The sequence below is a fragment of the Novosphingobium endophyticum genome (assembly GCF_014640675.1).
Lineage (GTDB): Bacteria > Pseudomonadota > Alphaproteobacteria > Sphingomonadales > Sphingomonadaceae > Novosphingobium > Novosphingobium endophyticum.
Window position 1 is genome coordinate 54722 of sequence record NZ_BMHK01000005.1, and the last position, 109772, is coordinate 164493.

A 109772-nucleotide genomic window follows, 5' to 3' on the forward strand; every position below is an offset into this window, starting at 1 on the left:
CGTGACGTAGTGCGAGTTCGCATAGACGCGCACCTTCTCCAGCACCGCGCCCTTCTTGCCGGTCAGCGGATCGAACTCGGCGATTTCCTCGATCTCGTCTCCGAAGAAGCTGATGCGCCAGGCCATGTCTTCATAGTGGCTGGGGAAGATCTCCAGATTGTCCCCCCGCACGCGGAACATGCCGCGCGCGAAAGCGGTATCGTTGCGCTTGTACTGAAGCGCGACGAGCTTGCGGATGATCTCGCGCTGGTCCTGCGTCTTGCCGACCTCAAGATCGAAGATCATCGCCGAATAGGTCTCGACCGAGCCGATGCCGTAAAGGCACGAGACCGAGGCGACGATGATGACGTCGTCGCGTTCCAGCAACGCGCGCGTGGCCGAATGGCGCATGCGGTCGATCGCCTCGTTTACCGAGCTTTCCTTCTCGATGTAGGTGTCGGACCGGGGCACGTAGGCCTCGGGCTGGTAATAGTCGTAGTAGGATACGAAATACTCGACCGCGTTATCCGGGAAAAAGTCCCTGAACTCGCCGTAAAGCTGGGCGGCGAGGATCTTGTTGGGCGCGAGGATCAGGGCCGGGCGCTGCAGTTCCTCTATCACCTTGGCCATGGTGAAGGTCTTGCCCGATCCGGTGACGCCCAGCAGCACCTGCGTCTTCTCGTCCTCGCGCGCGGACTGCACCAGTTCGGCGATCGCGGTGGGCTGGTCGCCGGCGGGCTGATAGTCCGAGACGATCCGGAATGCCTTGCCGGGAAGGGACTTTTCGGGACGCTGCGGTTTGTGGGGGACGAAGCTGCCCGACGTGTCCGGCTCTTCGAGGCCCCGGCGGATTACGAGTTCGGCCATGGCGGAACATATGGAGTATATACCCCCGCGCCGCAATGAGTCATTGGCACTGCCCAAGGGCGGTGATAGCCGTGCATCCTTCGGGCCCGGCTGAGGCTGTGACGAAAGGTATCCTTATGCGTGATGTTGTGCGGAATGCGGCGATGGGTCTTTGCCTGGGGGGCGCCGCGCTCTCGCTGGCGGCGTGCGGCTCCAAGGAAGAGCAGTCCGCTCCCAAGTCGATGGACGAGGTGAAGCAGGAGGCCGCCAAGCTCGATCAGCCGGAGCCGGGGCAGTACAAGCAGACCATCGAGATAACGCGGCTGGAGGTGCCGGGCATGCCCGAGGACGCGGCAGAGCAGATGAAGGCGATGATGACCGCCGCCCAGGAGAACACCTTCTGCCTCACGCGCGAAGACACCGAAAAGGGCTTCAAGGACATGTTCGACGGCATCGGCAAGGGCAGCCAGTGCAGCTATTCGCGTTTTGACGTTGATGGCGGCACGCTCGATGCCCAGATGGATTGCAAGTCGCCGCAGGAAGGCACGGCGACGATGAAGATCAACGGGACGGTCAAGCCCGACGGCTCGGATGTGACCGTCGCGATGGACGCCGAAGGCGGGCAGCAGCCGATGGGCAACATGAAGATGACCATGCACATGACCACCCAGCGCGTGGGCGACTGCGCGTCCTGAGGCACGACGGCCCGCAAAGGCGATGGACCAGACGCGAGACGAGAACCTGAATACCACGATGCGGCGGCAGCCGGGCTCCCTGCGCGATGCGATCGCCCGGCGCGCCGCTTTCGTGCGGGAACCGCATCCGGCGGGTGTCGCCAGGCCGCCGCTGCTACTGATGCTTGTCGAACTGCTTTCGCTGTACCGGGGACGGAACAGGGGGCTCTCGATCGCGCCGGCGGTGCATCCGATGCCGGTCATGCTGCTGCCCGGCTTCGGCTCGCACCCCAAACGGATGCAGCCGATGGCCCATGCGCTGGCAGAGGCGGGCCATCAGGTTTGCGACTGGGGACTCGGTTTCAACTTCGGGCCCAGCCGGAGCAACTTCGCCTACCTGATGCGGCGCGTCGCCGCTATCGCGGGCGAGCACAAGGCGCCCGTGGCGCTGGTGGGCTGGAGCCTCGGCGGCCTCTTCGCGCGCGAGATCGCCCGGCGAGAGCCGCAGATGGTCGCCAAGGTGATTACCATGGGTACGCCCTTTTCGGGCGACCCGCGCGCCAACAACGCCTGGCGCGCCTATCAGGTGCTGACGGGGCATTCGGTCGACGCGCCGCCGATCGAATGCGATTTCGCCGCCAAGCCGCCGGTCCCGACCATTGCCCTGTGGAGCGCGCGCGACGGCATCATCGCCCCCCGCGCGGCCTGCGGCCGGCCGGCGGAACGCGACCGCGCCATCCCGATCCGCTGCTCGCACCTCGATTTCGCCGGTGCCCCGGCGGTGGTGATGGAAGTGCTGCGCCAGCTCGACTTCGAGGATTGATTCGCGTTTCGCCAGTGCGGAATGGCGGCTGAAACCGGCAGTCAGAGACTTAGGGGAAGCGGACCCTTTCCCCCTCGGAAGGAGGATGTCTGCCTTCGGCATTCTATGCCCTCGGCGGCTGCCTTCTGTAGCTCAGCGCCTCCGCCACATGGATGCGCCCCACCGTTTCCGCGCCTCCGAGATCCGCTATGGTGCGCGCGACCCTCAGGATGCGCGTATAGCCGCGCGCGGACAGGTGCATCGCTTCGGCGGCTTGCATCAGCAGCTTGCGCCCGGCCTCGTCAGGAGTCGCGTGGCGCTCCAGAAGGTCGCCGTCGAGTTCGGCATTGGTCCGCGCGCTTTCGCCTTCGAGCCGGGCGGTCTGGATCGCGCGGGCGGTCCTGACGCGGGCGGCGACGTGCTCCGACCCTTCCTCTGGTGGGGGCAGGGCGAGGTCGGTGGCGCGGACCGGGTCGACTTCCACATGGTAGGTCGATGCGGTCGAGCAGCGGGCCGGAGACCTTGCTTTGATAATCGGCCGCGCATCTCGGCGCGCGCGAGCAGCCGAGCGCGGGGTCGCCAAGGTGGCCGCAGCGGCAGGGGTTCATCGCCGCGACGAGCTGGACGCGCACCGGGTAGGTCACATGGGCGTTGGCGCGCGCGACCGTCACTTCGCCGGTTTCCAGCGGCTGGCGCAGCGAATCGAGCACCGCGCGCTGGAATTCCGGCAGCTCATCGAGGAACAGCACCCCCAGGTGCGCCATCGAGATCTCGCCGGGCCGCACTTTGAGCCCGCCCCCGGTGAGCGCCGCGATCGAGGCCGAATGGTGCGGCGCGCGGTACGGCCTCGCGCGGGAAATGCGCCCATCCTCCAGAGCACCCGCGACGGAGGAGACCATGGAAACTTCCAGCGCTTCGGCGGGCGTCAGCTCGGGCAGGATTCCGGGCAGGCACGAGGCGAGCAGCGACTTGCCGGCGCCGGGCGGGCCGATCATCAGCAGGTTGTGCGCCCCGGCGGCGGCGATTTCCAGCGCCCGCCTTGCTGTCTCCTGCCCCTTGACCTGCCGCAGGTCCGGCCCGCGTTCGGGAGGATCGGCGCGGCCCGGCTCGGGCGGCGGCAGGACCTGCGTACCCTTGAGGTGGTTGAGCAGGCTGATGAGGTTGGGTGCCGCGACCACCGGCACGCCGCTCGCCCAGCTCGCCTCGCTGCCTTGCGCGGCGGGGCAGATCAGGCCCTTGTCGGCCTCGCTGGCTTGGAGCGCGGCCAGCAGCACGCCGGGTGAGGGGATCACCCGGCCGTCGAGCGCCTGTTCTCCCACCGCCACGAAGTCGGCAAGTTGCTCCGCATCGACCACGCCCATCGCCGCGAGCAGCGCAAGCGCGACCGGCAGGTCATAGTGAGAGCCTTCCTTGGGCAGGTCGGCGGGCGAAAGATTGATGGTGATGCGCTTGGGCGGCAGGGCAAGGCCCATCGCGGTCAGCGCCGCGCTGACCCGCTGGCGGCTTCGCCCACCGCCTTGTCGGGTAGGCCCACCAGCGCGAAAGTCGGCATTCCCGGCGCGATCTGGCACTGCACCTCGACCGCGCGCGCCTCCAGCCCCAGGTATGCGACAGTCGAAACGAGTGCGACCACTCCTGGTCCTTTTCCTCTGCGATGCGGCGCGGTTATGCCGTTTCTACTACAGGAATGTCGCGCCACGGCAGCGGCTTAAATCATGCCTTACAGCGTTTTAACCGAATCGCTCAGGGCTTGGGTAAGGTCGGCGGGTGCATTTTTCCCGGCATGCGCTCGACCGTCGCAATCCTTGCCCTGATCGCCCTCAACGCCGTGTCCCCCCTGTCGGCCCAGGCGATCAGTTACGAGGTCGTCGAGGTAGATGCCGACCGCTTCGACGACGGCGGCGAGCGCATGCTTCAGGTCGAGACCGCGGCGATTCCCGAAGGCATCGCCGCCTACGGTCCCTTCCGCGTGCTCGATCCCGGCCGCGCGGCGCTGGTCGACGTGACCGACGCGCGCAGCCCCGGCGAGTTCGCGCGGATGCTGCGCGATTATCCCGGCATCGGCGTGCTCGAGATGATCGAATGCCCCGGCACTGAAGACGATCTTGCCAATCTGCGCCTTGGCCGCCTGATCCGCGAGAAGGGTATCGCGACATATGTACCGGCGGGCGGCTCGGTTCGGTCCGGCGGGGTGGAGCTGTTCCTTGCGGGCGCCCGTCGCTACGCCGACCCCGGAGCCGAGTTCGCGGTGCATTCCTGGATCGACGATACCGGGCTCGAACCGGACGACTATCAGGCGAGTGCGCCCGAGAACCGGCGCTACATCGTCTACTACCAGAATATGGGCATGAGTTCGGTCGAGGCCGAGGCCTTCTATGCCATGACCAACTCGGTTCCCTTCGAATCGGCCCGCTGGTTCGGGGCGAATGAGATGGCGATGTGGGTCAGGCTGGATCAGGCCGGCGCCTGAGGCGGCCTTCTCAGTCCAGCAGCGAGGCCAGCCAGCGCTTGCGCCGCGGCGGCGGCAGCGATCCGCTGACTTTCAGCAGATGATTGGCGAGCACGGCCGCCTGGCTGCGTGTCATGAGGATGCGTGTGTGGTCTGGCGTGTCATGCGTGCCCCAACTCGCGCGGTCGAACGTCTGCAGGTCGACCATGACGTTCGATCCCAGTTCCTGCGACGTCCAGCCCACCAGCACGCCATGGCGTTCTTCGTTTCCCATCGGTTCGGTCCCGCCCACAGTTTTCGGCTTACTTCCGGTATTGCTGTTGGTTAACGGATAGCACGAACGAGGGGAAAATGACACGTGAGGCATGAAATCGGGCGGCGGCATGCCCGTCCGGGTCGCGGCGTGATGGGGGAGACTTCGCCTTGACTCGCCTCCAGTCCTCCATTACGGGCGCCCATCTGATCTGCGGTCATCCGGTGGGTGGCCTTTTTTGTTCGGGTCCTTCGGGGCCATTCTGGAATTTCGAGGACCGACATGAAGCGCACTTTCCAGCCCAGCCGCCTTGTCCGCGCCCGCCGTCACGGCTTCCGCGCCCGCACGGCGACCGCTGGCGGCCGCAAGGTGCTTCGCGCCCGCCGCGCCCGCGGCCGCAAGAAGCTCTCGGCCTGATCTGAATCCGGCCTCGCGGCTGGAAACGCATCGGCCCGCGCCTCCGTCCGGTTTCCCATCGCGGTGGGCCCGGACGGAGGCGCGGGCCGATGCCGTTTGGAGTAGCGTTTGCCGCGAAGCATCGGCATTATTCCGGTTCATGCTGGGGATGACGCCGCAACCGTTCAGCAGGTCTGCTTACCCATGACGGTGCCTTACATCACAATGACCCGCCGGGCGGACTTTCTCGCCGCCAATCGCGGGTTGCGGGTGGCGCGGCCGGGCTTCGTGCTTCTGGCCAGCCCGAACGGCGGGCAGGGGATGCGCGTGGGGATCACCGTCACCAAGAAGATCGGCAACGCGGTCGTGCGCAACCGCATTAAGCGGCGCTTCCGGGCGCTTTTGCGCGAAGTTCTGCCGGGCCAGGGGCTTGCCGACACGGACCATGTCCTGATCGGCCGGGACGGCGGGATAGAGCGCGACTATGCGCTGCTGCGCCAGGAACTCGCCGCCGCGCTCGGCCGGGCGCGGGAGGGCAAGGGCGATCCGCCCCGGAACGCACGGGGCCGCAGGGGCGGTTCGGGATCGAAGGGATCGAAAGGCGCGTGATGAACAAGGTTCTGGCCCGGATCGCCTCGCTTCCCGGTCTGTTGCTGATCGGGATCGCGCGCGCCTGGCAAATCGGCCCGTCGCGGATCATGCCGCCGACCTGCCGTTACAGCCCTTCGTGCTCGCAATACGCGATCGAAGCTGTCGGCAAACACGGTGCGATTAAGGGTGGCTGGCTGGCGTTCAAGCGTCTATTGCGCTGCCAACCGTGGGGTGGGCACGGCTATGACCCCGTACCGGATTGAATTGAAATGGGGCGGCGCACCGCGTCGCCGCTGACGAGAATACGACAGGAAACGCCTTCGTGGATAATCAGCGCAACATCATCCTCGCGGTTCTGCTGACCGCGCTTGTCCTCTTCGGATGGGACGCCGGAGTCGGCTATTTCTATCCGCAGAGCAAGACGCCGACGCAGGCTGTCGAGGCCGGCGGCGCGGAGCAGGCGGTAGGCCCGACCAAGCCGACTCGCGAAGGCGGCCTGCGCGATGCTGCCGACGTGGTGCTCGAAAGGCAGGACCTGAAGACGGCGCTGGCAAGCGGCAACCGCGTGCCGATTGCCGCGCCGGGGCTTTCCGGGTCGATCAATCCCAAGGGCGCGGTCATCGACGATCTTGTCCTCAACCGTCACCGCGAGACGGTAGAGAAGGATTCGGGGCCGGTGCGCATCTATTCGCCCGCCGGCACCCCCGCGCAGCAGTTCGCGCGCTTCGGCTGGGTCGGTCAGGGTGTGGAAGCGCCCAGCGTCGACAATCCCGTCGTCTGGAGCGCGCCTGCCGGGGCCAGGCTGACGCCCTCCACTCCCGTGACCCTGACCTGGGACAATGGCACCGGCCAGCGCTTCGCGATCACTTACAGGATCGACGACAACTACATGATTACCGTCGAGCAGACGGTGACGAACGCAGGCCCGGCGCCGGCCGTCCTCCAGCCTTTCGGTTTCGTCAACCGCACCGACCGGACCGCCAGCCTCGATACCTGGAACGTCCACTCTGGCCCGATCGGTGCCTTTGACGGCTCGGTCAATTTCAGTTCCAACTACGAGGACGTCGCCGAGCAGGGCACGGTCGACGAGCCGGGCAAGACCGACTGGATCGGCTTCACTGACGTCTACTGGATGTCCACGCTCGCGCCCGTCGGCGCCAAGGCCGACGGCACGTTCCGTTCGCTCGGCAACGACCTGTTTCGCGCCGACCTGATCTATGACCAGAGCGTGGTCCAGCCCGGCCAGAGCCTGACGCGCACGACCAAGCTCTTCGCGGGGGCCAAGGAACATGCGGTGCTCGATGCCTATGAGGCACAGGGCATCACCAATTTCGGCCTCGCCATCGACTGGGGCTGGTTCCGCTGGTTCGAAAAGCCGATCTTCTGGCTTCTGGTGAAGCTCTTCGAGCTCGTCGGTAACTTCGGCGTCGCCATCATCCTGCTCACGTTGATCGTGCGCGGCATCATGTTCCCCATCGCCCATCGCCAGTTCGCCTCGATGGCCGCGATGCGCGCGGTGCAGCCCAAGATGAAGGCGATCCAGGAGCGCTACAAGGACGACAAGCAGAAGCAGCAGCAGGAGATCATGAAGCTCTACAAGGAGGAAAAGGTGAACCCGCTGTCGGGCTGCCTCCCCATGTTCCTTCAGATCCCCGTGTTCTTCGCGCTCTACAAGGTGCTGATCCTGGCGATCGAGATGCGCCACCAGCCTTTCGTGCTGTGGATCAGGGACCTTTCCGCGCCTGACCCGCTGCATATCCTCAATCTCTTCGGTCTGATCCCCTTCGACCCGCCGGGCTTCCTTGCCATCGGCATTCTCGCGCTGCTGCTCGGCCTTACGATGTGGCTGCAGTTCAAGCTGAACCCGGCGCAGATGGATCCGACGCAGCAGCAGATCTTCATGCTCATGCCGTGGTTCATGATGTTCATCATGGCGCCCTTCGCCTCGGGCCTGCTGGTTTACTGGATCACCTCGAACGTGCTGACCATCGCCCAGCAGAAATACCTCTACAGCCGCCACCCGCAGCTCAAGGCGCAGGCCGAGAAGGAAGCGGCGGACAAGAAGGCCGCCGAGGCGCAGGCGGGCAAGTGACCGGCGAACCCGAAGACGACCTCGGCGAGCGCGCGCGCAAGCTCTTTTCGGGGCCGGTGACGTTCCTGAAGAGCGCGCCCGCGCTCAAGTTCCTGCCCGAGCCGGAAGTGCCGGAGATTGCTTTCTGCGGCCGCTCCAACGTCGGCAAGTCGTCGCTGCTCAACGCGCTCACCGGCCGCAAGGCGATCGCGCGTACCTCGGTGACGCCGGGGCGCACGCAGGAGCTGAACTTCTTCGAGGTAGGCGATCCGCTGCAGTTCCGCCTCGTCGACATGCCCGGATACGGCTTTGCCAAGGCGCCGCCCAAGGTGGTCGAGACATGGCGGCGCCTCGTGCGCGATTTCCTGCGCGGCCGCGTGGTACTGAAGCGCACGCTGTTGCTGGTGGACAGCCGCCACGGCGTGAAGCAGGTCGATGCCGAGATGATGAAGATGCTCGACGAGGCGGCGGTCGGCTATCGCCTCGTCCTTACCAAGGCGGACAAGATCAAGGCCAGCGAACTGGACAAGGTCATCGCCGAAACGCTTGCCGAAGCGCGCAAGCATCCCGCCGCCTTCCCCGAAGTTCATGTAACCAGTTCCGAAAAAGGCATGGGCATTGCGGAACTGCGCGCCGCGGTGCTCGCGGATTCGGAGATCTGAGGCCGTCCGGGCAGCCTGGCGCGGCACCCCACGCCGGTTCGCGCGTTGTACACTGCGAGAGCCGCGGGCATTTTAAAATGTGACGGTTGTGTGACATTGAGAACTCGCCTAAAGGCCCCGCCAACGCGCTGAAAAAGGGGGAGGGACAAGGGCTTGTCGATGCGCCAGATTGCCGTTCTTCCTTACCGCACTGCTGGCGGCGCGGGCGAAGCGTCCCCGATGATCCTGCTGATTACCTCGCGCGAGACGCGCCGCTGGATCGTACCCAAGGGAAACCCGATGAAGGGTCTTGCGCCGCATGAGGCCGCCGCCGTCGAGGCGAAGGAGGAAGCCGGAGTGGTCGGTGAGATCCGTCCCACGGCGCTCGGCTCCTACCGCTATCTCAAGCGTCGCGGTTCGGGGGCTTCGGTCTGGGCCGTGGTCGATGTCTTTCCCCTGGCGGTGACCGAGGAACTGCGAACCTGGGACGAGCAGCACGAGCGCGAGCGGCGCTGGTTCTCCCCGGCCGAGGCCGCCGACGCGGTCGACGAGCCGGACCTTGCCGCTCTCATCCGGGAATTCGGAGACTGCGAATAGACTTTCCGCCGCGTGCTCGACATGCCCGGCGCGAGCCTTTAGGCCTTTCCCCTGCAAGCCAAGGGAAACGCCGCCCCCATGAAGCTCATTATCGGTAACAAGAACTATTCCAGCTGGTCGCTGCGCGGCTGGCTCGCCTGCAAGCAGTCGGGCCAGCATTTCGAGGAGATCACCGTCCCCATCTATGGTGAGGACTGGGAAGAGAAGAAGCGCGAGCGTGGTGAACTGGCGCCCTCGCATGGCAAGGTGCCGATCCTGTGGGATGGCGATGCCGTGGTGTGGGACAGCCTGGCGATCATCGAATACCTTGCCGACAAGGTCGGGCGCGATCGTTTCTGGCCCAAGGCCGACGACGCGCGGGCCATGGCGCGCTCGATGGTGGCGGAGATGCATGCGAATTACCTGCCGCTGCGCCGCTCCTGCCCGATGAACGTGCGCGCGCGCGTCGAGGGGCTGGAGGTGGACGAGGACGTGCGCGCGGACATCGTGCGCATCCTCACCCTGTGGGCAGAGGCGCGGGCGCGCTTCGGCAAGGGCGGGCCGTTCCTGTTCGGCACTTTCAGCGCGGCGGACGTTATCTACGCGCCGGTTGTCAGCCGCTTCCTGACTTACGGCGTCGGCGTTCCCGGCTTCGCGCAGGCCTATATGCAGGCGGTCTGGGAGCACGAGTGGATGCAGCAGTGGGTCGCGGCGGCCGAGGCCGAGGAGTGGGTGATCGAGCAGTTCGAGATGCCGGTCGCCTGAAGACGGGCTGCGCGCCGTCTCGGCTCAACGCATCCGCTTCGTTGGGTACGGTGTGCCGTCCTTGTGATAATAGCCCTTTCCGTCGAACTTCATGTCGATGTCCGAATAGGCGCCGGTTCCGTTGCGGTCGCCCGCGCTGATGGCGATGAAGCTGCAGTCCTCGCGGTTTTCGTTGATCAGGTGATGGCCGTTGGTCGCGCCCTTGGGCCAGGCGCAGACGTCTCCGGGCCGGAGGATCGTGCGCCCCTCATCCTCCACCAGCACGGCCTCGCCGGAAAGCATGATCAGCAGCTCGTCCTCGTCGTCGTGCCAGTGGCGCTGGCTCGACCAGGCACCGGGCTTCAGCACCACGTGGCTCGCGCCCATCTCCGTCAGGCCGCCGGCACGCGCCAGGCGCCGCCACCAGCGGCCCGCGACGGCCTGGTCGAAAGGGTCGGGATAGCCTGTCCGGTTGGATTGCGGGATCGCTTCGAGATCGAGTTTCGGCATGGCTTCCTCTCTGCGCCTATGGTCAGGACGCCGGCTTTTGCGATGGCCCGCCTTATGTCAAGGCCGCGCCCGCCAGGATGTTGTCATGCGGCGTACAGGGGTTGCTTCCAAGCCGGTAGCGCGCCCGCATCGTCGCCCAGGTGGGATGAGCTGCATCTGACCCGTCGCGCCGGCGCGCGATGTGGCGCCGGCGTCGCCGGCGCTCTCGATCCGCATCGCCGCGCGTATCCAGCGTTGAATGGGGAAGGTGCATCATCTCATTTTCCGGGATGATCCAGAGAGATGTGAGTTTCAGCGCATACATGATGCGCCAGAGTCTGCCGCCCTTCGATGATTGACCAGAAGATGCAGGGCCCTGCGAGTCTGCGGACGTGTAGGGCTTTTCTTTTGGTTTGGCGTTTCGGATTGCGGTGTCGTTCAGCGCCAATCGGGGCTCTACGGGCCCCCCGATTTAGGCCCCATCATCCGCAGTTGCAGGCAAATAGAGGCGGTCACTGACGGCCAACTATTGCCCTTGAATTAACGGAAATCAGGGGAAATTTTCAACCGCTGGCGAATCTCGCCAAACAGGATTTTGGAGGCCCGAGCCGGAATCGAACCGGCGTATACGGATTTGCAGTCCGCTGCGTCACCACTCCGCCATCGGGCCGTCCAGGTGGTGTTCCTGTGAAGGTGCGCCCCTAGCAACCCTCTCGGCCGCGCGCAATCCAATTTGCAGGCTTGCGTGCCTGCTCTCCCCGACGGTGACATGCAGTGTTCCTTCGCGGTGTTTTCGGGGCCGTGCGCTGCAACTTGAGACTTGGCTGAAGACCGCGTTGCGCTAGGCTCCATTCTGAAAGCATTGCCGCCAATCCCGGCCGGACACTGCACGGAGCCTTTGCCATGATTCTCGGAGCCGTTCTCGCAGGCGGGCAGTCCAGCCGCTTCGGTAGTGACAAGGCGCTGGCGGAACTGGACGGGCACACGTTGCTGGCGCTGGCCGTCGATGCTCTGGCCGGGCTGTGCGAGCACGTTATCGTAGTCGGGCGCGAGACGGCGCCAGCCCCGACCGTGCCGGACTGGCCCAAGCCTGGGATGGGGCCTCTGGGCGGAATCGCCGCTGCGCTGCACCACGCACGAGACGAAGGTTACGAGGCGGTCCTGACTTGCGGCGTGGACGCGGCCTTCCTGCCTGACGACCTCGTTCAGGTCCTGTCACCGGCGCCGGCATGTCTGACCCGCCAGCCTGTGATCGGACTGTGGCCGGTCTCGGCGGTCGAAGTCGTCGAGAAGTTGCTGCACAGCAATGATCGCCATTCCATGCTGCGCCTTGTGGAACTTCTCGGTGCGCGCAGGGTGGATACCGCGGCGGCCATTCCGAACATCAATACGCAGCAGGACCTGTCGGACATAAGAAAACGTCGGTGAACCGGCCCTGCCGACGACGCGCTCTTCAAACGCCGGAAACATCAGCCGACTGTCGGTGATCGGCCGACTGGCGGTGATCGGCCGGTTCCGGGCAGCTCGGGGCAATCGCGCGGTGTTGCGGCGTGCCGGAAGGCTTGTCCTGCCGGCCGGCAAGGGACCGCAGGCGATAGCCGCCGCGTGAAGACGTCTCGATCATGCCCGCAAGGCCGGCGAAGGAGAGCTTGCGCCGCAGCCGCGACATGTGCACCGCGATGCTGTTGGTTTCCGGCACGAAGCCCATGCGCCACACGTCCTGGATCAGCGATTGCTTGTCGACCACATAGCCGGCGTTGTCCGACAGCCTCCACAGCAAGGCGAACTCGCGCGGGTTGAGATTGAGTGGTTTGTCGAAGCCGAAAGCCTCGCGCGCCAGAAGATCGAGCTTCAGCGCACCGAATTCGCGGGTTCGCGGCAGCCATTGTGAAGATTCGGCGATCCGCCCCGCCCGCGCAGCGACTTCGTCCATACCGCTTTCCTGCGGCACCGCATCCCCGAAGCCGGTCCCCAGCAGGGCCGCGCGCTGGTGTGCGAACTCGATGCCGGTGACCAGGACGTAGCGGCGCGTGTCGTGGCCGAACGACGAGAGGGCATGCGTCCATCCCTTGTCGTCGAAATCGGCAACGTGGAAAATGCCTATGCAATCGATACCCGGTACGTTGCAGTCGCACAGTTTCCAGCCGCGCATCCGCAGATCCAGCTGTGCCGGAATCGCACCCGGCGCCAGCCAGCAGAATCGTGAAACAACCTCTTTTCGCGCGTCGTCAAACGCGCTCTTATCCAAGCACGACATGATACCCCCATCGCCCTCCAGGCTAATCTGGATGAGGGATAATCTGGCCGGCAGGGCGGCCCCGTCACAACTCTGAAAAACTTACAGATTTGTCACTTCAGGCCCGGAATATATGGGAAAATACCCCATATCGGCGATTTCACGAACTTCATGCCGCCGGTGTGTTCACTCCCATCGAGCCCAGGAAGCGCTTGATGTTGCGCGCGGCCTGACGCAGGCGTTGCTCGTTCTCGACCATGGCGATGCGCACGAAGCCTTCGCCGTCCTCCCCGTAGCCGACGCCGGGGGCAACGGCGACTTCCGCCTCGGTCAGGAGCTGTTTCGAGAACTCGAGGCTGCCCATGTCCTTGAGCGCGGGAGGAAGCGGAGCCCAGGCGAACATCGAGGCCTTGGGGACCGGGATGTCCCATCCGGCGCGGCCGAATGCCTCGATCATGACGTCGCGGCGCTTCTGGTAGAGCTGACGGTTCTTCTCGACGATGTCCTGCGGCCCGTTCAGCGCGGCGCAGGCGGCTGCCTGGATCGGCGTGAAGGCGCCGTAATCGAGATAGGACTTCACGCGTTTGAGCGCGGCGATCAGCTTGCGGTTGCCGACCGCGAAGCCCACGCGCCAGCCTGCCATGGAAAATGTCTTCGACATCGAGGTGAATTCGACCGCGATGTCCTTCGCGCCGGGCACCTCCAGGATCGAACGGGTCGGCTGGCCATCGTAGTAGAGTTCGGAATAGGCCAGATCGGAGAGGATCCAGACCTTGTTCTCCTTCGCCCAGGCGACGAGGCGTTCGTAGAAGGCGAGATCGACCGTCTCGGCCGTCGGATTCGACGGGTAGTTGACGATCAGGACCGACGGGCGCGGAACCGTGAAGGCCATCGCCCGCTCAAGCGAGCGCCAGTAGTTCTCGTCCGGCGTGGTGGGCACCGAGCGGATAGTGGCGCCGGCGATGATGAAGCCGAACGTGTGGATGGGATAACTGGGGTTGGGCGCCAGCACGACGTCGCCCGGCGCGGTGATCGCGGTAGCAAGGCTGGCGAGGCCTTCCTTCGATCCCATCGTCATCACCACTTCGGTCTCGGGATCGAGATCGACGTTGAAGCGGCGGCCGTAGTAATTGGCCTGGGCCTTCCGGATGCCGGGTATGCCCGAGGAGGCGGAATAGCCATGGGCGTCGGGCTTCCGCGCGACTTCGCACAGCTTGTCGATCACATGCTGGGGCGGCGGCAGGTCGGGGTTGCCCATGCCGAGGTCTATGATGTCCCGTCCCGCCTGGCGTGCTGCGTGCCGCATCGCGTTGACTTCGGCGATGACGTAGGGCGGCAGGCGCTTGATGCGGTAGAACTCGTCTTCCATGACCTCGGTAATTCCATGAATGCGGCGGGATTGCCGCGAGGCTTCCTGTAAGGGATTACGCGCCGCGCGCAAATGGGCGATCGTGCCGTGCTCGAAGGGATCTTTCACTTTGCAGGGCTCGACAGCATGCGTCCGGCGGCTAAGGTTCATTCGAACCGATCGGAGAATTCAGTCCATGGCGACCGACGCCGCAGAAATCTTCACCCAGTTCCTGCGCGATCAGGCACGCGAAGCGGCGGGCCTGTTCGGCCAGCTGGCTCCGGCCGGCGGAGGGCCGAACGCTCAAGAGGCGGTGCACTGGGCGGAAATTGCCGGACGGCTGCACTCGATCTGGAGCGACTACCAGATGGAGCAGTTGAACAGGGCTCCGGGCCAGCGGCCACACTACTCCGATCCGCTGAAATGGATCGCGACCGCCGAAGCGGTGGTGCGCCAGCTGCCGCTTACCGATCCCGAAGTGCAGCAGACGCTATGGAACGAGGTCATGGACGTTATGACGTCGGTTCTCGGCGAATATGGCCTTGGGCCGCGCGCCGCAAAGGACGAGCGGGAGGATCGCGAACTGCCCCGCAAGGATCGCCGCTTCGCCGATCCGCACTGGCGCCGCCAGCCCTTCTTCGCGGTGCTGCACCAGCTCTACCTGCTCCTGTCGGAGCGGGCGGTGGGGCTTGCCGAGGGTGTCGATGGGATCGAGCCGGCCAGAAAGGCGCAACTGGTTTTCGCGGTCCGCACGCTTGTCGATGCGCTCAGCCCGGCGAATTTTCCCCTGACCAATCCCGTCGCGCTCGAGAAAGCGAACGAGACCCGGGGAGAGAGCCTGGTGCGCGGCTTCGAAAACCTGCTCAGCGACATGCGCAGGGGCCAGCTGACCCATACCAGCGCCTCGGCGTTCAGACTCGGCGAGAACATTGCCGTGACGCCGGGCAAGGTCGTTCACGAAACCGAACTCTGCCAGATCCTCCAGTATAACCCCACCACCGACAAGGTGCTCGCCACCCCGCTGGTGATTTTCCCGCCATGGATCAACCGCTTCTATATCCTCGACCTCAACGCGAAGAAGAGCTTCGTGCGCTGGGCGGTCGAGCAGGGGATCACCGTTTTCATGATCTCATGGAAATCGGCGGACGCCTCGATGGCCGATATCACCTGGGACGACTACATCGGCGCGCAGATCGAGGCGATCGACTTCGTGCGGGAACGGCTCAAGGTGCCTTCGGTCCACACCATCGGCTATTGCGTCGCGGGCACGACGCTGGCCGCCACGCTGGCGGTGCTGGCCCGCACCGGAGCGGCGGAGAAAGTCGCCAGCGCCACCTTCTTCACCGCGCAAGTGGATTTCGAGGAGGCCGGCGATCTCAAGAACTTCGTCGATGACCAGCAGATCGAGACGATCGGCCATCTTTCGCCCGAAGGGTACATTGACGGACGCTATCTTGCCGCCACCTTCAATATCCTGCGCGGCAACGACCTGATCTGGAGCTACGTCGAGAAGAACTACCTCAAGGGCGAGGACTACCCGGCATTCGATCTGCTGCACTGGAATGGCGACGTCACCAACCTTCCGGCGCAGTGGCACCGCGACTACCTGCGCGACCTGTATCGCGACAACCGGCTGGTCGTTGCCGATTCGCTCCAGGCCCGCGGCGTGCCGATCGACCTGCGCCGCATTGCCACGCCGGTGTACATCCAGGCCGGGCGTGAGGATCACATCGCGCCTCCCGCCAGCGTCTGGAAACTCATGCACTATGTCACGGGGCCGAAAACCTTCCTCCTGGCCGGATCGGGCCACATCGCTGGCGTCGTCAATCCACCAACCTCGGGCAAGTACCAGTACTGGACCAACGAGGGTTCGCCGGACAGCCTCGAAGCCTTCGTCGCCGGTGCGCGCGAACATCCGGGAAGCTGGTGGCCGCACTGGAGCGATTGGTTGCGGTCGCTCGACGGACGGGAGGTTTCCGCGCGCGGCAAGCGCCGTCCGGGCGGGCGCGGGGACCGGACGATAGAGGACGCGCCCGGCCGATATGTCATGACGCGCTGACAATCGGTGCGGGAACGCGGCCCTTTCATCGGGGCGGAACCGTCGCCCGCCTTGCGCTTCCTCGCCTGCCTTCGGCCGATTCGGGAGAGTTCATGCCGCGTCTGCGAGCATCTCTCATGGAAAATTCCAGGCTATCGCTCGTCCGCGTGATTGGCTACAAATGGCGCTGTCGCCAATAGTACAGCACTGAAGTGAAGGCTTGCCTGACTCGCGGCGGAACACCGATTTCGCCGCGAGTGCTGCGATGCGCCATTTTTGCTGCACTGCACAAATTTGTTGACCTCGCGCTTTCAGCACTTTATTTGTGCACCGCAACAAAGTGAATTTCAAATCGCTGGCGGCGAGTCGGGATGAAGCATGGTCTCGATCGCCCAGCGCAGGATTCAGGACGAATTTCAATGGCTGACAACGAAAACAACACGGGAACGGCGCGCGCCGAAAAGGCTTACGAAGCGGCGGTATCCGCGACTCCCGTGAATGCCAAGGCGCCCGTCGCCGCGACCAGTCCCAAGCCGGCGACGCCCGCGGCGAAGGAAGCCAAGGCCGAACCCGTTTCGCCTTCGCAGCCGCAGCCCGTCAAGGCCGAGTCCGCTCCGGTCTCGCAGGCCCAGCCCGTCAAGGCGGAGGCCGCGCCTGAAGTGAAAACGACCACGAGCGTCGAGCCCGCCCCCAGCGCCAAGCCCGCAAAGGCAGCGCCGAAGGTGAAAGCGCCGGTCAGGCGTAAACCGACGGTGAAGGCCAAGCCGGCGCCGAAGTCGAAGGCGACGCCCGCGGTGAGGGCGAAGCGCAAGCCTGCCGCATCGGCGGTCTCCGCCAAGACCGCTCCGACCAAGACCGCCCCGACCAAGACCGCCGCAGCCCGGACAGCCCCGGCCAAGCCGGCGGTGCCCGCTCTGAAGGCGGCAAAAAAGACCGCCGGTAACAAGCAGTCGATATTCGCAGGACTATTCAGGAACTTCTTTCCCGAGGAAAAGACGATGAACATGAACGCCAACTTTGCAGGTATCCAGGACGCCATGACCGAGGCCCAGGCCAAGGCAAAGGCTGCTTTCGAAAAGAGCTCTTCGGTGCTCGGCGAGGTGTCTGATTTCACCAAGGGCAACCTCGAAGCCGTGATGGAATCGGGCAAGATCCTGGCCGAAGGCATCCAGGGCATCGGTTCCGAAATCGTTGCCGAGGGGCGCTCGAACTTCGAAGCCATGTCGGGTGACATCAAGGAACTCGCCGCCGCCAAATCGCCGTCGGACTTCATCAAGGTCCAGGGCGACATGATGCGCAAGAACATTGACAGCGCCGTGGCCTCCAGCGCGAAGAACAGCGAAGCCATGCTCAAGCTGGTGAGCGATGCGATGGCGCCGATCTCCGGCCGCGTCAGCCTGGCCATGGAAAAGGTCCGCCAGACCTCGAACTGAGGCCGGCCCGTCATCAAACCGATCGGGTGGCCGGTGGCCGCCTGATCGGTAGAGCGCAAAATCCGACATTCTGAACGGGGCATCTTGTAGACGGGTGTCCCGTTACGATATTCTGGCTGCCATGCATTCTTTCCTTGCCGATTCCGATCCGAACCGACCCTGGCCGCTTGGCGCCGGGAATGACCATGACGCGGATCGCAATGCGGACGGGGACGAACAGGTCGGAATTGCCACCAAGACGCGGGCAAAGCCGAAAAAACCAAGCCAGTTCAAGGTCCTGATGCTCAATGACGACTACACCCCGATGGAATTCGTGGTGATGGTACTCAAGCGCTTCTTCAGCATGGATCTGGAACAGGCGACCCGCGTGATGCTCCATGTCCACCAGAGGGGCGTGGGGGTCTGCGGCGTCTTCCCTTACGAAATCGCCGAGACGAAGGTGAACCAGGTGATGGACTTTGCCCGGCAGAACCAGCACCCGCTGCAATGCACGCTCGAGAAGGCTTGAGCGGGCAGATCGTCCGAAAAGGGGCCTGTTTCGCCCCGGAGACTGAGACGAGCGGCGCTTGACGCCGTTCAACGCCGCGCGCCGGGCGCCGGGCTTCGCTCGTTCATCGTGTCGCTCGAATGGGGCGGAAGCCGACAAATCCCTTTCGCCCTTGCGGACCAGCCGTTAAGGCCCAGGGAAAGGACGGTACTTTGACGGCGGCAACGTGAAATTCTTCAGCGCCATCGATCGCTACATCTTCCGCCTCGTGCTGATGCCGATGCTGGGTATCTTCCTGCTCGCGGCGTCGCTGCTCGTGCTCGACAAGATGCTGCGGCTGTTCGATTTCGTGGCGACGCAGGGCGGGCCGGTCGGCGTCGTGTTCAAGATGCTGGCGAACCTCCTGCCCGAATATGCCAGCCTTGCCATTCCGCTGGGCCTGATGCTGGGCATCCTGCTCGCTTTCCGCAAGCTGGCGACTTCCAGCGAACTCGACGTGATGCGCGCCGTGGGCCTCAGCTACACGCGGCTGCTGCGCGTTCCCTATATCCTCACGATCCTTTTCGTCGGGCTGAACTTCGCCATCGTCGGCTATCTGCAGCCGCTGTCGCGCTATTACTATGAGGAACTCAACTACGAGCTGAAGTCGGGCGCGCTGGGAGCCTCGATCAAGGTCGGCGAGTTCACCGCGCTCAAGGACCGTATCGCGCTGCGCATCGACGAGAGCCGTGATGATGGCCGCCGCCTCATCGGCATCTTCGCGCGCGTCGCGAACGCCAAGGGGCAGGTCCTGTCGATTTCCGCGCAGGAGGGGCAGTTTCTCGCGCTGCAGGGCGCGCCCGATACGGTCATCCTCCGGCTCAAGCAGGGCCAGATCATTCAGGACATGCCGGGCAGCACGCCGCGCGTGCTCAGTTTCACCAACCACGACCTGCCCATCGACCTCCCCCAGATTGAGAAGTTCCGCCAGCGCGGCGGGGAAGACCGCGAATACCTGCTGCCCGAGCTGTTGAAGCTGGGCTGGAACGATCAGCTTACCAGGGAACAGCGCGTCTCCAGCCAGGCGAACTTCAATTACCGGATGGTCGAGGTAATCATGATGCTGCTGCTGCCGCTGTTGGCGGTCGCGCTGGCGATCCCGCCCAAGCGCTCCACGTCCTCGCTCGGCCTGTTCGTGTCGATCGTGCTGGTCGTGGCCTACCACAAGGTGAACCAGTATGCCGCGGATGTCGCCGCGCTGGGCAAGATCAACCCGATCCTGGGGCTGTGGGGGCCGTTCTGCCTGCTCGCGGTGCTGATCGTGTGGATGTATTACCGCGTCGCCTATGTGCCGGGCGGGCAGGCAATCGGCTGGCTGGAAAAGGCGGCGGAAAGCGTGACGAAACGTCTGAAGTCGCTGCTGCGCCGTCGCCGTCGCGGCCCGATCCTGCCGGCACCGGTCGAGCAATCCTGATATGCAGCTTGAATTCTTTCCTTCGCGCGCGCTGACGTTCTACCTCGCACGGCTGTTCATCACCCGCATCGTCGCGGTGCTGCTGATGCTGGTGCTGGTGCTGCAGGTGCTCGACCTGCTGGGCGAGAGCGGCGACATCCTGGCCCACCCTGGCAACGGCGAGGCGCAGCTGTTCTATTACGTGACCTTGCGCATTCCGCAGCTCATCGCCCGGTTCCTGCCCTATTCGGTGCTCCTGGCGACGATCATCACGCTGGCCACGCTCAACCAGAACAGCGAGGTCATCTCGATGAAGGCGGCGGGGCTTTCGGCGCACCAGATCCTGGCGCCGCTGATGCTGACCGCCGTGGTCGTCGCGCTGCTGAGCTTCGCTTTCAACGAACGTGTTGTCACCCGCGCCTCGGCGGCGCTGGAGGCCTGGGAATCGGTCGATTACGGCCCGATCCCCAAGGACTCGGGCGTGCGCAGCAATATATACCTCTCCGACGGCAAGGACCTGATGCTGGCACAAACGCTGGAGGGCAGCGGCAATGCCATGGTCCTGAACGGCGTGACCTTCTACCGGCGCAGCGAGCAGGGCATGATCGTGGAGCAGCTTCGCGCCGCTCGCGCAACTTACGTCAATCCCGGCTGGAAGCTTGAGCAGCCGGTGCGCTTCGACGTTTCCGGCACGAAGACCACGCGGCTCGCCTCGGCCACGGTCGCGCAAGGGATCACGCCGGAAGAGGTCACGATGGCGAGAGTCGATGCGGATTCGCAGAACATTGTTGAACTGGCGCATTCGATCGGTGCCTTGCGCGATGCCGGGCGCAGGACCAGCGAGCTGGAGGCGGCCTGGTGGCACAAGATCTCCGGCCCGCTGTCCTCGACGCTGATGCCGCTGCTCGGCGCGGTGGCGGCTTTCGGCCTCGCGCGTTCGGGCCAGCTGCTGATTCGCGCGGTGATCGGCATGGCGCTGGGCTTTGCCTATTTCGTCGTCGACAACGCGGCGCTGGCAATGGGCAATTTCGGCGGATACCCCCCGCTAGTCGCGGCATGGGCGCCTTTCTTCCTCTTCGCCCTGATCGGCGAGACGGTGCTGATCCGAACCGAAGAATAGCGCGGCGGATCGCCTCAGCGCGGGCGCATGGTGCTGCCGACCAGCCGCGACATCAGCGGCGCCAGCCCGGCATAGCTGGCCTTCGCGTAAGTCGTATCGACGCCGAGATGCTTCGACAGCCGCCGGTGGGCTTCGCCCAGCGAGTGATAGGGCATGCTCGGCAGCAGGTGGTGCAGCGCGTGATAGCGCAGGCCTACTGGAGCCCAGAGCGGCGTGAGCAGGGCAGGTGGCGGCACATTGACCGAATCGAGGTACTGCGCCGTCACCGTCATCGCCTCGCCGTCGTTCTCCCAGAGATGGGCGACGAGCGTGCGCACCTGGTTGAGGAATGCGGTGAGCGACACCACGCTCAGCGCGACCAGCAGAGGACGCCAGCCCAACAGGAAAGTGCTGGCGAGAAGGGTGATGGCCCAGACGGAGGTTCCCAGTTCCTGCCAGAAGACCATGCGCGCGAAGTCGCCTTCGGGCGGGCGGCGGCGGAACCCGGGATTGATCGCCAGCGCCGAGAAGCGCGCCCACACGAGGTGCCGCAGCGGCGGCAACACCACGCCCAGCGGCACCAGCAGCGCCGACCGGACCAGCAGCGCGAACGGCAGCAGGATCGCGGTGAGCGCAAAGACCGGCAGCGACCAGGGCTTCATCAGCGCCAGCGGCAGGTATTCCGGGTCCTCGGCCGTGCCATAGCGGGTGCGGGCGTGATGGAGCGTATGCACGCCTTCGTACATGAGCGAGGGCGTGAGCAGCGGAATGCCGACGAGCAGGTTCCAGCCGAAGCGGAAACCGGGCAGGGCGTCCTTGTGGATGTGCGTCAGTTCGTGAATGAACAGCAGCGCCCGGTAGAGCGCCACCGCGGCGACGACCCCGCTGAGCGCGGCGGCCCACGGATTGTCGAGCAGGATTGCGCCCGCCAGCGCGGCATAGCCCACCGCGGCCGAGGCAAGCATGTCGGGCCAGTAGATCCGGGGCTGCGCCACGGAAATGTCGCGCGTCAGTTCCACCGCCGCGCGCAGCATGTCCTTGTCGTCCGGAATCTCCGATTTCTTCGGCATACCGGCTTGGGCAGGCGCCGAGGCCGGAGCGGAGCGCGCGTCAATCACTTCCTGGGCAATCATGCAGTCAATCCAAAGTGCATTCCAGTTTGCCGGACCCGGGCTGTTTTTCCGCGTCTCGAACTGTATTTGCCGCGATGGCCCGTCATGCCCGGCTTGACAACATGCCGGAAGCGCACGCAGGTCGCGTCTCGAAAATCCTCTTGGCGCATAACAAAGGCAGGATCGTGGCGAACGCCGAACTAGTCATTACACCCGTCTCCAGCAAGGCCGACCGCACCGCCTTCGTCGACTTCGCCTATCGCCTCAATGCGCCGGATCAAAATTGGGTCGCGAATCTGCGCAAGGAGGAAATCGCGAAGTTCACGCCCGGAAAGAACCCGTTCTTCGACCATGCGCGCTACCAGCTCTTCCTGGCAAAGCGCGACGGCCGGATCGTGGGACGCATATCGGCGCACATCGATGAACTGGCGCTGACGCTGCCGCTGGAGCAGGGCATGGGGCCCGGCACCGGCAACTGGGGGGCGATCGAGGCCGAGGACGAAGACGTCGCCAGGGCGCTGATCGAGACGGCCGAGAACTGGCTGCGCAAGCAGGGCATGGTCCGCGTGCTGGCGCCGATGAACCTTTCGGTCTGGGAGGAACCGGGCCTGCAGGTGCGCGGCTTCGATCACCCGCCGATGGTGATGATGGCGCATCACAACCCCGCCTATCAGGGGTGGATCGAGAGCGCCGGCTATGCCCGCGCCAAGACGCTCCATACCTACGATCTCGACGTGAGGAAGCCGTTCCCGCCGCTGATCCAGCGCATTGTCACCTCGGGCGAGAAGAACGCGAAGATTCGCATCCGCGAGGTGGACCTGAAACGCTTCGACGAGGACGCGGCGATCATCTGCGACATCCTCAACGATGCCTGGTCGGACAACTGGGGCTTCGTGCCTTTCACGCAGAAGGAAGTCGATCACATCGGCGAGGCATTGAAGCCGCTCGTCCACCCCTGCCTGATCCGCATCGCCGAATACGAAGGCGAGGCGGTGGCCTTCATGATGACGCTGCCCGATTTCAACCGGGCGCAAATGCGCATCAATGGCAGAAACGGCAGGCCCTCGCTGCTCGGCTGGCTCAAACTGGCGCTCTGGTTGAAGCGGCCGAGGTCCGCCGACATGCGCGTGCCGCTGATGGGCGTGCGCAAGAAGCTGCAGTCCTCGCGTCTTGCCAGCCAGCTTGCCTTCATGATGATCGAATACATCCGCCGCGCCGCGATCGAAAGGTTCGATGCCCGGCGCGGGGAGATCGGCTGGGTCCTCGAAGACAACCAGGGCATGGTCGCCATCGCCGATGCCATCGACAGCAAGGTCAACCGCGAATACGTGATCTACGAAAAGGCGCTGTAGCGGCGTCCGACGCTGCAGCGCTATGGTGCGGCCGGCGCGGGGGCCGGTTCAGCGGCTTCGGCGGCGGTTGCTTCCCTAGCGGTTTCCTCGGCGGCTTCGGCTGCATCCGTGCTGGCGGCGACGGGCGTATCCTGCGTTTCCTGGCTCAAGCTGGCGGCCGCTTCGGGATTGACCAGCGGCGACTGCGAGCGGACCGTGTCGTAAGGCGGCATGTCGTCCGTCACCGAGCGGGGCAAGAGTTCGCCGCCCGCGGCCTTGCGCTGGTCCGCCGCGTCGTCCTTGCAGGCGCCCAGCGCCAGGGTCGCGGCGCAGACGATGGAAAGGGCGGTACAGGTTTTGATGTGCCGGAGCATCATTCGCTCGTCTCCGTTTGCCGGTCTTGAGGGGGGCAGGACCGCTCCAGCGCGGCAAGGAAGGCATCGGCCCTTGCGATCAGCGCCCGGTCCCATGTGTCGAAATCGACCTTGCGGCCCAGGCGCGCCAGACTGGTCACGCCGAATTCCTCGATGCCGCAAGGGACGATGCCGGTGAAATGCGACAGGTCCGGCCGGATGTTCACGGCGAACCCGTGCATCGTCACCCACTTGCGGATGCGCACGCCGATGGCGCCGATCTTGGCCTCGCGCCCGTCAACGTCGCGGGTCCAGATGCCGATGCGGCCTTCGCTGCGAAAGCCCTCGACGCCGAAGTCGGTCAGCGTGTCGATCACCCAGCCTTCCAGCGCATGGACGAAGCCGCGCGCGTCGCGGGCGCGCTTCTTCAGGTCGAGCAGGACATAGCCGACGCGCTGGCCGGGGCCGTGATAGGTGTAGCGTCCGCCTCGCCCCGCTTCGACCACTTCGAAACGCGGATCGAGCAGTTCGGCCGATGCCGCGCTGGTCCCGGCGGTATAGACCGGCGGATGTTCCAGCAGCCAGATCAGCTCGCGCGCCTCGCCGGCCGCGATCGCGGCGTTGCGCGCCTGCATTTCCTCCAGCGCGACGCGGTAGGGCACCGACTCGCGGCTCACGCGCAGCTCGATATCGCCGGAAAGCGTTTGCGGGATCGTCATGGCGCGTTGCGTGGCGGCATTCCCTGCGGTTATCAAGTGCCTTTAGGCCGTCGGCAATGCGATGGCATCCGGAGTACATGATGAATTTCGACAGCAATATCGCCTGGAAGCAGGCATCGGGCGCGGTTTCCGCCAATCGCGAGGTGCTTCTGGCGCTGGCGGGCGTGTTCTTCATGCTGCCGCAACTCGCCCTCGCCGTGTTCTACCCGCAGCCGCAGACCACGACCGGGATGAGCGAGAAGGAGATGATGGACGTGGTCGCGGCCTACTATGGTTCGATCCTTCCGATGGTGCTTCCGATGGTGCTGCTGCAGGCTGTCGGCACGCTGGCGCTGCTCTCGCTGCTCGACGGGCAGCGGCGCCCTACGGTAGGCGAGGCGATCAAGGGCAGCCTGAAAGGGGTGGTTCCCTATCTCCTCGCGCAGCTTATGAGCGGCCTCGCACTCGCTCTGGCGGCCGTCGTCCTGGTGGGCGGGCTCACCGCGGCCGGTGGAACGGCGGGGGCGGTGGCGGGCATCGCTGCGATGGCGGTCCTGGCCATTTTCGTGGGCGTTCGCCTGTCGCTGACGGCGCCGGTGATCGCCGTAGAGCAGGTTTCCAACCCGATCGCCGCGCTGGTCCGCTCGTGGAGACTGACCAAGGGCAACACCGGGCGCCTGCTGGCCTTCTACGGCCTGTTCATCGTGGCTTTCATTGTTCTGTTGATCATCGTCAACGTGTTGATCGGCATTCCGCTTGCGCTGCTCGCCCCCGCGAAAGCGGCGCTGACCGTGGAAGCCGTTCTGGGTTCGGCGCTGAGCGCGCTGATGGCGCTCTACTTCGCCGCCATCATCGCCGCCAGCCATCGCCAGCTTGCCGGCAACACCCCGGAGAGCGACAGCGCGCCGTTTGTATAGGGATCCCGGCCCCTCTTCTCTTCGGAAGGAGGGGGGCTCGCTCATTCCACCCGAAGCGCTGCCCGATCAGTCTTCGTCTTCGTCCTTCCAGCCCCACCACAGGAAGCAGGGCGGGACGTTGATCGGTTCCAGCGCGTCGTCGATGCGCTGGAAGTGGCGGGCCATGTAGGAGCGCGCCTTGGGCGTGAACTGGTAGACGAGGAAGGCACCGCCCTTGCGGATGACGCGGTGGGTCGCCGCGGCAATGGCCGGGCCGATGCCATCGGGCAGGGTGGAGAAAGGCAGGCCGGACAGTACATAGTCCGCCTTCTCGTGCCCATGCGCGCGCACGATCTCCTCGACATCCGACGCCGAGCCGTGGACGGCGATGAAGCGGCTGTCGGAGATGGTCTTGCGCAAGTACTCGATGAACAGCGGGTTGGTGTCGATCACGATCAGCTGCCCGTCGCGCGGCAGGCGGTCGAGCACCGGACGGCAGAAAGTGCCCACGCCGGGGCCATATTCGACGAACAGCTTGCAGTTTGCCCAGTCGACCGGCTTCAGCATGCGATTGATGGTGAAGCGCGAGGACGGGATGATCGAGCCCACCATGACCGGATGGCGCATGAAGCCTTCGAGGAAGACGCCCCATGGTCCCAGCGAACGTTTTATCGTCTGCTTGATCTTCTGGGGCAGCGCCTCTCGGGCAAGCTCTGTACTGGTCATGCTGGCGGAAGCTCTCGCATTATCGTCATGGGATGAAGTGCAAAGTCGGTGGCAGATTCAGCCCGCCTTTGCAAGCAAACGGCCCCTCAAGGCTTAGAGAATTTCGTGAACCTTGTCCTGCGGCCGGCACAGCCGGACGCCCTTTGCGGTTTCGACCAGCGGGCGTTCGATCAGGATCGGTTCGGCGGCCATCGCGGCCAGTACGGAGGCGTCATCCGCCTCGGGCAATCCGCGCTCGGCAGCGTCCGTGCCGCGCATGCGCAAGCCTTCCTGCGGGGTGATCCCGGCGTCTCTGTAGAGCTGGCCAAGCTTTTCAGCGCCGGGCGGATCGCGCAGGTATTCGATCACTTCCACCTCGATGCCCGGCGTCTCTTCCAGGATTGCCAGCGTCTTGCGAGACGTGCCGCATTTGGGGTTGTGCCAGATCGTCGCCTTCATGGCCTGCTCCTCATTGTCCTTGGGGTATGTCGGTGGCGGGCGCGGGGCCCAGCGCGGGAACGGCCCTCGCCGCGTCCTGGGGGGCGATGCCCGGTGCGGGCGCGGCGCTCAGGGTTTCCTCGCGGCGCATGGCGCGGCCAGCAAGCTGGATCGCGCGCACGAGGCGCGGATAGACGCCGCAGCGGCACAGGTTCGGGATCGCCTGTCTGATCTCGGCCTCGCCGGGATCGGCATTGCGGGCGAGCAGAGCCGCGCCGTTCATGACGATTCCCGGTGTGCAGAAGCCGCACTGGATCGCCTGTTCGGCGACGAGCGCCTGCTGCACCGGGTGCGAACGGTCGTCCGACAGGCCCTCGATGGTGGTGACGAAGCGGCCCTCGCACTCGGCGATGGTGATAAGGCACGAACGCAGCGCCGCGCCATCGACCATGACCGTGCAGGCCCCGCAATCGCCGACGCCGCAGCCGTATTTGGTGCCTGTCAGGTTCGCGGCGTCGCGCAGCGCCCAGAGCAGGGGCGTCTGGGGGTCCATGTCGAATTCGACCGGACGGCCGTTGACGGTCATGCGCGACATCGGCTCTCCTTATGCGCTCGGGCGGCGAAGGGCCAGTGCCTTGATCATCACGGATACTCTAGCGAAAACCGACGCGCACCCCTGCCCAGACCGTGCGCGGAACGCCGAGGTCCATCGAGCCGCCCTGATCGCGCGTGACAATCCTCTCGTCGGTGAGGTTCTCCCCGCGCAGCACGACCGAAACCAGCGGCGCGACCGGTACTTTCACATAGGCATCGAGAGTCGTCGCGGCGGGCAGGCTGTCCGTTTCCTGATCGTCCTCGAACTGGCGGCCGATGTGGCGCAGCGTCGCCGCGATGCGCCAGCCGGCGCGGGGCAGCCAGGCGAGGGTGCCGCTGGCGGCAAGCCTGGGAACCTGCGCGGGGCGCATCCCGTCGAGAGCCGACTGGGCGCCGCTCGCCTCGACTTCGGAATCGGTCCAGCTCAAGGAACCGTCGAACTGCACCCGGCCAAGGTCGAGCGCGGCGGCCGCTTCCAGCCCGCGCGCGCGGATGGCATCGACGTTCTGGCGCTGGCGCAGGTTCTCGCCGATGGTGACATTGGCGATGGCATCCTTGAGGCTGTTGTCGAAGGCGGTCAGCGAAAGGGTCAGCCCTTCGAGCGGACGGGCATCGAGGCCGACCTCGTAACCGCGCAGCTTTTCCAGCTTGAGTGCGGCGTTGGCGCGGGTTTCCACGGGAAACACCACGAAGGGCCGGTACAGTTCGTTGAGCGTGGGCAGGCGCATGCCGGTATAGGCGGCGGCGCGCAGGGCAACCGTTTGGCTCGCCTGCCACACGAAGCCGCCGCGTACATTGCCGGTCCAGCCCGAACGGTCGGCGAAGGCGCTGTCCTCCATGACGAGACCCGCCGGCGTCGTTTCGCGGTAGAAGCCGTCGCGGATGGTCCAGCGGTCCGCTCTCACGCCGGCGGTCAGCACGAGATCGCCCAGCGTCCAGTCGTCTTCGATGTAAAGGCCGAGGTCGGACTGGTTGCCGCCCGCCCGGCGGATTGCGGTCAACGCCCCCGTGAAAGCGCTGAAGGGCATTTCGAGCAACCGCCCCTCGGTGAGCCGCAGGTCCGCGCCGAGGCGCAGGACATGGCCGTCGCCCACCGGCGGCCGCAGTTCGAACTTGCCGCCAATCGCCGTCGTCGGGGTCTTGGCCTGGTCGAGCACTTTCACGAACCGCGTCGAACTGACCACCACGTTGGAGAAGTCCTGCGCCTGGACATAGCCCAGCACATCGAACTGCCAGTCACCCCGGCCGACGAGGCGCAGCGAAGCCTGCTGACCGGAAGAGGTGGAATCGGCGCCCTCGAAGCGCAGCGTGCGCGCGTCGTCATAGGCGAGCGCGGAGGCTTGCAGTTCCACTGTCCCGGTCAGCGGCGCGACGCCGCGCAAGCTTGCCGACCAGCTGTCGTAGGCGGCGCGCGCCGAGGCGTCGACGCGCTGCGAGCGGGGCGTGGTCCAGAAGCCCTGTCCCCGGTCCCACTGAACGCTGGCGACGAGAAAGCCAGAGCCGAGGCGCGGCGCGAGCGTTGCCGAGGCCTGGGTTTCCGCGCGGTCGTTGACCAGCGCCTGCGCGTGGATCGGGCCGATCTCCCCCGGTCCGGCGCTGGTCATCTCGATCGTTCCGGAGACCGCCCCCGCGCCGAATGCGCCCAGGCCGCCGCCGCGCGTGACGCGGATCGAACCGAGCCGCTCGGGGGCGATGGCATTGAACGGGATATAGCCGAAGAACGGATTGGCGACCGGTACGCCGTCGAGCAGGACGAGCGTGCGGCTCGAGGCATTGCCGCCCAGCGCCCGCAGCGTCACGCCCTGCGCGGAAGGATTGGCTGACCGGCTGTCCGACCGGCGGAACTGCTGGAACCCGGCGATCGAGGAAAGCACATCCTCGACCCGCCCCGAAGCGCTGGTGACGACCCGGTCGCGGGTGATCGTCTCGACGTCGTAGGCCGGGGTCGCCGGGGTATCCCCCAGCCCGGCGCCGGTGACGATGATCGAGTGCGCAAGCACGGTATCCTGTGCTTTTGCCGGCGCGAAGGGGAGGGCGGTGCCGACCGCGAGCGTCGCGATCAGGTGGCGGCATTTGTGACGTAACATGCGCGCTCTATAAGACGTGAACGATCGTTGGCAACCGGCGCCGATCACAGGTCCGTTGCTGGCTTTCGCGCGCAGGGCGAGCTCGACCGAATGCGCGGCTTGCCGGGGCGCGACAAGCGGGTACACTCTGGAGGGTGACTGAAGAACACTATCTTTCAGGCAGGATCCTGCTGGCGATGCCCGGCATGTTCGATCCCCGTTTCGAGCGGTCGGTCAACGTCATGTGCGTGCATGATGAGAACGGTGCGCTGGGGATCGGCGTCGGGCAGGCCCGCGAAGACGTGCGTTTTCACGACGTGCTCAGGGAACTGGGCATCGATCCCGGCAAAGCACCCGATCGCGAGGTCTGCCATGGCGGTCCCGTCGAACCAGGGCGGGGGTTCATTCTCCATTCGGTCGACTGGGGCGGCAGCGACACCATTGCGGTCCAGCCGCTCTGCGCGCTTTCCGCCTCGCTGGACGTGCTGCGCGCGATCGCGGAAGGGCGCGGACCGCGACAGTGGGTGATGGCGCTGGGCTATGCCGGGTGGGGAGCGGGGCAGCTCGAAGGCGAAATGCGCCACCATGGCTGGTACGCGGCCGAGCCGCACCCCGAAGTGCTGTTCGGCACGCCGGTGGACGAGCGCTGGGACGCCACCTGGCAGGCGGAAGGGATCGACCCGGCGTTGCTGTCCAGCGAGACCGGAAACGCCTGATCGCGGGCTTTCGGAAGGCTCAGGGCATCCGGCGGCGGCATCGCCGGGATTTCTTGACTTTCGGGGGGGCGGCACCTATCTGGCATCCTTTCCGAACCCTCCAGATTCTCACGGAGTGCCCATGGCGCGCGTTACTGTCGAAGATTGCGTCGACAAGATTCCCAACCGTTTCGATCTCGTGCTGCTTGCCGCGCAGCGCGCGAGAGAGATCTCCGGCGGCGCCGAGCTCACCGTCGACCGCGATCGGGACAAGAACCCGGTCGTCGCCCTGCGCGAGATCGCCGAGCAGACGGTCAGGCCGGCCGAACTCAAGGAGACGCTTGTCACGTCGATGCAGCGCCTGCTGCCCGAAGACGACGACGAGATGGACGAGGTCGGCTCGCTCAGCCAGTCGGCGGAGGCCCTGCGGATCACGGCGTCGGCGCCGACCCGCAATACCTCCCTTGGCGGCGATTATGACGGTTGAACGTCAAAGGTTGACTGGCGGGATCTGACCCGCAACGGTCGGCGAGGTGAGTGGAAAAAAACGCACATTGCCTCGCATTGCCGGGACCTCCGGCGCCAGGATTTCAAAGCCTTCGGCAGCGCCCGCGGGCGCGACCATTGCTATCTACAGCGTCAAGGGCGGGGTGGGGAAGACCACCCTGGCCGCCAATCTTGCGTGGTTCGCGGCCAGCCTTTCCGGGCACCGCGCGTTGCTCTGGGATCTCGACGCGGCCGGCGGTTCGGGCTTCCTCTACGGGCTTGAGCCGAAGGACTCGCGGCTTGCCGAAGATGTGTTGCTGGGCGAGCGCCCCCCTTCCAGACTGATCCGGAAGACTTCCTGCAGCGGCGTCGATGTGCTGCCCGCGGACGAGAGCATCCGTGCGCTGGACGCCCGGCTGGTGCGCATCGGCAAGCGCAAGCGCCTTGCCAGGATGACGGCGCAGCTCGCCGCCGATTACGACCGCATCCTGCTCGACTGCCCGCCGGTGATGAACGAACTGAGCGCGCAAGTTGTGCGCGCGGCGGATCTCGTCATCGTCCCGCTTCCGCCATCGCCGCTCTCGTCGCGTGCGTTCGATCTCGTGTTGCGGGAGATCGCGGGGAACACGAAGCGCCATCCGCCGATCCTTCCCGTGATCTCGATGCTCGACATGCGGCGTGCGCTGCACCGGCAGGTGCAGGAAGAGCATCCGAACTGGCCGGCGATTCCCTATGCCAGCGTGGTGGAGCAATGCGCGGTGCGCCAGCAGCCCGTGGGCGCCATCGCACCCCGAAGCCCGGCGGCGCGGCAGTTCGCGATGCTCTGGCATGCGATCGAAATGAAGCTGGCCGGGCGCGGGTAGGGCCGGCCAGCAAAAAGGGGCGGTAGGCCTTTCGGCCTGCCGCCCCCTCCTGCATTCTCCCTGGGGGAGAACCGAATTCCCGGATCAGGCGCCCTGGGGCGCCGTTCCTCCGGAGAAACGCTTGCCTGCTTTGGGGATCGACGAACCCGCCGTCCGCACCGGCTTGCCGGTGGTGACCGGCTCGCTGGGGCGGTCGATCTCGCCGTGTTCGAGCAGATCCTTGATCTCGTCGCCCGACAGGGTCTCATACTCGAGCATCGCATTGGCCAGCAGGTGGAGCTTGTCGATCTCGCTGTTGAGTATCTGCGTAGCGCGCTTGTGCGCGTCATCCACCAGCACGCGGATCTCGCTGTCGATCAGCTTGTTGGTCTCGTCCGAGCCCATCAGCCGCTGCGAGCCGCCCATGCCGAGGTAACCTTCCTGCTGTTCCTCGTACTGCAGCGGGCCAAGCTTGTCCGACATGCCCCACCTGGTGACCATGTTGCGGGCCAGGCCGGTGGCGTACTGAATATCCGACGAGGCGCCGCTCGAAACCTTGTCGTGCCCGAAGATCAGTTCTTCGGCGACGCGGCCGCCCATGGCGACCGACAGGTTCGCCAGCATCTTGTCACGGTGGTAGGAGTAGCTGTCCCGTTCCGGCAGGCGCATGACCATGCCCAGGGCGCGGCCGCGCGGAATGATCGTGGCCTTGTGGATCGGATCCGAAGCCGGCTCGTTGAGCGAGACGAGCGCGTGACCCGCCTCGTGATAGGCGGTCATCTTCTTCTCGTCCTCGGTCATGACCATGGATCGCCGCTCGGCGCCCATCATGACCTTGTCCTTGGCGTCCTCGAACTCCTGCATGGCCACGAGCCGCTTGTTGCGGCGTGCCGCGAGCAGGGCCGCCTCGTTGACGAGATTGGCCAGGTCCGCGCCCGAGAAGCCCGGCGTCCCGCGAGCGATCACGCGCGGATTGACGTCGGGCGCCAGCGGCACCTTCTTCATGTGCACTTCGAGAATCTTCTCGCGGCCCTCGATGTCGGGCACGGGCACCACGACCTGGCGGTCGAAGCGGCCCGGGCGCAGCAGCGCGGGGTCGAGCACGTCGGGACGGTTGGTCGCGGCGATGATGATGATGCCTTCGTTCGCCTCGAAACCGTCCATCTCGACGAGCAGCTGGTTCAGCGTCTGCTCGCGTTCGTCGTTCGAGTTGCCGAGGCCATGGCCGCGATGACGGCCGACCGCGTCGATTTCGTCGATGAAGACGATGCACGGCGCGTTCTTCTTGGCCTGCTCGAACATGTCGCGCACGCGGCTGGCGCCGACGCCCACGAACATCTCGACGAAGTCGGAACCGGAGATGGTGAAGAACGGCACGCCAGCCTCGCCCGCGATGGCGCGGGCCAGCAGGGTCTTGCCGGTGCCGGGCGAGCCGACGAGCAGCGCGCCCTTGGGGATCTGGCCACCGAGTTTGGAAAAGCGCTGCGGATCGCGCAGGAATTCGACGATTTCCTCAAGCTCCTCGCGCGCTTCGTCGATACCGGCCACGTCGGCGAAAGTGACGCGGCCCGATCGCTCGGTCAGCAGCTTGGCCTTCGATTTGCCGAAGCCCATCGCGCCCGAGCCGCCGCCCTTCTGGACCTGGCGCAGCGCGAAGAAGGCGATGCCCACGATCAGCAGGAAGGGAAGGGTCTGGGCGAGGATGTAGATCAGCAGGTTGCCTTCTTCGGCCGCCTTGCCGGCATATTTGACGTCATGCGCCTGAAGCAGCTGCGTCAGGGTCGTATCGCCGGGGACCGGGACGGTAGAGAACGAATCGCCGTTCTTCATCTTGCCGTCGATGCGGTTCTCGCCGATCTCGACAGCATCGACGCTGCCTTCCGCGACCTTGGCGCGGAAATCGGAATAGGGGATTATCGGTCCCGCGTCGCCGCGCGAGCTGAACATGGATACCACCATGAGCAGCGCGAGAAAGATGCCGCCCCACACGAGCAGGCTCTTTACCCAGGGATTGCCGTTCGGCTGGTCGTCGTTCATTGTCGGATAAACGTCCTTTCGTCGGCCAATGTAGGCTCGGATAGCTGAATCGCAAGTTAGCGATGGCGCGCGGGCCAATGGAATCGACGGGCCGTTTACGCGCGCGCCCTTGTTCCTGCGCCGTCCGTACCGTGCCCGAGGGCCGGCGCCCTCCTTCAGGCGGTAAAGGCCGCCGGGCCGGACGGGCGGATGTACCGGGGCATGTCAATGCCTTGCCTCTTCGCGCATTCGAGAATTGTCTGTTCCATCGAGCCGGCGTGATCGGTATTGAGGTAGTTGCCTTCATCATCGAAAACGACGTTCACCCCCGACACCACCATGAACCCTTCAACCGGTTCGCCGTCCTCGGGAATGTGGAACGTGTGCATCGTTCCCGGCGGTTCATAGAGATAGCTGCCGGCGACCTGTTGGTCCCGGGGATACTCCTTGTAGCCCCAGGTGCCTTTGGTCGTGAAGAAATGGACCGCGCCGGTATGGAAGTGGCTCGGCAGCGTCGTTCCCGGCGCGTAGCGGGCATAGAGTACCCAGGTCGCGTTGTCGGGATCGAGGAAGAGCGGCCAGAGCATCATGCCGGGGATCAGGTGATCGAGATCGATTCCCGGTTCCTCGTGGATATTGAGCGACAGCAGGCGGTCCTGCGCGTGGATGGCCATGGGCAGCGGCATTCGGGCGTCCTCTCCTGTTCGCCGGATAAGGTACACGCGACGCCTGACGCTGCAACGCCGTGGAGGTCGAAGCCGCGCCGGCGTTGTCAGGCTTTCACAAGTTGATAGTCGCCGGCATCGTCGATCTGTGCCTTCCAGCCGGGGTAGACGACGATCGTGGTGAAGGTCTCCTCGATGATCGCAGGCGAGGATACTTCCATGCCGGGCACGAGGTCCTTGCCGAGGTAGACCGGCACTTCCGCGAAACCTGCGTCGAGATTGGCGCGGCGTGACTTGGTGGCGCTTGGTGGATTGCCGCTCGGGGTGAAGCCCCCGCCGATCTCCGGAGAGGGCGTAACCACGTGCGCGTTGAGGCGAACGCCGGAGACTTCGGGCACCTCATGCTCGCGGATGTGCTCGTACTCGGCCATGTGACGCCCGTTGAACAGCTTGATCGCGGTTTCGCCGAAGTCCTCGCCGATGAACGAGAGGTCGCCCAGCGCCACGTCCGCCTGGTAGTCGAACGAGAGCGAGAAGTTTTGCCCAGGATAGCGCATGTTGAGCTGGTAATTCACGCGGATCGCCTCGGCGGCGAAACCGGCATCGGTGAAGTACTTCTTCGCCCGGACGGAAAGGTCGTTCCAGTGTTGCCGGATGCGGTTGAGGTCGAGCGTTCTGGCCGAGGCGATGTAAGAACGTTCCTCGTCGATTGTCGGGTTGGCGACCAGCGTCCCGAGCGCAGAGAATGTCGGCGAGGTCTTGGGGACGAGAACTCTGGAGATGCCGAGGTCTTCGGCCTGGATCGCGGCGAAGGCCGGGCCGTTTCCGCCATAGGCAAGCATGACGAGATCCTTCGGGTCGATGCCCTTGCCGGCGGTGGTGCGGCGCACGCCCTGGCTCATGTTGGCAGTGACCACGCGCCAGCAGTCGAACGCGGCCTGTTCCGCGACCCCGTGACCCATCTCGTCGGCAATTGCCTGGAATGCTTCGTCGACGCCCTGGCGGGTGAGGCGAAAGCTGCCGCCGGCGAAACCCTCGTCGGTGGAGAGGATGCCGAGCATGACCAGCGCGTCGGTTACCGTGGGTTCCTTGCCGCCGCGTCCGTAGCAGATAGGACCCGGCGCGGCGCCGGCCGAACGCGGGCCGACTTCGAGGGCACCCTTGTTGACGTGGCAGATCGACCCGCCGCCGGCGCCCAGCGTCTCCACTTTCACCATCGGCACGCCGATCAGATAGCGATGGTGCATATTCCAGCCCGCTTCGGCCGGGGCCAGTCCGTCCACCACCAGCGACATGTCATAGCTCGTGCCGCCCATGTCGACGCAGAGCAGATTGGTATGGCCCTTGGCCCTGCCGCAGTGCGCCGAGCCGATGACGCCGCCCGCCGGGCCGGAGGCCAGAACGCGGATTGGCGCGCCGTCGATATATTCCTTGGTCATGACCCCGCCCGAGGCCTGCATGACCATGAGCTGGTTCCTGTATCCACCCTCGACGAGGCGCTGGACGAGTTTCTCGAGGTAGCTCGTCACACGCGGGCCGACGTAGGCGTTCACGATAGTTGTCGACGTGCGGTCGTACTCCGGCGCGCGCGGGAGCACCTCATGGCTGGCGCAGATGTAGGCATTCTGGATTTCCTGGCGAACGATCTCCCTGGCCCGCCTTTCGTGATCGGGATTCACGAAGGAGAACAGGAACGAGATCGCCACTGCCTCCACGTTCTGCAGCCGCAACTTGCGGCAGGCTTCGCGCAGCGCGCCCTCATCGAGCGGTTTGTGGACCGTCCCATCGTGCAAGATGCGTTCGGGCACGGTCAGACGGCGGCGGCGGGGGGTGATCTGTCGGGGCGGCTCGAGGCGCACATCCCAGATGTCTTCCTTGAAACCGCGGCGGTACTCAATCTCGTCGCGGAAACCCTCGGTCGTGATGAGGCCGGTGACGGCGCCATTCATTTCGATGAGCGTGTTGTCGGCAACGGTGGTGCCGTGGACGATGGCTTCGCACCGGCCGAGGAAATCGGCGAGCGAAAGGCCTTCCTTCTCCGCCAGCGCACCCAGCCCTTGCATCACGCCAAGCGAGCGGTCCTCGGGGGTGGAGAGGTTCTTGTGGAGGACTACTTTCCCCGATTCGCTCGAGCCCTCCTTGAGCAGGGCGAAGTCGGTAAAGGTGCCGCCGATGTCGATGCCAACGCGATAAGTCATTCCGCTTCCTCGATCCCAGAGAGATCCTCCCCGGCACGGGGAGGTGCAGGCCGCAGAGCTGATGGAGGAATAGCCTCTTCATTCGGCGTCCAGCCATGGCCCCTCCACCGCCAGCGGCGGCCCCCCTCCCCGTGCCGGGGAGGATTATTTGCGCCTACATTACCGCTTCGGCCATCGCAGCCATCTCGATCCGCAGCGCCTCGGTGGCCCCGCGATCGACCTCCAGCGTGTAGTCATCGAGACTGCCCGTCAGCACCACGCCGTACTTCGTCCGCGCCGCCTCGAGACTGACGTACTCGTCGAGCACATCTTCCTTCACCGCTTCGGGATCGCGCAGCAGCGGCCGACCGAAACCGGCACCACCGCCGTGCTGGTAGGCGATCTTAGCCCCTTCCGGCAGGAGGTCCTGCGCGGTGTGTTCGATCTTGCGTTCGTTCGGGGATCCGACCTCGAACCGGTTGCTGTAGGGAATTGCATCGTCCCCGCCGCACATGCCGCGCAGGGGATGGTCGGCCGAGACCATCCAGGCCATCGCCGTCGTGGGCTTCAGCACCTGCTTGACGTTGAGCGAGCCCGGGGCCCCGCGCCACTGGCCGGCGCCGCCGCCATCGGTAGTCATCTCGCGGGAGATGTTGAGAATCGGGAAACGGCTTTCGGCATCTTCGGCTTCCGACAGGATGAGCGAGCCGAGCGCATTCGGGCAGGAACCCCAGCCGTCGATACCCTGCACCGCGCTGGTGTCCATGGAACGGCAGTCGACGCCCTGATCCATCCACATCATGCCTTTTTCGTCGAAGCCGATGACGGCGTTGGGCATGCCGATCTTGTAGAGCTGCGGCTGCGAACGCTCCGGCGCGACGTTGGAGAGGGCGAGACAGACTGCCTCGGTGATCTCGCAGGCCGGGTGGAAAGAGCCCAGCGCGGCCGGCTTGTTCGGCGGCGGCTGGGCGATGCAGCCTTCGGGAATGACGATGTCGACCGCGTTGAAGAACCCCTCGTTCTTGACGATCGTCGGATCCATCGCGGCGACCACCTGTGTCATCACGTAGCTGCGTGTATTGGCGAAGGTGTTCCACACGCCCACGAGGTTCGGTCGGTCGTCGGTGCCGGTGAGGTCCACCGTGAGCTGGTCGCCCTCGATCCGGCAGGCGACATGGACCTTGATGTCCTTGGTCCCCGCCGTGTCGTGGTCGATCAGCACGGTCGCTTCGTAAGTGCCGTCCGGCCACTTCGACACTTCCTCGCGCACCCGGCGTTCGGTGTGCTCGATCGAGTGATTGATAGCCGCCTTGACGACATCGGAGCCCCACCTTGAGATCAGGCCGTTCAGCATCTTCACCGCGTGCTGGACACCGCCGATCATCGCCGTGATGTCGCCGGCGAAAGTGGCGAAGCGGTTGTTGCGCACGACCATATCAAATACATCGCGGCGCAGTTCGCCCCGGTGGACGAGCTTGAGGCAGGGGTAGATGACGCCCTCGGTGAAGAGGTCGGTGGCGTCCAGCGAGAAGCCGCCCGGATCCTTGCCGCCGGTATCACCCTGATGCGCCTGCAGCGTCTGGATGCAGATCAGTTTGCCCTTCTCGTCATAGACCGGGCCATAAACGCAGTAGTCGGGCAGATGGCCGCCGCCATGGTCGGGGTCGTTGGCGAGGAAGACATCGCCCGGCCCCCAGTCGTAGCGTTCGAGGTTCATCAGGCCCCAGCGCGTCTCCATCTGGTTGACGAAGGTGAGGTGCGGCGTGCCAACCGCGCCCATCGCAAGGCGGCCATTGGCATCGACGATCGCGGCATTGCGCTCGTTCGACTGGTTGATGATCGGCGAGGAGGCGGCGCGGCCCAGATACGTGGCGCTTTCGAAGCAGACCGTTTCGAAAGCGCCCCGGATAATGTCGGCGGTGACCTGGTCGATCTCATATGTCGTCGGCATTGCTCCGCGCGGCGCGGCCAGCTTGCGGTTCAACTCGTAGGACATTGTTCGAAAATCCTCTCCGCCTGCCCCTGTTCACGGCATTTGCGTGAATAGGACGACAGGCGTCTAGGTTCTCGACAAACCGCGCGCCGCTACGTGCAGATTGCGAAAGCGCGGCTGTTGATTCCGCCCCCGGAAGGCCCCGGGGCGGCCATCAGGTGGCGGCGTCCTGCCCGCTTTTCAGAGCGGCCAGATCATGGGGATCATGATCAGCGTTGTCACGGCCACGAGCACGGTCAGCGGAAAGCCGTACTTGTAGAAGTCGGTGAACTTGTAGCCGCCGGCGCCGTAGACGAGGGTGTTCGTCTGATAGCCGATGGGTGTCAGGAAACTCGCGCTGGCGGCGAACATCACGGCAACCGCGAAGGGGCGCGGATCGACGTTAAGCGCGTGTGCAAGGCTGATGCCGATGGGCGTGACGACGACCGCGACGGCATTGTTGGTAACGAGTTCCGTCAATGCCAGGCTGAGCAGATAGATCGCCGCGAGTGCCACCCATGGGCCCATGGTGCCGAGCCACGGCGTCGCGAACTGCACCGCCATTTCGACAAGGCCCGTCTTCTCGAGCGCGGTCCCGATGGTGAGCATGGCGATGATCAGCGCGAGGATGCGCCAGTCGACCGACTTGAAGGCCTCGTCCGGCTCCACGCAGCGGCTGGCCAGCACCGTGGCGACGCCGAGCACGGCGAGCCCTGCCAGCGGCATGAAATCGAAAGCGGCGGCGATGACGATTCCGAACATGCTGCCGACGGCGATCCAGGCCTTGTTGCGGCGGAAGCCGCGGACGGTGGGCTCGGCGATGTTGACGAGCTGCTGGTCCTCGACGAGCCGGCGCAGGTCCTCCTGTGCGCCTTCAAGCAGCAGCGTGTCGCCTACCTGCAGCGGGACTTCCTCGTAGCGCTTCTGCAGGTTGGTGCCCTTGCGGTGCAGGGCGATCGGATAGACGCCGTAGCGGCGGCGCAGGCGCAGGTCGGCGAGCGTATGGCCGATGATTCCGGCCCCGGGGGCCAGCAGAGTTTCGACCAGCACCGAGTTGCGGCGGGAAAGCTGGACGACATGCGGGTCGCTCGAGGATTCGGTCAGCGCATGATCGCCGCGTTCCTTGAGCGTCATCAGGTCGCTGCCCGAGGTGCGCACGACGAGGATGTCGCCTTTTTGGAGGACGCAGTGCTCGAAATCGCGCCGCAGCGATTCGTCGCCGCGCAGCACATCGACGAGGCGGCGCTCGCGCCGCGAAAGCAGATCGATCGTCAGCGCGTTCTGCCCGATGTAGGGCGATTCGGCTTCGATGAAGATCGAGACCATAAAGCGCTTGTCTTCTCCGTTCGCGGTAAGCCCCGCGACGGTATCGCGGTCGGGGAGCAGCCGGTAGCTGATGGCAAGCCAGGCCACGCCGGCCAGCGCGACGACCGCGCCGACCGGTGCGATCTCGAAGATCGAGAAAGGCGCGAGGCCGGCCTTTCGGGCCACGCCGTCAACCAGGATATTGGTCGAAGTGCCGAGCAGGGTCACCGTCCCGCCGAGCACAGCGGCGAAGGAGATCGGCATGAGGATCTTCGATGCCGGGATGCGCAGTTCCTTCGCCAGCGTCATGCCGACCGGGATCATCATCATCACCAGCGGCGTGTTGTTGGTGAAGGCGGACATCGTCGCGATCGCCGCGAGGAATATGCCCATGGCAAGGATCGGACGCGTCTTTCCGATCCCGGTGATCCGGGTCGCCAGCAGGTCCAGCGCACCGGTGCGCACCATGGCCGAAGAGATGATGAACATGCAGGCGATGGTCAGCGGGGCGGGATTGCCCATGGCGGCCAGCACGTCGTCGGTTGCGACCACGCCGAGCAGCAGCAGGATCGCCACCAGTCCGAGCGCCACGACTTCCGGGGCCGCCACCTCGAAAGCGAAGGCCAGGAACAGCAGGACGAGGAGCACGGCCATCACGGCCGGCGAACCTGCATCGATTCCGAAGATCATCGTCGCCCCTGACTTGTGAGTGCCCCGAAGGTGTCGATCCGGGCCGTGGGATTACCGGCAATTGCATGCCTTGCAAGATAGGAAAAGTTCTACGGGGTAAGGCGTGCGCCGGATGGCATCGGCATTCCGGTCAGGCACTTGTCACGAAAGCGGCCACCGGAAACCTATCCGAACATCGCCGGTGACGGCGCCTTGCGCGGAAAAGTTGCGTTCATGAATGGCACCGCGCCCGTCACGGGCAATGGCGACGATCGTGCTGCAGCGCGTGCCGTAAATTTCATTTCGGATGAAAACGGGCGCGAACCGAGGCTCCGGCCCATCCTCCGGCCGAGCGAGCCGGGGGCAGGGCGTTTCGGCGCGCATGGCCGTCATCAGCGGTTCGAACTCACGGGTTCCGGCGGCGAGCCAGTCGCCGAGCGCTGCCTGCAACTGCACCGTCTTCGGCCAGGGAACATCGAAGCCGCCATTGGACAGCCCGTGAATGCCGGCGGCTAGACGGCGTGATTCCGTGGCCGGATGATTGGTGAGGAACCAGGCTTCGCCGTGATCGGCATGGACGACGTTGAAGGGGTTCATCCGCGCGACCTGTTCGGGTTCCCGCCCCTCCAGCAGGTCGGTGACGAGCTTGCCGCGCGTGGGGCGTCCAAGCTGCGGGCCTTCCGGCACGCGGTAATTGGTGACGAGCGCGAAGCGCCCGGCCTTTGATACGCCGAGCCAGGTGCCGCCGCCGCGCAGATCCTTGCCGGCGATCACGCCGCTGCCGTCAGGCCAGGGCGCTAGCGGGGCGGTAGGGCGGTCGTGATACTCATCGCGATTGCCCACGGCGACGAGCAACCAGTCGGGATGGGTATCCCAGGCAACGGCGGCGACGCACATCAGATGAGTCCTTTCGCCCTCAGGCTGACATGGCCCTCACGCCCGATCACGACATGATCGTGGACCGTGACGCCGCGCAGCCTTCCTGCTTCGGCGATGCGGTTGGTTATCTCGATGTCCGCACGGCTGGGCTGCGGAGAGCCGGAAGGATGGTTGTGGACGAGAATTAGCGCCGTCGCGCCGATGTCGAGCGCGCGGCGGATCACTTCGCGCGGGTGGATCGCGGCCTCGTCGATCGAACCCTCGCCGACGAGATCGTCGAGGATCAGCATGTTGCGGGAATTGAGATAGAGCACACGCACGCGTTCCAGCGTGAGGTGGGCCATGTCGATGGTGAGGTAGTCGATCAGCGCCTGCCATGAGCCGATGACCGGGGCCTCGCGAACTTTCTGACGGGCCAGGCGCGTTGCGGCGACGGTTACGACGCGCAGGGCCGCCGCCGTTGCCTCGCCCATGCCGGGATGGGCCGCCAGCGTGCGCGGATCGGCCTGGAGCACCCCCGCCAGCGAGCCGAAGCGCTGCAGCAGGCTGCGCGCCAGCGGCTTCATGTCGCGCCGGGGAACGGCCTCCATCAGCAGCATTTCGATCACCTCATGATCCGCCAGCGCCTCGTCCCCGCTCTCGATCAGCCGCTTGCGCAGCCGGGCGCGGTGCCCGCTGGGGTCGTTGGGCGCGGTCCCCGGAGGGCCGCGTTCATCGAAGAGAGGGGCTTGGTCTGGCATATCCGGTAGAAACAATTGCCTTTCCGGCGCGTCCAGCGCAAGTGATGGAACAGATGGCGCACGACGAAGACCAGCCCGTCGATGGGATCGAGACTTCCGAACCTCGTCAGCGGTTTAGTCGCCGCTGGCGGCTGGCGGCGTTCGTCATTCTGGGGATTCTGCTCGTTGCCGTCGGCGTCGTTTGGGTCACGCGCAAGGACATCGCCGACAACGTCATTGCCGGCCAGCTCGATTCGATGGGGCTCCCGGCGCGTTACGAGGTTGTCCGCATCGGTCCTGCCGAACAGGTGATCCGCAACCTGTCGATCGGCGATCCCGCAAGGCCGGACCTGACCGTCGAGGAGGTCCGCGTCAGGACCAGGCTCGGCTGGGGGCTGCCCGGAATCGGCCGGGTCACGCTGGTGCGGCCGCGCCTCTATGGTACGGTCCATGGGGGGCGGCCCAGCTTCGGCTCGCTTGACAAGGTGCTCTTTACCGGCGGCGAGGAACCCTTTTCGATGCCCGACTACGATCTCAGGATCGTCGACGGACGCGCCCTTATCGAGAGCGACCATGGCCGCATCGGCGCCCGGATCGCGGGCGAGGGGCCGCTGCGGGGCGGCTTCGAGGGCGAACTCTCCGCGATTTCGCCGAAGCTGTCTGTTGCCGGCTGCGAGACCGGTCGGGCGAGCCTCTACGGCAAAGTGAGCACAAGCGGCGGGAAACCGCGGTTCGCCGGTCCGCTGCGGTTTGCCTCGTTGTCCTGTCCCGAAGATGGACTGCGGCTGGCGCGCGGAGGGGCAGAGCTGGACGTGACTCTCGACAAGGCGCTCGACGGCGGCGAAGGCACCATCGGCATCACCGCCGCTCGTGGTGCCTACGGCGACGGCCGCCTCGACGGGGTCTCCGGCAAAGTGCGGGTGAGTTACCGCGAACGGGCGCTCAATGCACGGTACGACCTGACGGCGCGTGGGATCTCGACGCCGCAGGCGCGCGCTGCCAGCCTCGCCTTCGATGGTCGCGCACGGTCGAGTGCCGGGCTTGACCGGATCGACATCGAAGGTGACCTCTCGGGCAAGGGAATCGTTCCCGGCGCCGCATTCAATCGCGCGCTCGGCGAAGCCGTCAGCGCAGGCAAGGGCACGCTGGTCGCATCGCTCGCGGCGCAGGTCCGCAGCGCCCTGGCTCGCGAGATGCGCGGCAGCTCGCTCGATGCCAACCTCGTGCTGCGACAGTCTGCGGAAGGGGTGAGCCTCGTCGTTCCGCGCGGCGCGCTGCGCGGGGCCAGCGGTGCCTCGCTCCTGTCGCTCTCGCGCGTGCAGGTGCTGCTTTCCGATGGCGCGCCCTTGGTGACCGGCAACTTCGCGACCGGGGGGCGGGGGCTTCCGCGCATAGGCGCGCGCATGCAGACTGGCGCGAACGGGCGACTGTCGATGCGGGTGGAGATGCGCGAGTATCGTACCGGCGAAACGCGCGTTGCTGTCCCGGACCTGGCCCTGGTGCAGAAGGCGGACGGAACCGTCGGTTTCTCGGGCAGGGCGGTGCTGAGCGGCGCGCTGCCCGGCGGGCGGGCCGAGAACCTGCTGTTGCCGGTCGACGGGGCATGGGCCGCCAACGGCGACCTTGCGGTCTGGCCGCGCTGCACACAGGTCGCCTTCGATCGTCTCGCGTTTGCCAATCTCACGATCGACAAGCGCAGCCTGCAGGTCTGTCCGGCCGAAGGGCGCGCGATCCTGCGCCAGCGTGGCGGCAGGCTCGAACTGGCGGCAGGCGTTCCCGCGCTCGACTTCGCCGGGCGTCTGGGCGAGACGCCGATCCGCATCGCCAGCGGTCCGATCGGCTATGCGCAGAAGGGTTCGGGCGCGGGCGCTCTCTCGGCCCGGACGCTCGACGTCGAACTCGGACCGGCGGGCAGTGCCTCGAAGTTCACAGTGACGCACCTCGATGCGCAAGTCGGCAAGGAGATTGGCGGAACCTTCGACGAGGCGGACGTCGCGCTCTATGCGGTGCCGCTCGATCTTCACAATACGGCGGGCGACTGGCGCTATGCGGATGGGGTGCTCTCCATCGACAATGGCACTTTCACCCTCGTCGATCGCGCGCCAACAGCCCGGTTCCGGCCGGCCGTCGCGCACGGTGCCACGCTGCGTCTCGCCGACAATGTCATCACGGCGCGGGCCGTGATGCGCGAACCGGCGTCGGAGCGAGAGGTCGTGCGCGCCGACATCGTTCACGACCTCGCCACGGCGGCGGGGCATGCCGATCTCACGGTCGAGGGCATCACGTTCGACAAGCGCCTGCAGGCCGACACGCTTTCGAATCTGGCGCTGGGGGTCGTCTCGAATCTCGAAGGCACGGTGCGCGGCAGCGGGCGGATCGACTGGGACGAAGCGGGCGTCACCAGCCGCGGGCGTTTCGCGACCGACGCCGTGAACTTCGCCGCGGCGTTCGGACCGGTCAAGGGCCTGTCCGGCGAAGTCGTCTTCACAGACCTTCTCGGCCTTGTCACGGCGCCCGATCAGACACTCAAGATCGCCTCGATCAATCCGGGCATCGAAGTGACGGACGGCGTGCTCTCGTTCCAGATGAAGCCCGATTACCTCTTGCAGATCAATGGCGCGCAGTGGCCGTTCATGGATGGAAGGCTGACGCTGGAACCCGCGCGCATGACGATCGGCGTGGCCGAGACGCGACGCTACACGCTGAAAGTCGAAGGGCTCGACGCGGCGACGTTCGTGCAGCACCTCGATCTGTCCAACATCAACGCCACCGGCGTGTTCGACGGCGAGCTGCCGCTGATCTTCGACGAGAACGGCGGACGTATAGAAAACGGCTATCTCGTGTCGCGCCCGCCGGGAGGGAACGTCGCCTACATCGGCGAACTCACCTACAAGGATCTCTCGGCGATGGGCAATTTCGCCTTCGATGCGCTCAAGTCGGTCAATTACAACCGCATGGAGATCGGCCTTGGCGGATCGCTTTCGGGCGAAATCGTCACGCGTATCAGCTTCGACGGCCTGAGCCAGGGGGTGGGCGCCCAGTCGAACTTCCTGACCAGGCAGGTCGCAAAGCTGCCCATCCGCTTCGTTCTCAACATCAGGGCGCCGTTCTTCAGCCTGTTCGGGTCGATGCGCTCGCTCTACGATCCCGAGTTCGTGACCGATCCGCGTACCCTCGGCCTGATCGACCGCAGCGGCACTCCGCGGCCGGATCCTCCAATCGTCCCCATTCAGCCTCCAGTCAGCGAGAACAATCCATGAAACCTTGCAAATTGACCGGAAGTGTTCCGGCTGCAACAAACCCCGCCATGTTCGGGCCAGGGGAAAAGGCAATGCAGCAGGAAATGTTCCGGTCCGGCTGGCGCACCGTCTGCGCGGCGATGCTGGTTTTGGGAACGGTTCCGGCGCTGGGGGGATGCATCAACGTGGCAGCTCCCGACAAGCCGATCGTGATCGAGCTCAATATCAACATCAGGCAGGAAGTGATCTATCGTCTGGCTGCGGACGCGGCGAACACGATCGAAGAGAACCCGGAGATTTTCTGATGGCAACCCCTATTCGCAAATCCGTCGCCGCGCTCGGCCTGGCCGGGGCAGTGCTGGTTCTCGGCATCGGCGGGGTCGCTGCCGCGCAGAGCCGCGATCCCAGCTATGCCGCGGCCAAGGCGGCCGGGCAGGTGGGCGAGCAGACCGACGGATATCTCGGCGTCGTCGGCGGCCAGTCGCCGGACGTCCGCGCGATGGTCAAGGACATCAACAACAAGCGCCGCGCCGTCTACACCGAGAAGGCCGCCGGCAAGAGCACGATCGAGGAATATGCCTTCGCTACCGCCTGCCGCCTGATCCTGGAGACGAAGCCGGGCGAGAAATACCAGGCGCCCGACGGTACCTGGAAGACGCGCGGCGCCGGCGCGCCCGAGCGCGACCCGCGCTGTCCGTGACAGCGCGGCGGCGAATGCCGCTGCCGTGATTCGAGTCAGCCGCGGGGCCGCAGGGTGGAAACACCTTGCGGCCCTTGCGTTATGCGCATCGCCAATGCGGTATCGCTCGCGCGTAGGGCGTTGCTGTCAAAGGAGTTGCGTCCGCCGCCGCCGCCGCGCGTTGATAGTTCCAGGACCGGCCCGCGCCGCAGCGTGCTGTGTGGTTGACTCGGCACATCCCCCACCCTAAGGGGTCGGCGCCCTCGGCGGGTGGCGGTTGACCGCGTCGATCGAACAGTGGGAACACGGGTCCTCGTGTGAACATCTGTGGAGAGCGACATGAACGACGAGCCATCTGCACGGGACCCTGACGGCGAGGACGCGCGCCTCGAATCGCTCGACGAAAGGCTGAAGGCCGTTCGCGAGCGGGAAGAGCAGCGTAACAAGCCTGTCGGCGGCGCGGAAACGGACGAGAACTATCGTGCCGGAAGCCGCGTCCTGGCGGACTTGCTCGGAGGGGTTGTCGGCGGCTTGTTCCTTGGCTGGGTGATCGATCACTTCGCCGGGACCACGCCCTGGGGTCTGTTGGTGATGTTGTTCCTCGGAATCTTCGTCGCCTTCAGGAATATCATACGGAATTCGAACCGGCGCCCGGATTGACCCGACAGGGGGTGAAGCAGGGCGCTGTCGTTCATTGGCGACAGGGATATTCGCGTGGCAGCCGAAGCGGGCAAAGTCGATCCGATGCACCAGTTCACCATCGAGCCCATGTTCGGGACCGATGGATGGCAGATCGGCCAGTACAATATTGCCTTCACCAACTCGGCGATGTGGATGGTGATTGCCGCGTTTGCGTTGCTGATCTTCGTCGCGGGCGGCCTGAAGCGCGAGCTGGTGCCGGGGCGCTGGCAGATGGCGGTGGAAAGCTTCACCGGCTTCATCGACGGCCTTTTGGCGACGAACGTCGGACCGGCAGGCCGGAAGTACATCCCCTACATGTTCTCGCTGTTCATGTTCATCCTCTTCGCCAATATCCTGGGCATGCTGCCGCTCGGCATCATCGGCCTTCATCCTTTCACCTTCACCAGCCATTTCAGCGCCACCGGCGTGCTTTCGGTCATGGCCTTCGCGATCGTGCTGCTGGTCGGCTTCGCCAAGCACAAGCTGCACTTCTTCTCGCTGTTCGTGCCGCACGGCACGCCGCTGGTGATGATCCCGCTGATCTTCGTGATCGAGCTGGTCTCGTTCCTCGTGCGTCCTTTCAGCCTCGGCCTGCGACTGTTCGTCGCGATGATGGCCGGCCACGTGCTGCTCGAGGTGCTTTCGGGCTTCGTGATCAACGGCCTCAATGCGGGGATCGGCATCGGCCCGGTCGTCTCGGTCCTGAGCTTCATCCTGATGGTTGCGATCGTCGCGCTCGAGCTCCTCGTCGCCGGCATCCAGGCCTACGTCTTCGCGCTGTTGACTTCGCTGTATCTCAACGACGCCGAGAACCTTCACTAATTCTCGTTCCTTCATTTTCTACACGTTTCAACAAGGGAGTTTTCACATGGATCCTCAAGCTGCCAAGCTGATCGGCGCCGGTCTTGCCGCTATCGGTGCGGGCATGGCCGCCATCGGCGTCGGTAACGTCTTCGGTTCGTTCCTCGAGAGCGCGCTGCGCAATCCGGGTGCCGCCGACGGCCAGCAGGGTCGACTGTTCATCGGCTTCGCCGCCGCCGAACTTCTCGGCCTGCTCTCGTTCGTCGTCGCGATGATCCTGATCTTCGTCGCCTGACCCGAACGTACCTGAACTGACCGGCCGGGGCGCTCGCCAGCGAGCAGAACCGGCCGGGCAAAAACCCGGATCCCGCAATGCCTCAAATAGCCCAGCTATCTGCGACATACGCCAGCCAGATCTTCTGGATCCTGCTGGTGTTCGGCTTCATCTTCTTCGTCATCGGCCGGGGCATGGTGCCCAAGGTCATGGCGACGGTCGAAGCGCGCGACAAGCAGATCGCCCAGGATCTCGCCGCGGCCGAGACCGCGCGCAAGGCGGCGGACGCCGAGGAAGAAGCCTGGCGCAAGCGCGAAAGCGCCAACCGCGCCGAGTCCCAGGCCATCATCGCCAAGGCCAAGGTCGAGGCGGCGAAAGAGGCCGAGAGCCGTCTTGCCGAAGTCAACGCCGGGCTCGGCGCGCGGATCGCCGAAGCGGAGGCCCGCATTGCGGCCTCTCGCGACAGCGCCATGGGCGAGATCGAGGCCGTCGCCGCCGAGGCCGCGGAGCAGATCGTTTCGCGCATTGCCGGCATCTCGGTGGATCAGGCTTCTGCCCGCAAGGCGGTGCAGGCCGAACTCACCGGGGCTTGAGAGAGGCTGCCATGAATCAGCATATCATTCTCGCGGCCACTAGCGGCGCGGCTCAGCACGACGAGGCCATGATCCACGCCGAGACCCTCGCCGATGGCGAAGCCGTGCTCCATCATCCCGAGCCTAACGCGCTCGGAATCGCCCCGGCAGGCTGGGTCGCGCTGGCGATCCTGGTACTGCTCGGCATCGGCATCTGGAAGAAGGTTCCCGGCCTGCTCGCCGGCGGCCTCGACAAGAGCATTGCCGAAATCAGGGCCCAGCTCGAGGAAGCGCGCGCACTGCGTGCCGAGGCCGAGGCGCTGCGCAAGGAATATGCCGACAAGATCGCCAATGCCGAAAAGGACGCGGCGGCAATGATCGAGCATGCCCGGCACGAGGCCGAAGCCATTGTCGCAAAGGCCGAGGCGGACACCACCGAGGTGATCGCCCGCCGTGAGAAGATGGCCGAAGACAAGATCGCGGCGACCGAGCGCGCCGCCGTCGCCGACCTGCGCGCCAAGGCCGCCAGCGCCGCCGCTACGGCCGCGCAAGGCCTGATCCGCGCCAACCACTCTGCCGAAGCCGACAAGGCGCTGGTCGATCAGGCGATTGCCGGGATCTGAACTGACTTTCCGGCAATTCGAAACAAGGAAGCCTCCGCGAAAAGCGGGGGCTTTTTTGTGGCCGGACACGCCGACATTGCGGATGATACAAGATGATCGTCACCCCGGCACAGGCCGGGGCCCAGCCTCGACAAGATCGCCGCCGCTTTGCGGCGACTTTATTTCTTGCGCTGGGTACCGGCCTGCGCCGGTATGACGAAAAGGTTATGACTGCTCACCCCGACATTCCGGGCGTTCGGCAGAATCGGACCTGTCCGCAGCATACCCGGAACGCAGCGTGAGCTTGTCGAAGGCCTCGAGGTGCCGCGCGAGGTTCGGTATGCTGCTTGCAGCACAGGTTCAGGATGAAGCGGGGCCTTTGCTCTTGGTCCTTTTGCCTCAGAACGCGTCCTTGGCCTTCCTCAGCGCCGCGAAGGTCGCCACGGCATCGCCGCCGCCCCAGCGCGCCCGCATGTCCGGGGTGTCGGCGCGCAGGAAGGGGTTGGTCGCCAGTTCGCGTTCCAGCTTGGTGGGTACCGTCGGGATCTTGTGCTCGCGGCGCTTCGTGATCTCCTGAACGTATGCGGCCAGCTCCTGATTCTCGGGATCGGCATGGAGCGCGAACCTCGCATTGGCGGCGGTGTATTCGTGCGCGCAGTAAAGCATGGTTTCGGGCGGCAGCGCCTTGATCCGCTTCAGGCTCGCCCAGAACTGCTCGGGCGTGCCTTCGAACATGCGGCCGCAGCCCAGCGCGAACACCGAATCGCCGACGAAGGCGAGGCGCGCTCCGGGCAGGTGATAGGCGATGTGGCCGAGCGTGTGACCGCCCACGTCGATCACGCAGGCCCTGCGGTCACCGATCATCACCACGTCGCCGTTGCGCACCGTGCGGTCGACACCTGCGATCTTCGCGGCCTCGCTTTCGGGAGCGGTTACCTTGCAGCTGGTGGCGTGCTTGATCGCCTCGTTGCCGCCGGCATGGTCGGGATGCCAGTGCGTGTTCCAGATCTGGGTGATCTGCCAGCCCTTGTGAGCGGCCTGCTTCAGGTATTCGTCCGCGTCGGGTGTGTCGATGCAGACGGTTTCCTCGCTGTCATGGTCGTGGAGCAGATAGCCGTAGTTGTCGGACAGACAGGGGAATTGGTGGACCTCTAGCATGACGGCTCTCCTTGAAAGGCTATTTAGGCGCGCGCCGGGCAAAGCAAAAGCCCGCCCGGACAGTCCGGACGGGCTTTTGTTCGTTGCGACTGTCGTCATCCGGCGTTGGCCGGGAAGACAGTTATCAGCGGTTCTTGAGTGCTTCGCCGAGGATGTCGCCCAGCGACGCACCCGAGTCGGACGAACCGTACTGCTCGACCGCTTCCTTCTCTTCGGCCAGCTGGCGCGCCTTGATCGAGAAGTTGGGCTTCTTCGAGCGGTCGAAGCCGGTGACCATGGCATCGACCTTCTGGCCGACCTGGAAGCGGTCCGGACGCTGCTCGTCGCGGTCGCGGCCGAGGTCGGAACGCTTGATGAAGCCGGTGGCGCCGTCTTCGCCGGCCTGGACTTCCAGACCGCCATCGCGGACTTCGAGGACCGAGACGGTGACGACCTGGCCGCGACGCAGCGAATCGCCGGAAGCGGCAACGCCAGCGGCCGGGGCGCCACGCTCAAGCTGCTTCATGCCGAGGCTGATGCGTTCCTTCTCGACATCGACGTCGAGAACGACGGCCGAGACCTCTTCGCCCTTGCGGTGCAGCGCCAGCGCGTCCTCGCCGGAGATGCCCCAGGCGATGTCCGACATGTGGACCATGCCGTCGACGTCGCCGTCGAGGCCGATGAACAGACCGAATTCGGTCGCGTTCTTGACTTCGCCCTCGACCTGCGTACCGACCGGGTGCTTCTCGGCGAAGGCTTCCCACGGGTTCTGCTGGGCCTGCTTGAGGCCGAGCGAGATGCGGCGCTTGTCGCTGTCGACTTCCAGCACCATGACTTCGACTTCCTGCGAGGTCGAGACGATCTTGCCAGGGTGGACGTTCTTCTTGGTCCAGGACATTTCGGACACGTGGACGAGGCCCTCGATGCCCGGCTCCAGTTCCACGAAGGCGCCGTATTCGGTGATGTTGGTGACGGTGCCGTTGAGCTTGGCGCCGACCGGGTACTTGACCGCCGCGCCTTCCCAGGGATCGCTCTCGAGCTGCTTCATGCCCAGCGAGATGCGCTGCGTTTCCTGATTGATGCGGATGATCTGCACGGTGACGGTGTCGCCGATGTTGATCACCTCGCTCGGGTGGTTGACGCGCTTGTAGCTCATGTCGGTGACATGGAGCAGGCCGTCGATGCCGCCCAGATCGACAAAGGCGCCGTAATCGGTGATGTTCTTGACGACGCCGTCGATCACCTGGCCTTCGGAGAGCTTCTCGATCAGCTCGCTGCGCTGCTCGGCGCGGGTCTCTTCGAGGACGGCGCGGCGCGAGACAACGATGTTGCCGCGGCGGCGGTCCATCTTGAGGATCTGGAAGGGCTGCGGCACGTCCATCAGCGGGGCGACGTCGCGGACGGGGCGGATATCGACCTGCGAGCCGGGCAGGAAGGCCACGGCGCCGTCGAGGTCGACGGTGAAGCCGCCCTTGACGCGGCCGAAGATCACGCCTTCGACGCGCTTGCCTTCACCAAATTCGTTCTCGAGCTTGTCCCAGGCGGCTTCGCGGCGGGCGCGGTCGCGGCTGAGCATCGCTTCGCCGTCGGCGTTCTCGACGCGGTCGACATAGACTTCGACTTCGTCGCCGACCTTCAGGCCGTGCTCGTCTTCACCGCGCGCGAATTCGCGCAGGGCGACGCGGCCTTCGCTCTTGAGGCCGACGTCGATGACGGCCTTGTCGTTCTCGATGGCGGTGATGGTGCCCTTGACGACACGGCCTTCGAAGCCCTCGTCGGCGGCGCCGCCGAGCTGTTCGTCAAGCATTTTCGCGAAATCGTCGCGAGTCGGATTGGCAGAAGTAGCCATTATCAGGTCATTCCTGTTCAACGATGTTTCCGGCCAGGCGGTTGTTTCCGCCGGTCTTTCCTCCGCCATCCGCACCATTGCATCGGCGGGCCAAAAGGGGGCCGAACTGCCGTGGCGGCCGAATACCGGTCACGGCATCCTTGGGGGCATGGATGACCCTTCGGACCGGCGGCCCCTACGCCCGGGGGGGCGGGAATGCAAGCGGAATGGGCCGGAAAGCCCGTCAGGCGCCGCGCCGCGCGCGCGCGGCATGGACCGCCGCGATGGCTGCCGCGATCGCCTCCTCGCGGCGAAGCCGGGACGTGTCGATCACGACGGCGTCCGGCGCGGCGACCAGGGGTGCATCGTCGCGGCCGCGGTCGCGCTCGTCGCGCCGCGCCAGGTTGCCGGCGATCTCTTCCAGCGAGACGCTGCGGCCCTGTTCCTGCATTTCTAGGAAACGGCGCCGGGCGCGGGATTCGACCGAAGCGGTGACGAAGAGCTTGACGTCGGCCTCGGGCGCGATGACGGTCCCGATGTCGCGCCCGTCCAGCACGGCACCGCCAGGTTGTGTCGCGAAGCTGCGCTGGCGTTCGTAAAGCGCCTTACGAACCGGGGGGTGGATCGAGACGCGACTGGCAAGGCCTCCGGTCTCCTCGGAGCGCAATTCGGGATCGCCGAGCAGCGTGTCCGGGAAGGTGCATGCCGCCAGTGCGGCCGCAGGATCGTCCGGGTTTCCGCCGTCGAGCAGGCATTGGAGCCCGACCGCGCGATAGAGCAGGCCGGTATCGAGATGCGGGAGGCCGAAATGGGCGGCGAGCGCCTTTGCAATCGTGCCTTTGCCCGAGGCGGTAGGTCCGTCGACGGCGATAATCATGCAGGTGCCTTTGGCGCGGCGCGCGCGTCGAGGCAAGGTCGGGGATGCAGGTCTTGCAGTTCGGCACCGCAAGCCCGAGCCGAATTGCTCAGTTCGGGCGGCGATCCCCGCCACGGTTCCTGGCGGCCTTCACCAGCCCCCAGATGGCGATCGCCGCCCAGAAGCCTTCCAGGACCAGCGAGGGAGCATTCATGTTCACCAGCAGCGAGATCGTCAGCAGAGCGGCGCCGAGCAGGTTGACGCCGTGCTGGACGAAGGGGTTCGGCCGCTCGCGTCCGGTGATGTAGGCATAGGCAAAGACGATGCAGGCCATGCCCGCGAAGCCGATGATGTTCGCGATCTCGGTTGGCAGCGGCAGAATCACGTCTTCAGCCCGTCGAGCATCGTTTCGAATACCGGGAAACTGGTGGCGATGGGGCGGGTGTCATCGACTTCGACCCCGTCGCGGCTTGCGAGGCCGGCGACGGCCATGGACATGGCGATGCGGTGGTCGAGATGCGTGGCGATGGCGTTTTCGGCGCCGGCCAGCGGCTCGCCGCCAGTGCCTTCGATGACGAGGCCGTCCTCGTGCTCCTCGATTCGCGCGCCGGCCGCCGCGAGTGCGGTCGCCATGACGGCGAGGCGATCCGATTCCTTGACGCGCAATTCGTCGAGGCCGGAAGTGCGGGTCGTGCCCTCGGCCAGCGATGCGGCGACGAAGAGCGCGGGGAACTCATCGATCATGCTGGGGGCCATCGCCGGATCGACCTCTATGCCCTTGAGAACGGAGTGCGTGACACGCAGGTCAGCAACCGGCTCGCCGCCGACCTCGCGTGCATTGATCTCTTCGATCTGGCCGCCCATCTGCCGCAGCACGTCGATCAGTCCGGCTCGGGTGGGGTTCAGACCGACATTCTCGATCACGACGTCGCTGCCCGGAACGAGCAGCGCGGCGACGATGAAGAAAGCGGCGGAGGACGGGTCGCCGGGCACGTCGATGACCTGCGGCCTCAGTTCGGCTTCGCCGCGAATGGTAATCACGCGGGTGCCGTCAGTCTCGACTTCGACATTCAGTTCGGCACCGAAACCCCTGAGCATGCGTTCCGAATGATCGCGTGTCGGTACCGGCTCCAGGACGGTGGTGACGCCCGGGGTGTTGAGTCCGGCGAGCAGCACCGCGCTTTTTACCTGGGCCGAGGCGACTGGTAGCCGGTACGAGATCGGCACGGCGGGAGAGGCACCCTTGAGAATGAGGGGCAGGCGGCCTCCCTCGCTCGCCTCGAAGCTGGCGCCCATCTGGGAGAGAGGCTCGATAACCCGCCCCATGGGCCGCTTGGAAAGGCTGGCATCGCCGATGAAGGTTGCGCTGATCGGGTGACTGGCGACGAGGCCCATCAGCAGACGTGTCGATGTCCCGGAGTTGCCCATGTCCAGCGGTGCCTCGGGCTGGAGCAGCGCGCCGACGCCGACGCCGTGGACGCGCCATTCGCCTTCCGCGACGCGCTCCACGGATGCACCCATCGCCCGCATAGCGGCGGCGGTCGCCAGCACGTCCTCGCCTTCGAGCAGCCCGGTCACTTTCGTTTCGCCCACTGCCAAGGCGCCCAGCATGATCGATCGATGACTGATCGACTTGTCGCCCGGAACGCGAATCGTCCCCTTGAGCGGACCGGAGGGCATGAAACGGAGGGGGCGCATTGCGGTATCGGCAGCGTGGCTCACGGAAAGCGGCTTTCGTAGACATACGGGCGAGAAAATCGCGCGGCTTTTGACAGCGCCGGCCGCCTATGGCAAGGCGCGCGCCCTGATGTGGTCGGCACGCTTGATTTTACGCGTGAGCCTTTCCATCAAGACACGGAATTTACGCCTGCCCGCTTTCGGGCGGGAAAGATGAGGACGTTTCATGGCAAAGCCTGAGTGGGGTGCCAAGCACGGCTGCCCGAAATGCGGCACGCGCTTTTATGATCTGGGCAAGGACTCCCCGGTCACCTGTATCGAATGCGGCTACGCGTGGCACCCGGAGCCGGTGCTCAAGTCGAAGCAGCCGATCCCGTTCGAGGAAGTGCAGAAGAAGGAGCGTGTTGAGCAGGAGGACACCGACCTGGCCGATGACGATCTGGACATCGACGAGGACAGCGATTCGCCCGACAACGATGTCGACCTCGGTGGTGACGACGACCTCGGCATCGGCGGCAAGGACGACGACGATCGCGACGAGTAGGTTTCTGCCGCGGGCTTGTTGACCTCTCTACCGGTCATTCCCGCGAAAGCAGGAACCCGGTTTCCGGCGTGGCGGCTTGCATCTCGCCGTCGCGGGAATGGCGCAGAGGCGGACAAAAAATCGCGGCGTCTTCGAAAATTCTCTCTTGCCAACCGGGAAGCCCCTCACTAGAGCGCGGCTTCCCGAGCGGAAGCCAAAGGTTGCCGCAAGGGAACGGGCCGAACCTCCCAGGATCGACCTGCTGAAATGGAACGGGGCCGTAGCTCAGCTGGGAGAGCGCTACAATGGCATTGTAGAGGTCAGGGGTTCGATCCCCCTCGGCTCCACCATCCATTTCGAACATGATGTTCGCGTGATAGCGATACGCTGGCCGGCGAGGTTTCGCCCGCCGGCGTTTTTCGCGTAATTCACGTTACGCCGGTCAGCGAGATTTCGCCCACCGGCGTTTTCGGCGTTCTGGCGGGCCGGTGGTTCGTCAAAAGGGAGTTTGGCCAATGTTCGCCACAAGCGACGACAGGAGCGATCATGTTTGACTCTCTTTCCGATCGTCTCGGCGGCGTGTTCGACAAGCTGCGCGGCCGCGGAGCGCTCAAGGAGCAGGACGTCCGCGACGCCATGCGCGAAGTGCGTATCGCGTTGCTCGAGGCCGATGTCGCGCTCCCCGTGGTGCGCCGCTTTGTCGACCAGGTGACCGAGAAGGCGGTGGGCCAGTCGGTCCTCCGGTCGGTCACGCCGGGCCAGCAGGTCGTCAAGATCGTCAACGACGCGCTGGTCGAGATGCTGGGCGGCGATACGACGCCCGAACTCGATCTCAATGCCGCTCCGCCGGTCGTGATCATGATGGTCGGCCTGCAGGGTTCGGGCAAGACGACCAGCACCGCCAAGATCGCCAAGCTGCTCAAGGAAAAGCACGGCAAGAAGGCGATGATGGCCTCGCTGGACGTCAACCGTCCGGCGGCGCAGGAACAGCTCAAGGTACTCGGCGAGCAGGTCGACGTCGCCACCCTGCCGATCATACCCGGCCAGCAGCCGACCGAGATCGCGACGCGCGCGCTTCAGGCCGCGAAGCTGCAGGCGATCGACGTGCTGCTGCTCGACACCGCCGGCCGTCTCCATGTCGATCAGCAGCTCATGGACGAGATGAAGGCGGTCGCTGCCATCTCGAACCCGCGCGAGACGCTGCTCGTCGTCGACTCGCTGACCGGTCAGGACGCGGTCAATGTCGCGCAGAGTTTCTCCGGCGAGGTGGATCTTACCGGCGTGGTGCTGACCCGCATGGACGGCGATGCGCGCGGCGGCGCGGCGCTTTCGATGCGCGCGGTCACCGGCAAGCCGATCAAGTTCGCCGGCATCGGTGAAAAGGCCGACGCCATCGAGGTTTTCCATCCCGGCCGCGTCGCGGGCCGGATTCTCGGCATGGGGGACATCGTCTCCATGGTCGAGAAGGCCGCCGAGACGGTCAAGGTCGAGGACGCCGAAGCGCTGGCCAAGCGCATGGAGCAGGGCAAGTTCGACATGAACGACCTGCGCATGCAGCTTCGCCAGATGCAGAACATGGGCGGTCTGGGCATGCTGGCCGGCATGATGCCCGGCATGAAGAAGGCGAAGGCCGCGATGGCCGCCTCGAACATGGACGACAAGGTGCTGGTGCGCATGGATGCGATCATCGGTTCCATGACGCCCAAGGAGCGCGCCAACCCCGCGCTGCTCAACGCCAAGCGCAAGATCCGCGTCGCCAACGGTTCGGGCACGCAGGTCCAGGACATCAACAAGCTGATCAAGATGCATCAGGAGATGTCCAAGGCGATGAAGCAGATCAAGAAGATGGGTGGGCTCAAGGGCCTCGCCGCGATGTTCGGCAAGGGCGGGCTCGACGCCGCGATGCCGGGACTTGGCGGTCCGGGGGCGGGCGGCCTGCCCGGCATGGGCGGCGGCGGCCAGCCCGATCTCAGCAAGTTTCTCAAGAAGTAAGAATTTCACAGAAAGGTAGAAAAATGTCCGTTGCAATCCGTCTTTCGCGCGGTGGTGCCAAGAAGCGCCCCTACTACAAGATCGTCGTTTCCAACAGCCGCTCGCCGCGCGACGGCAAGTACCTCGAGCAGGTCGGTACCTATAATCCGATCCTTGCCAAGGACGATGAGAACCGCGTCAAGCTGGTCGAGGACCGCGTGCGTTACTGGCTCGGCGTAGGCGCCCAGCCGACCGACCGCGTTGCCCGCATGCTCGACAAGGCCGGCATCAAGGAGCGCGCCGCGACCAGCAACCCGAACAAGGGCGAGCCGGGCCAGAAGGCCAAGGACCGCGCCGAGGAGAAGGCCGAGAAGCTGCGCGAGGCAGAAGAGGCCGCCAAGGTTGCCGCTGAAGCGCCCGCCGTTGAAGAAGCTCCGGCTGTCGAGGAGGCTCCCGCCGAGGAAGCTCCCGCTGCGGAGGCTACCGAGGAACAGACCGAGGGCTGAGCCTTGGCCAACGACCGACCCGTCACGCTGGCCGCCGTCTCAGGCGCTCACGGCGTGACGGGCGAAGTTCGCCTCAAGCTGTTCGGAGAAGGCGTGGACGCGCTCAAGCGCTACCGCGCCTTCAACGATTCCACCCTGACTCTCAAAAAGCTGCGCGACGACGGCAAGGGCGGCGCCATCGCCCGCTTCGAGGAAGTGGCCAACCGCACCGCTGCCGAGAAACTGCGCGGCACGGCGCTGACGGTGCCGCGTTCAGCCATGCCCGAATTGGGTGAGGGTGAATATTACCACGCCGACCTGCTCGGCCTGCGTGCCGTTTCGGATGCAGGCGAGGCGCTCGGCTCAGTGGTTGCCGTGGAGAACTTCGGCGCAGGCGATGTGCTGGAGATCGAGCGGTCCGTTGAGGAGGGCGGTAAACGCCATCGCTTCATGGTGCCGATGACCCGGATCGCCGTGCCCGAATGGGATGACGAGAAGCTGGTGATTGCGGCGGCCTTCGTGGAGTAGTATATACATCGCGTATATACAGGAGTCCGCCATGGGCAAGGAATACACCGCCAAGAGCTTCAGGTCGGGCAATTCGGTTGCGATCCGCATGCCGGCGGCGCTTGGCGTGGAGCCCGACCGGGAATGGATCGTCGCACGCGATGATAACGGCGATCTGGTCGTCAAGGCATGCGACCCGCAAGCAAGGCGGATAGACCTGACCGGGATCTACGGCTCGAAGCCGGGGTTGAAGCCGCTCTCTTCCGAGGATCGGTCGCTTTCCGGGCGAAATCTCGATTGGTCCGGGGAGAGGCTCCCGCGTGATTGAGCCGCTTTACCTGCTGGATTCCAACATCTGCGTCTATCTGCTCGAAGGCCTGTCGGACACCGCGCGCGGGCGCGTCGAGGCGTGCCACCCCGGCGAGGTGGTGACTTCAGCGATCTGCCTGGCGGAAGTGATGCGCGGCGTCGATCGCACAGATGGCGAGGCCTTTGCCAAAGCGGAGCGCCTGTTCAAAGTCATACCCCCGCTCGATTTCGGCGCGGCGGCAGCCTTGTGCCATGCCGGACTGCCCTTTCGTCGCCATAGCTTCGATCGCCTGATCGCTGCCCATGCGTTGTCCGCCGGTCTGACGCTGGTGACGAACAATGGGGCGGATTTCGCGGATGTGCCGGGGCTGAAGGTCGAGAACTGGACGGTGTGATTTGAACTGGGCCATCTTCATTTTTGCTGGAATGTTACCTTTTCCAGTTCTCTGTGCGTCGATTGCTTGGATTTGCGCAATGCGACTTCGCTACCCGGTTCGTCATCTCATCGCGTTCGCCGGTGGCGTTCTTGTATCGCCGTCTAGCTGGCTTGCAGGCGCAATTTACCTTGAAGAGAGTGGAGGCGGTGATACCGACCCCTTGGTGTTTCTGCTCATTGTTCTTGGCGTGAGTTGCCTGGCCTCGGCCGCCGCCGTCGTGATGTTGGATAAAGTGGCCGAACGAGCATGACCTTCACCGCCACCGTTCTCACTCTCTACCCGGAGATGTTCCCCGGTCCGCTCGGCCTGTCGCTGGCGGGCAGGGCGCTTGCCGAGGGGAAGTGGTCGATCGAGCCCGTCCACATCCGCGATTTCGCCACCGACAAGCACCGCACCGTCGATGACACGCCCGCTGGCGGTGGCGCGGGGATGGTGCTCAAGGCCGACATCCTCGCCGCCGCGATCGACTATGCCCGCGTGCTCAACCCCCGGGCACCCGTCATCGCCATGACCCCGCGCGGCAAGCCGATCACCCAGGCCCGCGTGCGCGAACTGGCGGCGGGGCCGGGGGTCACCATCCTGTGCGGCCGCTTCGAGGGTTTCGACGAGCGCATCTTCGAGGGGCGCGATGTCGAGGAAGTCTCGGTCGGCGACATCGTGCTCTCCGGCGGAGAGCCGGCGGCGCTGATGCTGTTAGACGCTTGCATTCGCCTGCTTCCCGGCGTAATGGGCGCGGCTTCCAGCGGGGCCGAGGAATCGTTCGAGGACGGCCTTCTTGAATACCCGCACTATACCCGGCCCACCGAGTGGGAAGGGCGCACGATCCCTGAAGTGCTGCGATCGGGGGATCATGCGAAGATCGCCGCCTGGCGGAAACAACGGGCGGAGGAAGATACACGGTTACGCAGGCCGGACCTTTGGGAGCGTCACAGGGGCGCTCGGGGCCAGTCTGCCTCTGGCGCGCGGCATGAAGACGAGGATTTGGGTTCATGAACCTGATTCAGCAGATCGAGGCCGAGGAAATTGCCAAGGCCGGCAAGGAAATTCCCGCGTTCCGTCCGGGCGACACTGTTCGTGTCGGCGTGAAGGTTGTCGAAGGTACACGCAGCCGCGTCCAGAACTTCGAAGGCGTGTGCATCGCGCGTTCGAACCGTGGCATCAATTCGAACTTCACCGTGCGCAAGATCAGCTTCGGTGAAGGCGTGGAGCGTGTTTTCCCGCTCTATTCGCCCAATATCGATTCGATCACCGTGGTCCGCCGCGGCATCGTGCGCCGCGCCAAGCTGTACTACCTGCGCGGCCGTACCGGCAAGCGCGCCCGCATCGCCGAGCGCCGCGAGGTTCGCAACGAAGCCGGCGCGTAAGTTTCGGTCGACCGCCTGCCATCTTTGGCAGGCAGCTCAAGAGGCGGTTCGCTCCGGACCGCCTTTTTTGCGCTCTTCTGTCATCGGCAGCGATGCGCGGCTGAGGTTACAGAAATTTCATCTTTCGAATCAGTGCGCCCGGCGATGGCAGGCCGTTCAGCCTTCCAGTTGCACTGCGGCGTTCATCAATGTGAAGCGAGTCGCGGCATCGGTGGATGTCGATGCTGCGCTGCACAAACACGATTCCTCATCAGAATGGCGGAAAAACGCGACAAATTGGAGCTTTCAGGCCAGTTTTGGCTTTGACAGCGCCGGAAAAAGCCGCTCAATTCCGGGGCCATTCGAAGAGGCGATTCATTCCTTCCCATCAACTCCGGTTCCACTGAAAGCCTAGGGGGTACCCATAATGAATAAGAACGATCTCATCAGCGCAGTTGCCGATAGCAGCGGCCTCACCCGCAGCGATGCGACCAAGGCCGTCGAAAGCGTGTTCGACGCCGTCACCGGCGCGCTGAAGAAGGGTGACGAAGTCCGTCTGGTCGGTTTCGGCACTTTCTCCGTCGCGAAGCGCAAGGCTTCGACCGGCCGCAACCCGCGCACTGGCGAGCCGATGGAAATCAAGGCTTCGGCCCAGCCGAAGTTCAAGGCAGGCAAGGGCCTGAAGGACGCCGTCAACTGATCTGACAGGCTGCCTGTTCGCCTCGCAGGCATAACAGAAAGACGCCGCGCTGGCCTTTGGGCCGGCGCGGCGTTTTTCAATCGGCCGTTCGGGCGCTCATACCAAGCTGCAGTGATCCCGACCTATGAGGACGGCCTACTGGCGGTTCTCGGCGAGGAACGCCCGAAGGGGCGATGTGGTTCATAGTTCCGAGGGCGTGACGATGTCCGAGGGCCGCCAGTAGGCCGCCCGCAGGGTTGCCAGTCCCGTCCGCTGGACTTCGTCGCAGCGTCACGACGATGAACCACATCGCCGTTTCCGCTGCTCCTTGCCAGCAAACGGGACTGGCAATCCTCATAGGCCGGGATCGCTGCAGCTTGGTATCAGGGCCGCAGCTTGAGCAGCGCGGTCGGGGCGGCGGGCGTGCGCGGATTGACTTGCCAGACCAGCGCCTGGCGGCCGCCGGCGACGGGCGCGGGTCCTTCGTCGGTGTTGTTGGCGAGGATCGGCGCATCCGTGTGCACGGTGAACGTACCTTGGGCTAGGTTCGCGCCTTCTCCGTCGGCACCGGCGTTACTTGCCATCCCGCCCATCATCCCGGCCATGGCGCCCGGGTTGCTTGCCGGCCCGAATCCGGGAGCGTCGATCCGCACGGTACCGTCCTGACGCAGCGAGAGCTGCACGAAGGCATTGGTCATCGGCATGCCTTCGAAAGTCGGGAAAGTGAAATCGTGGTCGAGCCGGCCCGTGATCGCGAAGTCGACGTCGAACTTTCCGCCCCCGAGGTACTCGACCTTCTGCCAGCCGGTCTGGCGACGCAGTTTCTCGGCGATTTCACGGCCGGACTCCGGGTCGCTCGGGTCGATGCCGCCAAGCAGCATCTGCGCGGCCTGGGCATCGCTTTGCTTGCGCTCCTCTCGCGAGGCTTCCCATTCCTGCTTCTGCCGGGCAATCTCGTCGGCCGTGCACTCGCGCTCGTCGAAGGTGTCCTCATCGCGGCAGGCCTCCGGCTCGAACGTGTTCTTCCGCGCCGCTTCCATCAGCGGGATCATCAGGATTTCGCCGGTGTAGCGGAAAGCGAAAGTGCGGTCCTGATTAACGTCAAGCTGCGAAGCGAACTTGCCAGGCGCGAAGATGCAGGCGGCCAGCAGCAGCGTGAGTGCCGCGGCCGCCATCACGGGCAGCGACCTGCGGCCCCAACGTAGATCGGTGAAATATCGCATGTCTGATCCCCCTCGTTACCGGACCTGTTATCGCGTTTCCGCCGCATAAAGCGCAATGGCCGCGGCATTGCTGACGTTCAGGCTCTCCATGGCGTCGCTGATCGGCAGCCTGGCTGTGGCGTCGCAATGCTGGGTGATGTTGCGGCGCATGCCATCGCCTTCCGCCCCGAGCACGAGAGCGACGGGGCCGGCCGGCAGCGCTTCCGCCAGTGTCGTTTCGGCCTCTCCGTCAAGCCCGATCCGCCAGTAGCCGGCTTCGGCGATCTCCTCCAGCGCGCGCGCCAGGTTCACCACGCGGACCCAGGGCAGGATCTCCAGCGCGCCCGAGGCCGACTTTGCGAGCGTTCCCGATTCGGGCGGCGCGTGCCGGTCCTGCGTGACGATCGCGCAGGCGTTGAATGCCGCGGCCGAGCGCATGATGGCGCCCACGTTGTGCGGATCGGTGACCTGATCGAGGACAACGACCGGGCGTGCGGGGTCGCCATCCAGCACATCGGCAAGGAACAGATCGTCGAGCGGTTCGCATTCCAGCACCAGCCCCTGATGCGGCGCATCGCGCGCGACGAGGCGGGCAAGGTCGGCTGCCTGCGCCCATTCCACCGGAAAATCGCTGGGCAACTCCCCATCAAGCGCTTCGACCGCCTCGCGCGTCGCCCAGAGCTTCCGGTGGCGCCTGTCCGGGTTCCTGAGCGCGGCTTCGACCGCGTGGTGCCCCCAGAGACGCACTGTGCCAGCACTCGCGCGGCCGCTGCCCCGGCCGTTCTTCATGCGACCCGCCCGTCCGCGCAGGGCCCGGGCAGGCTTGTCGTCCCCCCTGTTTTCGCCGCGCTTGCTCATCGAATGTCCTTTCCGTCAAAAACTGTTGCCGCTCCTGCCAGTCACCCCATTGACAGGCAAGGCTCGCTTCGGCAAAGGCGCTGCTCCTCGGCAATGAGGCTCCGCTCAGGAGCTTTACTTCGCGGGCTTTCCCCGCGAGCCAGAGCAAACTGGTGTGGACAGGTGGCCGAGTGGTTAAAGGCAGCAGACTGTAAATCTGCCCGCGCAAGCGTACGTTGGTTCGAATCCAGCCCTGTCCACCACCAGCTTTTTCCCTTCAACGATCCCGATGACCGTGCGAGCCACTCGTGCCAACCCGGCATTGCGGTATCTGTGGACCAGGCCTAAATGAGAGCGATGCCCGGAGAAATTCTCGATAACCAGGGTCGCGGCGACGCTTCGTGGCAATGGCCTTCCATTCATTCCGAGGGACGCAAGTTCGGCGGGATCGCCGGCGCGGTTGCCTTGGTCGCCTGGTTCCTGCTCGGCCCGTGGATCGGCTGGCCGCTCGCCGTGCTTGCGCTGTGCGTCCTTGCGTTCTTCCGCGATCCCGTCCGCGTCACGCCCCAGGATGATCGCTGCATCGTCGCACCCGCGGACGGTCTGATCACGCTGATCCAGAAGGTTCCGCCGCCGCGTGAGCTGACCGTCGATGATGGTAGCGGTTCGAAACCGATGGACGAAGAGCCGGTCACGCGCATTTCGATCTTCATGAGTGTGTTTGACGTCCACATCAACCGCGCGCCGATCGGCGGCACCGTGCGGCGCGTGATCTACATTCCGGGAAAATTCGTGAATGCCGACCTCGACAAGGCGAGCGAGGAGAATGAACGGCAACACGTGCTGATCGAGCGGGGCGACGGCCTGCGGATCTGCTTTACGCAGATTGCCGGCCTGGTCGCGCGGCGGATCGTTCCCTTCATCAAGCCCGGCGACATTATCGCCGCTGGTCAGCGTATCGGCCTGATCCGCTTCGGCAGCCGGGTCGACGTGTACCTTCCGGCGGGCACCGAGCCGAAGGTACTGCTCGGGCAAAAGACAATCGCCGGCGAGACCGTGCTCGCGGAAGTTTCGGAAAGCCGGGTGATCGAAGGCATCGCCCAGTGATCGACGAGACCGACGCGCTTACAGCCGAGGAGGGGCTTTCGCAGCGCCGCCGGCTGGCGCGTGGTCTTTCGATGCGAGCCATCGTGCCCAACGCGATTACGGTGGCGGCGCTTTGCGTGGGGCTTACCGGCATTCGCTTTGCCATTGCCGGGGAATTCGAGAAGTCGGTACAGGCCGTGATCGTCGCCGGTCTGCTTGACGGGATCGATGGCCGCGCGGCGCGCCTGCTCAAGGCGCAGACGCGCTTCGGCGCCGAGATGGATAGCCTTGCCGATTCGATCTCGTTCGGCGTTGCCCCGGCGCTGATCGTCTATCTCTGGACTCTGCACCAGTTGCCCAGCTTGGGCTGGATCGCCGCGCTTGCCTTCGCGATGTGTTGCGTGCTGCGCCTTGCGCGGTTCAACTCCCGGCTCGACATGCTCGATCAGCCGCACAAGCAGGCGGGTTTCCTCACCGGCGTTCCGGCGCCGGTCGGAGCGGGCCTCGCCTTCCTGCCGATGTACTTGTGGATCGCGACCGGCATTCCCGAATTCGCCAACGAAGTGGCGGTAAGCATCTGGATGACCCTCATCGCTTTCCTGATGATCTCCAGCCTGCCGACGCTGAGCTGGTCGCGCCTGCAGCCGCCGCGCAGCATCCGTATAGGGGTGCTTGCACTGGTGGGTCTGGCCGTCGCGGCATTGCTGACCGAGCCCTGGTACACGCTGGCCGCCATCACGCTCGTCTATCTGGCGCTGATCCCGATCGGCATTGTCTCTTACGCCAGCGTCAGGCGGCGAGATCCAGCGGCTGACGAACCGCGCCCGGCCAGTCCAGCCCCGGACGCTGCTTCCGAAGGCGGGCAGGGCGCGCCTTCCGATCCGTCCTGAGCGCGAGCGCCGGCAGAGGCACCCGCTCGATTATTCTCCACGTCAGCACTGTCGTTTCCGGGCAGGCATCCAGCCTTGCCCGCAGGGCGAACGCTGCGCGGCCATGACGCACCCAGCTCACAGCGATGACCCAGGCCGATGCCAGCGCGCCAAAAGCGAAGAACAATGCGGCGAATGCAGTCATGACCGTTCCTTTCGATCTTCCGCCCATCCGGTGCATCGCGCCGTGGACAGCTTGTGGAAAACACGAATCTGTTCTACCAATGTTCCAGAGATGTTTAGTTCTCTTTTTGTTCCGTTCCTGTCAAGAGCAAAATGACGCCTTGCGGAATAGGGGTGATGCTCGGCGGCGCGTTTCCCGCAAATTTGCGCTGGATTTCGCCGCGAAACGGGGCTAAGGGCCACCCCGTCTGAGCGAACGGTGCCGATCCCCGGCGCCCGGCAGAGGGCAAATCCACATGGAAGGCGAACATACCGGTGCCGCAGCGGATTTTTCCGCACGGTTCCTGCCTTCCAGAGGTTCAACCGGAAAGGAAATGATTATGGCGGCTCCCGTCGTCACCATGCAGCAGCTTATCGAGGCCGGCGCGCACTTCGGCCACCAGACCCACCGCTGGAACCCGCGGATGAAGCCGTATATCTTCGGCGCCCGCAACGGTATCCACATCATCGACCTGTCGCAGACCGTGCCGCTGATGGCGCGCGCGCTCGACTTCGTGTCGGCCACCGTGCAGGCCGGCGGCAAGGTCCTTTTCGTCGGCACCAAGCGCCAGGCGCAGGAGCCGATCGCCCAGGCCGCGCGCGCCTGCGGCCAGCACTTCGTCAACCACCGCTGGCTGGGCGGCATGCTCACCAACTGGAAGACGATCTCCGGCTCGATCAAGCGCTTCAAGGCGCTTGAAGAGCAGCTTTCGGGCGATACAGCGGGCCTCACCAAGAAGGAAGTGCTCCAGCTCACCCGCGAGCGTGACAAGCTCGAGCTTTCGCTCGGCGGCATCCGCGATATGGGCGGCATTCCCGACGTGATGTTCGTGATCGACGCCAACAAGGAAGACCTGGCGATCAAGGAAGCCAACGTGCTCGGCATTCCGGTCGTCGCGGTGCTCGATACCAACGTCTCGCCCGATGGCATCGCGTTCCCGATTCCCGGCAACGATGACGCCAGCCGCGCCGTGCGGCTTTACTGCGAAGCGGTGGCCCAGGCCGCGACCAAGGGTGGCCGCGAAGCCGTGGTCGACAGCGGCGTGGACATCGGCGAACTGGACCAGCCGGTCGAGGAAACCGCCGAGGCCTGATCGGTCCCGGCGACGGCATTTTCGTCATGGAATTGTCGCGCGCCGGGTCCAGTGGGCTCGGCGCGCAACCGTATCGAGGGCCGCGGCACGGCCCTAACAACCAAGAGGATTTGAGCGATGGCTTACACCGCCGCTGACGTGAAGAACCTGCGCGAGCGCACCGGCGCCGGCATGATGGACTGCAAGAAGGCTCTCGACGAATCGAACGGCGACATCGAAGCCGCTGTCGACGCGCTGCGCGCCAAGGGGCTCGCCGCCGCCGCCAAGAAGTCGAGCCGTACTGCCGCCGAAGGTCTCGTCGGCGTTGCCGTCTCGGGCACGAAGGGCGTTGCCGTCGAGGTCAACTCCGAAACGGACTTCGTTGCCAAGAACGACCAGTTCCAGGACTTCGTGCGCAAGACCACCGAAGTGGCGCTGGGCGTGGCGGGCGATGACGTCGAGGCGCTCAAGGCCGCGACCTATCCGGGCGGCGGCACCGTTGCCGATGCCTTGACCAACAACGTCGCGACCATCGGCGAGAACCAGCAGGTTCGCCGCATGAAGACCGTCGAAGTCTCGCAGGGTCTCGTGGTGCCCTACATGCACAACGCAGCCGCGCCGAGCCTCGGCAAGATCGGTGTGCTCGTGGCGCTCGAATCGGAAGCCCCGGCGGATGTTCTCGAGGCGCTGGGCAAGCAGATCGCGATGCACATCGCCGCCGCTTTCCCGCTGGCGCTGACCGCCGACGATCTCGACCCCGAACTGATCGAGCGCGAGCGCAAGATCGCGGCGGAGAAGGCCGCGGAGAGCGGCAAGCCCGAGAACGTCCAGGCCAAGATGGTCGAGGGCGCGATCGCCAAGTACGCCAAGGAAAACGCGCTGCTTTCCCAGCTCTTCGTCATCGACAACAAGACGCCGATCCAGCAGGTCGTCGACGCGGCCGGCAAGGAAGCGGGCAGCAAGATCGTCCTCAAGGACTTCGTGCGCTTCCAGCTCGGCGAAGGCATCGAGAAGGAAGTGTCCGACTTCGCGGCGGAAGTGGCCGCGGCGGTTGCCGGCTGATTCCAGCTACCCGCCCTTCGGGGCAGGAACAGAGCGGGCCGGGGAGCGATGGCTTCCCGGCCTGCTTCTTTTTTTACCCCGACACTCGTCATTTCCGCGATAGCGACAACCTCGCGCATCGCGTGTCTCCATCGACACCTCTCCCCTTGGCAATCCGTGCGGCTCCTCCTAAAGCCGCAGCGAACATCCCCCCAGGAGACCGCGCGGTAATGTCATCCTCTCCCTACAAACGCGTCCTGCTCAAGCTGTCGGGCGAAGTGCTGATGGGGAGCCAGCAGTTCGGCATCGATCCAGAGTTCGTCGCCGAACTCGCAAAGGAAGTGAAGGCGGCCAAGGAAACGGGGCTCGAGATCTGCCTCGTGATCGGCGGGGGCAATATCTTTCGCGGCATGTCCGGCGCGGCCAGGGGCATGGACCGCGCCCAGGCCGACTACATGGGCATGCTGGCAACGGTGATGAACGCGCTCGCCATGCAGAACGCGCTCGAACAGATCGGCGTCGAGACGCGCGTGCAATCGGCGGTGCAGATGGATCAGGTCTGCGAACCGGTGATCCGCCGCCGTGCGGAGCGGCACCTCGAGAAAGGCCGCGTGGTGATCTTCGCGGCCGGCGTTGGCGCGCCTTACTTCACCACGGATTCGGGGGCTGCCCTGCGCGCCGCCGAAATGAAGTGCGACGCGCTGTTCAAGGGGACCAGCGTCGACGGCGTCTACGACAGCGATCCGAAAACCAATCCCGACGCCAGGCGTTATGATGCCGTCGATTATGACACCGTCCTCGCCGACAACCTGAAAGTGATGGACGCTTCCGCCGTGGCGCTGTGCCGCGACAATTCCATTCCGATCGTCGTGTTCTCGATCCGCGAGAAGGGCAATCTCGCCCGCGTTCTCGCCGGCGAGGGCACGCAGACGATCGTCCAGAAAGGAGCCTGAAAGCCATGGCCAAGTACGACAAGGCCGATCTCGAGCGTCGCATGCACGGCGCGATCGAATCGTTCAAACACGACCTTTCGGGGCTGCGCACCGGGCGCGCCAACACCGCGCTGCTGGAGCCGATCACCGTCGAGGTCTATGGCAGCAACATGCCGATCACCCAGGTGGCGACAATCTCCGCTCCCGAACCGCGCCTGCTGTCGGTGCAGGTCTGGGACAAGTCGAACATCGGGCCAGTGGAAAAGGCGATCCGCTCGGCCGGCCTGGGCCTCAACCCGATCAATGACGGCAATACCCTGCGCCTGCCGATCCCGGACCTGACCGAGGAACGCCGCAAGGAACTCGCCAAGCTTGCCGGCCAGTACGCCGAGAAGGCGCGCGTCGCCGTCCGCAACGTACGTCGTGACGGTATGGAAGCGCTCAAGACCGACGAGAACAAGAAGAAAATCTCCGAGGACGAGAGGAAGCGCTCCGAGACCGAGGTTCAGAAGCTGACCGACGAGCAGATCAAGGCCATAGACGACGAGCTGGCGCGCAAGGAAAAGGAAATCCTGGGCAGGTGACGACGTTCGCTGCCGTTTCCCCCAAGAGGAGGGGGCTTTGAGCCAAAACGAGCCGGCAAAGGCGCGCCATGTCGCCATCATCATGGACGGCAACGGGCGCTGGGCGAAACAGCGCCACCTGCCGCGCGCGGTGGGGCATCAGCGCGGTGTCGAAGCTGTGCGCAGGGTCGTGCGCGGCGCGCGCGAGCTGGGGCTCGAGGCGCTGACGCTCTACGCCTTTTCGACGGAGAACTGGAGGCGGCCTGAGGAAGAGGTTTCCGACCTCATGGGGCTGATGAAGCGCTTCATCCTGTCCGACCTCGACGAGTTCGCGCAGGCCGGCGTGCGGCTGAAGATCATTGGCGATTACAAGGCGTTCACGCCCGATGTCGTCGAACTGGTCGAGAAGGCCATTCAACGCACGTCGGGCAACAGCGGGACAACGCTGGCGGTCGCGCTGAATTATGGCTCGCAGGACGAGATCGCGCGTGCGGCCGCCAGGGCGGCGGAAAAGGGAACGATCACGCCTGAAACCATTTCCGCCGAGCTTGACACGGCCGACCTGCCGCCGCTCGACCTGCTGATCCGCACCTCCGGCGAAGTGCGGCTGTCGAACTTCCTGCTGTGGCAGGCCGCCTACGCGGAACTGCTGTTCACCGACGTGCTGTGGCCGGATTTCACCGCCGAGCACCTTGGGCAGGCGCTGGAAGCCTTCAGGACCCGTGAGCGTCGCTATGGCGGGCGGTGACATGCAGGCCCTCGCCCTGCCGGGGCGCATCTGATGGGCGCCTCGAAATCCGACCTTCGCGTGCGCACGATTTCAGCCGCGGTGATGGTCGCCGTGGCCGGCCTGGCGCTCTGGACGGGCGGTGCGGTCTGGATTGCCTTCGTCTGTGCCGCGGCCGTCGCGGTGCTGTGGGAATGGGTCCGCCTGTCTCGCGCGGGAACACAGAACCCGGCGGAGCGGGGCTTCTGGAATTTCGCGGGGATGTTCTATGTCGGCACGTGCGCCGCCATACTGCTGTTCCTGCGTAATTCGTCCTTGTTCACGCTTGCGCCGCTGCTGACGGTTGTCTGCGGCGTAATCGCTGTCGACGTCTTCGCCTATTTTGCCGGACGGACATTCGGCGGCCCGAAGATCGCGCCGTCGATCAGTCCGTCGAAGACCTGGTCAGGCCTTGTCGGGGGTATCGCCGGCGCGACGCTCGTGCTTTTCGGTGCTGCGCTGCTATGGCGCTCCGGAGCGATTTCGGTCACGCCGGCGGGGAGCGTGGCCGATGCCGAGGCTTGCTTCGGCATGCAGCCATGCTGGTATCTGGTGGCTGGCGCGGCACCGCTTTTCGCGACTTGCCTGTTGACCGGGACCCTCTTCGCGATCTGCGCGCAAGGCGGTGATTTCTTCGAAAGCTGGTTGAAGCGGCGCGCGGGTGTCAAGGACTCGGGCAATCTCATTCCGGGGCACGGGGGCGTGTTCGATCGTGTCGATGGCTTGCTGGCGGTGCTATTCGTGCTAGGCCTGATGCTCCTGTTTCAACCGGGTCCCTGATGACACGCAGCATAACCGTTCTTGGTGCGACCGGCTCGATCGGCGCCTCGACGCTGGACCTGATCCGGCGCGATCGGGATGCCTGGCGCGTCATCGCCCTGACGGCGAACGGCAATGTGCCGGAACTTGCCCGGCTGGCCCGCGAGTTCGCGGTCGAGCTGGCGGTCGTGGCCGACGAGGGGAAGCTGCCGGCACTTCGCGAAGCACTGGCCGGAACGGCCATCGAAACGGCCGGTGGCTGCGCCGCGCTGGAGGAAGCCGCCGCGCGCGGCGCCGACATCACGGTGGCCGCGATCGTCGGCTGTGCGGGTCTTGCGCCCACCATGGCCGCGATCGAGCGGGGCGGGATCGTCGCGCTGGCCAACAAGGAAGCGCTGGTTTCGGCCGGTGACGTCATGACCGCCGCGGTCGCGCACCACGGCGCGACGCTGTTGCCTATCGATTCAGAGCACAATGCGATCTTCCAGTGCCTGCAGGGCAACGACCCGCGCCATGTGCGCTGGATCACGCTCACCGCCAGCGGTGGACCTTTCCTCGACTGGTCATGGGAGCGGCTCTGCGCGGCGACCCCCGCCGAGGCGGTGCGTCACCCCAACTGGGACATGGGCGCCAAGATCAGCGTCGATTCCGCGACCATGTTCAACAAGGGCCTCGAACTGATCGAGGCGCATTACCTGTTTCCGGTGGGCCTCGATCACCTGCGGATCATCGTCCATCCGCAATCGATCGTCCATTCCATGGTTGAGTACCGCGACGGGTCGACCCTGGCCCAGCTTGGCCCGTCGGACATGCGCGTGCCGATTGCCTCCGCGCTCGCCTGGCCGGCGCGGATGGATACGCCATGCGCCCCGCTCGATCTCGCCGGGATCGGCGAACTGACTTTCCGCAAGCCGGATGAGGATCGGTTTCCGGCCACGCGCCTCGCCCGAGAGGCGGCGCGGGCGGGCGGAGCGGCCCCCGCCGTGCTCAACGCCGCCAACGAAGTCGCGGTAGCCGCGTTTCTCGCCGGTCAGATTTCGTTCACCCGAATTGCTGCACAGGTCGAGGATGTTCTCACTGGTTTCGCGCCTCCGCCTCCCGCATCACTTTCGGACGTGCTGGCCGTGGACGGGGAAGCCCGGGCACGGGCGCGTTTGCTGATGGAGACTGTCTGACTTGACCGGATCACCCAACCTGCTGACGACGATCTTCGCGTTTCTGCTCGTGCTCGGGCCGCTGGTCGTGATCCATGAGCTGGGCCACTATCTCGTGGGACGCCTGTTCGGGGTGAAGGCCAACGTCTTTTCCGTCGGTTTCGGCAAGGAGCTGGCGGGCTGGACCGACCGGCGCGGAACGCGCTGGAAGCTCTCGGCGCTGCCGCTGGGGGGCTACGTCCAGTTTGCCGGGGACATGAACGCGGCAAGCGCGCCGAGCGCGGAGGACGACGGACTGACCCCGGCGGAACGCGCGCAGACCTTCCACGTCAAGCCGCTCTGGCAGCGCGCGCTGATCGTCCTTGCGGGGCCGGTCACGAACCTGCTCTTTGCGGTCGCGATCATTGCGGGGTTCAACTACGCCCACGGCAGACTGGTCAGTCCGGCGGACGTCGCGACTTTCACCGAAAATTCGCCGGCCGAAGCCGCCGGCGTGCAGATCGGCGATCGCATTGTCACTGTCGACGGCAACAAGGTCGACAGCTTTGCCGACCTTCGCGAATACATCGTCCCCTATCCCGGCCAGACCGTGGCGCTGGGTATCCGCCGTGACGGGCGCGAACTTTCCCTGCCGGTCGCGCTGGCCGATGAAAAGGTCAGTGACGAATTTGGCAACGAATCGCGGATGGGCGATCTGGGCGTCGACTTCGTGCTTCCGATCGTCGGGGACTTCACCGAGGATTCCGCCGGAAAGGCCGCGGGTCTGCAGCTTGGCGACCGGATCGTCGCCATCGACGGCAAGCAGGTTCACGGCTTTTCCGAACTTCCCGAACTCGTGTTCTCAAGGCCCGGCGAGACCGTCTCGGTCACGGTGAACCGCGATGGGCGGGACATTGTCCTGCCGGTGACGCTCGGCAGCCGGGAAGTGACCGATGGGCAGGGCAAGACGGCGCGGGTCGGCCTGATCGGTATTCGTCCGGCCATCGATGTCCAGCCGGTCGGCCCCGCCGAGGCTGTCAGGTTGGGCTTTGAGGATTCCTTCGGCATCATGCGCATGATGGCGACCGGAATCGGGCAGATCTTTTCCGGCGAACGGTCGGTGAAGGAGCTGGGCGGGCCGATCAAGATCGCCAAGTATTCGGGCGAACAGTTCAGCCTGGGCTGGGCGGATTTCATCGGCTTTGTGGCCCTCATCTCGATTAACTTGGCATTCATCAACCTCCTGCCAATCCCTGGCCTCGACGGCGGGCACCTGGCTTTCTACGCGGCTGAAACGGTCCGTCGCAAGCCGCTGAGCCTGCGCAGTCAGGAGTGGGCGATCCGGATGGGCGTGGCGCTGGTGCTGGCCCTGATGGTCTTCGTCACGGTCAACGACGTGGCTTCGCTACCGATTTTCGGGGGATAGCCTGGAGGAATTCACCTGCGATCACAATCTCGCCGGGTTTGACTGCTTGATCGGACGCCGTCCATCGGGCAGATGGCTGCGGTTGTCTGCCGCGAGGCGTCGGGTTGGCATTTTGGCTTTCCATCGTCGCCAGGGGCTCTCGCGAAAGCGAATACGGGAATTTGCGTGGAATGATGGGATTGGAAATGGTTCGCGGCACTGATGCCCACCGTGCTTCGCAGTATGCGGCAGTGCTTCTAGGGACCACGATCCTGGCGGGACTGCCGGTGCCCGCATTCGCCCAGGATGCGCCCGAAGCTGCTCCCGCCGGGCAGGCGGCGCCGGCGGCCCAGCAGCAGACGATCCAGGCGATCCGGGTGACCGGTGCCGAGCGCCTCGAGCCGCAGACAGTGATGTCCTATATCCAGCTTCGCGTCGGCCAGCCCTACACCAAGGCGGCGGCGGATGCGGCGCTCAAGGATCTCTACGCGACGGAGCTTTTCGCCGACGTCCAGATCACCAACGAAAACGGCATCGTCACCATTCAGGTGAAGGAAAACCCGGTCGTCAACCGCATCATCCTTGAGGGCAACAAGCGCATCAAGGACGACAAGATCCTGCCCGAGATCAAGGTCGCGCCGCGCCAGATCTTCACCCGGTCGAAGATTCGCGCCGACGTCGCGCGCATCATTGAGCTGTACAAGCGCCAGGGCCGCTACGCCGCGACGGTCGAGCCGAAGATGGTCATGCTCGACCAGAACCGCGTGGACATCGTCTTCGAGATCACCGAGGGCGACAAGTCGAAGGTCCGCCAGATCAATATCATCGGCAACGAGCATTTCTCCGACGGGGAACTGCGCGGCGAGATGGTGACCAAGCAGGCGCGCTTCACGCGCATCTTCAGCTCGAGCACCAGCTACGATCCCGATCGCATGGCGTTCGACCAGCAGAAGCTGCGGCAGTTTTACCTGACCGAAGGTTATGCCGACTTCCGCGTGGTCTCGGCCGTGGCCGAGCTGACGCCCGACAAGAAGGACTTCATCATCACCTACGTGGTGGAGGAAGGCCAGCGCTACAAGTTCGGCGACGTGAAGGTCGAGAGCCAGCTGCGCGATTTCGACAGCGAAAGGCTCACCGGCAACCTGCCGATGAAGGCGGGCGACTGGTACAACGCCAAGCTCGTCGAGGACACGATCGAGAGCCTGAACGAGACCGCCGGCGCCTATGGTTACGCCTTCGCCGACGTGCGGCCGCAGTACGACCGCAACAAGGAAGACCTCACCATGGGTCTTACCTTCGTCATCCAGGAAGCGCCGCGCGTCTATGTCGAGCGCATCGACATCAACGGCAACACGCTGACCCAGGACAAGGTAATCCGTCGCGAGTTCCGCCTCGCCGAGGGCGATGCGTTCAACTCGTTGCAGGTCAGGCGTTCGACCAACCGCATCAAGTCGCTCGGCTACTTCCAGGAGAAATTCGAGGTCGAGCAGAAACCCGGCAGCGCCGAGGACCGCATCGTCCTCGAGGCAAACGTCGAGGAGAAGCCGACCGGCGAACTGCAGCTTTCGGCCGGTTTCTCCAGCCTTGAGAGCTTCATCTTCCAGGCCTCTATCCGCCAGCGCAACTTCCGCGGCCGAGGCCAGACCGTCGGCCTCTCGGGCAGCTATTCACGTTATTCGAAGAGCGTGGAGGCGAGCTTCGTCGAGCCCTACCTGTTCGACAAGAACGTTTCCGTGGGCGTCGATGTCTACCGGCGCGATTTCAACAGCTTCCGGTTCCGCTCGGGCAACACTCGGGATACGACCTACGAGCAGACTACGACGGGCTTCCAGATCCGCGCCGGCGTGCCGCTGACCGAGTATCTGACGGCTGTCGGGCGTTACACGCTCAACTATGACGACATCTCGCTCGATGAATCGACCTATTTCTCCAATCGCGTCGACCCCAACGTCCGCCAGTGCGACCCGCTGTTCGCCGGGCGCTACCTTTGCGATGCGATCGGCAAGCGTCTCAGTTCGATCCTCGGCCTCTCGCTGATCTACGATACGCTGGACAATCGCGTTCGTCCCTCGCGCGGGGAATCGGCATCGATCAACGTCGATGTCGCGGGGCTCGGCGGCGACGTTCAGTATGCGCGCCTCCGTGCCAACGCCGCCAAGTACTGGCCGCTCGGCGGCGGGTTCATCTTCTCGCTTTCGGGTGAGGGCGGCGTGATCAAGGGCTACGGCGGCGACGACGTGCGCCTCACCGACCGCTTCTTCCTCGGCGAACCGCAGATGCGCGGCTTCGGTATTCGCGGCGTTGGCCCGCGCATCCTGCGCAAGCGGCTCACCATTGATTCCGACGGGGACGATATTCTCGATACCCCGTCTCCCAAGCGCAGCGAGTGGAATGACGACGCGCTGGGGGGCAAATACTATTACCTTGGCCGTGCGGAGCTCGAAATTCCGTTGGGTTCCGGCGCGCGCGAGTTGGGGCTGCGGCCTTCGATCTTCGCTGATGTTGGCGCGGTATGGGGCGTCAAGCAGCCGGAAACCACGCAGTGCAATCCCGGCTGCAACGAGATTTTCACCGATGCGGACGGCCGCCAGACCACCGAACCGACGGCTCCGGACGGCACGCCCAATACACCGTTCGATCCGGCGAGGTACCAGTTCCAATTCGTTGAGGAATTTGTCGGCAACACCTGGAAGCCGCGCGTTGCTGTCGGTATCGGCGTGAACTGGAATTCGCCTTTCGGTCCGTTCCGGATCGACTTCTCGAGAGTCCTTCTCAAGGAAGAGGGGGACGACACCAAGGCCTTCACCTTCAACGTGGGAACACAATTCTGATGAAAACTCTTATCAAGTCCGCCGCGCTGGCTTCGAGCCTGGCGCTGGCCACCGTCGCCGTCCAGCCTGCCCTTGCGCAGAGCACCGGCACCATCGTTCAGGGCCTCGGCGTCGCCAGCTTCGATGCGGTGATCGCCAACTCGAACGCCTACAAGACCGCCGAGCAGCAGCGCCAGACCACCTACAAGGCGCAGTACGATCAGGCGAAGGCGCGCAGCGAAGCCATTCAGGCCCAGCTCAAGCCGCTGGTCGACAAGTTCAACGCCGATCGCCAGGCCGCCAAGCCGAACCAGACCGCGCTGCAGCAGCAGGCCGCGCAGATCCAGCAGATGCAGGAAAACGGCCAGCGCGAGATTCAGCAGATCCTCGCGCCGGTCGCGATGTCGCAGGCCTATGTCAACGAGCAGATCGAGGACAAGCTGGACGCGGCCGTCAAGGCGGCGATGACCAAGAAGAAGGTCTCGATCCTCCTTTCGCCCGAGGCGATCCTGGCCGTCAACGGCAACGCCTATAATCTCAATCAGGACATCCTGAACGAGCTGAACTCGGCGCTTCCCTCGGCGCAGCTGGTCCCGCCGTCGGGCTGGGAACCGCGCCAGATCCGCGAGGCACGCGCGCAGCAGCAGGCCGCCGCTCAAGCACAGGCCCCGGCTGCCGGCGTTACTCAGCCGACCGGCCGCTGAGACCTGAGCGGAGGGCGGCCATGAGCGAAGCAACCGGACAGGTCTACGATACCGCGAAGATTCTGGCGGCGCTTCCGCACCGCTATCCGATGCTGCTGGTCGACCGCGTGGTCTCCTTCACCGAGGAGGAGATCCATGCGGTCAAGGCAGTCAGCTTCAACGAGGAATTCTTCCAGGGCCATTTCCCCGGCCGCCCGATCATGCCCGGTGTCCTCCAGATCGAGGCGTTGGCGCAGGCGGCGGGAATCCTTGCGATCGAATCGCTCGGCCTCGCCGGCACCGGCAAGCTGGTCTATTTCATGGCGATCGAGGAAGCGAAGTTCCGCAATCCGGTGACTCCCGGCCACCTGCTGGACCTGCGCGCCGGCTTCGTCCAGAAGCGCTCGCGCGTGTGCAAGTTCTGGGGCAAGGCCTCGATCGACGACAAGGTGACCTGCGAGGTGAACTTTACCGCGATGATCGCGGATAGTTGACCCGAGCCAGAAGGTACACGTCATCCCGGACTTGATCCGGGACCGATGGAGGTCGTTCGGCGAGTTCTTTCGGCGAGGCAGCGCGTAAACACCGCTACAGGTCCCGGATCAAGTCCGGGATGACGGCGGTTTCGAATGTCCCGATCGCCTATTGGACCTTCCAGTGCTTGCATTTCCGCGCACCCGGCGCTATGCGCGCCGCTTTCCAAGGCAGGCCGGTCGGAACCGGCCACATGCGAAAGAGATTCGAAATGAAGGCCGATACGCATCCCGACTACCACATGATCACGGTGCAGATGACCGACGGCACCACCTTCCAGACCCGCTCGACCTGGGGTTCGGAGGGCGACACGCTGGTCCTCGACATCGATCCGACCTCGCACCCGGCCTGGACCGGCGGCACGCAGCGGGTCAACGAAGGCGGCCGGGTTGCCCAGTTCAACAAGCGTTTCGGCGGGCTTTCGCTCAAGAAGTCCTGAGCGCAGCGTTTCATCGCGACACAAGAAGGGGCGGTCCGGCGAGGACCGCCCTTTTTTTGCCTCCTAACCTTCGAGGCCGGTGTCCATCATGGCCTGCCAGTCGTGGCGATAGGTAGGGACCTGGCGCAGGAATTCCATTCCGGCGGTATTGCCACGAACCCAGCGTACGATAGCGGGCATTTTCGGTTCCGCGCCGAGCCCGATAGAGACAAACGCTCCCTGCCGCAGCGAATCGGCGTCGGTCCTTACGCAGCAGCCGTGCAGCGAAACGTCGGCCAGCAGTGCCGAGGCATACGTGCCGTTGGAAAATTCCAGAGTGGCTTCGAAACAGGTGGGATGCCGCGGCTCGCGCCGGCGGTCTTCGGCCGTGATCTCGTCGGCGGCGATCAACCTTCTTGGCAATGTGTTCACGACGGTGCGTCTCCGGCCTGGCATTGATGTCTCCCTCGAGGATCGTCGCGGAAAATTAACCGGCCTTGACGAGATGTCCTTGCCGTCGCGGTAACAATTGGGCCGCAATTGCCTTTCAGGCCGATAAGCCTAGCCTATGGAGCGCTGCGTAGATTTGCGCCGGACTGGAGGGAACTCCGGCATGTGCCGTCGATTGATCAGTGGCAAGGTCGCTGATCCCGTCGGGGAGACCCGGTCCTGAATGGAGGAGAGTAATGATCCGTACCGTCAAAACACTGGCCATCTGTGCCGCCGCCTTGAGCGCTTCCGCCGCCACGGCCGACCACCACGAACATGCCGGAGCGTCGGCGGTTCATGCAGACGTGATCGGGCTGGACGGCGCATCGCTTGGCATGGTCATGTTGCGGGAAACGCCACACGGCGTGCTGGTGATGACTGATCTGAAGGGCTTGCCCGAAGGCGAACACGGATTTCATTTCCACGAAAAGGGCGTGTGCGATCCCGGCGAGAAATTCACGACTGCCGGCGGCCACTTCGCCGCCGGTGGCGCCAAGCACGGCATCCTGATCGAGGAAGGGCCGCACGGAGGCGACATGCCCAACCAGCACGTCGCTGCCGACGGCATGCTCAAGACGCAGATATACAACACGGGCGTGACTCTGGGGGATGGGCCGAAGTCGCTGGAGGACGCCGACGGCTCGGCTCTGGTGATCCATGCCGGTGCGGACGATTACAAGAGCCAGCCCTCCGGCGATGCCGGCGGCCGTATCGCCTGCGCGGTGATCAGCGCTCCCAAATAAATGACCTGCGGCCAGGGGGAGGGCCTTTCCCTCTCCCGGCCCTTTTATCCCCAGGGACGCTCCCGGTACCACTGGGTGATGACGTACTTGCGCCCCTTGCGCACTTTCATCGCATGGTGGAGCGTAGCCGGATTCAGGCTGCCGTCGGGGCGGCGGTTGTTCCAGCCGAGCAGCTTGCCGGCTTCGGGTTTGACGATCTTGTCGATCATCTTGAAACGCGTGGCGCCGCCGGCCTCGACATCGTTGAGATAGACCATGAAGGTCCAGGTGCGCTGCCCGGCGACCGCGCAGTATCTTTCGTAATCGGCGTTGTTCGGCTCGAAGTAGTCGGTATGGGCCTTGAATTCCTGTCCTACCTCATAGCGCTGCCCCTGCAGCGGCTCGGCATGTGCGAGAGAAATGCCGGAAAGCGCGGATAGCCGATCCGCCAGCCGCGCGACGGCCGGATGCTCCGCGGACAGGTCGCAGGTGCAGCTCGTCCGGAACGCGGCATCGCCGTTATGGTTCGCCACGGTCGAGGGGCGGTATTCCGACTCGATCAGGTCGGCCAGCTCGGCGCATTCCTGTGCGGACAGGAACTCGCGCATGACGAACAGTTCGAGTTTCCGGGATGACGCCCGCTGCATTCTGTCATGCGACAGAAGCAGCGCTTCGGATGATTCGCCCGGGGTTTGCATCGCGCGGACCCTAGCGGTAAATTGCGGAGGTTGGCATGGCGATCAGTTTTTTTGCTTTGCAAGATCGCTCGCCATGTGCAAAGGCGCGCTCCCGCACGGATCGCTCGTAGCAGCGAGCCCGCGCGGTATTCCGGCGGCGGGGGAAACGGCCCCGGCCCTGGCGTGGCGATCGTAGCTCAGTTGGTTAGAGCGCCGGTTTGTGGTACCGGAGGTCGTGGGTTCGAACCCCATCGATCGCCCCATTCTTCCTCGGAACATATGGGATTGTAAGCCGGCTGGCGGCTGAAAACCGATCGGCTCTGACACGAGGCACTTGCTCCTTGCGTAACGGTCTTTAGAAGCGCGCCTGTCATGCATGGCTTTGCCAATCCCGCCCGCTTTCTGCGCATTGCCCGCTGGCTGATGCCGTTGTGCCTGGGCGCGGGTATCGTGATCGCGACGCTGGCGCTCGGCTGGGGACTGTTCCGCGCGCCTCCGGAACGCTTGCAGGGCGACACCGTTCGTATCGTCTTCCTGCATGTGCCGGCGGCCTGGCTCGGCATGGCCGGATGGATGGGGATCGCGGCGGCCAGTTTCACCGAACTGGTCTGGCGGCATCCGCTGGCCGGGATCGCCGCGCGGGGCTGCGCGGTGCCGGGTGCGGTGTTTACTGCCGTCTGCCTTGTCACCGGATCGCTCTGGGGCCGTCCCGCCTGGGGCACATGGTGGGTCTGGGACGGGCGGCTGACGAGCATGCTGGTGCTGCTCTTCCTCTATTTCGGCTGGATGGCGCTGTCGCAGGCGAGCGAGGCGAGCGCTGGCGGGCATACGCGTGCGCCGGCGATCTTCGGACTGGTCGGGGCCGTCAACATTCCGATCATCCACTATTCGGTGATCTGGTGGAACAGTCAGCACCAGCCGCCCAGCATCTCGATGGGCAAATCGGCGATGGACGCGGCGTTCCTCTGGCCGCTGTTTGCCTCCATGCTCGGTTTTTCGCTGATTTTCGCGGGCGTCGTCCTGGCGCGCATGCGGGCGATCCTGGCTGACCAGCAGGCCGACGCGCGCTTGCGCCGGAAAGCCATGGCAGAGGCGACCTACTGATGCGCGAGGTCATGGATGCCTGGACGTTCGTGATCGCGTCATATGTCGTCGGCGTTGGCGCGGCGGCAGTGATGATCGCATGGTCGCTCCTGTCGATGAAGCGCGCCGAAAAGCGCCGCGACGAGGCACAGGGGAAGCGCTGATGGCGATCAAGGCAAAGCATCAGCGGCTCGTGCTGCTCGCCATCGCGCTGATCGTGCTGATCGGTGCCGGCCTGCTCGCGGCTTGGGCGCTGCGCAACCAGGCCAGCTATTTCTACGTTCCCAGCGAGATCGTCGCCGATCCGCCGGCCCCGGACCGTGCGGTGCGATTGGGCGGCATGGTCGAGCAGGGCTCGCTCAGGACCGAGGCCGACGGCGTGACCATCGCCTTCGTCGTGCAGGACGGCGACGCGCGCGTTCCCGTGCGTTTTTCCGGCATCATCCCCTCGCTCTTCGTCGAGGGATCGGGCGTCGTCGCCGAAGGGCGCATGGGCCGGAATGGAGTCTTCATTGCCGACAATCTGCTGGCCAAGCATGACGAGAACTATATCCCGCGCGAGATGCAGGAGATGACCACCGCGCAAGCCGAACGGGTGGTGGCGGAAACCAGATGATCGCGGAACTCGGTCTTGCCGCGCTCTGGCTGGCGGCCGCGCTCGCGGCGCTGCAACTCGTATCGGGCGCGCTCGGCCTGACACCGAAGGGCGCGGCGCTGGCCGGCATCGTCAGGCCGGTGGCGGTCGTGCAGGGCCTGCTCGCGCTTACCGCCTTCATCTGCCTGATCTATGTCTTCGCCGTCACCGATCTCTCGGTGAAGCTGGTGGCGATGAACTCGCACTCGATGAAGCCGCTGGTTTTCAAGATCGCCGGCGCCTGGGGCAACCACGAAGGCTCGATGCTGCTGTGGGTCACTGTCATGGGCATGGCGGGCGGCGTCGTCGCGCTGATCGAGAGGCGATTGCCCGAGCGTACCATGCTGGCGACGCTGGCCGGGCAGGCGTTCGTCAGCATTGGCTTCTATGCTTTCCTGCTGATCGCATCGAATCCGTTCGAGCGGCTTTCTCCGACCCCGGTCGAGGGTAATGGCCTCAATCCGCTGCTGCAGGACCTTGGCCTCGCGTTCCACCCCCCGACGCTCTACCTGGGCTATGTCGGGCTCTCTGTGGCCTTCAGCTTTGCGATCGGCGCGCTGGTCACCCGCGAAGTCGGGCCGGCTTTCGCGCGCGCCATGCGGCCCTGGGTGCTGGCGGCCTGGATATTCCTGACGGCCGGCATCGCCGCCGGCTCCTACTGGGCCTATTACGAGCTTGGCTGGGGCGGCTGGTGGTTCTGGGATCCGGTCGAGAACGCCTCGCTCATGCCCTGGCTGGCCGCGACCGCGCTGCTGCACTCCGTCAGCGTGCTGGCCGCGCGCAACGCGCTCAGGGCCTGGACGATCATGCTCGGCGTCGTCGCCTTCTCGATGTCGATGGTCGGTACCTTCCTGGTGCGCTCGGGAATCCTGACCAGCGTCCACGCCTTCGCCGTCGATCCGGAGCGCGGCAGCTTCATCCTCGTCCTGCTGGCGATCTATATCGGCGGGGCGCTGACGCTCTTTGCCCTGCGCGCCGGGACCGTGACCGAAGGCGAGCGCTTCGCCCTGGTGAGCCGCGAGGGGGCGCTGGTGTTCAACAACGTCATGCTCTCGGCGATCCTGGGCATCGTGCTGTTCGGCACGCTCTATCCGCTTGTGGCCGAGGCGATGGGGGCGAAGGTCTCGGTCGGGCCGCCGTACTTCAACCCGATGGGCGCGCTCTTCGTGGTGCCGATGCTGGTCGTGCTGGCGGTGGGGCCGCTGCTGCGCTGGAGAAACGATCGATTCGGCCGGGTTGGCGGGCGCCTCGTCATTCCCGCCATGCTGGTCGCCGCCGGAGCGATGGCGCTGCTGGTGATGGGCGGCGTCTCGCTGCTGCCGTTCCTCGGCCTCGTGCTCGCGGTGGGCCTTGCCTGGGCGAGCCTGTTGCCGCTGCGCGAGCGCAAGCTGCGCCGCACGCCGTTGGCGGTCTGGGGCATGGTCATGGCCCATTTCGGCGTGGCCGTTTCGCTTTTCGGCATGAGCAGCGAGAGTGCCTTCTCGATTGAAAAGCTGGTGGCCGTGAACGCCGGAGATACTACCGAAGTCGGCCCCTGGCTGGTCCGCCTCGATGGCGTCGAGCCGGTCGCGGGGCCGAACTGGACCGCGCTCGAAGCCCAGCTCAAGGTGCGCTACAAGGATGCCGATCCGGTCATGGTCCGCCCGCAGTCGCGCAGCTTCTGGACGCCGCCGCAGCAGACCAGCGAATCGGCGCTGCTGACGCGCTGGAACGGGCAGCTCTATGCCGTGCTCGGCGGCGAGGGCGAGGACGGGCGCTGGCAGCTTCGCTTGTGGTGGAAGCCTTTCGTCACGCTGATCTGGATCGGCGGCCTGTTGATCGCCTTTGGCGGCGTTCTGGCCCTGATCGGCCGGGTGAAGAGCGATCTGCGCCGCATCATCGCGCGTGACAGAACCGCCGACAGACGCGAGAGTCAGGGCCGATGAGCGAGGAAACGCCTACCACGACGCGCAAGGGAGGAGGCTGGGCGATCTGGCTGCCGCTGGCGCTGTTCGCGGCTTTCGTGGCGCTCGTGCTGATCGGGCTCCTGCGCCCGGCGGACCGCAATGTTGAAAGCACGCTGATCGGCAAACCGGTGCCCGAGTTCCAGCTTCCGCCCGCGCTGCCGGCCCGTCCCGGCCTCGACAGCAGGGATCTGGCGAACGGGAAGCCGCATCTCGTCAACATTTTCGCCAGCTGGTGCCTGCCGTGCCGTGTCGAGGCACCGCAGTTGGCCGCCCTTGCGGAGGCGGGGGTGCCCATCGAAGGCATCTCGGTTCGCGACACGACCGAGGCCCTGCAGCGCTTCCTCGACGAGCATGGCGATCCCTTCCAGCGGATCGGCGCCGACGATGATGGCAAGGTGCAGCTCTCGCTCGGCTCCTCCGGTGTGCCGGAGACCTACGTGATCGATGGCAAGGGCGTGATCCGTTACCAGCACATTGGCGAGATCCGTCCCGAGCATGTGCCGCTGATCCTCGACAAGCTGCGGGAGGCTTCCAGATGAGCCGCCTCATTGTCATGCTCCTGGCCGCGATCGGCCTGTTCTGCGCCGTGCCTTCGCTGGCGCAGGAAGAGCAGTCGACCGCGCCTTACGCCTATCGCCAGCTCGACGACCCGGCCAAGGAGCAACAGGCGCAGGACCTGATGGAAACGCTGCGCTGCCTCCAGTGCCAGGGCCAGTCCATCGCCGATTCGGACGCGCCGATCGCCGGTTCGATGCGCTCGCTGGTGCGCGAACGCATCGCTAGCGGTGAGCGGCCCGAAGAGATTCGCGCCTGGCTGATCGAGCGCTATGGGGACTACGTCAGCTATGCGCCGCAACTGACCTCGCTCACCTGGCCGTTGTTCGCGGTGCCGCTGGCGCTTGTCCTGCTTGCATTCCTGCTGCTGCGGCGACGTTTCCGCAGGGGGGGAGATCGATGATCTGGGTTCTGGTCGTCCTTCTCGCCGTGGCGGGGTTCGCTTTCATGGTCTTCGTGCTGAAGGCGCCGCGCGGCGGGCGGGAGGCGATTGCGGCGGCGCTCGTGCTTGGCATCGCCGGTTACGCCTCGCAGGCGAGCCCGGGCCTTCCGGGGCAGCCCAAGGCGGCTGTCGAGTCGATTTCCGGGGATGCCGCCGCGATGGTCGATGCGCGCGGCAAGGTCTCCGACAGCAGCATTCCGCCCAATGACCGCTGGGTGGTGATCGCGGACGGCCTCGCCCGCAACGGTCGCTATGGCGACGCGGCCGCGGTCCTGCGCGGTGCCGTCAAGGCCAATCCCGGAAATTCGGAAGCCTGGCTGGCGATGGGCAACGCGCTCGTCGCGCATTCGGATGGGCTGCTGACACCAGCCGCGCTCTATGCGTTCCGCCGCGCCGCGCGCGCCGATCCCGAAGCGCCGGGGCCGCCGTTCTTCCTCGGCCTCGCTTTCGCGCAGTCGGGCCGCTACGCCGAAGCGCGGCGGCTCTGGGCCGATCTGCTCGAGCGCACGCCGCAGGATGCTCCGTTCCGCGATGCGCTTGCCGAACAGCTTGACAGACTCGATGCCTTTATCGGCGGGCAAGGTGGCGGCGAGGGCATGTCCGCTGGCGGGTCACCTCCATAAATCGCATTCAAGTATCGTTGCCTGGGCCTCATCATGCTGCTAACGGCCGGCGCTTGCCGCAGCTGCGAGATGGGTTATCCAGTCCATGACGGGGCGCACGAATGAGTGACGAAAATGCGGACTCCGCTGGTACCCCGTCGGTAATCGATCCGGCGACGGCATCCACGACTCGGGCGCACAAGGATCGCTCCGGCAATATCGCCAAGCTTGCCTTCGGGGCGGTTGGCGTCGTTTTCGGCGATATCGGCACCAGCCCGATCTACGCCTTTCGCGAAACCTTCGTGGGTCCGCACCCGCTGGCGATCGACGAACTGCACGTCCTTGGCGTGGTCAGCCTGATCTTCTGGTCGATGACGCTGGTCGTCGCGGTGCAATATGTCGGCATCCTTATGCGCGCGGACAACAAGGGGCAGGGCGGCAGCCTTGCCCTCGTCGCGCTGATCTCGGGCCATATCAAGAAATCGCGGTATGGCGGGCTCGTCGTGTTGCTCGGCGTTTTCGCGACCGCCCTGTTCTATGGCGATTCGATGATCACTCCGGCAATCTCGGTGTTGTCCGCGGTCGAGGGGCTCACGGTGGTCGAGGCGCGTCTGGCGCCGCTGGTGCTGCCGATCGCGCTGATCCTGCTGATCGGCCTCTTCGTTCTGCAGAAGAGCGGCACGGCAAGAGTCGGCGCACTCTTCGCGCCGGTCATGGTGATCTACTTCTGCACCCTTGCGGTGCTGGGCGTCTACCACCTGGTGCAGATGCCCGAAGTGCTTGTGGCGCTGAACCCCTGGTACGCGATCCAGTTCTTCCTCACCGACAAGATGCTGGGCTTCCTGGCGCTCGGTTCGGTCGTGCTGGCGGTGACCGGCGCCGAGGCGCTCTATTCGGACATGGGGCACTTCGGGCGCGGGCCGATGCGCTTCTCGTGGTTCGGATTCGTCATGCCCTGCTTGCTGATCAACTACTTCGGCCAGGCGGCGATGATCCTGAGCATGGACGATGTGGCGGCGGCGCAGGCGATGGAGAACCCGTTCTTCAACCTCGCGCCTGAGTATCTGCGCCTGCCGCTGGTCATCCTGGCGACCTGCGCCACGTTCATCGCCAGCCAGGCGGTGATCTCGGGCGCGTTCTCGATCACGCACCAGGCGATGCAGCTCGGCTTCATCCCGCGCCTCTCCACCCGCCACACCAGCGAGCATGAGGTCGGGCAGATCTACATCCCCTTCGTCAACTGGGCGCTGATGGTGGGCGTGATCGCCCTTGTCCTCACCTTCCAGAACTCGTCGAACCTCGCCTCGGCCTATGGTATTGCCGTCACCGGCGCGATGCTGATCGACACCTGCCTGATGACGGTGCTGCTGATCGGGGTGTGGCGCTGGAAGCTGTGGCTGGCGATTCCGGTTATCGTCACCTTTTTCGTGGTCGACGGCGCCTATTTCGCCGCCAACGCGACCAAGATCGCCGACGGCGGGTGGTTCCCGCTGCTGATAGGCGGCGTCGCCTTCACGCTGTTGACGACCTGGAACAAGGGCCGCCGCCTGATGCGCCTGCGCATGACCGAGGCCGCGCTTCCGCTCAACGTCTTCGCCAAGAGCGCCCATGGCAGCGCCGCGCGCGTGCCGGGCACGGCGATCTTCATGGCCTCGACCAACATCGGCGTGCCTTCGGCGCTGCTGCACAATATCAAGCACAACAAGGTGCTGCATGAGCGCGTCGTGGTCCTGACCGTCGAAGTGGCGGACGTACCCTACGTCGAGGCGGGCGAGCGCTATGAGGTCGTGGACCTGGGGCAGGGCTTCTATCGCCTGACCTTGCGCTATGGCTTCATGGAAGAGACCGACATTCCCTCTGCGCTCGCCAATTCGCAGATCTGCGGTGCGCCGTTCGAGATGATGAAGACCAGCTTCTTCCTCTCGCGCCAGACGCTGCTGCCTGCCGACAAGCCGGGCATGGCGATCTGGCGCGAAAAGCTCTTCTCGTGGATGATGCGCAACGCGGCAAGCGCCATGGAATTCTTCCGCCTGCCGACCAATCGCGTCGTCGAACTGGGCAGCCAGCTCGAGATCTGACCGGGGGGCCTAGAGCGGCACGCCGCTCTAGCCCGCCCGCAGTTCGTCCGCCAGCATCCGGAATTCCTCCGAACGCGGTGAGTTCTTGCGCCATACCAGCGCGATCTCGCGGTTGGCGTTGGGCGAAAGCAGGGGCCGTGCCACGACGTCTGTGCCGTTGAGAATGCCCGCGTCGAGCGCCATTTCCGGCAGCATCGTCAGCCCCAGACCGTTGTCGACCATCTGCACCAGCGTGTGCAGGCTGGTGCCGATCATCGTCGCATTGGCGCGCAACTCGGGGCGGTTGCAGGCGGCGAGCGCCTGATCCTTGAGGCAATGCCCATCCTCGAGCAGCAGCAGGCGGTGCTGGTCGATCAGTTCGGGCAGCACTTCCTCGGGCGGGTTGCGCGGATCGTCGTGCGGGAAGGCGACGAAAAAGGCGTCGAGTTCGATCGTCTCCTTCTCCACTTCGCCAGTGGCATAGGGCAGGGCGAGCAGCACGCAGTCCGCGCGCCCGTGGTGAAGCGACTCCATGGCGGCCGCGCTCGGCTCCTCGCGCAGGAACAGTTTCAAGTTGGGGCGCTCGCGCCGCAGGCGCGGTAACATCCGGGGCAGGAGGAACGGCGCGATCGTCGGGATCACGCTCATGCGCAATTCGCCCGAGAGCGGCTTGCCGCTCGACTGCACGAGTTCGGAAAGCTCCTCGGTTTCGCGCAGGATGCGATGCGCCTTGGCGACCACGGTATTGCCCAGCGGAGTGAAACGCACCGCCCGCTTGGTGCGTTCGACCAGAGTGACGTCGAGCAGCGTTTCGAGGTCGCGCAGACCGGCCGAGAGCGTCGATTGCGAGACGAAGCAGGCTTCCGCTGCCCGGCCGAAATGGCCGTGCTCATGCAGCGCCACGAGGTACTGAAGCTGCTTGAGCGTGGGCTGGTAGACCGTCATTCCCGGGCCTGGGCGCGCTCTTCCAGTGGGACGGCGATTTCATCGTCGACGTGCGTCATCTTCAGCTTGCCGTTCTCGACCGCGAAAGCGAGCTTGCCCTCGACCAGATCAAGCGCGTCCCTGCCGAAGACTTCGTAGCGCCAGCCCTGCAGCACGGCGAGGTTCTTGCGTACGCCCGCGGCGAGCATTTCCAGCTCGTCGGTGCGGGAGAGAAGGCGCGCGGCGACGTCGATCTCCCGCGCGCGGATCTTGAGCAGCAGCTTGAGCAGATCGGCCACCAGCGCGCCTTCCTTGCCGAGCGGCGCGCCGCGCGGGACCCGAGGGGGTAGCTCGTCATCGGGCATTGGCTGGGCCCTCTCGATCGTCGCCATCAGGCGCTTGCCGATCTCGTTGTCCTTCCAGCCCTGCGAAAGGCCGCGTACCTTGGCAAGGTCCGCCTGTTGCTTCGGAGGGTGGCTGGCGATGTCGGCAAGCGTCTCGTCGCGGGCGATGCGGCCGCGCGGGAGGTTCTTCGACTGCGCTTCGTGCTCGCGCCATTCGGCGATCGCCTTGAGACGGCCGAGCATGGCGGGATTGCGTCCCGACGCCTTGATCCGTTTCCAGGCCTGCGAGGGATCGTTGCGGTAGTTCTCCGGGTCGGCGAGCTTTTCCATTTCCTGGTCGAGCCATTGGCCGCGTCCGGTCTTCACCAGCCGCTTGAGGATCTTGGGAAAGATCTTCGACAGGTGAGTGACGTCACCGATCGCGTATTCGATCTGCCGCTCCGTCAGCGGACGGCGCGACCAGTCGGTAAAGCGCGCGCCCTTGTCCACGGCGATGCCGAGCCACGATTCGACGAGATTCGAATAGCCGATCTGTTCCGACTGGCTGACCGCCATCATCGCGATCTGCGTATCGAAGATCGGGTGCGGCGTGCGGCCGGTGACGTTGTAGATGATCTCCACATCCTGCCCGCCGGCGTGGAATACCTTGAGCACGTCCTCGTTGTCGGTGAGCAGGTCCAGCATCGGCGAGAGGTCTATGCCTTGGGCCATCGGGTCTATGGCGGCGGCTTCCTCCGTATTGGCGATCTGCACCAGGCAGAGTTCGGGCCAATAGGTGTTCTCGCGCATGAACTCGGTATCGACGCTGATGAAATCCGATTTTGCAAGACGCTCACAAAGGGCGGCGAGGTCTTCGGTCCGGGTTATGAGAGGATGGATGATCATTAATCAGCGGCGTTACGCCGAACGCGTCGCCGGATCAACGGCCCCGTTCATCAGTTTGCCGTCTGGTTACGGCGGAACAGTCGCTGCAGCAGGCTCGGCCGTTTCGTCGCTTCGAGTGCCGCGATGCTTTCCTCGGTGACGATCCGGCGGCGCAGCTGCGTACCGGTGATGTGGTCGGGCGGCGGCGGCAGTTCCCATGCTTGGGGCTCCTGGCCGGGATCGGCATCGGGTTCGGCCAGCTCGCGTAGCTCGTCAAGCCGTGGATGATTTAGCGCGGATTCGCTGGAATCGGTCTCAGGCTCGCTGTGTCCGGGCTGGCCGAATTCGTCCTCCACCGTGCCGTCGATGGTTATGCCAGCCTGCATTTGTTTTCTCCAATGACCCGTGAATACCCGGATAGGCCGTCAGTGGTTTATTTGGAGTTACGGAAGGCCGGGAGGCTCCGGCAAAGCGCGAGCCGGAAATCGCCATCTGGAAATCGGTGCGGCAGTCGACTAGGGGGCTGCGTTTGCACACCTGTTTTTTGAAAAGAAGCGCGATCACGCCATGACCCATCCCTATCGCACTCACACCTGCGGCGCCCTGACGTCGGCCGAGGTCGGCGAGACTGTCCGCCTTTCGGGCTGGGTGCACCGCAAGCGTGATCATGGCGGCGTACTGTTCGTCGACCTGCGCGACCATTACGGGATGACGCAGGTCGTCGCCGATACCGACAGCGCGGCGCTGGAGACGCTCGACGCGCTGCGCCTGGAATCGGTGGTGACGATCGAAGGCGTCGTCAAGGCACGCACCGAAGCGACGGTGAACCCGAACCTCGCGACGGGCGAGATCGAAGTCTTTGCCCGTTCGGCCACCGTCCTGTCCCGCGCCGAGGAACTGCCGATGCCCGTGGCGGGCGAGCAGGAATATCCCGAGGACATCCGACTGCGCTACCGTTTCCTCGACCTGCGCCGCGAGACGCTGCACGCGAACATCATCAAGCGCACGCAGATCATCGCCGACATGCGCCGCCGCATGGAGGGCATCGGCTTCACCGAGTTCTCGACGCCGATCCTCACCGCCTCCTCGCCCGAAGGCGCGCGCGACTTCCTCGTGCCCAGTCGCATTCATCCGGGCAAGTTCTACGCGCTGCCGCAGGCGCCGCAGCAGTACAAGCAGCTCCTGATGGTCGCGGGCTTCGACCGCTATTTCCAGATCGCACCCTGTTTCCGCGACGAGGATCCGCGCGCCGACCGGCTGCCGGGCGAATTCTACCAACTCGATCTGGAGATGAGTTTCGTCACCCAGGAAGAGATCTGGGAGACCATGGAGCCCGTCATGGCGAGCGTGTTCGAACGGTTCGCCGAAGGCAGGCCGGTGACGCCCTCGGGTGAATTTCGCCGCATTCCCTATGCCCAGGCGATGCTGGATTACGGGACGGACAAGCCGGACCTGCGCAATCCGATCCTGATCCGGGACGTTACCGTGCACTTCAAGGAATCGGGCTTCGGCATCTTCGCCGGCATCGTCGAGAACGGCGGCGTGATTCGCGCCATTCCGGCTCCGGGCGCGGGCGCGGGCAGCCGCAAGTTCTTCGACGACATGAACAACTGGGCGCGCTCCGAAGGATTCTCGGGCCTCGGCTACATCAACATCAAGGATGGCGCACCGGGCGGCCCGATCGCCAAGAATCACGGCGAGGACCGGACCGCCGCATTGATCGAGGCGCTTGGTCTTGGCCCCAACGACGGCGTATTCTTCGCCGCCGGCAAGGAAGAGCAGGCGGCCAGGCTCGCCGGCCTCGCGCGCACCCGCACCGCCGAGCAGCTCGACCTTATCGACAGGGATCGTTTCGACCTGTGCTGGATCGTCGACTTCCCGTTCTTCGAATGGGACGAGGACAACAAGAAGGTTGATTTCGCGCACAACCCCTTCTCGATGCCGCAGGGCGGGATGCAGGCGCTGGTCAATCAGGACCCGCTCACCATCAAGGCGTTCCAATACGACCTCGTCTGCAACGGCTACGAGATCGCATCGGGTTCCATCCGTAACCAGTCGCCTGAATTGATGGTCAAGGCTTTCGAACTGGTTGGTCTGTCGAAGCAGGACGTCGAGGAGCGCTTTGGCGGCCTCTACCGCGCATTCCAGTATGGCGCACCGCCCCACGGCGGCATGGCGGCGGGCGTCGATCGAGTCGTCATGCTCCTGTGCGGCGCGCAGAACCTGCGCGAAATAACGCTGTTCCCGATGAACCAGCGCGCTGAGGATCTGCTGATGGGCGCGCCGTCTCCGGCCGAATCCAGGCAGCTTCGCGAACTGCACCTGCGGCTCGTCGACGCCGCCAAACCTGCCGCAAGCACGGCTGGTCACATTGTTGCGCCTGACGCCGGTTGATTGGCCGGCGGCGCGTACCGAAGCCGCCAGGGCGCGAAGTCGGGGAAGTCGCGATGCATGGTACTTGCCAGCGCGACACCTAGTCATTAGGGCGTCTGGCGAGATTAATCCTCCGGATTGTTGAAGGGGTCATAGAATGAGCGATACCGCCGATCGGGTTAAGAAGATCGTCGTCGAACACCTGGGTGTAGAAGCCGACAAGGTTACCGAGGAAGCCAGCTTCATCGACGATCTGGGCGCGGACAGCCTCGACATCGTCGAACTCGTCATGGCCTTCGAGGAAGAATTTGGCGTCGAGATCCCGGACGATGCGGCTGAAAAGATCAGCACCGTCTCGGATGCCATCAAGTACATCGAAGAAAACAAGGGCTGAGCCCGATTGCCGTCCGACGTGGTATCGACCCTTGACTGCAAGGGGATCGCGACCATTTTGGGCGGTATTCAGGATATGAGTACAGGCTCGGCCTCTTGGGGGTTGGGCCTGTTGCCTTTTCGGAGAGTGTGAATGCGTCGCGTTGTCGTTACCGGACTTGGTCTCGTCACCCCGTTGGGCAGTGACGTCGAGACCACATGGGCCAATATCCTCGCTGGCAAGAGCGGTGCTGGGCCCATCACCAGGTTCGATGCTTCGGACCAGAAGTGCCGGATCGCCTGCGAGGTCAAACCCGCCGATCACGAGTACGGTTTCGATGCCAGCAAGCGAGTCGATCACAAGATCCAGCGTCAGGTCGATCCCTTCATCGTCTTCGGCATCGATGCCGCCGGGCAGGCGATCGAGGATGCGGGCCTTGTCGACATGGACGACGCGACGCGGCTCATGGCCGGCTGCTCGATCGGTTCGGGCATCGGCGGCCTGCCGGGGATCGAGAGCGAATCGCTGGTCCTGCACGAGAAGGGCCCCGGCCGTGTCTCGCCGCACTTCGTCCACGGACGCCTGATCAACCTGATCTCGGGCCAGGTCTCGATCAAGTACGGCCTGATGGGGCCGAACCACGCCGTCGTCACCGCCTGCTCGACCGGCGCGCATTCGATCGGCGATGCCGCGCGCATGATCAAGGACGGCGATGCCAACATCATGCTGGCCGGCGGCGCGGAAGCCACGATCTGCCCGATCGGCATCGCCGGCTTCGCGCAGGCGCGCGCGCTCTCGACGAACTTCAACGACGAACCGGCCAAAGCCAGCCGCCCCTACGATCAGGCCCGCGACGGCTTCGTCATGGGCGAGGGTGCGGGCGTCGTCGTGCTGGAGGAATACGAGCACGCCAAGGCGCGCGGCGCGAAGATCTATTGCGAAGTGATCGGCTACGGCCTCTCGGGCGATGCCTATCACGTCACCGCCCCGCACCCGGAAGGCTCGGGCGCCTACCGTTCCATGGCAATGGCGCTGAAAAAGGCCGGCCTCGAGCCCAGGGACATCGACTACATCAACGCCCATGGCACCTCCACGCCGCTCGGTGACGAACTGGAACTGGGGGCTGTCCGCCGTCTCTTCGGCGATGCCATCGACGATGTCTCGATGAGTTCGACCAAGTCGGCGATCGGGCACCTGCTCGGCGGCGCCGGCGCGGTGGAGTCGATCTTCTGCATCCTCGCGATGCGTGACCAGATCGTGCCGCCCACGCTCAACCTCGACAACCCGAGCGAGGGCTGCGCGGGCGTCGACCTCGTGCCGCATACCGCGAAGAAGCGTGATGTGCGGGCGGTGCTCAACAACAGCTTCGGGTTCGGCGGCACCAACGCCAGCCTGGTGATGCGCCAGATCGACTGAGGCGCGAAGGAACGGGCGGGCCGATGATGTCCCGGCGCGGTTGTATTCTGGCGGCGGCACTGGCGCTGGCCGCTTTCGTTGCCCTTGGGAGCTTCCTGTGGGGCTGGTACGCCCCCGGCCCGCTCGAAAAGGACCGGGCCTTCGTGGTGTCGAGCGGCGCGAGCCTCGCGGCCGTTTCGGACAAGCTGGAGCAGCAGGGCATCATCCGCTCCGCCTCCGGCTTTTCGCTGCGGGCACGCATCTTCGGCGGCGGCGGTTCGATCAAGGCCGGGGAGTTCGCCATTCCCGCGCACGCCAGCCCGGCGCGTGTACTCGGCATCATCACCAGCGACGATGTCATCCGCCGCTACGTGACGATTCCCGAGGGCATGCCCTCGATCATGGTGCAAGAGCGCCTGATGGCGACGGAGCAGCTTACCGGTGAGGTCGCCGTGCCCGAGGAAGGCTCGGTCCTGCCGGACAGCTACGCCTTCCAGTCGGGCGACAGCCGCGAGGACGTGCTGCGCCGTATGCAGGTGGCGATGAGCCGCACGCTCAGCGAGCTCTGGCCCAAACGGGCCAGCGACATCGCGGTGAATACGCCCGAGGAGGCGCTGATCCTTGCCTCGATCGTCGAGAAAGAGACCGGCAAGCCCTCCGAGAGGCGGATGGTGGCAGGTCTTTACTCGAACCGGCTGAAGAAGGGGATGCTGCTGCAGGCCGATCCCACGATCATCTACCCGATCACCAGGGGAAAGCCCCTCGGGCGCCGCATCCGCCAGTCGGAGATCCAGGCGGTCAACGACTACAATACCTATACAATGGTCGGTCTGCCCAGGCACCCGATCACCAACCCGGGGCGCGCCTCGATCGAGGCCGTCCTCAATCCGGCGAAGACGGACGCGCTTTACATGGTGGCGGACGGCACCGGCGGTCACGCCTTCGCATCGACACTTGCCGAGCACAACGAGAACGTGAAGAAATGGTTCGCCATCCGCCGTGCGCGCGGAGAGCTGTGACCCGCTGCGGCGTGCGGCCCGAACCACCTTTCGGCCGGATCTGTATTGTCGCGGCATGACACGGACGCATTCATCGCTTCGGCTCAAGGAGTGGTAGTCATCGGCACGAATTCGTCCGACCCGTCGCAGGCGGCCGCGCGCAGTCCTCGTGCGCCGCTGTTGGTGACGGCGGAACTGCCGCCCGACGTACTCGCCTGGGCCGATGCCTTGCGCCGCGCCCACTACCCGCCCGAGCGCAATCGTCTGCGAGCCCACGTCACGCTGTTCCACGCGCTGCCGCCCTCGGTGGAAGCCGAACTGGTGCAGGTGCTCTCCAGCCTCGCCCGCCGTCCGCCGCCGGCGGCGCGTATCGATGGCCTGATGAAGCTCGACAGGGGCACGGCGCTGACGGTCGCGAGCCGGGAGATGGTCGAACTGCACGGCCTTATCGCCGAGCGCATGCACGGTCTCCTGACGCACCAGGACACACGGCCCCTGCGCCTGCATGTGACGATCCAGAACAAGGTGACGAGCCAGGCCGCAAGGGCACTCCAGGCGGAACTGGAGCCTTCGCTCCAGACCATTGCCTTCCGCTTTCGCGGCTTCGGTCTCTATGCCTGGGAAGAAGGCCTGTGGCGCGAAATCCGGGTGATTTCCTTTCGCGGGTGATCTGCACTTTTCAGTGTTGACCGCGTCCGGCCTCCCCCGTAAAGGACGCGGCCTGCATCGCCCCTTTTGCGGTGCGGCCGGAACAGGCCATCTGGTATGGCGGAGTAGCTCAGCCGGTTAGAGCAGCGGAATCATAATCCGCGTGTCGGGGGTTCGAGTCCCTCCTCCGCTACCATCACCCCTTCCGGCACGATTTCCACCTTTGCCCGGATTCGTCCGGCGGCATAATTTTTTGCAAAAAAATCAAAGATTTGCCGCGTCCCTGCGCGGGTGGCAGCGTCCAGCTCGATCCTGGCGTATCCGCGCACGGCGATTTGAAGTGGGGGTGGATTGGGGGTATTTTTCGTGGGTACCCCCAACAGGCGATACCCCCAGATGCCGCTCAAGGAACTCGAGGTAAAATATGCGCCGCGTCGNCGTATTTCAGAATGGGGACGCCCAGGGCCTGGTTCAATCCACTGACAAGGTTCCGGCGTAAGGCCGCATTCCAAGCAACTGAATGGACATGCACGACTGGAAGCTATCAAGGTATCGCTTTGAGCCGTCCAACGGCAGCAACGTCGGCGGTCATTACTGGAAAGGTTTGAGGCGTAATGGATGACGCGCGCGGAAGGGGATCGATCAAAGAGGTGGCCAGATCATCCGCAGCCTATCGTACTTGCCGTTTGGGACGAACGAACCAGAACGTCCAGACGGCGAGCGTCCCCAGTAGGGTCAGCGCGATCCCCGATAGTGAAACAATCAGACGATAAGGCAGCCCTCCGACTTTGCCGGCATGGAGCGGGTAGAGGGCGTTGTAGGCATTGACGGTTCGCGACAGGTCCGCGGCATCGCGCGCGGCAACAATTTCACCGGTATCGGCCGCAAACCAGATCGTCGTACGGCCATTGGGCAGCCATTCTTCGGGACTGCGCATGCGCAAGGTGATGAGGCCGTTGTTCTCACGCGGCAGCGAAAGACTGCGCACCTCCGCGTCCGGAAACCGCGTGCGGGCGGCGTGGATCATTCCGGCCCAATCGAGCCGCTCGCCGACAGCCGCAGTCCGGGCCGGTGGCGATGTCAGCGCAGCACTGATCTCCTGCGGCGCGCCGGGGCCGAACAGCATCGCAGCCATCGGCCGGAACACCAGCACTGCCCCCGTCATCAGCGAGAGCATCAGCAGCGGCGCGATGACAATGCCAAGGTCTCGATGATGACGCACGATCGCCGGCCGGGTCATGCGCGCGGGCAGCAGCCGCCATTCGAAGGTCCGGCGCGTGCGCCACCACAGGACCACGCCGCTCACCACGAAGACCAGGCCGCAGATGGCGGCGATGCCAATCACGGCCTCGCCCGCGTCACCGACGAAAAGATGATGGTGGAAATCGAAGAGCCAGAGTTCGGGCCGCTCCCATTGGCTCGACCACCTGCCAACCGGGTCGCCTGACTGCGTGACATAAGCTCCGGCTCCGTCCTTGTAGGCAAGGCGGTTGAGACCGAAGCTGGAGCTTGCAAAGGTGATTGACTGAGGCCGATGCTCCGGACTTGCCATCAGAAGCTGCGTGACCTCGGCCACCAGAGCAGTATCCTGCATCTGCGCATCACCGCTGTGGGGTAGCGTGATCCACGCGTCCTTGTGGAGCAAGATCGTCCCCGTCAGCCCCAGCAGGGCAAGCAGAAGGCCGATCAGGCCCCCTGTCCAGCGGTGGAGCGCATCGAGCAGCTTCATCAGAAGCGGTAATCCCACCCCAGCGTGAAATTGCGGCCGCGCCCGGCGAAGAAATGAGCATTGTCTGTCGGGCGCACGGTCTGCGTGTAGTAATCGATGTAGGACGCGTCGAAGATGTTCTGCGCCGCCAGCGTCAAGGCGCCGAAGCCGGTCTGGTAGCGCAGGCTGATGTCGGTAACGTTATAGCCATCGAAGCTGTAGAGATCGTTGTAGCTGCCCGGCGTGCGTTCGAACTTGCGCGAGAGGAAGAGCAGGGTCTGGACCCGGGCAGAGAACGGGCCATTGCGATAGCTGGCGGCGAGGTTCAGGCGGTCGGGCGAAATGTTGGCGCCGTTGAGGTCACGGTCCACCTTGTCTATCCCGTCACGAGAGCCGTCGGTACGGCCAATGAGATGAGCATAACCGGCCGAGAGGGTGAGACCCGGGACCGGTGTTTTCGCTGCAAGGTTGATCTCGACACCTTCGATCTCGACCCGCTGGCGCTGCACTTCGAATACGCCGCCAGTCTGAACCAGCAACGAGCCGTTCTTGCTCGCCGACCAGAAATAGGCCGCGCTGGCATCGAGCGGCCCTCGCTTCGCCTCGACACCAATTTCACGATTGTTGGAGACGATCGGGCTGATGTTGACATAGTCATCGATGTCAACGCTCGCCTGGTTAACTGCACGGGCGATGCGGCCCACGTCGGGCACCGTGTAACCCTCGGCGTAACTGGCATAGGCGCGGAGGCCCTTGATCGGCTCCAGGATCACGCCGCCGTTGAACAGCGTATCGCTGAACTTGGGCGTGCCGCCGGCAACGTCAAAACCGCCGTAGCTGGCCAGCGTCGTGTAGTCGTCGATGGAAATCCGCACGTCCTCGTATCGCATGCCGCCCGCGAGCCGTAGCTTCTCGTCCAACAACGCGAGGTTGAACTGCGCGAAAGGGGCGATACTGCGATAGTTCGTCGGCGGCACCCAAGAGCGATCGGTGGCGATGAGGCGCTGCTCGGTACCGTCGTAAAGCAGATCGAGGCCTAATGTTGCGGTCAGCGCCTCGAAACCTGGCATCTTGCGCTCGTAGGAGAACTTGCCGCCGTACTTGCGGCTGCGGTTCTGCGACTGGTCGAACAGTGCGCCGATTGGCGCGAGCGCGGCGTCCTGGAAAGTTGCGATCGGCGCCACTTCGCCGCCGTAGGTATCGCGTGAGCGGTTCCAGAAGATCTGCGCCATCAGGCTGCCACCCCACAGGTCGCTGTCGGTCAAAGTCAACGCGGCGCTTTCGGTGCGGTTGGTTGCCGTCTTGCCGGGAGGCGTGCCGCGCACCGATGTGGTCGGCAGGTCGATGGTGTAGTCACCATTTTCCGGCACGTAGTCGCCTTCACCCTCCAGCTCGAAGCGGCTCAGCATCAAGTCCAGCCGGGCGGTGTCCGAAAGCGCATAGCCGAAGCGGCCGAACAGCGACCATGAGCGGCTGTCCTGTGTTTCGCCCTGGGTGAGGTCGGTGCCGATGCGCCGGCCCTTGCCGTCGTAGAATACTCCGCGCTTGTCGAAAGCGGCGCCCATCGTGGCGTCGAAACGGCCACCGCGCCAGCCGAGCAGCCCGGCGACCTTGCCACCCAGCCCGTCGCCGCTGAAGCCGGTGTCGGCGCTGCCCTGGACGAGCACGCGGCCGGAGATACCATCGCGTTCGGGAGGGCCGACCGTCACCTGATTGACGATACCGCCGGTGCCGCCGATGCCCTGCAGCGCGTTGGAGCCGTAGATCACCTCGACCCGGTCGACGAAGAAGGGATCGATGGTGAAGCCGTCGCGCGCGCCGTCGCGCAGCGGCGCCGTCTGCGGAATGCCATTGATTGCGTAGAGGGGCGAACGGCCGCGCAGCGTCTCGCCCGCGCCGGAAAGCTTTTGGCGCGTTGGCGAGAAGGAAGGCGTCAGCGCAGAGACGGCATCGACGATCGAGCCACCGATGGCGACCTGCTGGGTCAGCGTCTCGCTGTCCAGCACCTCGACAGTCATCGGCAGGGCATTTGCCGGCAGTTCGGTACGCGCAGCGGTAACGACAATGGGCCCGTCCAGATCGCTATCGGGACTCACCGCGGTCTGGGCGAGGATGGGCGCCGAACCAAAGACCATCGGCAAGACGAACAACGTGTGGCGACATTTGACCGACATGGAAAATCCCCTTCGGCGGGCGCCATTAGGGAATGTAATCCAGGGTTGCAAGTCATTATCATTAGCGTGACTGGTCTATCCGTTTGGCGCGCTCGACGCCCGCCGCAGGCATGTGAATGTGGGGCCGCTTTCGCTTGACCCGCGAAAGTGCCGGAATGGCGGCTCTGTTGGCGTCAGCGAACCTCCAGCTCTAACTTCTTCTGGGTGAATTCCGGCGATTGCGACTTCGACTTGCGGCAGCTGCTCAGGCGAGCCACTGAGATCTCCTCCGCTACCATCACCCCTTCCAGCGCGATTTCCACCTTTGCCCGGATTCGTCCGGCGGCATAATTTTTTGCAAAAAATCAAAGATTTGTCGCGTCCCTGCGTGGGTGGCAGCGTCCAGCTCGATCCTGGCGTATCCGCGCACGTCGATTTGAAGTGGGGGTGGATTGGGGGTATTTTTCGTGGGTACCCCCAACAGGCGATACCCCCAGATGCCGCTCAAGGAACTCGAGGTAAAATATGCGCCGCGTCGGCAGCGGCCATACAAGCTCTCCGACGGCGGAGGATTGCATGTGCTCGTGCAACCCAACGGATCGAAGCTGTGGCGGTTGAAATACCGCTTCAACGGCAAGGAAAAGCTGTTGAGCTTCGGAAAGTACCCCGACGTCACCCTGGCGACCGCACGCGCGAAACGCGGCGAGGCCAAGGCGTTGCTTGCTGATGGAGTCGATCCGGCGGCACTACGCCAGGCCGAGCAGAAGGAACCATCGGTTGGGTTCGGCGATTGCCTGACTGGGTCAACGATGCCATTCAGGCGGCATGACAGGTAGTTCGCGCAAGCTTCAGAGGATTGGTGCTCTTGATATTGCCGAGGCGATCAGCGCCGAGATCGGCTCGTACGTGGACATGAACTTCGTTCAGTTCCTGGCCGTAGAAGGCAGCCAGGTTCGGTGCTGGTACATGAACAGCGACGGTGATGGGCCAACGTTCGAGATCACGCTGACATTCGAGGTTGATGGCTGGTCGATGGAATTGGCTGAGCATCCGCCCGGAGCCGAGCAAGAAATTGAAGTTCCTTGATCCGATTCGCTGTGATGCTTCCTTTTTGCGGCGAATGCTGATTCAGCGTTGGCATGAGCCGATATGATTTGACCGACTTCGAATGGCGCGTGATCGAGCCGCTGTTGCCCAACAAGCCCCGAGGCGTGCCGCGCGTTGATGATCGGCGGGTGCTGAACGGCATTTTCTGGGTTCTGCGGTCCGGTGCGCCTTGGCGCGATCTACCCGAACGCTACGGTCCACGAATCACCTGCTACAATCGCTTCGTGCGATGGCGGAAAGCAGTAAGCGCCGACGGAAGGCGGCGTTGACGTAGCCCCTAGCCGCCAGCGCACCACGCCATGTGCTGCTGGGATCGGCCCAGCCTCGACAATCTCGGCGAGCCGCGCACGCTGCTCGTTGTTCAGGATAGAGGACCGGCCAGGAGCCTTGCGTGTCGCCAGACCATCAGGACCGCCTTCGTTGAAGCGTAGGACCCAGTCGCGCACAATCTGCAGCGTCACGCCGNCAGCACCTTCGAGGCCGTCGCGCGGATGTGGCACGCCAATCGTGAAGAGGGCCTTGATCCCGCCCACGCCAAGCGAGTGCTCAATCGGTTGGAACGGGACGTCTTTCCAGAGATCGGTGCTCTTCAGTTCGCCGATATCACAGCGCCGCAGATACTGAGCATGATTCGCAAGGTCGAGGCACGCGGTGCACTTGATATCAGCAGGCGGCTCAAGCAGGGGGTCAGTCAGGTATTCCGTTTTGCAATCGCGAACGGGCTGACCCAGCAAGATCCTACGATGCACTTGCTTGGTGCCCTTAAGCCCAGGCCGCGCGTGCGCCACATGGCGCGTGTGCCCATCAAGGAGATTCCCCAGCTCGTCACGGCGATCGCCCGATACGATGGAGAGGAAACGCCGCGTTGCCGTGAGTTGACCCGCGATGCTCTGACGTTCACCTTGCTCACGTGGTCGCGCACGGGCGAAACCCGCTTCGCGGTGTGGGATGAGTTCGAGGACCTGGATGGAGATGAGCCGCTATGGCGCATCCCGCCCGAGCGCATGAAGATGCGACGTGAACATCTGGTGCCGCTATCCAGACAGGTCGTTGATATATTGCACCGACGCCGGCGAGCTACCAACGATCGATTCGTATTTCCCGGCTCAAAACCCGGCGCGCCGATTTCGGCAAACACGATGATCTATGCCTGCTACCGGATGGGCTATCGGCGCCGGCAAACCGTGCACGGATTTCGCGGTCTCGCCTCGACATGGGCGAACGAGGCGCAGATATACAACCCCGACTGGATCGAGATGGCGCTGGCCCATTCGGATGCAGACGAGGTCCGGGGTGCATACAACAGCGCACTCTACCTGGCCCCTCGCAGGAAGATGTTACAGGAATGGGCGGACATGCTGGCGAGCGCGGCAACGGCACCCACGTCAGCATCTGCAAATTCGAGAAGCCCGACATCAGACGGATTTCGTGACCGTTTCCCTCAAACAGCCGGCCAAGATGATGCGCACCACAGCAGGCTTCCATTGCAATCACGCAAGGCGGCATCTTCGCAACAAAGTCGATCAGTGTCTGACGGCGCATCGATCGACGCATGACAACCGCTCCAGCCGCGTCAATGCCCACCACACTGCAAGAGTTCTTGCCCAGATCAACACCAAGGATAACAATAGCCATCGGTCCGCTCCTTCCTTTTCTGACACCGCCATCATAATCGATGACCGGAAAAAGGGGCGGGCCATTCCATAATCAACAGTCTTCGCCTTCGCGAGTTGTGACGATGACCTACGTCATTAGCACGGCGTGATGGGCGAAGGATGGCGTCACGCTGCACAAATCCGATCAACGGCAGCCGACATCGAGTGAGCCCAGATCGCGCCCGAAGTGCACCGCACCGGCATAGTTTGCTCTTATTCCATCCAGCAATCTTCCGGCACTTGCGGCCAAGGGCGTCGGCGGAATTGCATAGTGGGTGAGCAGGACCTGCTTCGCATCGGCCGACTGCGCCATCTGCCCGACCTGCTCCGCGGTAAGATGATGGGTGAACAGGTGCCTTTCTACCTGCTCCCGAATAGTCGGGGGCATGTCGGGCCTCTGGCGGCTGATCTCCTCTATCAGGGCCTCGAAATCCATGATTTCGGTTACCAGCAGGTCGGTTCCGGCGGCGAGCCGGGTCAAAGCCGGACTAGGCCCTGTGTCCCCGCTGTAGGTGATGGAGCGATCAGCCAGGTCAAAGCGATAGCTGAGCGACTGTGCCCCGGGAGCGCCCCGCTCGCCGTCATGATCGAAATGCGTGTTCGCAGCGGCAGTAACGGTCAACGGAACCTGTTCGACGCGCTGGCCGTTCATGAGTTCGATCACTCGCACAGCGTCTGCGGGCGGGGATCCGGCCGCCCCGACGCCAAAACCAATGCGAGCCTGCGGTTGCATCGAGGTTATCAAGCCGTCGACGAGCTCGCGGGTTCCCGGGGGGCCGTAGACGGTCAGAGGGCCCGGAAAGCTGTTCATCCAGCGCAGCCCCACCACGGCGGCGAGACCGCCGGTGTGGTCGAGATGGTGATGGCTGATGAAGACGGTGTCTACAGCGCCGAGGTTCATCCCCAGGCGACCCAGCTGGTTCACCGTGCCGTCGCCGGTATCAACCAGGATGTGGCGATCTCCGACCCGCAGCAGGTTCGAAGGCTCGCCCCTGTCAGGTGTCGGCATTGGACCCCCGGCCGTGCCCAATGTGGTCCAGGTGAACGGTATGCAGGCCCCGTCCGCCTGCTGGGCGCCAGCCGGCGCAACAACGGACAGGCCGGTGGCGACCATGCCGGCTAACAGCACGGATTTCGCGATATTCAACATTCGTTTTCCTCGTGCGGGCATTCGCTTTCGTCCGGCCGGCGACCGGCGGCGAGTTGCCGGCAATTGCGCTGCGAACGAACCGGACTGAACGCCACGGAGCGGACGGCGCGGGATTCGACCGGGTTGGGCATAAGGCCGATCGGCGGATTCTGTGTCGTTAACTCGATGACGGCACGCACTCCAGGACGAGGCCGGCACTTGGCCGATTCACGCAGTTGGTTGTGCCGAATGTTCCGACGACGAACAGCGTAATCCACTTCCATGGCAGCGATCTGGAATACCGGGAACAATGACGCACTAATGGCGGGCCAAGATTGAGGATCAGACACCTAGGCGATAGCTTCTGCCTTCGGTTCGCCCATTGCCGCTTCGGCATCGAGTGCGCGCTGCATGAGGCGACGCAATTTGCCGGCTGCGGTATCGCTCCTGACCGCCAGTTCCACCGGCGGCGGGCCGAATTGCACAAGCTGGCGCTCGATCGCTTCGACTGCCTCGATATCTTCTGCCCGGACACGGGTATCCGCATGGCGCAATCCCTCGCCCAGGGCGTCCGCGTCCAGCCGGAAATTCCGCGTCTGGGTTCCAAAATAGTGGAAACTGGTTTTGGTTTCAGGCGTCACCACGTGGTGAAACCAGACTTCGCCGTAAACCCTGGGATCAACGGGCTTGCCGTCGATCGACCGGATCGTCTGGCTCGTATTCAGGAAATAGCCCGGCGCGACGGTCATCGCTTCGTTGTCCGATTGCGCCTTACCTTCGAACCGGTTCTCTTCGCCGAAGACGGCCTCGTGGTACTTGCCCCAGGCGGCGGCATCCATCCTGCGTGTCACGATCATGCCGCCTTCGGTCTCCTCGATCTCGATCGACGCTGAAGCGATCTCATCGAAACCGGCCGTCATCGAATGCAGGAAACTGATGTGCGTCAGGTCCATCAGGTTTTCGAGGATCAGCATGTAACGTGCGTTGGCATGCATGGGCTCCATCATCGGACTGGTGACAAAGCCGTCCCCCATCTTCATCTGGTCGAGCGTCGGCACCTTGCCCGGATCGGCCAGATCCGGATCGCCAGGCCATATCCATACCCACGGCCCGCGTTCAACGACGGGGTAGATCTTCTGGCAGAAACGCATCGGGGTGTTGGCCGCGGAGGGGATATCGACCACCTTGCCGTTTTCGCCGTCGAACACGAAGCCGTGGTAGTTGCAGCGGATGGCCTCTCCCTCCACCGTGCCATGAAGGCCAAGCGGGTAATTTCGATGCGGGCACAAGCCGTGCATCGCCCGCATCCGTCCACTCTCGCCGCGATAGAGAACGACCGGCTTGTCCATGATCGTGCGTTGCAAGGGGCCGTCGGCGATCTCCTGCGCCATCGCCGCCACGTACCAGGCGTTGCGCAGGAACACATTCTCGTCACGAAACGGATACATTGAGCCAATCCCAACAGGCAATTTTCTGTTTGTTCGGTCCAACCCTAATCGATCATGGCGGCATCCCACCAATCGATTGGAGTGTCCGAAGCGATCCGCGGGATCGATGGATAGTACCGGTTGCAGGACATTCATCCATCAACCTTGTCGATACATTGCATCTTTAAGCACGGTTTGATCTGGCGCCGGACAGCGCTGATACGAATGGCTTGCCGGATAGCCATGCCGGGCGCGCGCCGCAGGCACCGCGGGAGAATTCATTCGGGAGTGTTGGATGCGAATACGATCACTTCATCATGCCAGTCTGGTGGTCACGGACCTGGACAAGACGCAACGCTTCGCCGAGGATTTCGGCCTGAAGACCGTGCGCAAGGCCGGTTCGAGACTGTACATGAGGACCGACGGCGGCGACGCCTATTCCTATGTCGCAGAGCAAGGCGACGAACGTCGGTTTATCGGCCTTGGCTTCACGGTCGAAAGCGAAGCCGATCTCGAAGAAGCCGTTCGCGAACATGGCGGCACGCCTATTGTCGAGCTTGACGGTCCGGGCGGCGGCCGCGCCACCACGCTGACCAGCCCCGAAGGCCTGAAGTTCGAACTGATCTACGGCATTGTGGAAGATCAACCCAAGGCACCGCAACCGCACCTCAGGCTGAACGCACCCGGCGAGCGGAGCCGGTTCGCTGCGCCGCAATCGGAACGTCCCGCCGGACCTGCCACCCTGTTCCGGCTGGGCCATGTCGGCCTCTATGCCAAGGACTTCGCGGCGAACGCCGAATGGCTTCAGAACGTCATGGGCATGAAGCTGAGCGACGCATTGTATGCGCAATCGCCGGACCATGCGGTTGTCGGGTTTTTCCGACTGGATCATGGAGCGGAATGGGTTGACCATCACACCATCTTCATCGGCGCCATGGGCATGACCGGCCTTCACCACCTGTCGTTCGAGGTGCAGGATTTCGAAGCGCAGTTTCGCACCCATCGCTATCTTCAGGACAAGGGGTGGGATCCCAACTGGGGCGTCGGCCGCCATCCACTCGGCAGCCACGTTTTCGATGTCTGGTTCGATCCCGACCGTTTCCGCTTCGAGACGTTCTCCGACACCGACCTGCTCAATGACGAGCATGAGACCGGCCTTCACGCAATCAAGGAACAAGACATGGATTGCTGGAGCTCGGATCCGCCAGATCGCTATTTCGCCCCCTGAGCAGAGGCCATATTTCGCATGACGAAGATCGACGCTTCTCAACGCTATTCCGCCACGGCTGTCGTCCTGCATTGGGCGATCGCTGCGCTTGTCCTGACGGTACTGGGACTGGGCTTGTACGGTTCGGACCTGGAAAACCGTACCGGCGAGCGCCTCATCAACCTTCACAAGGTGCTGGGATTGAGCGTTCTGACGCTGACGGCCGTGCGCATCGGCTGGCGGCTGACGCATCGACCGCCGGCACTGCCCGATGGCATGGGAGCGCCAATGCGTTGGGCCGCGCATGGCGCACACGCACTCTTCTATATCCTCCTGCTGGCGCTGCCCCTCTCGGGCTGGCTGATGACTTCGGCATTTCCCCAACGCCATGCGATTATGGCGGGGCCGCTTCAGATCCCGTTCCTGCCGGTTGCCCCGGACATGGCAGTCGCCGGCGCGGCCTTCTTCGCCCATGAAACGGGGAGCTGGGCCATGATGGCGCTCGTGGCGCTGCATGTCGCGGCCGCCGTCTGGCATCAGTTCATCGTGAAAGACGGCTTGATCCGTCGCATGACCCCATCACCGCGCAACTCCGCCCGGACCTGAATCCGATTCCCGGCGAACTTCGCCGATCGTTTATTGAATTGATAAAATCGGTGCATTCACTTAAACCTCACCGCAAAACCGATAGCGGGGGGAAGAGGCATGCGTTTCGATAAACTGGACCTGAATCTGCTCGTCGCGTTTGATGCGCTGATCGAGCGGCGCAGTGTTTCCGTCGCCGCGAATGATCTCTGTCTCAGTCAGTCCGCCATGAGCGGCGCGCTCAATCGCCTGCGTGAATATTTCGAGGATGATCTGCTCGTCCAGAGCGGACGCAGTATGTTGCCGACACCCCGGGCCATTGAACTGGCCAAGCCCGTCCGGGAAGCCCTTCTTTTTGTTCGCGGCAATATCACCACGCCGCAGCAATTCGATGCGGCAACATCAGAGCGATGTTTTTCGGTCGTCGGATCGGATTACGCGCAGCAAATCCTGCTGGCGGAGGCGATCGGCGAAATCGCCAACGAAGCGCCGTCGATCACTTTCAAGATCACCAACCCGGACAAGGCCTGCGTGGACAGGTTCAATCGCGGCGAGATCGACATTTTCATCACGATCGAGAGCAGTTCGCTTGGCCTGTTTGACACGCACCCTCGTTCCCTGTTGTTCGAGGACGAAGAAGTCGCAATTTGCTGGGACGGGAATGAGACCTGCCGTCACGGCGTAACGCTGGAAGCCTTCAACAACCTCGGTCACGTGACGGTCAATTTCGGTCCGGACAGGGTTCCGGCCGTTTCCGAGATGATTTTCGAGGACAAGGGCATTGCCCGCAAAATCGAGGTTACGGTGCCTACCTTCAGTTGCCTGCCTGGTGCCCTTCTGGGTACCCAGCGTATCGCCACGATGCACCGCAGGCATGCAAACTTCTTCGCGCGGCACATGCCGATCAAGGTGTTTCCGCTGCCTTTCGAAATGCCCAAGGTTCGCGAGATGATGGTCTGGCATGCATCGCATAACAACGATGCCGGCCTGAAATGGCTGCGCGGGAAATTCCAGTCGATCGCGGATCGTCTGGATTGATCTGCTCGCAGGCGTCAGGTCAAGCGAACCCGGCCTCTATTGCCGCCAGCCCGGCCTTCACGAGACTCGCGACATCGCCATCGTGGCGAAAGCCCAGCCGTTCGGCTGCCGGCGTTTCGAGCGGCGGCTGCTGACCGAACCCTTCCTGCATGGCGGGATCGACATCGTAGCTCACCAACTTCGGGTTCGCGCCGGTTTGCCGCGCGATCTCGGCGACCAGCTCGTCCATCCGAAGACGGATCGCCGGCAACGTTATGGCCGCGCTTTCGGGCACGTCGCTGCTCTTTACGGCCTTCAGCGCATGGACGAAGTTGTCAGCGATGCGGCCCAGGGACATTAGCCACAATGTCGCGCTTGGTTCGACCGGCAAGGAGATTTCGCGGCCGGCGCGAAGGGCATGGAACACGTTGCTCATGAATGCGGACTTCATCGTTTCCGACCCTGCCGGACGGGCGATAATGCCGGGCAGTCGGATCGAAAGCGCCGACAACTGCCCGCGCCGGGCCAGCGTGCCGAGCCAGATTTCCATGATCGCCTTGTGTGCGCCGTAATACATGTACGGCGCTACCGGCGTAGTATCGACGACCTTGGGCGGGAACGGCTGCCCGAAGACACCGATACTGCTGGCTGCGACGAATGGCGCGCCGGGCATGAGAGCAGCGAATTCGTCGGCGAATGCCATCGTTGCATCGACATTGATCCGGCGTCCTTCCGAGGGGTCCCGCTCGGCGGCGCCGCCAGGAACGGTGGCGAGGTGAATTACCGCCTCCGTCCCGCGCAAGGCGCGTTGTCGTATCGCAGGATCGCCCAGATCTCCTGCGATCATGCTGTCGGCGCCACACGCTTCGAGACTCTCCGTCGTCAGGTCGTGACCCCGCACGATATGTCCCTCACGGGAAAGAAGTCTGACGAGTTGCCGACCGACGAAGCCGTTTGCTCCGGTTACCAAAACTTGCATTGTGTTTTCTCCCGGAAGCCAGTTTCAGTTACTTCTTTTCATCTGGTCGAGTGGATAGGCAGGGATGCAATGTCCAATCGATTTCACTCACAGATCGTATTGCCTCGATTAATAGTGTTCTTTCGCCTGACACTCTGGGGCAAAATCCTGCCTGGCATCGGCTTGAATGATAGATGACTGCGCACCTATCGATTTGACCGGGGGGACCTGTGCGTGGATGGGGGAGGCCGACACAAGAAGAGAACGGTGCCCGAGATCGAGAGCACGTTCCCTCAAATGGAGGAGAAGGTCATGACTCAGTTCAATGCGGCGACCGGCCTGGCCGAAGGCAGCTTCGGCATCGGCACTTATGCGCACGGTGGCAAAGCCTTTCCGGGATTGGTTCAGCCGGATGGCACCGTATTCGACCTGAGCGAGATGTATTCCGACACCCACGCGATTTTCGATGATTGGGATCGTGCGCTCGACAAGCTCGCCGACCTCGCCGCGAAAGGGGGCGAAACCGGTATTCGGTTTGAAGCCGTGGAATGCCTTCCCCCGGTCGCGCATCCCAACATGTTGTGCGCGGGTTCGAATTATCGCCAGCATGTCGCCGAAATGATGACGCACAACAAGTTCAACCAACATCGGCGCAAGCCCGGCGAAAGCGACGAGAGTTTCTTTGAGCGCAATCTTGCCGAAGTCGATCGCCGCGCCCGGGAAGGGGCGCCGTTCTTCTGGACGGGCCTCCATTCGTCGTTGACGGGCGCCAACGCCGATATTCCCATGCCGATCGTGGGTGAACATCACGATTGGGAATTGGAATTCGGAGTGATCGTCGCGCGGTCGGAGCGGTACGTTAAGCCGGAAGACGCGAACCATCTTATCGCGGGCTACGTGATGGTGAATGATCTCGGCTCCGTCGACGAAGCGACCCGGCCCGATACACGGTTCGAATTCGACTGGATTTCGAAGCACCAGCCTAACTTCAAGCCGACCGGTCCCTTCATCGTGCCCAAGCAATTCGTGGACCGCTCGCAGGTGCGCATCCATCTCAGGCATAATGGCGAAACGATGCAGGACTGGCCGATCAGCGACATGATCTTCCCGCCTGAACAGCTGCTGTCTTATGCTTCCGAACGGATCAGGCTGATGCCGGGCGACTTGCTGATCACCGGATCGCCCCCGGGTAACGGCGCGATGCATGGCGGCCGCTGGCTGAAGCCGGGCGACGTGATGGACAGCGAGGTGACCTTCCTCGGTCGTCAGCACAACAAGTGCGTCGAAGATGTCGAGGGGAAGGAGCGTGGCTATCATTTCGGCCCCTTCACCAAGATGTGGGAAAGGTTCCGGGCGCAGGAAGAAGCCTGATCCCTGCACGTAGCCGGTCAGATTGACGAGGGGGCGGAAGCCGGTGTCGACCAGATGTCGCCCTCCGTCTCGATCCGGCAGGTTGGCGGCACCATGATGGCGGCCAATGGCTGCTATCGCGCGAAGCGTTTTGTTTGGCTGAATATCCCGCGCTAGGGTTCGTGACTGAAATGCGCCTGACAACAGCGCATGGAGATGAGCAGGTCCAGAGAACCTGTTTGCCGTTCGGTGTCCGAGGGAAAGTAGGAGAGTTATGGCACGGCGATTTGTCGATCTGTCGATCTATCTGGAGAACGATGTCGTCACGGATCCACCGTTCATGCGGCCCGAGATCAGCTATATGGGGCACTTGGAGACGCTGGAGGAAGCGCGCTTTTTCTTCCCGGGCATTGAGGCGGAGCAGTTTCCCGGTGGTGAAGGTTTTGCCGCGGCGGAGATGGTGAAGCTCAGCACGCATAATGGAACGCACCTGGACGCACCCTACCACTATCATCCCACGATGGACGGTGGCGAACGAGCCATCACCATTGACGAGGTGCCGCTGGAATGGTGCTTCCAGCCAGGCGTGAAGCTGGATTTTCGGCACTTTCCCGATGGCCATGTCGTTACGGCGCAAGAGGTCGAGGACGAGCTGGCGAGCATCGGGCACCAACTGCGCCCGCTCGAAATCGTCCTGGTCAATACACGGGCAGGCAAGGCGGTCGGCGATCCGGACTTCGTCAACATCGGCTGCGGCATGGGTTACGATGCGACGATGTACCTGACCGAACGCGGCGTTCGTGTGACGGGCACCGATGCGTGGTCATGGGACGCGCCGTTCAAGTACACGGCGGAACGGGTCCGCGAGACCGGCGATACGTCGCTCATCTGGGAAGGGCACAAGGCCGGCCGCGACATCGGGTACTGCCATCTGGAAAAGCTGCACAATCTGGAAGCGCTTCCGGCAGACGGGTTCGTCGTCAGTTGCTTTCCGCATAAGATCAGGGGCGCTTCCGCGGGTTGGACACGCGCTGTCGCGATCATCGAGGAATAGGCAAGCATGGCCGGATCGCAACAGGCTTTTGTCGTGCGGGGCGGGACCGGCGGAATGTCTGCGGCAATCGCGCTGAAAGGCCCAGTCGCGCTTGACAGGATGGGCCGCGCAACGGGCGTTCGCGGGGAGCGGATCTGATGGCCGATACGATTTCCACCTGCGGGCAGGAGCGGCGCCCGATCCCGGTCGAGCAGCGTGGCAAGCACCTTGTCATCGACATTCACTGTCACCTCAATGTGGCGGCTGCGGAAGCCTATGTCCGGTCGCACGTCGACAATCCGCCAGATCCCCTGGCATTCATGTCCGCCGCATCGAAAGCGGTGAATGGAAAGCTGTTCGCGGAGATCGGCAAGAAGCTGAACGGCGTGGACGATCGCATCGCGGACATGGACCGCCTGGGCATTGACGTGCAGGCGATCAGCCCGTCGCCCGGGCAGTACTATTACTTCGCACCGCCCGAGGTGGGGCGGGAAGCCGCGCGCATCGTGAATGAGGGCATTGCCGAGGCGGTGGCGCGGCATCCTGGCCGACTGGTTGGCATGGGGACGGTGCCCCTGCAGGATACCGGGATGGCCATCGCGGAAATGCGGCGCTGCGTGTCGGACCTGGGCCTGCGCGGGATCGCGATCAGCAGCCACGTGAACGGAGGCGAACTGGCCGACCCTTCGCGCCGAGCCTTCTTCGCGGCGGCGGAAGAACTCGGAGTGCTGTTGTTTATGCACCCGCTGGGCTTTACGCACGGCCATCGATTGGCCGAGCATTACCTGGACAATATTCTCGGCAATCCGATGGAATCGACCATCGCGTTGAGCCACCTCATCTTCGGCGGCGTGCTTGACGCCCACCCTGGCCTGAAACTCTGCGTGGCGCATGGCGGCGGCTATCTGCCAGGATACTGGGGCCGGATGGATCACGCCTATCGCGTTCGGGAAGATTGCCGCGAACATATCTCACGCGAACCGTCGTCCTATTTGCGGCAGGTCTGGCTCGACACGCTCGTCTTCGATCAAGATCAGCTTGACAGCCTCGTCCGCACGCACGGTTCGGATCGCCTGTGCCTTGGGACAGACTATCCCTTCGACATGGCAGAGCCCGATCCGGTGGGCTTCCATGCCCGTCTGGACGAGGCGGACAAGCAAAAAATACTCGGCCAGAACGCGG

At 64.5% G+C, this 109772-nt stretch carries 112 protein-coding genes, 5 tRNA genes and 5 pseudogenes (2 of these 122 running past the window's edge); 81 read left to right on the forward strand and 41 right to left on the reverse strand.

Translation table 11 applies throughout. From position 1 onward, the window contains the following. On the reverse strand, positions 1 to 846 hold the 5' end (the start) of the coding sequence (gene uvrB, locus IEX32_RS05110) for an excinuclease ABC subunit UvrB (protein ID WP_188769157.1). It extends 1341 nt beyond the left edge of the window; the window shows 846 of its 2187 coding nt (coding positions 1-846); it begins with the start codon at positions 844 to 846; the stop codon falls past the left edge of the window. Between the two features lie 116 nt (positions 847 to 962). Here uvrB and IEX32_RS05115 point away from each other — a divergent pair, with 116 nt between their 5' ends. Together IEX32_RS05115 and IEX32_RS05120 are read left to right on the forward strand one after the other, a co-directional pair. Beyond that, a complete protein-coding gene (locus IEX32_RS05115) occupies positions 963 to 1520 on the forward strand; it encodes a DUF3617 domain-containing protein (protein ID WP_188769158.1) in 558 nt (185 codons plus the stop codon). 22 nt (positions 1521 to 1542) lie between these two features. After that, positions 1543 to 2322, forward strand: coding sequence for an esterase/lipase family protein (locus IEX32_RS05120; protein ID WP_229736102.1), 780 nt, complete (start codon positions 1543 to 1545; stop codon positions 2320 to 2322). A 103-nt stretch (positions 2323 to 2425) separates the two neighbouring features. Here the strand turns inward: IEX32_RS05120 and IEX32_RS05125 are convergent. Then, positions 2426 to 3934 (reverse strand): annotated as a pseudogene (locus IEX32_RS05125) (YifB family Mg chelatase-like AAA ATPase). A 150-nt stretch (positions 3935 to 4084) separates the two neighbouring features. Between IEX32_RS05125 and IEX32_RS05130 the strand changes: the two are divergent. Beyond that, entirely contained in the window at positions 4085 to 4771 is a 687-nt protein-coding gene (locus IEX32_RS05130) for an alpha/beta hydrolase (RefSeq protein WP_188769161.1), read from the forward strand. Between the two features lie 10 nt (positions 4772 to 4781). Here the strand turns inward: IEX32_RS05130 and IEX32_RS05135 are convergent, their stop codons facing one another. Next, positions 4782 to 5024 carry a hypothetical protein gene (locus IEX32_RS05135; RefSeq protein WP_188769163.1) on the reverse strand — a complete coding sequence of 81 codons (243 nt, stop codon included), beginning with the start codon at positions 5022 to 5024 and terminating at the stop codon, positions 4782 to 4784. A gap of 261 nt (positions 5025 to 5285) precedes the next feature. Between IEX32_RS05135 and rpmH the strand changes: the two genes are divergently transcribed. From rpmH to IEX32_RS05170, 7 genes and pseudogenes are all read left to right on the forward strand, one after another. Then, positions 5286 to 5420 (forward strand): 50S ribosomal protein L34, encoded by a 135-nt coding sequence (rpmH, locus tag IEX32_RS05140; protein ID WP_039279517.1) that lies wholly within the window; start codon positions 5286 to 5288, stop codon positions 5418 to 5420. A 183-nt stretch (positions 5421 to 5603) separates the two neighbouring features. Then, positions 5604 to 6008 (forward strand): ribonuclease P protein component, encoded by a 405-nt coding sequence (gene rnpA / locus IEX32_RS05145; protein WP_188769168.1) that lies wholly within the window; start codon positions 5604 to 5606, stop codon positions 6006 to 6008. Continuing rightward, entirely contained in the window at positions 6008 to 6253 is a 246-nt protein-coding gene (gene yidD, locus IEX32_RS05150) for a membrane protein insertion efficiency factor YidD (RefSeq protein WP_188769170.1), read from the forward strand. The genes rnpA and yidD overlap by 1 nt, the downstream gene beginning before the upstream one ends. A 59-nt stretch (positions 6254 to 6312) precedes the next feature. Continuing rightward, the gene (gene yidC, locus IEX32_RS05155) at positions 6313 to 8082 is read left to right on the forward strand and encodes a membrane protein insertase YidC (RefSeq protein ID WP_188769172.1); all 1770 of its coding nucleotides are present in this window, start codon (positions 6313 to 6315) and stop codon (positions 8080 to 8082) included. Then, positions 8079 to 8723, forward strand: a complete 645-nt coding sequence (gene yihA, locus IEX32_RS05160; protein WP_188769175.1) for a ribosome biogenesis GTP-binding protein YihA/YsxC — start codon at positions 8079 to 8081, stop codon at positions 8721 to 8723. The genes yidC and yihA overlap by 4 nt, the downstream gene beginning before the upstream one ends. A gap of 159 nt (positions 8724 to 8882) precedes the next feature. Beyond that, a pseudogene (locus IEX32_RS05165) lies at positions 8883 to 9287 on the forward strand (NUDIX hydrolase); the annotation flags it as partial. Between the two features lie 90 nt (positions 9288 to 9377). Next, complete coding sequence (locus tag IEX32_RS05170; RefSeq protein WP_188769179.1) at positions 9378 to 10043, forward strand: glutathione S-transferase family protein; 666 nt, start codon at positions 9378 to 9380, stop codon at positions 10041 to 10043. A 24-nt stretch (positions 10044 to 10067) separates the two neighbouring features. Here IEX32_RS05170 and IEX32_RS05175 read toward each other — a convergent pair whose 3' ends face one another. The 3 genes from IEX32_RS05175 to IEX32_RS05185 all read right to left on the reverse strand — a co-directional run bounded on the left by IEX32_RS05175 (position 10068) and on the right by IEX32_RS05185 (position 11181). After that, on the reverse strand, positions 10068 to 10532 hold the full coding sequence (locus IEX32_RS05175; protein ID WP_188769182.1) for a cupin domain-containing protein: 465 nt from the start codon (positions 10530 to 10532) through the stop codon (positions 10068 to 10070). Positions 10533 to 10584: 52 nt separating this feature from the next. Further along, on the reverse strand, positions 10585 to 10959 hold the full coding sequence (locus IEX32_RS21170; RefSeq protein WP_188769185.1) for a hypothetical protein: 375 nt from the start codon (positions 10957 to 10959) through the stop codon (positions 10585 to 10587). A 148-nt stretch (positions 10960 to 11107) separates the two neighbouring features. Further along, positions 11108 to 11181, reverse strand: a tRNA-Cys gene (locus IEX32_RS05185). A 233-nt stretch (positions 11182 to 11414) separates the two neighbouring features. On the opposite strand from IEX32_RS05185, the gene IEX32_RS05190 reads away from it, so the two are divergent. Next, positions 11415 to 11939: a molybdenum cofactor guanylyltransferase gene (locus IEX32_RS05190; RefSeq protein WP_188769186.1), complete on the forward strand. Its 525-nt coding sequence runs from the start codon at positions 11415 to 11417 to the stop codon at positions 11937 to 11939. Between the two features lie 25 nt (positions 11940 to 11964). Here IEX32_RS05190 and IEX32_RS05195 read toward each other — a convergent pair whose 3' ends face one another. After that, positions 11965 to 12663, reverse strand: coding sequence for a winged helix-turn-helix domain-containing protein (locus tag IEX32_RS05195; RefSeq protein WP_229736103.1), 699 nt, complete (start codon positions 12661 to 12663; stop codon positions 11965 to 11967). Between the two features lie 253 nt (positions 12664 to 12916). Next, positions 12917 to 14116: an LL-diaminopimelate aminotransferase gene (locus tag IEX32_RS05200; RefSeq protein WP_188769442.1), complete on the reverse strand. Its 1200-nt coding sequence runs from the start codon at positions 14114 to 14116 to the stop codon at positions 12917 to 12919. A 175-nt stretch (positions 14117 to 14291) separates the two neighbouring features. On the opposite strand from IEX32_RS05200, the gene IEX32_RS05205 reads away from it, so the two are divergent. The 5 genes from IEX32_RS05205 to lptG all read left to right on the forward strand — a co-directional run bounded on the left by IEX32_RS05205 (position 14292) and on the right by lptG (position 20605). Beyond that, entirely contained in the window at positions 14292 to 16154 is a 1863-nt protein-coding gene (locus tag IEX32_RS05205; RefSeq protein WP_188769191.1) for a PHA/PHB synthase family protein, read from the forward strand. A gap of 398 nt (positions 16155 to 16552) precedes the next feature. Continuing rightward, entirely contained in the window at positions 16553 to 17566 is a 1014-nt protein-coding gene (locus tag IEX32_RS05210; protein WP_188769194.1) for a phasin family protein, read from the forward strand. 121 nt (positions 17567 to 17687) lie between these two features. Then, on the forward strand, positions 17688 to 18074 hold the full coding sequence (clpS, locus tag IEX32_RS05215; RefSeq protein WP_188769195.1) for an ATP-dependent Clp protease adapter ClpS: 387 nt from the start codon (positions 17688 to 17690) through the stop codon (positions 18072 to 18074). 205 nt (positions 18075 to 18279) lie between these two features. Further along, positions 18280 to 19506 carry an LPS export ABC transporter permease LptF gene (gene lptF, locus IEX32_RS05220; RefSeq protein WP_188769196.1) on the forward strand — a complete coding sequence of 409 codons (1227 nt, stop codon included), beginning with the start codon at positions 18280 to 18282 and terminating at the stop codon, positions 19504 to 19506. A gap of 1 nt (position 19507) precedes the next feature. Next, the gene (gene lptG / locus IEX32_RS05225) at positions 19508 to 20605 is read left to right on the forward strand and encodes an LPS export ABC transporter permease LptG (protein ID WP_188769198.1); all 1098 of its coding nucleotides are present in this window, start codon (positions 19508 to 19510) and stop codon (positions 20603 to 20605) included. Positions 20606 to 20619: 14 nt separating this feature from the next. Here the strand turns inward: lptG and IEX32_RS05230 are convergent, their stop codons facing one another. Further along, the gene (locus tag IEX32_RS05230) at positions 20620 to 21717 is read right to left on the reverse strand and encodes a fatty acid desaturase family protein (RefSeq protein ID WP_188769200.1); all 1098 of its coding nucleotides are present in this window, start codon (positions 21715 to 21717) and stop codon (positions 20620 to 20622) included. A 164-nt stretch (positions 21718 to 21881) separates the two neighbouring features. Here IEX32_RS05230 and IEX32_RS05235 point away from each other — a divergent pair, with 164 nt between their 5' ends. After that, the gene (locus IEX32_RS05235) at positions 21882 to 23048 is read left to right on the forward strand and encodes a GNAT family N-acetyltransferase (protein ID WP_188769444.1); all 1167 of its coding nucleotides are present in this window, start codon (positions 21882 to 21884) and stop codon (positions 23046 to 23048) included. Between the two features lie 20 nt (positions 23049 to 23068). Here IEX32_RS05235 and IEX32_RS05240 read toward each other — a convergent pair whose 3' ends face one another. Both IEX32_RS05240 and lipB read right to left on the reverse strand, forming a co-directional pair. Further along, entirely contained in the window at positions 23069 to 23404 is a 336-nt protein-coding gene (locus IEX32_RS05240) for a hypothetical protein (protein WP_188769202.1), read from the reverse strand. After that, positions 23401 to 24099 carry a lipoyl(octanoyl) transferase LipB gene (lipB, locus tag IEX32_RS05245; RefSeq protein WP_188769204.1) on the reverse strand — a complete coding sequence of 233 codons (699 nt, stop codon included), beginning with the start codon at positions 24097 to 24099 and terminating at the stop codon, positions 23401 to 23403. The genes IEX32_RS05240 and lipB overlap by 4 nt, the downstream gene beginning before the upstream one ends. Before the next feature lie 80 nt (positions 24100 to 24179). On the opposite strand from lipB, the gene IEX32_RS05250 reads away from it, so the two are divergent. Next, the gene (locus IEX32_RS05250; RefSeq protein WP_188769206.1) at positions 24180 to 24995 is read left to right on the forward strand and encodes a DUF7847 domain-containing protein; all 816 of its coding nucleotides are present in this window, start codon (positions 24180 to 24182) and stop codon (positions 24993 to 24995) included. A gap of 66 nt (positions 24996 to 25061) precedes the next feature. Here IEX32_RS05250 and IEX32_RS05255 read toward each other — a convergent pair whose 3' ends face one another. The 4 genes from IEX32_RS05255 to IEX32_RS05270 form a co-directional block, all read right to left on the reverse strand. Next, complete coding sequence (locus IEX32_RS05255) at positions 25062 to 25700, reverse strand: class I SAM-dependent methyltransferase (RefSeq protein ID WP_188769207.1); 639 nt, start codon at positions 25698 to 25700, stop codon at positions 25062 to 25064. Positions 25701 to 25793: 93 nt separating this feature from the next. Beyond that, the gene (locus IEX32_RS05260; RefSeq protein WP_188769209.1) at positions 25794 to 26138 is read right to left on the reverse strand and encodes an arsenate reductase family protein; all 345 of its coding nucleotides are present in this window, start codon (positions 26136 to 26138) and stop codon (positions 25794 to 25796) included. A gap of 10 nt (positions 26139 to 26148) precedes the next feature. Continuing rightward, on the reverse strand, positions 26149 to 26712 hold the full coding sequence (locus IEX32_RS05265; RefSeq protein WP_188769210.1) for a (2Fe-2S)-binding protein: 564 nt from the start codon (positions 26710 to 26712) through the stop codon (positions 26149 to 26151). Positions 26713 to 26770: 58 nt separating this feature from the next. Beyond that, positions 26771 to 28798: a TonB-dependent receptor gene (locus IEX32_RS05270; protein WP_188769211.1), complete on the reverse strand. Its 2028-nt coding sequence runs from the start codon at positions 28796 to 28798 to the stop codon at positions 26771 to 26773. A gap of 134 nt (positions 28799 to 28932) precedes the next feature. Here IEX32_RS05270 and IEX32_RS05275 point away from each other — a divergent pair, with 134 nt between their 5' ends. From IEX32_RS05275 to IEX32_RS05285, 3 genes are all read left to right on the forward strand, one after another. Continuing rightward, positions 28933 to 29493: a YqgE/AlgH family protein gene (locus IEX32_RS05275; RefSeq protein WP_188769212.1), complete on the forward strand. Its 561-nt coding sequence runs from the start codon at positions 28933 to 28935 to the stop codon at positions 29491 to 29493. Positions 29494 to 29614: 121 nt separating this feature from the next. Continuing rightward, positions 29615 to 29959: a DNA-directed RNA polymerase subunit omega gene (gene rpoZ, locus IEX32_RS05280; RefSeq protein ID WP_188769213.1), complete on the forward strand. Its 345-nt coding sequence runs from the start codon at positions 29615 to 29617 to the stop codon at positions 29957 to 29959. A 100-nt stretch (positions 29960 to 30059) separates the two neighbouring features. Then, positions 30060 to 30821: a ParA family protein gene (locus IEX32_RS05285; protein ID WP_268236717.1), complete on the forward strand. Its 762-nt coding sequence runs from the start codon at positions 30060 to 30062 to the stop codon at positions 30819 to 30821. 84 nt (positions 30822 to 30905) lie between these two features. Here IEX32_RS05285 and ftsH read toward each other — a convergent pair whose 3' ends face one another. The 7 genes from ftsH to radC all read right to left on the reverse strand — a co-directional run bounded on the left by ftsH (position 30906) and on the right by radC (position 41223). Then, entirely contained in the window at positions 30906 to 32837 is a 1932-nt protein-coding gene (gene ftsH, locus IEX32_RS05290; protein ID WP_188769221.1) for an ATP-dependent zinc metalloprotease FtsH, read from the reverse strand. Positions 32838 to 32992: 155 nt separating this feature from the next. Then, positions 32993 to 33502 carry a 2,4'-dihydroxyacetophenone dioxygenase family protein gene (locus tag IEX32_RS05295; protein ID WP_188769223.1) on the reverse strand — a complete coding sequence of 170 codons (510 nt, stop codon included), beginning with the start codon at positions 33500 to 33502 and terminating at the stop codon, positions 32993 to 32995. Between the two features lie 86 nt (positions 33503 to 33588). Further along, entirely contained in the window at positions 33589 to 35679 is a 2091-nt protein-coding gene (locus IEX32_RS05300) for a hydantoinase/oxoprolinase family protein (RefSeq protein WP_188769225.1), read from the reverse strand. 154 nt (positions 35680 to 35833) lie between these two features. Beyond that, a complete protein-coding gene (locus IEX32_RS05305; protein ID WP_188769227.1) occupies positions 35834 to 37654 on the reverse strand; it encodes a hydantoinase B/oxoprolinase family protein in 1821 nt (606 codons plus the stop codon). A gap of 177 nt (positions 37655 to 37831) precedes the next feature. After that, positions 37832 to 39625, reverse strand: coding sequence for an SLC13 family permease (locus IEX32_RS05310; protein ID WP_188769229.1), 1794 nt, complete (start codon positions 39623 to 39625; stop codon positions 37832 to 37834). 141 nt (positions 39626 to 39766) lie between these two features. Further along, a complete protein-coding gene (locus IEX32_RS05315) occupies positions 39767 to 40501 on the reverse strand; it encodes an NRDE family protein (RefSeq protein WP_188769231.1) in 735 nt (244 codons plus the stop codon). Next, positions 40501 to 41223 (reverse strand): RadC family protein, encoded by a 723-nt coding sequence (gene radC / locus IEX32_RS05320; protein WP_188769233.1) that lies wholly within the window; start codon positions 41221 to 41223, stop codon positions 40501 to 40503. The genes IEX32_RS05315 and radC overlap by 1 nt, the downstream gene beginning before the upstream one ends. Before the next feature lie 53 nt (positions 41224 to 41276). Here radC and IEX32_RS05325 point away from each other — a divergent pair, with 53 nt between their 5' ends. The 8 genes from IEX32_RS05325 (at position 41277) to IEX32_RS05360 (ending at position 48071) form a co-directional block, all read left to right on the forward strand. Continuing rightward, positions 41277 to 44462 carry an intermembrane phospholipid transport YdbH family protein gene (locus IEX32_RS05325; RefSeq protein WP_188769234.1) on the forward strand — a complete coding sequence of 1062 codons (3186 nt, stop codon included), beginning with the start codon at positions 41277 to 41279 and terminating at the stop codon, positions 44460 to 44462. Between the two features lie 71 nt (positions 44463 to 44533). Beyond that, positions 44534 to 44746: a YnbE family lipoprotein gene (locus IEX32_RS05330; RefSeq protein ID WP_229736109.1), complete on the forward strand. Its 213-nt coding sequence runs from the start codon at positions 44534 to 44536 to the stop codon at positions 44744 to 44746. Continuing rightward, positions 44746 to 45141: a YdbL family probable chaperone protein gene (locus IEX32_RS05335; protein ID WP_188769235.1), complete on the forward strand. Its 396-nt coding sequence runs from the start codon at positions 44746 to 44748 to the stop codon at positions 45139 to 45141. Before IEX32_RS05330 ends, IEX32_RS05335 begins: the two co-directional genes overlap by 1 nt. A gap of 318 nt (positions 45142 to 45459) precedes the next feature. Then, a complete protein-coding gene (locus IEX32_RS05340) occupies positions 45460 to 45780 on the forward strand; it encodes an AtpZ/AtpI family protein (RefSeq protein ID WP_188769236.1) in 321 nt (106 codons plus the stop codon). A 54-nt stretch (positions 45781 to 45834) separates the two neighbouring features. Next, positions 45835 to 46623 carry a F0F1 ATP synthase subunit A gene (locus tag IEX32_RS05345; protein ID WP_188769237.1) on the forward strand — a complete coding sequence of 263 codons (789 nt, stop codon included), beginning with the start codon at positions 45835 to 45837 and terminating at the stop codon, positions 46621 to 46623. 46 nt (positions 46624 to 46669) lie between these two features. Continuing rightward, the gene (locus IEX32_RS05350) at positions 46670 to 46897 is read left to right on the forward strand and encodes a F0F1 ATP synthase subunit C (protein ID WP_188769238.1); all 228 of its coding nucleotides are present in this window, start codon (positions 46670 to 46672) and stop codon (positions 46895 to 46897) included. Positions 46898 to 46974: 77 nt separating this feature from the next. Continuing rightward, the gene (locus IEX32_RS05355; protein WP_188769239.1) at positions 46975 to 47469 is read left to right on the forward strand and encodes a F0F1 ATP synthase subunit B family protein; all 495 of its coding nucleotides are present in this window, start codon (positions 46975 to 46977) and stop codon (positions 47467 to 47469) included. A gap of 68 nt (positions 47470 to 47537) precedes the next feature. After that, a complete protein-coding gene (locus IEX32_RS05360; protein ID WP_188769448.1) occupies positions 47538 to 48071 on the forward strand; it encodes a F0F1 ATP synthase subunit B family protein in 534 nt (177 codons plus the stop codon). A gap of 378 nt (positions 48072 to 48449) precedes the next feature. Here IEX32_RS05360 and gloB read toward each other — a convergent pair whose 3' ends face one another. The 5 genes from gloB to aroA all read right to left on the reverse strand — a co-directional run bounded on the left by gloB (position 48450) and on the right by aroA (position 53569). After that, positions 48450 to 49208, reverse strand: a complete 759-nt coding sequence (gene gloB, locus IEX32_RS05365) for a hydroxyacylglutathione hydrolase (protein ID WP_188769245.1) — start codon at positions 49206 to 49208, stop codon at positions 48450 to 48452. Between the two features lie 124 nt (positions 49209 to 49332). Further along, positions 49333 to 51036 (reverse strand): 30S ribosomal protein S1, encoded by a 1704-nt coding sequence (rpsA, locus tag IEX32_RS05370; protein ID WP_188769247.1) that lies wholly within the window; start codon positions 51034 to 51036, stop codon positions 49333 to 49335. 223 nt (positions 51037 to 51259) lie between these two features. Continuing rightward, positions 51260 to 51892: a (d)CMP kinase gene (locus IEX32_RS05375; protein ID WP_188769249.1), complete on the reverse strand. Its 633-nt coding sequence runs from the start codon at positions 51890 to 51892 to the stop codon at positions 51260 to 51262. Between the two features lie 88 nt (positions 51893 to 51980). Further along, entirely contained in the window at positions 51981 to 52250 is a 270-nt protein-coding gene (locus tag IEX32_RS05380; protein ID WP_444543972.1) for a CBU_0592 family membrane protein, read from the reverse strand. Positions 52251 to 52252: 2 nt separating this feature from the next. Continuing rightward, the gene (gene aroA, locus IEX32_RS05385) at positions 52253 to 53569 is read right to left on the reverse strand and encodes a 3-phosphoshikimate 1-carboxyvinyltransferase (protein WP_188769252.1); all 1317 of its coding nucleotides are present in this window, start codon (positions 53567 to 53569) and stop codon (positions 52253 to 52255) included. 205 nt (positions 53570 to 53774) lie between these two features. Between aroA and IEX32_RS05390 the strand changes: the two genes are divergently transcribed. The 11 genes from IEX32_RS05390 to IEX32_RS05440 all read left to right on the forward strand — a co-directional run bounded on the left by IEX32_RS05390 (position 53775) and on the right by IEX32_RS05440 (position 59823). Next, positions 53775 to 54092 (forward strand): TIGR02300 family protein, encoded by a 318-nt coding sequence (locus IEX32_RS05390; protein WP_188769254.1) that lies wholly within the window; start codon positions 53775 to 53777, stop codon positions 54090 to 54092. Positions 54093 to 54345: 253 nt separating this feature from the next. Further along, positions 54346 to 54421: transfer RNA gene (locus tag IEX32_RS05395), tRNA-Ala, on the forward strand. Positions 54422 to 54617: 196 nt separating this feature from the next. After that, complete coding sequence (gene ffh / locus IEX32_RS05400; RefSeq protein ID WP_188769256.1) at positions 54618 to 56063, forward strand: signal recognition particle protein; 1446 nt, start codon at positions 54618 to 54620, stop codon at positions 56061 to 56063. Between the two features lie 23 nt (positions 56064 to 56086). Next, entirely contained in the window at positions 56087 to 56548 is a 462-nt protein-coding gene (gene rpsP, locus IEX32_RS05405) for a 30S ribosomal protein S16 (RefSeq protein ID WP_188769264.1), read from the forward strand. Positions 56549 to 56551: 3 nt separating this feature from the next. Beyond that, positions 56552 to 57055 (forward strand): ribosome maturation factor RimM, encoded by a 504-nt coding sequence (gene rimM, locus IEX32_RS05410; RefSeq protein WP_188769266.1) that lies wholly within the window; start codon positions 56552 to 56554, stop codon positions 57053 to 57055. 31 nt (positions 57056 to 57086) lie between these two features. Beyond that, complete coding sequence (locus IEX32_RS05415; RefSeq protein ID WP_188769268.1) at positions 57087 to 57362, forward strand: hypothetical protein; 276 nt, start codon at positions 57087 to 57089, stop codon at positions 57360 to 57362. After that, on the forward strand, positions 57355 to 57738 hold the full coding sequence (locus tag IEX32_RS05420; RefSeq protein ID WP_188769270.1) for a type II toxin-antitoxin system VapC family toxin: 384 nt from the start codon (positions 57355 to 57357) through the stop codon (positions 57736 to 57738). The genes IEX32_RS05415 and IEX32_RS05420 overlap by 8 nt, the downstream gene beginning before the upstream one ends. 79 nt (positions 57739 to 57817) lie before the next feature. Next, the gene (locus IEX32_RS05425; RefSeq protein WP_188769271.1) at positions 57818 to 58030 is read left to right on the forward strand and encodes a hypothetical protein; all 213 of its coding nucleotides are present in this window, start codon (positions 57818 to 57820) and stop codon (positions 58028 to 58030) included. Then, positions 58027 to 58773, forward strand: a complete 747-nt coding sequence (gene trmD / locus IEX32_RS05430) for a tRNA (guanosine(37)-N1)-methyltransferase TrmD (RefSeq protein ID WP_188769273.1) — start codon at positions 58027 to 58029, stop codon at positions 58771 to 58773. Before IEX32_RS05425 ends, trmD begins: the two co-directional genes overlap by 4 nt. After that, entirely contained in the window at positions 58770 to 59144 is a 375-nt protein-coding gene (rplS, locus tag IEX32_RS05435; RefSeq protein ID WP_188769275.1) for a 50S ribosomal protein L19, read from the forward strand. Before trmD ends, rplS begins: the two co-directional genes overlap by 4 nt. Before the next feature lie 406 nt (positions 59145 to 59550). Next, on the forward strand, positions 59551 to 59823 hold the full coding sequence (locus IEX32_RS05440; protein WP_008829169.1) for an HU family DNA-binding protein: 273 nt from the start codon (positions 59551 to 59553) through the stop codon (positions 59821 to 59823). A 362-nt stretch (positions 59824 to 60185) separates the two neighbouring features. Here the strand turns inward: IEX32_RS05440 and IEX32_RS05445 are convergent, their stop codons facing one another. Continuing rightward, positions 60186 to 61025: a hypothetical protein gene (locus IEX32_RS05445; RefSeq protein ID WP_188769277.1), complete on the reverse strand. Its 840-nt coding sequence runs from the start codon at positions 61023 to 61025 to the stop codon at positions 60186 to 60188. A 27-nt stretch (positions 61026 to 61052) separates the two neighbouring features. Further along, a complete protein-coding gene (locus tag IEX32_RS05450; protein ID WP_188769278.1) occupies positions 61053 to 61862 on the reverse strand; it encodes a TrmH family RNA methyltransferase in 810 nt (269 codons plus the stop codon). Positions 61863 to 62018: 156 nt separating this feature from the next. Between IEX32_RS05450 and IEX32_RS05455 the strand changes: the two genes are divergently transcribed. The 15 genes from IEX32_RS05455 (at position 62019) to rpmE (ending at position 76156) form a co-directional block, all read left to right on the forward strand. Then, a tRNA-Tyr gene (locus tag IEX32_RS05455) sits at positions 62019 to 62104 on the forward strand. A gap of 94 nt (positions 62105 to 62198) precedes the next feature. Further along, positions 62199 to 62948 carry a phosphatidylserine decarboxylase gene (locus IEX32_RS05460; protein ID WP_188769280.1) on the forward strand — a complete coding sequence of 250 codons (750 nt, stop codon included), beginning with the start codon at positions 62199 to 62201 and terminating at the stop codon, positions 62946 to 62948. Beyond that, a complete protein-coding gene (locus tag IEX32_RS05465) occupies positions 62945 to 63817 on the forward strand; it encodes a CDP-alcohol phosphatidyltransferase family protein (RefSeq protein ID WP_188769282.1) in 873 nt (290 codons plus the stop codon). Before IEX32_RS05460 ends, IEX32_RS05465 begins: the two co-directional genes overlap by 4 nt. Positions 63818 to 64359: 542 nt before the next feature. Beyond that, complete coding sequence (gene rpsB, locus IEX32_RS05470; protein ID WP_188769284.1) at positions 64360 to 65112, forward strand: 30S ribosomal protein S2; 753 nt, start codon at positions 64360 to 64362, stop codon at positions 65110 to 65112. Positions 65113 to 65229: 117 nt separating this feature from the next. Continuing rightward, the gene (tsf, locus tag IEX32_RS05475; protein ID WP_188769285.1) at positions 65230 to 66153 is read left to right on the forward strand and encodes a translation elongation factor Ts; all 924 of its coding nucleotides are present in this window, start codon (positions 65230 to 65232) and stop codon (positions 66151 to 66153) included. A 209-nt stretch (positions 66154 to 66362) separates the two neighbouring features. Further along, complete coding sequence (gene pyrH, locus IEX32_RS05480; RefSeq protein WP_188769286.1) at positions 66363 to 67085, forward strand: UMP kinase; 723 nt, start codon at positions 66363 to 66365, stop codon at positions 67083 to 67085. A 5-nt stretch (positions 67086 to 67090) separates the two neighbouring features. Beyond that, positions 67091 to 67648: a ribosome recycling factor gene (gene frr / locus IEX32_RS05485; RefSeq protein ID WP_188769287.1), complete on the forward strand. Its 558-nt coding sequence runs from the start codon at positions 67091 to 67093 to the stop codon at positions 67646 to 67648. A 37-nt stretch (positions 67649 to 67685) separates the two neighbouring features. After that, positions 67686 to 68375, forward strand: coding sequence for a polyprenyl diphosphate synthase (uppS, locus tag IEX32_RS05490; RefSeq protein ID WP_188769288.1), 690 nt, complete (start codon positions 67686 to 67688; stop codon positions 68373 to 68375). A 33-nt stretch (positions 68376 to 68408) separates the two neighbouring features. Beyond that, positions 68409 to 69173 carry a phosphatidate cytidylyltransferase gene (locus IEX32_RS05495; RefSeq protein ID WP_188769289.1) on the forward strand — a complete coding sequence of 255 codons (765 nt, stop codon included), beginning with the start codon at positions 68409 to 68411 and terminating at the stop codon, positions 69171 to 69173. Continuing rightward, complete coding sequence (gene dxr / locus IEX32_RS05500) at positions 69173 to 70327, forward strand: 1-deoxy-D-xylulose-5-phosphate reductoisomerase (protein ID WP_188769290.1); 1155 nt, start codon at positions 69173 to 69175, stop codon at positions 70325 to 70327. The genes IEX32_RS05495 and dxr overlap by 1 nt, the downstream gene beginning before the upstream one ends. Position 70328: 1 nt before the next feature. Continuing rightward, on the forward strand, positions 70329 to 71711 hold the full coding sequence (gene rseP, locus IEX32_RS05505) for an RIP metalloprotease RseP (RefSeq protein ID WP_188769291.1): 1383 nt from the start codon (positions 70329 to 70331) through the stop codon (positions 71709 to 71711). Positions 71712 to 71881: 170 nt separating this feature from the next. Beyond that, positions 71882 to 74521 (forward strand): outer membrane protein assembly factor BamA, encoded by a 2640-nt coding sequence (gene bamA / locus IEX32_RS05510; protein WP_188769292.1) that lies wholly within the window; start codon positions 71882 to 71884, stop codon positions 74519 to 74521. Next, complete coding sequence (locus tag IEX32_RS05515; protein ID WP_188769293.1) at positions 74521 to 75204, forward strand: OmpH family outer membrane protein; 684 nt, start codon at positions 74521 to 74523, stop codon at positions 75202 to 75204. The genes bamA and IEX32_RS05515 overlap by 1 nt, the downstream gene beginning before the upstream one ends. Positions 75205 to 75224: 20 nt before the next feature. Further along, positions 75225 to 75677: a 3-hydroxyacyl-ACP dehydratase FabZ gene (gene fabZ / locus IEX32_RS05520; protein ID WP_188769294.1), complete on the forward strand. Its 453-nt coding sequence runs from the start codon at positions 75225 to 75227 to the stop codon at positions 75675 to 75677. A 251-nt stretch (positions 75678 to 75928) separates the two neighbouring features. Further along, positions 75929 to 76156, forward strand: coding sequence for a 50S ribosomal protein L31 (rpmE, locus tag IEX32_RS05525; protein ID WP_188769295.1), 228 nt, complete (start codon positions 75929 to 75931; stop codon positions 76154 to 76156). A gap of 63 nt (positions 76157 to 76219) precedes the next feature. On the opposite strand, the gene IEX32_RS05530 is transcribed toward rpmE, so the two are convergent. Next, the gene (locus tag IEX32_RS05530) at positions 76220 to 76591 is read right to left on the reverse strand and encodes a PilZ domain-containing protein (RefSeq protein WP_188769297.1); all 372 of its coding nucleotides are present in this window, start codon (positions 76589 to 76591) and stop codon (positions 76220 to 76222) included. A gap of 230 nt (positions 76592 to 76821) precedes the next feature. Here IEX32_RS05530 and IEX32_RS05535 point away from each other — a divergent pair, with 230 nt between their 5' ends. Continuing rightward, positions 76822 to 77367: a superoxide dismutase family protein gene (locus IEX32_RS05535; RefSeq protein WP_188769299.1), complete on the forward strand. Its 546-nt coding sequence runs from the start codon at positions 76822 to 76824 to the stop codon at positions 77365 to 77367. A gap of 44 nt (positions 77368 to 77411) precedes the next feature. Here the strand turns inward: IEX32_RS05535 and IEX32_RS05540 are convergent, their stop codons facing one another. After that, positions 77412 to 78044, reverse strand: a complete 633-nt coding sequence (locus tag IEX32_RS05540) for a prolyl hydroxylase family protein (protein WP_188769301.1) — start codon at positions 78042 to 78044, stop codon at positions 77412 to 77414. 165 nt (positions 78045 to 78209) lie between these two features. Here IEX32_RS05540 and IEX32_RS05545 point away from each other — a divergent pair. From IEX32_RS05545 to IEX32_RS05585, 9 genes are all read left to right on the forward strand, one after another. Then, positions 78210 to 78286 (forward strand) — tRNA-His (locus tag IEX32_RS05545). Positions 78287 to 78395: 109 nt separating this feature from the next. Then, positions 78396 to 79127, forward strand: a complete 732-nt coding sequence (gene ccmC / locus IEX32_RS05550) for a heme ABC transporter permease CcmC (protein WP_188769307.1) — start codon at positions 78396 to 78398, stop codon at positions 79125 to 79127. Continuing rightward, a complete protein-coding gene (locus IEX32_RS05555; RefSeq protein WP_188769325.1) occupies positions 79127 to 79270 on the forward strand; it encodes a hypothetical protein in 144 nt (47 codons plus the stop codon). Before ccmC ends, IEX32_RS05555 begins: the two co-directional genes overlap by 1 nt. Then, positions 79270 to 79722 (forward strand): cytochrome c maturation protein CcmE, encoded by a 453-nt coding sequence (gene ccmE / locus IEX32_RS05560; protein WP_188769327.1) that lies wholly within the window; start codon positions 79270 to 79272, stop codon positions 79720 to 79722. Before IEX32_RS05555 ends, ccmE begins: the two co-directional genes overlap by 1 nt. Then, entirely contained in the window at positions 79719 to 81665 is a 1947-nt protein-coding gene (locus tag IEX32_RS05565) for a heme lyase CcmF/NrfE family subunit (protein ID WP_188769329.1), read from the forward strand. The genes ccmE and IEX32_RS05565 overlap by 4 nt, the downstream gene beginning before the upstream one ends. Continuing rightward, positions 81662 to 82225, forward strand: a complete 564-nt coding sequence (locus IEX32_RS05570; protein ID WP_188769331.1) for a DsbE family thiol:disulfide interchange protein — start codon at positions 81662 to 81664, stop codon at positions 82223 to 82225. Before IEX32_RS05565 ends, IEX32_RS05570 begins: the two co-directional genes overlap by 4 nt. Continuing rightward, positions 82222 to 82644 carry a cytochrome c-type biogenesis protein gene (locus IEX32_RS05575; RefSeq protein WP_188769333.1) on the forward strand — a complete coding sequence of 141 codons (423 nt, stop codon included), beginning with the start codon at positions 82222 to 82224 and terminating at the stop codon, positions 82642 to 82644. Before IEX32_RS05570 ends, IEX32_RS05575 begins: the two co-directional genes overlap by 4 nt. Further along, positions 82641 to 83306, forward strand: coding sequence for a tetratricopeptide repeat protein (locus IEX32_RS05580; RefSeq protein ID WP_188769335.1), 666 nt, complete (start codon positions 82641 to 82643; stop codon positions 83304 to 83306). Before IEX32_RS05575 ends, IEX32_RS05580 begins: the two co-directional genes overlap by 4 nt. A gap of 101 nt (positions 83307 to 83407) precedes the next feature. Next, the gene (locus tag IEX32_RS05585; protein ID WP_188769338.1) at positions 83408 to 85363 is read left to right on the forward strand and encodes a potassium transporter Kup; all 1956 of its coding nucleotides are present in this window, start codon (positions 83408 to 83410) and stop codon (positions 85361 to 85363) included. A 27-nt stretch (positions 85364 to 85390) separates the two neighbouring features. Here the strand turns inward: IEX32_RS05585 and IEX32_RS05590 are convergent, their stop codons facing one another. Genes IEX32_RS05590 through IEX32_RS05600 form a run of 3 tightly spaced genes read right to left on the reverse strand, consistent with a single transcriptional unit; the run spans position 85391 to position 87860 of the window. After that, positions 85391 to 86287, reverse strand: coding sequence for a hydrogen peroxide-inducible genes activator (locus IEX32_RS05590; RefSeq protein ID WP_188769340.1), 897 nt, complete (start codon positions 86285 to 86287; stop codon positions 85391 to 85393). Further along, on the reverse strand, positions 86284 to 87495 hold the full coding sequence (rnd, locus tag IEX32_RS05595; protein ID WP_188769342.1) for a ribonuclease D: 1212 nt from the start codon (positions 87493 to 87495) through the stop codon (positions 86284 to 86286). Before rnd ends, IEX32_RS05590 begins: the two co-directional genes overlap by 4 nt. A 50-nt stretch (positions 87496 to 87545) precedes the next feature. Further along, positions 87546 to 87860 (reverse strand): hypothetical protein, encoded by a 315-nt coding sequence (locus IEX32_RS05600; protein WP_188769344.1) that lies wholly within the window; start codon positions 87858 to 87860, stop codon positions 87546 to 87548. A 181-nt stretch (positions 87861 to 88041) separates the two neighbouring features. Here IEX32_RS05600 and aspS point away from each other — a divergent pair, with 181 nt between their 5' ends. The 6 genes from aspS (at position 88042) to IEX32_RS05630 (ending at position 93457) form a co-directional block, all read left to right on the forward strand. After that, positions 88042 to 89868 (forward strand): aspartate--tRNA ligase, encoded by a 1827-nt coding sequence (gene aspS / locus IEX32_RS05605; protein WP_188769346.1) that lies wholly within the window; start codon positions 88042 to 88044, stop codon positions 89866 to 89868. A 136-nt stretch (positions 89869 to 90004) separates the two neighbouring features. Beyond that, positions 90005 to 90241 carry an acyl carrier protein gene (locus IEX32_RS05610; protein ID WP_007013838.1) on the forward strand — a complete coding sequence of 79 codons (237 nt, stop codon included), beginning with the start codon at positions 90005 to 90007 and terminating at the stop codon, positions 90239 to 90241. 132 nt (positions 90242 to 90373) lie between these two features. Further along, a complete protein-coding gene (fabF, locus tag IEX32_RS05615; RefSeq protein WP_188769348.1) occupies positions 90374 to 91636 on the forward strand; it encodes a beta-ketoacyl-ACP synthase II in 1263 nt (420 codons plus the stop codon). 23 nt (positions 91637 to 91659) lie between these two features. Continuing rightward, on the forward strand, positions 91660 to 92634 hold the full coding sequence (gene mltG / locus IEX32_RS05620; RefSeq protein ID WP_188769350.1) for an endolytic transglycosylase MltG: 975 nt from the start codon (positions 91660 to 91662) through the stop codon (positions 92632 to 92634). A gap of 90 nt (positions 92635 to 92724) precedes the next feature. Then, positions 92725 to 93282: a 2'-5' RNA ligase family protein gene (locus IEX32_RS05625; RefSeq protein ID WP_229736112.1), complete on the forward strand. Its 558-nt coding sequence runs from the start codon at positions 92725 to 92727 to the stop codon at positions 93280 to 93282. A gap of 98 nt (positions 93283 to 93380) precedes the next feature. Then, a tRNA-Met gene (locus tag IEX32_RS05630) sits at positions 93381 to 93457 on the forward strand. A gap of 474 nt (positions 93458 to 93931) precedes the next feature. On the opposite strand, the gene IEX32_RS05635 is transcribed toward IEX32_RS05630, so the two are convergent. Both IEX32_RS05635 and IEX32_RS05640 read right to left on the reverse strand, forming a co-directional pair. Beyond that, positions 93932 to 94990, reverse strand: coding sequence for a PepSY-associated TM helix domain-containing protein (locus IEX32_RS05635; protein ID WP_188769352.1), 1059 nt, complete (start codon positions 94988 to 94990; stop codon positions 93932 to 93934). Then, positions 94990 to 97143, reverse strand: a complete 2154-nt coding sequence (locus IEX32_RS05640) for a TonB-dependent receptor (RefSeq protein ID WP_188769355.1) — start codon at positions 97141 to 97143, stop codon at positions 94990 to 94992. Before IEX32_RS05640 ends, IEX32_RS05635 begins: the two co-directional genes overlap by 1 nt. 476 nt (positions 97144 to 97619) lie before the next feature. Between IEX32_RS05640 and IEX32_RS05645 the strand changes: the two genes are divergently transcribed. The 3 genes and pseudogenes from IEX32_RS05645 to IEX32_RS05655 form a co-directional block, all read left to right on the forward strand. Next, positions 97620 to 97958, forward strand: coding sequence for an Arm DNA-binding domain-containing protein (locus IEX32_RS05645; RefSeq protein WP_188769357.1), 339 nt, complete (start codon positions 97620 to 97622; stop codon positions 97956 to 97958). Continuing rightward, the gene (locus tag IEX32_RS05650; RefSeq protein WP_188769359.1) at positions 97948 to 98208 is read left to right on the forward strand and encodes a hypothetical protein; all 261 of its coding nucleotides are present in this window, start codon (positions 97948 to 97950) and stop codon (positions 98206 to 98208) included. The genes IEX32_RS05645 and IEX32_RS05650 overlap by 11 nt, the downstream gene beginning before the upstream one ends. Positions 98209 to 98261: 53 nt before the next feature. After that, positions 98262 to 98471, forward strand: a pseudogene (locus tag IEX32_RS05655) (transposase); the annotation flags it as partial. Here the strand turns inward: IEX32_RS05655 and IEX32_RS21060 are convergent. After that, positions 98409 to 98762 (reverse strand): helix-turn-helix domain-containing protein, encoded by a 354-nt coding sequence (locus IEX32_RS21060; RefSeq protein ID WP_373285419.1) that lies wholly within the window; start codon positions 98760 to 98762, stop codon positions 98409 to 98411. The pseudogene IEX32_RS05655 and the gene IEX32_RS21060 overlap by 63 nt on opposite strands. Between IEX32_RS21060 and IEX32_RS21065 the strand changes: the two are divergent. Beyond that, positions 98679 to 99524, forward strand: a pseudogene (locus tag IEX32_RS21065) (tyrosine-type recombinase/integrase); the annotation flags it as partial. The gene IEX32_RS21060 and the pseudogene IEX32_RS21065 sit on opposite strands and share 84 nt — an antisense overlap. Positions 99525 to 99639: 115 nt before the next feature. Here IEX32_RS21065 and IEX32_RS20615 read toward each other — a convergent pair. From IEX32_RS20615 to IEX32_RS05675, 3 genes and pseudogenes are all read right to left on the reverse strand, one after another. Next, positions 99640 to 99864 (reverse strand): annotated as a pseudogene (locus tag IEX32_RS20615) (IS110 family transposase); the annotation flags it as partial. Between the two features lie 165 nt (positions 99865 to 100029). After that, positions 100030 to 101034, reverse strand: a complete 1005-nt coding sequence (locus IEX32_RS05670; RefSeq protein WP_188769363.1) for an MBL fold metallo-hydrolase — start codon at positions 101032 to 101034, stop codon at positions 100030 to 100032. A gap of 329 nt (positions 101035 to 101363) precedes the next feature. Then, the gene (locus tag IEX32_RS05675) at positions 101364 to 102461 is read right to left on the reverse strand and encodes a Rieske 2Fe-2S domain-containing protein (RefSeq protein WP_188769365.1); all 1098 of its coding nucleotides are present in this window, start codon (positions 102459 to 102461) and stop codon (positions 101364 to 101366) included. 274 nt (positions 102462 to 102735) lie between these two features. Here IEX32_RS05675 and IEX32_RS05680 point away from each other — a divergent pair, with 274 nt between their 5' ends. The 3 genes from IEX32_RS05680 to IEX32_RS05690 all read left to right on the forward strand — a co-directional run bounded on the left by IEX32_RS05680 (position 102736) and on the right by IEX32_RS05690 (position 105270). After that, positions 102736 to 103668, forward strand: a complete 933-nt coding sequence (locus IEX32_RS05680) for a VOC family protein (RefSeq protein WP_188769366.1) — start codon at positions 102736 to 102738, stop codon at positions 103666 to 103668. An 18-nt stretch (positions 103669 to 103686) separates the two neighbouring features. Next, positions 103687 to 104253: a cytochrome b gene (locus tag IEX32_RS05685; protein WP_188769367.1), complete on the forward strand. Its 567-nt coding sequence runs from the start codon at positions 103687 to 103689 to the stop codon at positions 104251 to 104253. Positions 104254 to 104352: 99 nt separating this feature from the next. Then, entirely contained in the window at positions 104353 to 105270 is a 918-nt protein-coding gene (locus IEX32_RS05690; RefSeq protein WP_188769368.1) for a LysR family transcriptional regulator, read from the forward strand. A gap of 19 nt (positions 105271 to 105289) precedes the next feature. Here the strand turns inward: IEX32_RS05690 and IEX32_RS05695 are convergent, their stop codons facing one another. Next, positions 105290 to 106228, reverse strand: a complete 939-nt coding sequence (locus IEX32_RS05695; protein WP_188769369.1) for an NAD-dependent epimerase/dehydratase family protein — start codon at positions 106226 to 106228, stop codon at positions 105290 to 105292. A gap of 291 nt (positions 106229 to 106519) precedes the next feature. Here IEX32_RS05695 and IEX32_RS05700 point away from each other — a divergent pair, with 291 nt between their 5' ends. From IEX32_RS05700 to IEX32_RS05710, 3 genes are all read left to right on the forward strand, one after another. Next, complete coding sequence (locus IEX32_RS05700) at positions 106520 to 107578, forward strand: fumarylacetoacetate hydrolase family protein (protein ID WP_188769370.1); 1059 nt, start codon at positions 106520 to 106522, stop codon at positions 107576 to 107578. 253 nt (positions 107579 to 107831) lie between these two features. Then, complete coding sequence (locus IEX32_RS05705) at positions 107832 to 108611, forward strand: cyclase family protein (RefSeq protein ID WP_188769371.1); 780 nt, start codon at positions 107832 to 107834, stop codon at positions 108609 to 108611. A 137-nt stretch (positions 108612 to 108748) separates the two neighbouring features. Further along, a protein-coding gene (locus IEX32_RS05710) for an amidohydrolase family protein (protein ID WP_188769372.1) crosses the window boundary here: on the forward strand, positions 108749 to 109772 show its 5' portion. It continues 41 nt past the right edge of the window; 1024 of the gene's 1065 nt are visible here — the first part of the coding sequence; its start codon is at positions 108749 to 108751; its stop codon lies off the right edge, out of view.

Bases quoted from the DNA above. Each gene is read 5' to 3' on its own strand.
- IEX32_RS05115 (WP_188769158.1), top strand. From the start codon at position 963: ATGCGTGATGTTGTGCGGAATGCGGCGATGGGTCTTTGCCTGGGGGGC.
- IEX32_RS05120 (WP_229736102.1), top strand. From the start codon at position 1,543: ATGGACCAGACGCGAGACGAGAACCTGAATACCACGATGCGGCGGCAG.
- IEX32_RS05130 (WP_188769161.1), top strand. From the start codon at position 4,085: ATGCGCTCGACCGTCGCAATCCTTGCCCTGATCGCCCTCAACGCCGTG.
- IEX32_RS05135 (WP_188769163.1), bottom strand. From the start codon at position 5,024: ATGGGAAACGAAGAACGCCATGGCGTGCTGGTGGGCTGGACGTCGCAG.
- rpmH (WP_039279517.1), top strand. From the start codon at position 5,286: ATGAAGCGCACTTTCCAGCCCAGCCGCCTTGTCCGCGCCCGCCGTCAC.
- rnpA (WP_188769168.1), top strand. From the start codon at position 5,604: ATGACGGTGCCTTACATCACAATGACCCGCCGGGCGGACTTTCTCGCC.
- yidD (WP_188769170.1), top strand. From the start codon at position 6,008: ATGAACAAGGTTCTGGCCCGGATCGCCTCGCTTCCCGGTCTGTTGCTG.
- IEX32_RS05170 (WP_188769179.1), top strand. From the start codon at position 9,378: ATGAAGCTCATTATCGGTAACAAGAACTATTCCAGCTGGTCGCTGCGC.
- IEX32_RS05175 (WP_188769182.1), bottom strand. From the start codon at position 10,532: ATGCCGAAACTCGATCTCGAAGCGATCCCGCAATCCAACCGGACAGGC.
- IEX32_RS05190 (WP_188769186.1), top strand. From the start codon at position 11,415: ATGATTCTCGGAGCCGTTCTCGCAGGCGGGCAGTCCAGCCGCTTCGGT.
- IEX32_RS05195 (WP_229736103.1), bottom strand. From the start codon at position 12,663: ATGCGCGGCTGGAAACTGTGCGACTGCAACGTACCGGGTATCGATTGC.
- IEX32_RS05200 (WP_188769442.1), bottom strand. From the start codon at position 14,116: ATGGAAGACGAGTTCTACCGCATCAAGCGCCTGCCGCCCTACGTCATC.
- IEX32_RS05205 (WP_188769191.1), top strand. From the start codon at position 14,292: ATGGCGACCGACGCCGCAGAAATCTTCACCCAGTTCCTGCGCGATCAG.
- IEX32_RS05210 (WP_188769194.1), top strand. From the start codon at position 16,553: ATGGCTGACAACGAAAACAACACGGGAACGGCGCGCGCCGAAAAGGCT.
- clpS (WP_188769195.1), top strand. From the start codon at position 17,688: ATGCATTCTTTCCTTGCCGATTCCGATCCGAACCGACCCTGGCCGCTT.
- lptG (WP_188769198.1), top strand. From the start codon at position 19,508: ATGCAGCTTGAATTCTTTCCTTCGCGCGCGCTGACGTTCTACCTCGCA.
- IEX32_RS05230 (WP_188769200.1), bottom strand. From the start codon at position 21,717: ATGATTGCCCAGGAAGTGATTGACGCGCGCTCCGCTCCGGCCTCGGCG.
- IEX32_RS05240 (WP_188769202.1), bottom strand. From the start codon at position 23,404: ATGATGCTCCGGCACATCAAAACCTGTACCGCCCTTTCCATCGTCTGC.
- lipB (WP_188769204.1), bottom strand. From the start codon at position 24,099: ATGACGATCCCGCAAACGCTTTCCGGCGATATCGAGCTGCGCGTGAGC.
- IEX32_RS05250 (WP_188769206.1), top strand. From the start codon at position 24,180: ATGAATTTCGACAGCAATATCGCCTGGAAGCAGGCATCGGGCGCGGTT.
- IEX32_RS05255 (WP_188769207.1), bottom strand. From the start codon at position 25,700: ATGACCAGTACAGAGCTTGCCCGAGAGGCGCTGCCCCAGAAGATCAAG.
- IEX32_RS05260 (WP_188769209.1), bottom strand. From the start codon at position 26,138: ATGAAGGCGACGATCTGGCACAACCCCAAATGCGGCACGTCTCGCAAG.
- IEX32_RS05265 (WP_188769210.1), bottom strand. From the start codon at position 26,712: ATGTCGCGCATGACCGTCAACGGCCGTCCGGTCGAATTCGACATGGAC.
- IEX32_RS05270 (WP_188769211.1), bottom strand. From the start codon at position 28,798: ATGTTACGTCACAAATGCCGCCACCTGATCGCGACGCTCGCGGTCGGC.
- rpoZ (WP_188769213.1), top strand. From the start codon at position 29,615: ATGGCGCGCGTTACTGTCGAAGATTGCGTCGACAAGATTCCCAACCGT.
- ftsH (WP_188769221.1), bottom strand. From the start codon at position 32,837: ATGAACGACGACCAGCCGAACGGCAATCCCTGGGTAAAGAGCCTGCTC.
- IEX32_RS05295 (WP_188769223.1), bottom strand. From the start codon at position 33,502: ATGCCGCTGCCCATGGCCATCCACGCGCAGGACCGCCTGCTGTCGCTC.
- IEX32_RS05300 (WP_188769225.1), bottom strand. From the start codon at position 35,679: ATGACTTATCGCGTTGGCATCGACATCGGCGGCACCTTTACCGACTTC.
- IEX32_RS05305 (WP_188769227.1), bottom strand. From the start codon at position 37,654: ATGTCCTACGAGTTGAACCGCAAGCTGGCCGCGCCGCGCGGAGCAATG.
- IEX32_RS05310 (WP_188769229.1), bottom strand. From the start codon at position 39,625: ATGATCTTCGGAATCGATGCAGGTTCGCCGGCCGTGATGGCCGTGCTC.
- IEX32_RS05315 (WP_188769231.1), bottom strand. From the start codon at position 40,501: ATGTGCGTCGCCGCCGTTGCCTGGGATACCCATCCCGACTGGTTGCTC.
- radC (WP_188769233.1), bottom strand. From the start codon at position 41,223: ATGCCAGACCAAGCCCCTCTCTTCGATGAACGCGGCCCTCCGGGGACC.
- IEX32_RS05325 (WP_188769234.1), top strand. From the start codon at position 41,277: ATGGCGCACGACGAAGACCAGCCCGTCGATGGGATCGAGACTTCCGAA.
- IEX32_RS05330 (WP_229736109.1), top strand. From the start codon at position 44,534: ATGCAGCAGGAAATGTTCCGGTCCGGCTGGCGCACCGTCTGCGCGGCG.
- IEX32_RS05335 (WP_188769235.1), top strand. From the start codon at position 44,746: ATGGCAACCCCTATTCGCAAATCCGTCGCCGCGCTCGGCCTGGCCGGG.
- IEX32_RS05340 (WP_188769236.1), top strand. From the start codon at position 45,460: ATGAACGACGAGCCATCTGCACGGGACCCTGACGGCGAGGACGCGCGC.
- IEX32_RS05350 (WP_188769238.1), top strand. From the start codon at position 46,670: ATGGATCCTCAAGCTGCCAAGCTGATCGGCGCCGGTCTTGCCGCTATC.
- IEX32_RS05355 (WP_188769239.1), top strand. From the start codon at position 46,975: ATGCCTCAAATAGCCCAGCTATCTGCGACATACGCCAGCCAGATCTTC.
- IEX32_RS05360 (WP_188769448.1), top strand. From the start codon at position 47,538: ATGATCCACGCCGAGACCCTCGCCGATGGCGAAGCCGTGCTCCATCAT.
- gloB (WP_188769245.1), bottom strand. From the start codon at position 49,208: ATGCTAGAGGTCCACCAATTCCCCTGTCTGTCCGACAACTACGGCTAT.
- rpsA (WP_188769247.1), bottom strand. From the start codon at position 51,036: ATGGCTACTTCTGCCAATCCGACTCGCGACGATTTCGCGAAAATGCTT.
- IEX32_RS05375 (WP_188769249.1), bottom strand. From the start codon at position 51,892: ATGATTATCGCCGTCGACGGACCTACCGCCTCGGGCAAAGGCACGATT.
- aroA (WP_188769252.1), bottom strand. From the start codon at position 53,569: ATGCGCCCCCTCCGTTTCATGCCCTCCGGTCCGCTCAAGGGGACGATT.
- IEX32_RS05390 (WP_188769254.1), top strand. From the start codon at position 53,775: ATGGCAAAGCCTGAGTGGGGTGCCAAGCACGGCTGCCCGAAATGCGGC.
- ffh (WP_188769256.1), top strand. From the start codon at position 54,618: ATGTTTGACTCTCTTTCCGATCGTCTCGGCGGCGTGTTCGACAAGCTG.
- rpsP (WP_188769264.1), top strand. From the start codon at position 56,087: ATGTCCGTTGCAATCCGTCTTTCGCGCGGTGGTGCCAAGAAGCGCCCC.
- IEX32_RS05415 (WP_188769268.1), top strand. From the start codon at position 57,087: ATGGGCAAGGAATACACCGCCAAGAGCTTCAGGTCGGGCAATTCGGTT.
- IEX32_RS05425 (WP_188769271.1), top strand. From the start codon at position 57,818: ATGCGACTTCGCTACCCGGTTCGTCATCTCATCGCGTTCGCCGGTGGC.
- trmD (WP_188769273.1), top strand. From the start codon at position 58,027: ATGACCTTCACCGCCACCGTTCTCACTCTCTACCCGGAGATGTTCCCC.
- rplS (WP_188769275.1), top strand. From the start codon at position 58,770: ATGAACCTGATTCAGCAGATCGAGGCCGAGGAAATTGCCAAGGCCGGC.
- IEX32_RS05440 (WP_008829169.1), top strand. From the start codon at position 59,551: ATGAATAAGAACGATCTCATCAGCGCAGTTGCCGATAGCAGCGGCCTC.
- IEX32_RS05445 (WP_188769277.1), bottom strand. From the start codon at position 61,025: ATGCGATATTTCACCGATCTACGTTGGGGCCGCAGGTCGCTGCCCGTG.
- IEX32_RS05450 (WP_188769278.1), bottom strand. From the start codon at position 61,862: ATGAGCAAGCGCGGCGAAAACAGGGGGGACGACAAGCCTGCCCGGGCC.
- IEX32_RS05460 (WP_188769280.1), top strand. From the start codon at position 62,199: ATGCCCGGAGAAATTCTCGATAACCAGGGTCGCGGCGACGCTTCGTGG.
- rpsB (WP_188769284.1), top strand. From the start codon at position 64,360: ATGGCGGCTCCCGTCGTCACCATGCAGCAGCTTATCGAGGCCGGCGCG.
- tsf (WP_188769285.1), top strand. From the start codon at position 65,230: ATGGCTTACACCGCCGCTGACGTGAAGAACCTGCGCGAGCGCACCGGC.
- pyrH (WP_188769286.1), top strand. From the start codon at position 66,363: ATGTCATCCTCTCCCTACAAACGCGTCCTGCTCAAGCTGTCGGGCGAA.
- frr (WP_188769287.1), top strand. From the start codon at position 67,091: ATGGCCAAGTACGACAAGGCCGATCTCGAGCGTCGCATGCACGGCGCG.
- IEX32_RS05495 (WP_188769289.1), top strand. From the start codon at position 68,409: ATGGGCGCCTCGAAATCCGACCTTCGCGTGCGCACGATTTCAGCCGCG.
- dxr (WP_188769290.1), top strand. From the start codon at position 69,173: ATGACACGCAGCATAACCGTTCTTGGTGCGACCGGCTCGATCGGCGCC.
- bamA (WP_188769292.1), top strand. From the start codon at position 71,882: ATGATGGGATTGGAAATGGTTCGCGGCACTGATGCCCACCGTGCTTCG.
- IEX32_RS05515 (WP_188769293.1), top strand. From the start codon at position 74,521: ATGAAAACTCTTATCAAGTCCGCCGCGCTGGCTTCGAGCCTGGCGCTG.
- fabZ (WP_188769294.1), top strand. From the start codon at position 75,225: ATGAGCGAAGCAACCGGACAGGTCTACGATACCGCGAAGATTCTGGCG.
- rpmE (WP_188769295.1), top strand. From the start codon at position 75,929: ATGAAGGCCGATACGCATCCCGACTACCACATGATCACGGTGCAGATG.
- IEX32_RS05530 (WP_188769297.1), bottom strand. From the start codon at position 76,591: ATGCCAGGCCGGAGACGCACCGTCGTGAACACATTGCCAAGAAGGTTG.
- IEX32_RS05535 (WP_188769299.1), top strand. From the start codon at position 76,822: ATGATCCGTACCGTCAAAACACTGGCCATCTGTGCCGCCGCCTTGAGC.
- IEX32_RS05540 (WP_188769301.1), bottom strand. From the start codon at position 78,044: ATGCAAACCCCGGGCGAATCATCCGAAGCGCTGCTTCTGTCGCATGAC.
- ccmC (WP_188769307.1), top strand. From the start codon at position 78,396: ATGCATGGCTTTGCCAATCCCGCCCGCTTTCTGCGCATTGCCCGCTGG.
- IEX32_RS05555 (WP_188769325.1), top strand. From the start codon at position 79,127: ATGCGCGAGGTCATGGATGCCTGGACGTTCGTGATCGCGTCATATGTC.
- ccmE (WP_188769327.1), top strand. From the start codon at position 79,270: ATGGCGATCAAGGCAAAGCATCAGCGGCTCGTGCTGCTCGCCATCGCG.
- IEX32_RS05565 (WP_188769329.1), top strand. From the start codon at position 79,719: ATGATCGCGGAACTCGGTCTTGCCGCGCTCTGGCTGGCGGCCGCGCTC.
- IEX32_RS05570 (WP_188769331.1), top strand. From the start codon at position 81,662: ATGAGCGAGGAAACGCCTACCACGACGCGCAAGGGAGGAGGCTGGGCG.
- IEX32_RS05575 (WP_188769333.1), top strand. From the start codon at position 82,222: ATGAGCCGCCTCATTGTCATGCTCCTGGCCGCGATCGGCCTGTTCTGC.
- IEX32_RS05580 (WP_188769335.1), top strand. From the start codon at position 82,641: ATGATCTGGGTTCTGGTCGTCCTTCTCGCCGTGGCGGGGTTCGCTTTC.
- IEX32_RS05585 (WP_188769338.1), top strand. From the start codon at position 83,408: ATGAGTGACGAAAATGCGGACTCCGCTGGTACCCCGTCGGTAATCGAT.
- IEX32_RS05590 (WP_188769340.1), bottom strand. From the start codon at position 86,287: ATGACGGTCTACCAGCCCACGCTCAAGCAGCTTCAGTACCTCGTGGCG.
- rnd (WP_188769342.1), bottom strand. From the start codon at position 87,495: ATGATCATCCATCCTCTCATAACCCGGACCGAAGACCTCGCCGCCCTT.
- IEX32_RS05600 (WP_188769344.1), bottom strand. From the start codon at position 87,860: ATGCAGGCTGGCATAACCATCGACGGCACGGTGGAGGACGAATTCGGC.
- aspS (WP_188769346.1), top strand. From the start codon at position 88,042: ATGACCCATCCCTATCGCACTCACACCTGCGGCGCCCTGACGTCGGCC.
- IEX32_RS05610 (WP_007013838.1), top strand. From the start codon at position 90,005: ATGAGCGATACCGCCGATCGGGTTAAGAAGATCGTCGTCGAACACCTG.
- fabF (WP_188769348.1), top strand. From the start codon at position 90,374: ATGCGTCGCGTTGTCGTTACCGGACTTGGTCTCGTCACCCCGTTGGGC.
- mltG (WP_188769350.1), top strand. From the start codon at position 91,660: ATGATGTCCCGGCGCGGTTGTATTCTGGCGGCGGCACTGGCGCTGGCC.
- IEX32_RS05635 (WP_188769352.1), bottom strand. From the start codon at position 94,990: ATGAAGCTGCTCGATGCGCTCCACCGCTGGACAGGGGGCCTGATCGGC.
- IEX32_RS05640 (WP_188769355.1), bottom strand. From the start codon at position 97,143: ATGTCGGTCAAATGTCGCCACACGTTGTTCGTCTTGCCGATGGTCTTT.
- IEX32_RS05645 (WP_188769357.1), top strand. From the start codon at position 97,620: ATGCCGCTCAAGGAACTCGAGGTAAAATATGCGCCGCGTCGGCAGCGG.
- IEX32_RS05650 (WP_188769359.1), top strand. From the start codon at position 97,948: ATGACAGGTAGTTCGCGCAAGCTTCAGAGGATTGGTGCTCTTGATATT.
- IEX32_RS05670 (WP_188769363.1), bottom strand. From the start codon at position 101,034: ATGTTGAATATCGCGAAATCCGTGCTGTTAGCCGGCATGGTCGCCACC.
- IEX32_RS05675 (WP_188769365.1), bottom strand. From the start codon at position 102,461: ATGTATCCGTTTCGTGACGAGAATGTGTTCCTGCGCAACGCCTGGTAC.
- IEX32_RS05680 (WP_188769366.1), top strand. From the start codon at position 102,736: ATGCGAATACGATCACTTCATCATGCCAGTCTGGTGGTCACGGACCTG.
- IEX32_RS05685 (WP_188769367.1), top strand. From the start codon at position 103,687: ATGACGAAGATCGACGCTTCTCAACGCTATTCCGCCACGGCTGTCGTC.
- IEX32_RS05690 (WP_188769368.1), top strand. From the start codon at position 104,353: ATGCGTTTCGATAAACTGGACCTGAATCTGCTCGTCGCGTTTGATGCG.
- IEX32_RS05695 (WP_188769369.1), bottom strand. From the start codon at position 106,228: ATGCAAGTTTTGGTAACCGGAGCAAACGGCTTCGTCGGTCGGCAACTC.
- IEX32_RS05700 (WP_188769370.1), top strand. From the start codon at position 106,520: ATGACTCAGTTCAATGCGGCGACCGGCCTGGCCGAAGGCAGCTTCGGC.
- IEX32_RS05705 (WP_188769371.1), top strand. From the start codon at position 107,832: ATGGCACGGCGATTTGTCGATCTGTCGATCTATCTGGAGAACGATGTC.